Annotated in this window: 98 protein-coding genes, 2 tRNA genes and 1 pseudogene (2 of these 101 running past the window's edge); 52 read left to right on the top strand and 49 right to left on the bottom strand. The window is 58.4% G+C overall.

Annotation, left to right across the window (positions count from 1 at the left end; genetic code table 11):
- Positions 1 to 379, bottom strand: partial view of a U32 family peptidase gene (locus G7W63_RS12120; RefSeq protein WP_166258073.1) — the start only. It extends 527 nt beyond the left edge of the window; only the first 379 of its 906 coding nucleotides appear in the window; the start codon lies at positions 377 to 379; its stop codon lies off the left edge, out of view.
- 2 nt (positions 380 to 381) lie between these two features.
- Positions 382 to 1,377, bottom strand: a complete 996-nt coding sequence (ubiU, locus tag G7W63_RS12115) for a ubiquinone anaerobic biosynthesis protein UbiU (RefSeq protein WP_166258070.1) — start codon at positions 1,375 to 1,377, stop codon at positions 382 to 384.
- Positions 1,378 to 1,565: 188 nt separating this feature from the next.
- On the opposite strand from ubiU, the gene G7W63_RS12110 reads away from it, so the two are divergent.
- Positions 1,566 to 2,252 carry a Crp/Fnr family transcriptional regulator gene (locus tag G7W63_RS12110; RefSeq protein ID WP_166258067.1) on the top strand — a complete coding sequence of 229 codons (687 nt, stop codon included), beginning with the start codon at positions 1,566 to 1,568 and terminating at the stop codon, positions 2,250 to 2,252.
- Between the two features lie 48 nt (positions 2,253 to 2,300).
- Here G7W63_RS12110 and G7W63_RS12105 read toward each other — a convergent pair whose 3' ends face one another.
- A complete protein-coding gene (locus G7W63_RS12105; RefSeq protein WP_166258064.1) occupies positions 2,301 to 2,681 on the bottom strand; it encodes a SirB2 family protein in 381 nt (126 codons plus the stop codon).
- 227 nt (positions 2,682 to 2,908) lie between these two features.
- Between G7W63_RS12105 and G7W63_RS12100 the strand changes: the two genes are divergently transcribed.
- Complete coding sequence (locus tag G7W63_RS12100) at positions 2,909 to 4,093, top strand: NnrS family protein (RefSeq protein ID WP_166258393.1); 1,185 nt, start codon at positions 2,909 to 2,911, stop codon at positions 4,091 to 4,093.
- A gap of 52 nt (positions 4,094 to 4,145) precedes the next feature.
- Here the strand turns inward: G7W63_RS12100 and G7W63_RS12095 are convergent, their stop codons facing one another.
- Positions 4,146 to 4,652 (bottom strand): SRPBCC domain-containing protein, encoded by a 507-nt coding sequence (locus G7W63_RS12095; protein WP_166258061.1) that lies wholly within the window; start codon positions 4,650 to 4,652, stop codon positions 4,146 to 4,148.
- Positions 4,653 to 4,889: 237 nt separating this feature from the next.
- Here G7W63_RS12095 and fabA point away from each other — a divergent pair, with 237 nt between their 5' ends.
- Positions 4,890 to 5,399, top strand: coding sequence for a bifunctional 3-hydroxydecanoyl-ACP dehydratase/trans-2-decenoyl-ACP isomerase (gene fabA / locus G7W63_RS12090; protein ID WP_166258058.1), 510 nt, complete (start codon positions 4,890 to 4,892; stop codon positions 5,397 to 5,399).
- An 11-nt stretch (positions 5,400 to 5,410) separates the two neighbouring features.
- Entirely contained in the window at positions 5,411 to 6,622 is a 1,212-nt protein-coding gene (gene fabB / locus G7W63_RS12085; RefSeq protein ID WP_166258055.1) for a beta-ketoacyl-ACP synthase I, read from the top strand.
- Here fabB and G7W63_RS12080 read toward each other — a convergent pair whose 3' ends face one another.
- Positions 6,623 to 6,994, bottom strand: a complete 372-nt coding sequence (locus G7W63_RS12080) for a helix-turn-helix transcriptional regulator (protein ID WP_242634408.1) — start codon at positions 6,992 to 6,994, stop codon at positions 6,623 to 6,625.
- 344 nt (positions 6,995 to 7,338) lie between these two features.
- Between G7W63_RS12080 and trhP the strand changes: the two genes are divergently transcribed.
- Positions 7,339 to 8,649 (top strand): prephenate-dependent tRNA uridine(34) hydroxylase TrhP, encoded by a 1,311-nt coding sequence (gene trhP / locus G7W63_RS12075; RefSeq protein ID WP_166258052.1) that lies wholly within the window; start codon positions 7,339 to 7,341, stop codon positions 8,647 to 8,649.
- A gap of 6 nt (positions 8,650 to 8,655) precedes the next feature.
- Here the strand turns inward: trhP and G7W63_RS12070 are convergent, their stop codons facing one another.
- Positions 8,656 to 9,765 carry a tRNA-queuosine alpha-mannosyltransferase domain-containing protein gene (locus tag G7W63_RS12070; protein ID WP_166258050.1) on the bottom strand — a complete coding sequence of 370 codons (1,110 nt, stop codon included), beginning with the start codon at positions 9,763 to 9,765 and terminating at the stop codon, positions 8,656 to 8,658.
- Between the two features lie 211 nt (positions 9,766 to 9,976).
- Here G7W63_RS12070 and G7W63_RS12065 point away from each other — a divergent pair, with 211 nt between their 5' ends.
- The 8 genes from G7W63_RS12065 (at position 9,977) to G7W63_RS12030 (ending at position 17,052) form a co-directional block, all read left to right on the top strand.
- Positions 9,977 to 10,402: a hypothetical protein gene (locus tag G7W63_RS12065; RefSeq protein ID WP_166258047.1), complete on the top strand. Its 426-nt coding sequence runs from the start codon at positions 9,977 to 9,979 to the stop codon at positions 10,400 to 10,402.
- A gap of 389 nt (positions 10,403 to 10,791) precedes the next feature.
- Positions 10,792 to 12,240, top strand: coding sequence for a Fe-S cluster assembly protein SufB (gene sufB, locus G7W63_RS12060; RefSeq protein ID WP_166258044.1), 1,449 nt, complete (start codon positions 10,792 to 10,794; stop codon positions 12,238 to 12,240).
- Between the two features lie 54 nt (positions 12,241 to 12,294).
- Positions 12,295 to 13,053: a Fe-S cluster assembly ATPase SufC gene (gene sufC / locus G7W63_RS12055; RefSeq protein WP_166258041.1), complete on the top strand. Its 759-nt coding sequence runs from the start codon at positions 12,295 to 12,297 to the stop codon at positions 13,051 to 13,053.
- Between the two features lie 12 nt (positions 13,054 to 13,065).
- On the top strand, positions 13,066 to 14,352 hold the full coding sequence (gene sufD / locus G7W63_RS12050) for a Fe-S cluster assembly protein SufD (protein ID WP_166258038.1): 1,287 nt from the start codon (positions 13,066 to 13,068) through the stop codon (positions 14,350 to 14,352).
- Positions 14,353 to 14,373: 21 nt separating this feature from the next.
- Positions 14,374 to 15,627, top strand: a complete 1,254-nt coding sequence (locus tag G7W63_RS12045; RefSeq protein ID WP_423202291.1) for an aminotransferase class V-fold PLP-dependent enzyme — start codon at positions 14,374 to 14,376, stop codon at positions 15,625 to 15,627.
- Between the two features lie 13 nt (positions 15,628 to 15,640).
- Positions 15,641 to 15,994, top strand: coding sequence for a HesB/IscA family protein (locus G7W63_RS12040; protein ID WP_166258032.1), 354 nt, complete (start codon positions 15,641 to 15,643; stop codon positions 15,992 to 15,994).
- Between the two features lie 36 nt (positions 15,995 to 16,030).
- Positions 16,031 to 16,573 (top strand): putative Fe-S cluster assembly protein SufT, encoded by a 543-nt coding sequence (gene sufT, locus G7W63_RS12035; RefSeq protein ID WP_166258029.1) that lies wholly within the window; start codon positions 16,031 to 16,033, stop codon positions 16,571 to 16,573.
- The gene (locus G7W63_RS12030; RefSeq protein ID WP_166258026.1) at positions 16,573 to 17,052 is read left to right on the top strand and encodes a SufE family protein; all 480 of its coding nucleotides are present in this window, start codon (positions 16,573 to 16,575) and stop codon (positions 17,050 to 17,052) included. The genes sufT and G7W63_RS12030 overlap by 1 nt, the downstream gene beginning before the upstream one ends.
- A gap of 40 nt (positions 17,053 to 17,092) precedes the next feature.
- On the opposite strand, the gene G7W63_RS12025 is transcribed toward G7W63_RS12030, so the two are convergent.
- Together G7W63_RS12025 and G7W63_RS12020 are read right to left on the bottom strand one after the other, a co-directional pair.
- Entirely contained in the window at positions 17,093 to 18,310 is a 1,218-nt protein-coding gene (locus G7W63_RS12025) for a flagellar assembly protein T N-terminal domain-containing protein (RefSeq protein ID WP_341273683.1), read from the bottom strand.
- Positions 18,311 to 18,349: 39 nt separating this feature from the next.
- The gene (locus G7W63_RS12020) at positions 18,350 to 18,889 is read right to left on the bottom strand and encodes an LPP20 family lipoprotein (RefSeq protein WP_166258023.1); all 540 of its coding nucleotides are present in this window, start codon (positions 18,887 to 18,889) and stop codon (positions 18,350 to 18,352) included.
- A 291-nt stretch (positions 18,890 to 19,180) separates the two neighbouring features.
- Between G7W63_RS12020 and traF the strand changes: the two genes are divergently transcribed.
- From traF to trmL, 5 genes are all read left to right on the top strand, one after another.
- A complete protein-coding gene (gene traF, locus G7W63_RS12015; protein ID WP_423202290.1) occupies positions 19,181 to 20,434 on the top strand; it encodes a conjugal transfer protein TraF in 1,254 nt (417 codons plus the stop codon).
- A 65-nt stretch (positions 20,435 to 20,499) separates the two neighbouring features.
- A complete protein-coding gene (locus tag G7W63_RS12010; protein ID WP_166258018.1) occupies positions 20,500 to 23,139 on the top strand; it encodes an EAL domain-containing protein in 2,640 nt (879 codons plus the stop codon).
- 107 nt (positions 23,140 to 23,246) lie between these two features.
- The gene (locus tag G7W63_RS12005; protein ID WP_166258015.1) at positions 23,247 to 24,374 is read left to right on the top strand and encodes a tRNA nucleotidyltransferase/poly(A) polymerase-related protein; all 1,128 of its coding nucleotides are present in this window, start codon (positions 23,247 to 23,249) and stop codon (positions 24,372 to 24,374) included.
- A gap of 151 nt (positions 24,375 to 24,525) precedes the next feature.
- Positions 24,526 to 25,704, top strand: a complete 1,179-nt coding sequence (locus G7W63_RS12000; RefSeq protein ID WP_166258012.1) for an acetyl-CoA C-acetyltransferase — start codon at positions 24,526 to 24,528, stop codon at positions 25,702 to 25,704.
- Positions 25,705 to 26,175 carry a tRNA (uridine(34)/cytosine(34)/5-carboxymethylaminomethyluridine(34)-2'-O)-methyltransferase TrmL gene (trmL, locus tag G7W63_RS11995; protein WP_166258009.1) on the top strand — a complete coding sequence of 157 codons (471 nt, stop codon included), beginning with the start codon at positions 25,705 to 25,707 and terminating at the stop codon, positions 26,173 to 26,175. It abuts the gene before it with no gap.
- A gap of 133 nt (positions 26,176 to 26,308) precedes the next feature.
- Here the strand turns inward: trmL and secB are convergent, their stop codons facing one another.
- Entirely contained in the window at positions 26,309 to 26,809 is a 501-nt protein-coding gene (gene secB, locus G7W63_RS11990; RefSeq protein ID WP_166258006.1) for a protein-export chaperone SecB, read from the bottom strand.
- Between the two features lie 204 nt (positions 26,810 to 27,013).
- Positions 27,014 to 27,430: a rhodanese-like domain-containing protein gene (locus G7W63_RS11985; protein WP_166258003.1), complete on the bottom strand. Its 417-nt coding sequence runs from the start codon at positions 27,428 to 27,430 to the stop codon at positions 27,014 to 27,016.
- Between the two features lie 135 nt (positions 27,431 to 27,565).
- Between G7W63_RS11985 and gpmI the strand changes: the two genes are divergently transcribed.
- From gpmI to G7W63_RS11965, 4 genes are all read left to right on the top strand, one after another.
- The gene (gene gpmI / locus G7W63_RS11980) at positions 27,566 to 29,113 is read left to right on the top strand and encodes a 2,3-bisphosphoglycerate-independent phosphoglycerate mutase (RefSeq protein ID WP_166258000.1); all 1,548 of its coding nucleotides are present in this window, start codon (positions 27,566 to 27,568) and stop codon (positions 29,111 to 29,113) included.
- A gap of 87 nt (positions 29,114 to 29,200) precedes the next feature.
- Entirely contained in the window at positions 29,201 to 30,343 is a 1,143-nt protein-coding gene (locus G7W63_RS11975) for a murein hydrolase activator EnvC family protein (RefSeq protein ID WP_242634398.1), read from the top strand.
- Between the two features lie 156 nt (positions 30,344 to 30,499).
- Positions 30,500 to 31,915, top strand: a complete 1,416-nt coding sequence (locus G7W63_RS11970) for a S41 family peptidase (RefSeq protein ID WP_166257995.1) — start codon at positions 30,500 to 30,502, stop codon at positions 31,913 to 31,915.
- Positions 31,916 to 31,919: 4 nt separating this feature from the next.
- Positions 31,920 to 32,795 carry a divergent polysaccharide deacetylase family protein gene (locus tag G7W63_RS11965; RefSeq protein WP_166257992.1) on the top strand — a complete coding sequence of 292 codons (876 nt, stop codon included), beginning with the start codon at positions 31,920 to 31,922 and terminating at the stop codon, positions 32,793 to 32,795.
- Between the two features lie 39 nt (positions 32,796 to 32,834).
- Here G7W63_RS11965 and hisF read toward each other — a convergent pair whose 3' ends face one another.
- From hisF to G7W63_RS11940, 5 genes are all read right to left on the bottom strand, one after another.
- On the bottom strand, positions 32,835 to 33,608 hold the full coding sequence (gene hisF / locus G7W63_RS11960; RefSeq protein ID WP_166257989.1) for an imidazole glycerol phosphate synthase subunit HisF: 774 nt from the start codon (positions 33,606 to 33,608) through the stop codon (positions 32,835 to 32,837).
- A gap of 2 nt (positions 33,609 to 33,610) precedes the next feature.
- Positions 33,611 to 34,357: a 1-(5-phosphoribosyl)-5-[(5-phosphoribosylamino)methylideneamino]imidazole-4-carboxamide isomerase gene (hisA, locus tag G7W63_RS11955; protein ID WP_166257986.1), complete on the bottom strand. Its 747-nt coding sequence runs from the start codon at positions 34,355 to 34,357 to the stop codon at positions 33,611 to 33,613.
- Positions 34,358 to 34,391: 34 nt separating this feature from the next.
- The gene (gene hisH / locus G7W63_RS11950) at positions 34,392 to 35,030 is read right to left on the bottom strand and encodes an imidazole glycerol phosphate synthase subunit HisH (RefSeq protein ID WP_166257983.1); all 639 of its coding nucleotides are present in this window, start codon (positions 35,028 to 35,030) and stop codon (positions 34,392 to 34,394) included.
- Positions 35,031 to 35,146: 116 nt separating this feature from the next.
- Positions 35,147 to 35,740: an imidazoleglycerol-phosphate dehydratase HisB gene (gene hisB, locus G7W63_RS11945; RefSeq protein WP_166257980.1), complete on the bottom strand. Its 594-nt coding sequence runs from the start codon at positions 35,738 to 35,740 to the stop codon at positions 35,147 to 35,149.
- Between the two features lie 152 nt (positions 35,741 to 35,892).
- Positions 35,893 to 36,354, bottom strand: a complete 462-nt coding sequence (locus tag G7W63_RS11940) for an SRPBCC family protein (RefSeq protein ID WP_166257977.1) — start codon at positions 36,352 to 36,354, stop codon at positions 35,893 to 35,895.
- A 159-nt stretch (positions 36,355 to 36,513) separates the two neighbouring features.
- Between G7W63_RS11940 and G7W63_RS11935 the strand changes: the two genes are divergently transcribed.
- The 8 genes from G7W63_RS11935 (at position 36,514) to G7W63_RS11900 (ending at position 46,513) form a co-directional block, all read left to right on the top strand.
- Positions 36,514 to 38,676 carry an AsmA family protein gene (locus tag G7W63_RS11935; protein ID WP_166257974.1) on the top strand — a complete coding sequence of 721 codons (2,163 nt, stop codon included), beginning with the start codon at positions 36,514 to 36,516 and terminating at the stop codon, positions 38,674 to 38,676.
- A complete protein-coding gene (mutY, locus tag G7W63_RS11930) occupies positions 38,676 to 39,740 on the top strand; it encodes an A/G-specific adenine glycosylase (protein WP_166257971.1) in 1,065 nt (354 codons plus the stop codon). The genes G7W63_RS11935 and mutY overlap by 1 nt, the downstream gene beginning before the upstream one ends.
- Before the next feature lie 50 nt (positions 39,741 to 39,790).
- Positions 39,791 to 40,063, top strand: a complete 273-nt coding sequence (locus tag G7W63_RS11925; protein ID WP_166257968.1) for an oxidative damage protection protein — start codon at positions 39,791 to 39,793, stop codon at positions 40,061 to 40,063.
- 105 nt (positions 40,064 to 40,168) lie between these two features.
- Positions 40,169 to 40,244 (top strand) — tRNA-Phe (locus tag G7W63_RS11920).
- A gap of 206 nt (positions 40,245 to 40,450) precedes the next feature.
- Positions 40,451 to 41,767 carry a DUF2254 domain-containing protein gene (locus tag G7W63_RS11915; RefSeq protein WP_166257965.1) on the top strand — a complete coding sequence of 439 codons (1,317 nt, stop codon included), beginning with the start codon at positions 40,451 to 40,453 and terminating at the stop codon, positions 41,765 to 41,767.
- A gap of 219 nt (positions 41,768 to 41,986) precedes the next feature.
- Positions 41,987 to 44,704, top strand: coding sequence for a cation-translocating P-type ATPase (locus tag G7W63_RS11910; protein WP_166257962.1), 2,718 nt, complete (start codon positions 41,987 to 41,989; stop codon positions 44,702 to 44,704).
- 143 nt (positions 44,705 to 44,847) lie between these two features.
- Positions 44,848 to 45,537, top strand: coding sequence for a FadR/GntR family transcriptional regulator (locus G7W63_RS11905; protein ID WP_166257959.1), 690 nt, complete (start codon positions 44,848 to 44,850; stop codon positions 45,535 to 45,537).
- On the top strand, positions 45,521 to 46,513 hold the full coding sequence (locus G7W63_RS11900; protein WP_166257956.1) for a bile acid:sodium symporter family protein: 993 nt from the start codon (positions 45,521 to 45,523) through the stop codon (positions 46,511 to 46,513). The genes G7W63_RS11905 and G7W63_RS11900 overlap by 17 nt, the downstream gene beginning before the upstream one ends.
- 39 nt (positions 46,514 to 46,552) lie before the next feature.
- On the opposite strand, the gene glcF is transcribed toward G7W63_RS11900, so the two are convergent.
- The 7 genes from glcF to dctP all read right to left on the bottom strand — a co-directional run bounded on the left by glcF (position 46,553) and on the right by dctP (position 54,339).
- Positions 46,553 to 47,764 carry a glycolate oxidase subunit GlcF gene (glcF, locus tag G7W63_RS11895; protein WP_166257896.1) on the bottom strand — a complete coding sequence of 404 codons (1,212 nt, stop codon included), beginning with the start codon at positions 47,762 to 47,764 and terminating at the stop codon, positions 46,553 to 46,555.
- Positions 47,765 to 47,777: 13 nt separating this feature from the next.
- On the bottom strand, positions 47,778 to 48,836 hold the full coding sequence (gene glcE, locus G7W63_RS11890) for a glycolate oxidase subunit GlcE (protein WP_166257893.1): 1,059 nt from the start codon (positions 48,834 to 48,836) through the stop codon (positions 47,778 to 47,780).
- A 1-nt stretch (position 48,837) separates the two neighbouring features.
- Positions 48,838 to 50,310: an FAD-linked oxidase C-terminal domain-containing protein gene (locus G7W63_RS11885; protein ID WP_166257890.1), complete on the bottom strand. Its 1,473-nt coding sequence runs from the start codon at positions 50,308 to 50,310 to the stop codon at positions 48,838 to 48,840.
- A 40-nt stretch (positions 50,311 to 50,350) separates the two neighbouring features.
- A complete protein-coding gene (locus tag G7W63_RS11880) occupies positions 50,351 to 50,776 on the bottom strand; it encodes a GlcG/HbpS family heme-binding protein (protein ID WP_166257888.1) in 426 nt (141 codons plus the stop codon).
- A 105-nt stretch (positions 50,777 to 50,881) separates the two neighbouring features.
- Complete coding sequence (locus G7W63_RS11875) at positions 50,882 to 52,444, bottom strand: TRAP transporter large permease (protein ID WP_166257886.1); 1,563 nt, start codon at positions 52,442 to 52,444, stop codon at positions 50,882 to 50,884.
- Positions 52,441 to 53,163, bottom strand: coding sequence for a TRAP transporter small permease subunit (locus G7W63_RS11870; protein WP_166257884.1), 723 nt, complete (start codon positions 53,161 to 53,163; stop codon positions 52,441 to 52,443). The genes G7W63_RS11875 and G7W63_RS11870 overlap by 4 nt, the downstream gene beginning before the upstream one ends.
- A gap of 60 nt (positions 53,164 to 53,223) precedes the next feature.
- Complete coding sequence (dctP, locus tag G7W63_RS11865) at positions 53,224 to 54,339, bottom strand: TRAP transporter substrate-binding protein DctP (RefSeq protein ID WP_166257882.1); 1,116 nt, start codon at positions 54,337 to 54,339, stop codon at positions 53,224 to 53,226.
- A 270-nt stretch (positions 54,340 to 54,609) separates the two neighbouring features.
- Here dctP and G7W63_RS11860 point away from each other — a divergent pair, with 270 nt between their 5' ends.
- Entirely contained in the window at positions 54,610 to 55,338 is a 729-nt protein-coding gene (locus G7W63_RS11860) for an FCD domain-containing protein (protein ID WP_166257880.1), read from the top strand.
- Positions 55,339 to 55,392: 54 nt separating this feature from the next.
- On the opposite strand, the gene G7W63_RS11855 is transcribed toward G7W63_RS11860, so the two are convergent.
- Positions 55,393 to 55,602: a hypothetical protein gene (locus tag G7W63_RS11855; protein WP_166257878.1), complete on the bottom strand. Its 210-nt coding sequence runs from the start codon at positions 55,600 to 55,602 to the stop codon at positions 55,393 to 55,395.
- 307 nt (positions 55,603 to 55,909) lie between these two features.
- Between G7W63_RS11855 and G7W63_RS11850 the strand changes: the two genes are divergently transcribed.
- The 5 genes from G7W63_RS11850 to astE all read left to right on the top strand — a co-directional run bounded on the left by G7W63_RS11850 (position 55,910) and on the right by astE (position 60,158).
- Entirely contained in the window at positions 55,910 to 56,680 is a 771-nt protein-coding gene (locus G7W63_RS11850) for an ABC transporter ATP-binding protein (RefSeq protein WP_166257876.1), read from the top strand.
- Between the two features lie 156 nt (positions 56,681 to 56,836).
- Entirely contained in the window at positions 56,837 to 57,592 is a 756-nt protein-coding gene (locus G7W63_RS11845; protein WP_166257874.1) for a transporter substrate-binding domain-containing protein, read from the top strand.
- Between the two features lie 70 nt (positions 57,593 to 57,662).
- On the top strand, positions 57,663 to 58,367 hold the full coding sequence (locus G7W63_RS11840) for an ABC transporter permease (protein WP_166257872.1): 705 nt from the start codon (positions 57,663 to 57,665) through the stop codon (positions 58,365 to 58,367).
- Positions 58,368 to 58,370: 3 nt separating this feature from the next.
- Complete coding sequence (locus G7W63_RS11835) at positions 58,371 to 59,093, top strand: ABC transporter permease (protein WP_166257869.1); 723 nt, start codon at positions 58,371 to 58,373, stop codon at positions 59,091 to 59,093.
- A gap of 42 nt (positions 59,094 to 59,135) precedes the next feature.
- A complete protein-coding gene (astE, locus tag G7W63_RS11830; protein ID WP_166257866.1) occupies positions 59,136 to 60,158 on the top strand; it encodes a succinylglutamate desuccinylase in 1,023 nt (340 codons plus the stop codon).
- Here the strand turns inward: astE and G7W63_RS11825 are convergent.
- Both G7W63_RS11825 and G7W63_RS11820 read right to left on the bottom strand, forming a co-directional pair.
- Complete coding sequence (locus G7W63_RS11825; protein WP_166257863.1) at positions 60,155 to 63,190, bottom strand: efflux RND transporter permease subunit; 3,036 nt, start codon at positions 63,188 to 63,190, stop codon at positions 60,155 to 60,157. The genes astE and G7W63_RS11825 overlap by 4 nt on opposite strands.
- Entirely contained in the window at positions 63,187 to 64,290 is a 1,104-nt protein-coding gene (locus G7W63_RS11820) for an efflux RND transporter periplasmic adaptor subunit (RefSeq protein ID WP_166257860.1), read from the bottom strand. The genes G7W63_RS11825 and G7W63_RS11820 overlap by 4 nt, the downstream gene beginning before the upstream one ends.
- A 164-nt stretch (positions 64,291 to 64,454) precedes the next feature.
- Between G7W63_RS11820 and G7W63_RS11815 the strand changes: the two genes are divergently transcribed.
- Complete coding sequence (locus tag G7W63_RS11815; protein WP_166257857.1) at positions 64,455 to 65,096, top strand: TetR/AcrR family transcriptional regulator; 642 nt, start codon at positions 64,455 to 64,457, stop codon at positions 65,094 to 65,096.
- Positions 65,097 to 65,147: 51 nt separating this feature from the next.
- Here the strand turns inward: G7W63_RS11815 and astB are convergent, their stop codons facing one another.
- The 6 genes from astB to G7W63_RS11785 all read right to left on the bottom strand — a co-directional run bounded on the left by astB (position 65,148) and on the right by G7W63_RS11785 (position 73,180).
- Positions 65,148 to 66,494, bottom strand: a complete 1,347-nt coding sequence (astB, locus tag G7W63_RS11810; RefSeq protein ID WP_166257854.1) for an N-succinylarginine dihydrolase — start codon at positions 66,492 to 66,494, stop codon at positions 65,148 to 65,150.
- Between the two features lie 25 nt (positions 66,495 to 66,519).
- The gene (gene astD, locus G7W63_RS11805) at positions 66,520 to 67,998 is read right to left on the bottom strand and encodes a succinylglutamate-semialdehyde dehydrogenase (protein ID WP_166257851.1); all 1,479 of its coding nucleotides are present in this window, start codon (positions 67,996 to 67,998) and stop codon (positions 66,520 to 66,522) included.
- A 30-nt stretch (positions 67,999 to 68,028) separates the two neighbouring features.
- Positions 68,029 to 69,123, bottom strand: a complete 1,095-nt coding sequence (astA, locus tag G7W63_RS11800; protein ID WP_166257848.1) for an arginine N-succinyltransferase — start codon at positions 69,121 to 69,123, stop codon at positions 68,029 to 68,031.
- A 70-nt stretch (positions 69,124 to 69,193) separates the two neighbouring features.
- The gene (locus G7W63_RS11795) at positions 69,194 to 70,213 is read right to left on the bottom strand and encodes an arginine N-succinyltransferase (protein ID WP_166257845.1); all 1,020 of its coding nucleotides are present in this window, start codon (positions 70,211 to 70,213) and stop codon (positions 69,194 to 69,196) included.
- Between the two features lie 63 nt (positions 70,214 to 70,276).
- Entirely contained in the window at positions 70,277 to 71,488 is a 1,212-nt protein-coding gene (locus tag G7W63_RS11790; RefSeq protein ID WP_166257842.1) for an aspartate aminotransferase family protein, read from the bottom strand.
- A 240-nt stretch (positions 71,489 to 71,728) separates the two neighbouring features.
- Entirely contained in the window at positions 71,729 to 73,180 is a 1,452-nt protein-coding gene (locus tag G7W63_RS11785; RefSeq protein ID WP_166257840.1) for an exonuclease domain-containing protein, read from the bottom strand.
- Between the two features lie 218 nt (positions 73,181 to 73,398).
- Between G7W63_RS11785 and G7W63_RS11780 the strand changes: the two genes are divergently transcribed.
- From G7W63_RS11780 to egtD, 3 genes are all read left to right on the top strand, one after another.
- Complete coding sequence (locus tag G7W63_RS11780) at positions 73,399 to 74,562, top strand: DcaP family trimeric outer membrane transporter (RefSeq protein ID WP_166257837.1); 1,164 nt, start codon at positions 73,399 to 73,401, stop codon at positions 74,560 to 74,562.
- A 657-nt stretch (positions 74,563 to 75,219) separates the two neighbouring features.
- Positions 75,220 to 76,497, top strand: a complete 1,278-nt coding sequence (egtB, locus tag G7W63_RS11775) for an ergothioneine biosynthesis protein EgtB (protein ID WP_166257834.1) — start codon at positions 75,220 to 75,222, stop codon at positions 76,495 to 76,497.
- 34 nt (positions 76,498 to 76,531) lie between these two features.
- Complete coding sequence (gene egtD, locus G7W63_RS11770) at positions 76,532 to 77,530, top strand: L-histidine N(alpha)-methyltransferase (protein ID WP_166257831.1); 999 nt, start codon at positions 76,532 to 76,534, stop codon at positions 77,528 to 77,530.
- Between the two features lie 137 nt (positions 77,531 to 77,667).
- On the opposite strand, the gene aceF is transcribed toward egtD, so the two are convergent.
- Positions 77,668 to 79,362: a dihydrolipoyllysine-residue acetyltransferase gene (gene aceF / locus G7W63_RS11765; RefSeq protein WP_166257828.1), complete on the bottom strand. Its 1,695-nt coding sequence runs from the start codon at positions 79,360 to 79,362 to the stop codon at positions 77,668 to 77,670.
- Positions 79,363 to 79,372: 10 nt separating this feature from the next.
- Positions 79,373 to 82,036: a pyruvate dehydrogenase (acetyl-transferring), homodimeric type gene (gene aceE / locus G7W63_RS11760; RefSeq protein WP_166257825.1), complete on the bottom strand. Its 2,664-nt coding sequence runs from the start codon at positions 82,034 to 82,036 to the stop codon at positions 79,373 to 79,375.
- Between the two features lie 775 nt (positions 82,037 to 82,811).
- Here aceE and G7W63_RS11755 point away from each other — a divergent pair.
- Positions 82,812 to 84,176, top strand: coding sequence for a KamA family radical SAM protein (locus tag G7W63_RS11755; protein WP_166257822.1), 1,365 nt, complete (start codon positions 82,812 to 82,814; stop codon positions 84,174 to 84,176).
- Positions 84,177 to 84,475: 299 nt separating this feature from the next.
- On the top strand, positions 84,476 to 85,828 hold the full coding sequence (locus tag G7W63_RS11750; RefSeq protein WP_166257819.1) for a hypothetical protein: 1,353 nt from the start codon (positions 84,476 to 84,478) through the stop codon (positions 85,826 to 85,828).
- A gap of 244 nt (positions 85,829 to 86,072) precedes the next feature.
- Here the strand turns inward: G7W63_RS11750 and G7W63_RS19995 are convergent.
- Positions 86,073 to 86,354 (bottom strand): annotated as a pseudogene (locus G7W63_RS19995) (hypothetical protein).
- 70 nt (positions 86,355 to 86,424) lie between these two features.
- Entirely contained in the window at positions 86,425 to 87,288 is an 864-nt protein-coding gene (gene trxA / locus G7W63_RS11740; protein ID WP_166257816.1) for a thioredoxin, read from the bottom strand.
- A gap of 193 nt (positions 87,289 to 87,481) precedes the next feature.
- Here trxA and lon point away from each other — a divergent pair, with 193 nt between their 5' ends.
- Positions 87,482 to 89,947 carry an endopeptidase La gene (lon, locus tag G7W63_RS11735; protein WP_166257813.1) on the top strand — a complete coding sequence of 822 codons (2,466 nt, stop codon included), beginning with the start codon at positions 87,482 to 87,484 and terminating at the stop codon, positions 89,945 to 89,947.
- Between the two features lie 90 nt (positions 89,948 to 90,037).
- Here lon and G7W63_RS11730 read toward each other — a convergent pair whose 3' ends face one another.
- Positions 90,038 to 90,538, bottom strand: coding sequence for a MarR family winged helix-turn-helix transcriptional regulator (locus G7W63_RS11730; protein WP_166257810.1), 501 nt, complete (start codon positions 90,536 to 90,538; stop codon positions 90,038 to 90,040).
- A 239-nt stretch (positions 90,539 to 90,777) separates the two neighbouring features.
- Between G7W63_RS11730 and G7W63_RS11725 the strand changes: the two genes are divergently transcribed.
- From G7W63_RS11725 to G7W63_RS11690, 8 genes are all read left to right on the top strand, one after another.
- A complete protein-coding gene (locus G7W63_RS11725; protein WP_166257807.1) occupies positions 90,778 to 91,890 on the top strand; it encodes a branched-chain amino acid ABC transporter substrate-binding protein in 1,113 nt (370 codons plus the stop codon).
- Positions 91,891 to 92,047: 157 nt separating this feature from the next.
- Complete coding sequence (gene livH / locus G7W63_RS11720) at positions 92,048 to 92,968, top strand: high-affinity branched-chain amino acid ABC transporter permease LivH (protein ID WP_166257804.1); 921 nt, start codon at positions 92,048 to 92,050, stop codon at positions 92,966 to 92,968.
- Positions 92,968 to 94,236 (top strand): high-affinity branched-chain amino acid ABC transporter permease LivM, encoded by a 1,269-nt coding sequence (locus G7W63_RS11715; RefSeq protein WP_166257801.1) that lies wholly within the window; start codon positions 92,968 to 92,970, stop codon positions 94,234 to 94,236. The genes livH and G7W63_RS11715 overlap by 1 nt, the downstream gene beginning before the upstream one ends.
- 6 nt (positions 94,237 to 94,242) lie before the next feature.
- The gene (livG, locus tag G7W63_RS11710) at positions 94,243 to 94,998 is read left to right on the top strand and encodes a high-affinity branched-chain amino acid ABC transporter ATP-binding protein LivG (RefSeq protein WP_166257798.1); all 756 of its coding nucleotides are present in this window, start codon (positions 94,243 to 94,245) and stop codon (positions 94,996 to 94,998) included.
- A 9-nt stretch (positions 94,999 to 95,007) separates the two neighbouring features.
- On the top strand, positions 95,008 to 95,709 hold the full coding sequence (locus G7W63_RS11705; RefSeq protein ID WP_166257795.1) for an ABC transporter ATP-binding protein: 702 nt from the start codon (positions 95,008 to 95,010) through the stop codon (positions 95,707 to 95,709).
- Positions 95,710 to 96,294: 585 nt separating this feature from the next.
- On the top strand, positions 96,295 to 96,756 hold the full coding sequence (locus G7W63_RS11700; RefSeq protein WP_166257792.1) for a DUF3015 family protein: 462 nt from the start codon (positions 96,295 to 96,297) through the stop codon (positions 96,754 to 96,756).
- 240 nt (positions 96,757 to 96,996) lie between these two features.
- Positions 96,997 to 98,859, top strand: a complete 1,863-nt coding sequence (locus G7W63_RS11695; protein WP_166257789.1) for an Lnb N-terminal periplasmic domain-containing protein — start codon at positions 96,997 to 96,999, stop codon at positions 98,857 to 98,859.
- Positions 98,829 to 99,686: an alpha/beta hydrolase gene (locus tag G7W63_RS11690; RefSeq protein WP_166257786.1), complete on the top strand. Its 858-nt coding sequence runs from the start codon at positions 98,829 to 98,831 to the stop codon at positions 99,684 to 99,686. The genes G7W63_RS11695 and G7W63_RS11690 overlap by 31 nt, the downstream gene beginning before the upstream one ends.
- 57 nt (positions 99,687 to 99,743) lie before the next feature.
- Here the strand turns inward: G7W63_RS11690 and pnp are convergent, their stop codons facing one another.
- The 13 genes from pnp to ftsH form a co-directional block, all read right to left on the bottom strand.
- A complete protein-coding gene (pnp, locus tag G7W63_RS11685; RefSeq protein WP_166257783.1) occupies positions 99,744 to 101,861 on the bottom strand; it encodes a polyribonucleotide nucleotidyltransferase in 2,118 nt (705 codons plus the stop codon).
- Between the two features lie 479 nt (positions 101,862 to 102,340).
- Positions 102,341 to 102,610 carry a 30S ribosomal protein S15 gene (gene rpsO / locus G7W63_RS11680; protein WP_166257780.1) on the bottom strand — a complete coding sequence of 90 codons (270 nt, stop codon included), beginning with the start codon at positions 102,608 to 102,610 and terminating at the stop codon, positions 102,341 to 102,343.
- Positions 102,611 to 102,698: 88 nt separating this feature from the next.
- Positions 102,699 to 103,622, bottom strand: coding sequence for a tRNA pseudouridine(55) synthase TruB (truB, locus tag G7W63_RS11675; RefSeq protein ID WP_166257777.1), 924 nt, complete (start codon positions 103,620 to 103,622; stop codon positions 102,699 to 102,701).
- Positions 103,619 to 104,029, bottom strand: coding sequence for a 30S ribosome-binding factor RbfA (gene rbfA / locus G7W63_RS11670; protein WP_166257774.1), 411 nt, complete (start codon positions 104,027 to 104,029; stop codon positions 103,619 to 103,621). The genes truB and rbfA overlap by 4 nt, the downstream gene beginning before the upstream one ends.
- A gap of 93 nt (positions 104,030 to 104,122) precedes the next feature.
- Positions 104,123 to 106,687: a translation initiation factor IF-2 gene (infB, locus tag G7W63_RS11665; protein ID WP_166257771.1), complete on the bottom strand. Its 2,565-nt coding sequence runs from the start codon at positions 106,685 to 106,687 to the stop codon at positions 104,123 to 104,125.
- A 17-nt stretch (positions 106,688 to 106,704) separates the two neighbouring features.
- On the bottom strand, positions 106,705 to 108,198 hold the full coding sequence (nusA, locus tag G7W63_RS11660; RefSeq protein WP_166257768.1) for a transcription termination factor NusA: 1,494 nt from the start codon (positions 108,196 to 108,198) through the stop codon (positions 106,705 to 106,707).
- 42 nt (positions 108,199 to 108,240) lie between these two features.
- Positions 108,241 to 108,702: a ribosome maturation factor RimP gene (rimP, locus tag G7W63_RS11655; protein ID WP_166257765.1), complete on the bottom strand. Its 462-nt coding sequence runs from the start codon at positions 108,700 to 108,702 to the stop codon at positions 108,241 to 108,243.
- 356 nt (positions 108,703 to 109,058) lie between these two features.
- A tRNA-Leu gene (locus tag G7W63_RS11650) sits at positions 109,059 to 109,143 on the bottom strand.
- Between the two features lie 6 nt (positions 109,144 to 109,149).
- Positions 109,150 to 109,524, bottom strand: a complete 375-nt coding sequence (secG, locus tag G7W63_RS11645) for a preprotein translocase subunit SecG (protein WP_166257762.1) — start codon at positions 109,522 to 109,524, stop codon at positions 109,150 to 109,152.
- Positions 109,525 to 109,580: 56 nt separating this feature from the next.
- On the bottom strand, positions 109,581 to 110,327 hold the full coding sequence (tpiA, locus tag G7W63_RS11640; protein WP_166257759.1) for a triose-phosphate isomerase: 747 nt from the start codon (positions 110,325 to 110,327) through the stop codon (positions 109,581 to 109,583).
- A 63-nt stretch (positions 110,328 to 110,390) separates the two neighbouring features.
- Entirely contained in the window at positions 110,391 to 111,734 is a 1,344-nt protein-coding gene (gene glmM / locus G7W63_RS11635; RefSeq protein ID WP_166257756.1) for a phosphoglucosamine mutase, read from the bottom strand.
- Complete coding sequence (folP, locus tag G7W63_RS11630) at positions 111,731 to 112,564, bottom strand: dihydropteroate synthase (RefSeq protein WP_166257753.1); 834 nt, start codon at positions 112,562 to 112,564, stop codon at positions 111,731 to 111,733. The genes glmM and folP overlap by 4 nt, the downstream gene beginning before the upstream one ends.
- Before the next feature lie 88 nt (positions 112,565 to 112,652).
- Entirely contained in the window at positions 112,653 to 114,599 is a 1,947-nt protein-coding gene (ftsH, locus tag G7W63_RS11625) for an ATP-dependent zinc metalloprotease FtsH (protein ID WP_242634397.1), read from the bottom strand.
- A 653-nt stretch (positions 114,600 to 115,252) separates the two neighbouring features.
- Between ftsH and yhbY the strand changes: the two genes are divergently transcribed.
- Positions 115,253 to 115,343, top strand: the 5' portion of a protein-coding gene (gene yhbY, locus G7W63_RS11620) for a ribosome assembly RNA-binding protein YhbY (RefSeq protein WP_166257750.1). The gene runs 224 nt beyond the window's last position; only the first 91 of its 315 coding nucleotides appear in the window; the start codon lies at positions 115,253 to 115,255; its stop codon lies beyond the right edge, outside the window.

Below are 115,343 nucleotides of genomic sequence, written 5' to 3'. Positions count from 1 at the left end.
CTTTCAGGGTGGCGGCGTTATAGGTATTCATCGCCGGGCCTGTAACGAAAGGGATTTCCCTGGCCGTTACCAGTTGCAGCGCGCTCTGGTCGTTTACCTCAACCAGGAAGTCATCCTGCTCGCAGATCCGGCGCAGGCCCCGCAGGTCAGCCTCCGACTCAATCAGGGTAAGCGACGACAAGACCACCTTCTTACCACAGGACTTCAGATCCCTCGCCAGGGCAAACCAGTCGTCCGGTTTGAGTTCCCTCCGTCGGGAGCAGACGGTTTCGCCCAGGTAGACCGTATCAATCGGCCACTCGGCCGCCCTGGCATAGAAGTCGAACACAGTGCATTTGTCCCAGAACCAGAGGATCGGGCCAAGGGAAAGTTTCATCATGGTTATTTCCATTTCCGGTGGTAGGCGCCGAGCGTGGTAAGCCCGCCTTCGGAAAGGCCGGATAGAGTCTCCTGCCAGTTCTGCTGAACCTCAAACTGGTCCGGTTGCCGCGCCAGGCCATCAAGGGCCTGGCGCCAGGTCCGGGCCACGTCCGCGATATAGGAGGGGCTGCGCTGGCGGCCTTCGATTTTGACGGCACTGATACCCAGCTTCTGCAGCTCAGGCAGCAGGTCCATGGTATTCAGGCTCACCGGCTCTTCTATGGCATGGTAGGTTTGGCTCTCAACCTCGAAACGGCCTTTACAGAGCGTGGGATAACCGGCGGATTCGCCCGGTCCATAGCGGTCGATCAGAACCTCATTCAGCCTGGATTCGAGCCCAGAAGGAGTTTCCTGCCAGCGTACCGCCTTGGCAGGGGAGCAGGCGCCCCGGGTGTTTGGCGACTCGTCGGTGAGATAGGACGACAGATAACAACGGCCCTCCGCCATGATGCAGAGACTGCCGAAGGCAAACACTTCCAGCTCCACAGGGCTTTGCCGCGCCACCCCGCGCACCTGGTCCAGGGAAAGCACCCGGGGCAGCACTGCCCGGCGGATATCGAAGTTGTCCTTGTAGAAACGCAGGGCTTCGTAGCTGGTAGCAGAGCCCTGGACCGATAGATGGCGGGGGATGTCCGGGTGCTTGTTCGCGGCATACTCGAGCAGGCCCATATCAGCGAGGATGATGGCATCAACCCCAAGGGCGGCGGCTCGGTCCACAGCCCGGGTCCACTGTTGCCAGCCCTCGGGCTGGGGGTAGGTATTGATGGCGCAGAACACGCGTTTGCCCGCCTTGTGCGCGTACTCAATGCCCTCAGCCGCCCGCTTGTCGTTGAAGTTGAGGCCGGCGAACTGGCGGGCATTAGTGTTATCCCGAAAACCGAAATAGACCGCATCGGCACCGTTATCCACCGCAGTCTTGAGCGCCGGCAGGCTGCCGGCGGGGCACACGAGCTCCATAGTGCTGATCCCTCTGTCAGGCCAGACAAGAACCATACCGGCGACCAGTGAACCGTGCCTTGATGATTATCAGAGCGCCTTTACAGGCGTATATCAAAATGTTGAGTATGGAATGGTTTTATTATCTATTTTACATACATCAATGCAGATGAAAGACTGAAGGCTTATCTGGTTGCCCGGGATACACCATGTCTGATTACCGCTACGCTTCGGCGCCCTGCCTCCTTGCGGACGGCGCTCCGGATATCATCCAACCGGTGCCGCCGACGGACTCGCTCGCGCTTTCAAACAGCCTCAGCCGTGTGTTCGGTATACGTCGGGATGACCGGGAGAGCACTCCGGATAGCCGGTTTATAACCGAGCTTGCGGGGCTTTTCCGGAAGGCTGTGGTGGAGCCTGAAATCGTGCTTGAGCGCCACCAGCGACCCTGGGCCAACGTCTATCTGATTCAGTACGGAGTGGTGAGGCTGTTCCGGGAAGCCGTGTCAGGCAAGGTCGCCATCCACCACTTCTTCTCTGAGGGCGATATGGTCTGGCCGGTGTTTGGCCGCACCCGTACTACGAGAAACACCCTCTGCCTGACTTCCGTTACCCATTGCAAGGTCTGGGTTGCTGGTTTTAGCGCTTTTCGCGCCGCCATTATTAGCCACGGCGAAGAGCGTTGGCCCCGGTTTGCCCTTTCACTGACAGAAGAGCTGGCTGAACTTACCAGCATGCGGGAATTCCGCAAGCAGACGCTGCAGGCTAAGGACCGGTACCGGCTCATGCTCCAGGAATACCCGGAGCTGGTGCAACGGGTGCCGGACAACCAGTTGGCGGCCTGGCTTGGGGTGGCTCCGGCTACCTTTTCCCGACTCAAACATTCAGACGGGTAATCTGTCCTCTACCCTGACTCTCTCGCGGCCGTCACAGGTCATGCAAACCTAGCCGAACAGCAGCGGCTTGGTGAGCGCCAGATGAAAGATCGCCATAATCTGGACCAGTGCCAGCGTGGCGGCAATCAATCGTGGCTGGAGGCCCAGCGACGGCATCAGGGCATAGCGTCCGGCCACAATATAGCCAATGAGCAGTAGTACTTTTGCCGTCAACCAGTGATGGACGAAAGGCATCCAGCCGGTCACGAACAATAACGCGATAGCCGCAACCAGTAGCACGGTATCGTTAATGTGAGGAAACCACCGCAGCGGCGTCTTGCGCCAGCCGGGCCTGCCAAGGGCATCCAGTACCAGGCGCAGAACAAACAGCACGACGGTTATGTAGGCTGCCATCATGTGAATGGCTTTCAGTACCAGGTAACTGCTCATACAGGGGCCTCCACCCTTTCAAGGCTCATCTTGGTTATGACCTGAAAATCGACAGTTGAGATAATCGGTCAGTCGTAGACCATGGGCTTGGAAGAATACCTTAAAAAACAGGCGCAAGCGTCTACTGCAAAATGGGTATATCTCTTGCCATTACATTTATTTATAATACATCTTATGGATTCACCTAACTTCTCCCCAGCGTGTCCATCGGACACCGGAGCTTAATGATGCAAGCCATCCCTACCGGCAATCCTGAGCAACCCGCTTCCATAAGCCTGCTTTTTTCCTATCCGTTTCGCATATTTTTCCTTTCGATGGCCATCCTCGGCCTGTTGTCGATTCCTTTATGGGTGCTTCAGGTCAGCGGGGCCATCAACCTGCCGCTGGCCATGCCCGGCCTGTTCTGGCATCAGCATGAAATGCTGTTCGGGTTTCTGTCTGCGGCCATTGCCGGGTTCCTGCTGACCGCAGTCTGCGTCTGGACCCAGACCCAGAGAACCCACGGCTTCCTGTTACTCATGCTCTGGCTGGTCTGGCTGGCCGGACGCCTGTTGTTGATGTTCGGCGCCGAGGCGCCTGAACGGCTGGTAATGGCAGTGAATCTGGCATTTCTACCCTTGGTCATGCTCGATGCCGGCTGGCGCATCTGGGCGGCCAGACAAAAGCGCCAGTTGATGATCCTGCTGATTCTCGGGCTATTCTGGGCCATGCAGATCGGATTCGTGACCCAGCTGGACTTCCGCTTCAGCTACGGTGCACTGATCATGGCGCTGGCATTAATCAGCATCATTGGCGGGCGCATCACACCGGCATTCTCCACAGGCTGGCTCAGGCAGCAGGGGCTCGATGCCACCGTTGTAAAAACCATGCCCCGGCTTGATTTCGCCCTGCTGGCCAACCTGATCGCCCTCATGCTGTCACTGGTGCTGGGGTGGTCGACGCTCACTGCCGTGCTCGCTCTCACAGCAGCGGTCCTAATGCTGGTCAGACTGGTGGGCTGGAAGGGCTGGCTGACCCGCACCGAACCCCTGCTCTGGATGCTGCATCTGTCCATTCTCTGGGTTCCGGTCAGTCTGGCGCTGCTGGCCGGCAGCCTGCTGGCGGGCTGGCCCACCAGCGCCTGGGCCCACGCCGCAGGCACTGGTGCGGTGGGCTGCCTGATACTTGGGGTTATCGCCCGGGTCGCCCTGGGTCACACCGGCCGGCCCCTTATTCTGCCCCGGGGCATGGTGATGGCGTTCTTTGCCATTCACCTGGCTGCCGTGGTCCGGGTAGTTACTGCGTTCGATGGAATCTCCTGGGCAGCTGGTGTCGGCATCAGCACCTTGCTCTGGATGTTGGCTTACGGGGTCTTTCTCTGGCGGTATACCCGGGTACTGGCAAGTCCGCGACCGGACGGAAAGGAGGGCTAAGGGGTTTGCAGTAGCCCTGGCCGCACCGTATGACGCCGCCAGGGCTCGAAAACTAGCCCGCCAGTTGCGAAAACCCTTCCCGGGCCTGGCGGAAACGGTCCGCCGGGAAGTGGATATTGATGCCTTCGAGTGCCGCGGCCAGCATTTCCAGATGCGCGTCCCAGCCGGCACAGGAAACGGCCATCCGCTCATCCTCCGGCAGGGTCAGGGTGAGCTTCAGCAGCGTGCCCTGCTCCACAGGCTTCAGCTCCCATCTTACCGGCCGCTCCGGGTCAGAGCCGGCGCTCCAGGAATATTCCAGCAACCTTTGATGGCGCAGGGCAGTCACCCGTGAGTCTATGGGGGTGCCGCTCAGACCGAAGTCCACTTTCACCGCTCCTCCCAAACGCAGATCAAGGGTCCCCGGCGCCAGCCAGTTACCAAGGCAGGCGCTGTCGGTCAGCATGGCCCAGACACGCCCAGGATCATGTTCGAATTCTCTTTTAAGACATACGGATACCTGGTTACCCTGAGCTCCGGTTTTACGGGTCAAAAGGCCCCAGACTTCGGCTTTGTCCATGGCGGCTCTCCGGCTTTTTCACTGATAGCGGCCCCGGGACCAGGCCCACCCGGTCACTTTGGGGGCTGCTTACACGCTACCGCGACGGGACGAGCAGAGCATTGATCACCGTCAAGGGCGACTCACGGGGAGGCACCGGTAAACAGCCGGTCAAAAATTCCCAACGCACAGTCAACCACGGAATCCGAGAGTCCGGCTATACTGTCAGAATCCATTTGTTCTCAGGACCTGTGACGTATGCTTCCAGACCACTTCGACAAAGCTGCCCTGATAGAATGCGGCCATGGCCGCCTCTTCCCCGGCGGTGTGCGCCTGCCCATCGACGAAATGCTGATGCTGGACCGGATCACTCACATTAACGACAGTGACGGTAATTACGGTAAAGGCAGCCTTATCGCAGAGCTGGACATCCATCCGGACCTCTGGTTCTTCAAGGTGCATTTCGTGGATGATCCGGTCATGCCGGGTTGTCTGGGTCTGGACGCCATGTGGCAACTGGTGGGCTTTTTTCTGGGCTGGTCCGGTGCCGAAGGCAAAGGCCGCGCCCTGGGCTCAGGTGAGGTAAAGTTCACAGGCCAGGTACTGCCCACCAACAAGCTGGTGCGCTACCGTCTCGATATCAAGCGGGTTATCCGGCGTAAACTCACCATGGCCATAGCGGATGCAACCATGGAAGTGGATGGCCGTGAGATTTACACTGCCAAAGACCTTCGGGTCGGCCTGTTCACCTCGACAGAAAATTTCTAGGAGCGCGAATCATGCGGCGTGTTGTCATCACCGGCATGGGCATTGTTTCCAGCCTTGGCACCAACAAATCGGAAGTGACCCAGTCCTTGCGGGACGTCAAACCCGGCATCGGCTTCAGCGAGGAGGCCCGCGACGCTGGCCTTCGCAGTCACGTCTCCGGCCTGATCGACATCAATCTTGCCGAGCTGATCGACCGCAAGCTGATGCGGTTCATGTGCCCGGCATCGGGCTACAGCTACCTGGCAATGCAGGAAGCCATAGATCAGGCGGGCCTTACGGACGAACAGATCAAGGCAAATTCCACCGGAATCATCATGGGCACTGGCGGTGCGTCAACGGTTCAGCTTATTGACGCCATTGACACCCACCGGGAGAAAGGCATCCGCAAGGTCGGTCCTTACCGGGTACCCCGCACCATGGGCAGCGCCATAAATGCCTGCCTGTCGACGGCCTATGGCATTACCGGCATCAACTACGGCATAACCTCCGCCTGCGCTACCAGTGCACATGCCATAGGACACGCGGCTGATCTGATTGCCTGGGGTCGCCAGGACGTCATGTTCGCCGGTGGCGGTGAAGACATCCACTGGACGCTCAGCCTGATGTTCGATGCCATGGGGGCGCTTTCCACCAAATATAATGACAGGCCGGAGAACGCTTCCCGGACCTACGACGTCGACCGCGATGGTTTTGTCATCTCCGGTGGCGGCGGGGTAGTCACACTGGAGGCACTGGAGCACGCGGAAGCGAGGGGCGCCAACATCCTCGCGGAACTGGTAGGCTTTGGCGCAACGTCAGACGGCGCCGATATGGTAGCGCCCAGCGGCGAAGGTGCCGTTCGCTGCATGCAACAGGCCATGGCCAATCTCGACGGCGAGATCGCGTACGTCAATACCCACGGCACCAGCACCCCTGCTGGCGATATCACCGAGCTGAAGGCCCTGCGGGAAGTATTTGGTGACAACATGCCCCCTATCAGCTCAACCAAGCCCTTGAGTGGACATGCTCTGGGCGCCGCCGGCGTGCACGAAGCCATCTACAGCCTGCTGATGCAGCAGCACGGATTCATCTGCCCATCAGCCAACATCGAAAACCTGGACCCGGACGCTGCAATGTTCCCGATAGTCCGTGAGCGTCAGGACAAGGTGTCGCTGCCGCTGGTCATGAGCAACAGTTTCGGGTTCGGCGGCACCAACGCCAGCCTGGTGTTCAGAAAAGCCTGATCAGGCCGCTGCGAGTTCTGGTTCGGGCTGAGAAGCCCGTGCCTGTTCCGTGGCGGACCGGTACTCAGCAGGCGAGGCACCCATCCAGCGTTTGAACGCACGACTAAACGCACTCAGCTCCGAAAACCCGAGTAGCTCGGCAATTTCGGCCAGGGGTTTGCTTCGATCCTGAAGATAGGCCAGTGCCCGCTCGCGACGAACGTCTTCCAGTAAGACCGCAAATGTCAGGTTTTCCTGCTTCAGTTTCTTGTAGAGTGTGTGCCGACTCATATTGAGCTGCTTCGCCACGGCCTCGACCCGAACCCGGCCCCGCGCCAGCTGGTCTGCAATAAGCGGCCGCACCTGAACACTGAACGATAAAGACGGCAGCAATCGGGCCTGGATCAACTGCCATAGTCGTTGCAGTTGTGACGGAGAAAGCCGGGTTTCAGGCTCCGCCAGCGCCTCAACAGAAACGTTGGCATAGGTTGCCAGCTCCCGCTTTGATACACCTGAGGACTGCAGATATTTGACCATGGCAGCGACCAGGGGACCTACCGGATCTGCTCTCATTCCAACACTCTCCTGCTCTGACTGGCTTGGATAAAGCCCAAAAGATTTCAGCGTACATACGTTAGCTGAAAATAACCACTAAATCCCTTGAGCTCGATCAAGGGAAAACCGGATCCGCTCAGGCATGCTTGCCGCCCTTGATGAACGGCCCAAGCGGAGCCCCGATGCGAACCCCGGAACTACTCGCCCCTGCGGGCACCCAGGAACATCTCGAGACAGCCTTTGCCTACGGCGCTGACGCGGTTTACGCGGGCCAGCCCCGATATTCCCTAAGAGTAAGGAATAACAGCTTCAAAGACATTGCGGCTTTAGGGGAAGGCGTAGGACGCGCCCATGGGCTGGGGAAAAAGTTCTACCTGGTGTCCAACATTGCCGCACACAACAACAAGGTCAGGTCCTACCTGAGGGATCTGGAGCCTGCCATCGAGCTGAAGCCCGATGCCCTGATCATGTCGGACCCGGGCCTGATCATGCTGGTGAGGGAGCGCTGGCCGGACCAGCCGGTCCATCTCTCAGTGCAGGCCAATGCCGTGAACTGGGCAACGGTTGAGTTCTGGCGGCGCCAGGGGGTCAGCCGGGTGATTCTGTCCCGGGAGCTGGCGTTGAACGAAATCCGGGAAATACGTGAAGCCGTTCCCCAGATGGAGCTTGAGGTGTTTGTCCACGGAGCGCTCTGCATGGCTTACTCCGGACGCTGCCTGCTATCAGGCTACATGAATCACCGGGACGCCAACCAGGGCGCCTGCACCAATGCCTGCCGGTGGAATTACCAGGAAGTGAGGCACAGCCATGATCAGACCGGTGACCTTATCGCCACCAGTGGCGTTGAAGAGTTCCAGCCCCGGGAAATGTTGCTGACCGAACCCAACCGGCCCGGCGGATTTATCCCCGCGTATGAGGACGAACACGGCACCTACATCATGAACTCCAAGGACCTGCGGGCGGTCCAGCATGTGGCGGAGCTTGCCAGTATGGGTGTGCATTCCCTGAAGATTGAAGGCCGGACCAAGAGCACCTACTACGTCGCCCGCACCACCCAGGTCTACCGGCGGGCCATAGATGAAGCGGCCGTCGGCAAGGACTTCGACATGGGCTTGATGGATGAACTCGAAGCCCTGTCAAACCGCGGCTATACCGAAGGTTTCCTGCGCCGCCATCTCCCCAAGGAATACCAGAGCTACGAACAAGGCTCCTCTAATTCTGGCAGCCAACAGGTGGTCGGCTCCATTCTGGAAGCGGATGACCGTTGGCTGACCGTATCAGTCAAGAACCGCTTTGAAGTGGGTGATGCCCTGGAGCTGATCAGCCCATCTGGCAACCTTGCCTTTACTGCCGAGGCCATGGAAGGGTTAAACGGTGGCCCGATGACATGCGCCCCGGGCAGTGGTTATACGGTCAGAATACCGCGACCGGCAGGGACCCCTGACGGGCTCAGCTACAGCTACCTGACACGGATACTGCAATCGGTGGGCTGAGCAGGCTCAGCGTTCGCGGCCCTTGAGGATCAGAGAATCCAGCAGGCTCCGGTAATCCCTGGCGAGGCTCGATGCCCGCCAGGCCTCCGGTTTGTAAAACGGCTGCTTCCTCGCTACCAGTTCCTGAAGGCGCCAGGCGGCTCCCCGCGCTTCCGATTCCGCATCAGCCTCGTGACTTTCGTAGCGATTAAGGTGCGGTACATACTCCCGGTAGGCCAGCCGGTCTGGAACCAGGGCCTGACAGCCGGCGGCCATAGCCTCGAGTATGGCCAACCCCTGGAAGTCGTGCAGAGCAGTTGAAATCACAAAGTCTGCCTGATGCAGCAGAGCGTCATACTCTTCCCTGCATTCAAGGAAGCCCCAGTGTTCGATACTGCCTGAAAACCGTGCATGGATCTGATCGAATACCGGCGGTCGGCTGCGGAACTGCTCACCCACCACGCTCAACCTGAAGGCGAACTTTTCCTGCGCAAGAACCTCAAGCAGCTTCAGTAAACGTTCGGGACCCTTGTCATATTCCCAGCGGTGATTCCACAGTAGATGTGGTATCCCCCGACTCGCCGGGCGAGAGCTGTCCACGAATAACCGGTCCTCGATGGGAACCGGCAAAACCGCGGCCTTCGTCCGGAGTCGTTCCACAATCCCGCCTGGAACACAGTCCGGCATCCTGTCGAGCAGAACCCCAACCCCGGACAGGAAACTGTCCCGGTTCCAGGCACTGTTGAACGCCACCCGATCCGCTGACAGCGCGCTGTAGAGATTGATCATCTGAGGTTCGAGGCTGGATAACTGCTTGCCAGAGTCCGGAAACGCAAACTGGTTTTCGTGCATGTACAACAGACACGGGACCCGAGCCAGGGACGGATTGAAGCTTCGCAGACCGGCCAAGTCGACCATGGAGGTCGCCAGCACCAAATCCCAGTCCTGCTGAAGGAGAGGCTCATCCAGCCAGCTGAGCGCGTTACCGCGAATCCGCCAGCTGAAGTACCTTGGAGGCAGCACCAGGGTATGCCATTCATAATCCTCCAGCAGAGCGGTTATCTGCTCGCGCCAACGCCGATGGCTGGCCGCGTCGTAACCCGACAGCAATAAAACCCGTGGTCTGGACTTCACCATTTTGCTCCTCAATATCTGCCGGAATCGGTACTCTGCGACCTGTACTGTGGAAAACGGGAACGGGTGCCCGTTAAGCTATACCCGGGACTGGGGACTTCCCACACTGTCCCGACCTGAATAACACTTCGCAACCAAAGGCCTGAACCCCGTGCTGAAAGACCGGCTCCCCCTTAACAACATCCGCCCTGGCAGAAAGTCTCCGGCCTCAAGAGTGGCTGTCATCCTGGCGATGGGTTTTTCCGCTTCCCTCCAGGCACAGGACAGCCTCGATACCCGCGATCACATCCGGATGGCCAATCAGGGCTTCATGACAAAGGCGGTCAAAAATGACGTGCGGGGCGCTTATCAGGAGCTCAGGCCTTTGCTTGGTGTGGCTGCCGACCCTTACGACAAGTCGGCCACTGAAGCAGTCAGTTACTTTGAGCGGGTCAATGATACCGTCGGAAACGCTGTTGGCCACTCCCATGTAAAGACTGAAGTGATCGGTGACGACTTCACCCGCGAGACCTGGCTGCACAAGTTCGATGCCGCTGCCATCGCCTGGCAGTTTACCTACTACCAGGCAGAAGACGACGGCTGGAAACTGGTAGGCGTCAGTTACTCCACCGAAGTGGAAGACCTCTACCAGGAACCCTGACTGCGGGCCCGGCCACGCAGTCAGCCGGCAAATATCGGGCTTTGCTTCGACCCCTGACCTCGTTCCGCCCCATAGCGGACGGTTTTGGCCTTTCCTTGCCAGTACTTTGGTGCCCCACTCCCTGATTGCGCTATAATTACGCCGCTCAGGATTTAATACCTGACTAATTTACTCCAGTATTGTATACTTGTTCACCAGAAGATCGAGACCAGCCGGTGCCAACCGGTGGCGTCCGTCATCCAACAGGCCGGATCGCAGCGTAGTAACAGTACAGAAGCTGTGACATCCGCAAGAGAGAATCAACCGGACAAATGCTGGCAAAAAGCAAAGCCGGTGCAGACACCTAAAGGGCTGAAACCGCCCACGATGAGAGATACGGAGCGACGATCATGGCGAACACCGACAAGCAGGTGAACGAGCTGATCAAACGTGAATACGAGCACGGTTTCGTCACTGAAATCGAAGCCGATACGTTTGAGCCCGGTTTAAATGAAGAGGTCATTCGACGCCTGTCCGCCATCAAGAATGAGCCCGAGTTCATGCTGGAATGGCGTCTCAAGGCCTTCCGCAAGTGGCTAGAAATGGATGAGCCGGAGTGGGCTCACGTCCACTACCCGAAGATAGATTACCAGAGCATCTCCTATTACTCGGCACCCAAGCGCCCCGAGGACATGCCCCAGAGCCTGGATGAAGTGGATCCGGAGCTGCTGCGCACCTACGAGAAGCTGGGCATTCCCCTGCACGAGCGGGCTGCCCTGGCCGGGGTTGCGGTGGATGCGGTGTTCGACTCGGTATCCGTGGCGACCACCTTCAAGGAACCTCTGGCCAAAGCCGGGGTTATCTTCTGTTCCATTTCAGAAGCGGTCCAGGAACACCCGGAGCTGATCAAGAAGTACCTGGGCTCAGTGGTGCCGGCGGGCGATAACTTCTATGCCGGACTTAACGCAGCAACCTTTTCTGACGGCACCTTTGTGTACGTGCCCAAGGGTGTGCGCTGCCCCATGGAACTGTCTACCTACTTCCGTATTAATGCGGCCAACACCGGTCAGTTCGAGCGTACCCTGATTATCGCCGAGGCCGGCAGTTATGTGAGCTACCTGGAAGGCTGCACCGCGCCCATGCGGGACGAGAACCAGCTGCACGCTGCCGTGGTTGAACTGGTGGCCATGGACGATGCCCAGATCAAGTATTCCACCGTGCAAAACTGGTACCCCGGCGACGAGAACGGCAAGGGTGGCATATACAACTTCGTCACCAAGCGTGGCGCAGCCATCGGCAAGAACTCCAAGATCTCCTGGACCCAGGTTGAAACCGGCTCTGCCATTACCTGGAAATACCCCAGCTGTATCCTGCGCGGTGAAAACAGCGTTGGTGAGTTCTATTCCGTCGCGCTGACCAACAACTACCAGCAGGCGGATACCGGCACCAAAATGATCCACCTGGGCAAGAACACCTCCAGCACGATCATTTCGAAGGGCATTTCCGCCGGTCACAGCAGCAACGCCTATCGCGGTCTGGTCAAGTTCGGCCCGGGCGCAGAAGGCGCCCGTAACTTCACCCAGTGCGACTCACTGCTGATTGGCGACCGTTCCGCCGCCCATACGTTCCCGTACATCGAGAGCAAGAACAAGGGCGCGATTCTTGAGCACGAGGCGACTACATCCAAGGTCAGTGACGAACAGATGTTCCTGTGCCGCCAGCGTGGCATCGACCCGGAGCAGGCGGTCTCGATGATCGTGAACGGGTTCTGCAAGGAGGTCTTCAAAGAGCTCCCGATGGAGTTTGCGGTGGAAGCCGGCAAGCTGCTGGAAGTGAGTCTCGAAGGCTCTGTGGGCTGAAACAGCGAACCACCTGAACCGAACTTGATAGAACGACGAGAGAGATACCGATCCATGCTGAGCATCAAGAATCTGCACGCGTCCGTTGAGGGCAAGGAAATCCTCAAGGGTATTAACCTGGAGATCAAGGCCGGGGAAATTCACGCGATCATGGGGCCCAACGGCTCCGGCAAGAGCACGCTGTCCCAGGTCCTCGCCGGCAATGAAGCCTTTGAGGTCACCGACGGCGAAGTGCTGATGGACGGCAACAATCTGCTGGACCTGGCCACCGAAGAGCGTGCCCGGGAAGGGGTTTTCCTGGCGTTCCAGTATCCGGTCGAGATTCCCGGCGTGAGCAACATGCAGTTCCTGCGCACCGCTGTGAACGCACTCCGGCACCACCGGGGCGAAGACGAAATGAACGCCGCCGAGTTCATGAAACTGGCCCGGGAAACCTCCAAACAGGTGGACCTGGATCCAAGCTTTCTTAAGCGCGGCGTCAACGAGGGCTTCTCCGGTGGTGAGAAGAAACGCAACGAGATATTGCAGGCGCTTTTGCTCAAGCCTCGCCTTGCCATTCTCGATGAAACCGACTCCGGGCTGGACATTGATGCCCTCAAGGTCGTGGCCGACGGTGTTAACGCACTCAAGTCCGAAGATCGCGCCGTTCTGATGGTCACCCACTACCAGCGCCTGCTGAACCACATAGTGCCGGATTACGTTCACGTGCTGGCCGACGGCCGTATTGTGAAATCCGGTGGCCCGGAACTGGCCTTCGAGCTTGAAGAGCGCGGTTACGGCTGGCTTGGCATCAATGAAGCTGTGGCCAGCTAAGGAGAGGCACTGATGAAACCAGCACCAACGCTCTCCCCCGCGTTCCTGGAGCCGGCAGGCCAGCAATTACCAGCGCCTCTGCTCGCATTACGCAAGCAGCGGGGCACCGCCCTGGCCGATATGCCACTGCCGACCCGGAAAACGGAGAACTGGAAGTACTCCAGCCGTTACCTGCAGATGAACGAAGCCCTTGCCACGGGTCTGCGCCCAGAAGGCAAGGCCGGCCCGGCACTGGCGGTTGACGGCTACCATGTGGTGTTCCGCAATGGCGTCATCGTGCCTGAAGCGAGTGTTTATCCGGACACGGCCGGCATCGAAATCAAGAGCTTTTCGGAACTCAGCGATACCGAGGCCACCGATCTGGCAGAGCGCCTCGATAACACCCTGGACAGCAACGCCGTTCAGCTGGCGCGTCTGAACTCTGCCCGCTTTGAAGATGGCCTGCTGGTCCGCCTCAAGCCCGATGCGGTTCTTGATCAGCCTCTATTCATCGTCTGCGAGACCGACGCCAGCCACAGTGGCTCAGCTTACCCGCGCATCTACGTGGACGCCGGCAGGCACAGCAAGATTACTCTGGTTGAAGAATACATCAGTACCGGTGGCGAACCTGCCATGGTCAATGCGGTCACCGAGTTCACCCTGGCTGAAGGCGCTCAGGTTACCAGTGTGCGTCTATCCCTGGATGGCGAGAACGTGCAGCACATTGGTGCCACCGGGGCCCGGCTAAAGGCCAGTAGCCGTTTCGAGAGCCACACAGTTGGCTTCGGAGGCCCCCTTCGCAGGCATGACCTGCAGGTCCGTCTGGAAGAGCCCGGAGCAGAGTGCAAACTCAACGGCGTGGTTGTCACCCAGGGCAAGCAGCACTACGACAATCATACGACCATTGAGCACGTAGCACCCCACTGCAACAGTGAGGAAACCTACAGGAACATCGCGGCGGATCAGTCACACATTATCTTCAATGGTCGTATCCATATTCATCAGGATGCCCAGAAGTCCAACGCCAATATGAGCAACAAGAACCTGCTGCTTTCGAATGGTGCCGAGATCGATACCAAGCCGGAGCTGGAAATCTACGCTGATGACGTCAAGTGCGCCCATGGCGCCACCGTCGGCCAGCTCAATGAAGACTCGATCTTCTACCTGGTGTCCCGGGGCATAGGGCGTCGCGAGGCAACCACCCTGCTCAGCATGGCGTTTATCAATGAGCTCATCGAGCAGATCCCGGTGGCCCTGGTGCGAGAGACTTCGCAGGCGCGACTGAACGAATTCATAGACCGGACTTTTGTGGAGGTCTGAACGAGGATGACGGAGCTTTCAGTGACCAACCTGGCAACAGCAAAGACCATCAGTAATCCGGTGTTTGACGTGGATGCGATACGGCGGGAGTTCCCGATCCTGAGCCAGACCATCAACGGCAAGCCCCTGGTCTACCTGGACAATGGCGCGTCGTCCCAGAAGCCACTGGCCGTGCTGGACGCCATGGACCGTTACTACCGCGAAAGCCATTCCAACGTCCACCGGGGCGCCCATACCCTGGGCGACCGGGCCACCTCGGCCTTTGAAGGTGCCAGGGAAACCGTACGGGCCTTTCTGAACGCCAAAAGCACCCGGCAGGTCATCTGGACCCGCGGCACCACCGAAGCCATCAACGTGATTGCCAATGGCCTGGCCGGCAAACTCAAGGCCGGTGACGAAATTCTGGTGAGCCACATGGAGCACCACGCCAACATCGTGCCCTGGCAGATGGTAGCCGAGCGCACCGGCGCCAAGGTAATCCCGATACACGTCACCACCGCCGGCGAAATCGACATGGAGTCCTTCGACAGCCTGCTGGGCGAGCGCACCCGTATTCTTGCCATCACCCACGTGTCCAACGTACTGGGTACCGTGAATCCGGTTGAGGAACTGATACGCAAGGCCCGTTCTCACAACGTGATCACGGTGATCGATGGTGCGCAGGCGGTGCCCCACTTCAAGCCGGATGTACAGGCTCTGGATTGCGATTTCTATACCTTTTCCTCTCACAAGCTGTTCGGCCCCACCGGCATCGGCGTGCTTTACGGCCGTGAAGAGCTGCTGGAAGCCATGCCCCCTTACCAGGGCGGTGGTGAGATGATCGAACGAGTGACTTTCGAACGCACCACCTGGAACATCCTGCCCTACAAGTTTGAAGCCGGTACCCCGGCCATTGCCGAGGCCGTTGGTCTTGGGGCGGCCATCGACTATCTGGACAGCCTCGACCGTACCGGATTTGAAGCCGCGGAAAAGGCACTGCTTGAGCGCGCCAACCGCCTGGTTGAAACCGTGCCCGGCATGGAAGTGATCGGTACGGCCAGTAACAAAGTTCCGGTGCTGTCCTTTAAAATCGCCGGCTTACACCCCAGTGATATAGGCACGCTGCTGGATCAGCAAGGCATCGAAATCCGCACAGGCAACCATTGCGCCATGCCGTTGATGGATCTGTACGGGGTGCCGGGCACTGCACGGGCGTCCTTTGCGTTTTACAACACGCTGGAGGAAGTGGACCAGCTCTTTGCTGCGCTCCAGAAAATCCAGCGACTATTCGTTTGATGGAGGCGAATCGATGACGGCAGAAACCTTTACGCCGACCGTCGGGGTCACCATGACACCCAGCGCGGTCAGCCATGTGCGCAAGCAACTGGCAAAGAAACCGGACGCCAAGGGCATCCGCCTTGCAGTCAAAAAAAGCGGCTGTTCAGGGTTTAAATACGAAACCCATTGGGTGGAGGACACCGGCGCCGATGATCAGGTGTTTACCGTGGACGACGTCAACATCTACGTCGAGCGCAAGCACCTGCCCATCGTCAATGGCACGGAGATTGACTTCATTACCGAAGGCGTTAACTCCATGTTCTATTTCCGCAACCCCAACGCGACTGCTGAGTGCGGCTGTGGCGAGAGCTTTTCCGTGGTTTGATACCGCGCCAGCGACCAGACGAGGCCAGAAAGTTACATGCAAGAACGGGAAGTCGTCCTGACCAAGCGCGAGGTGGAAGCCCGGCTCGTGCCCGCCGGTACGGAGATCATGATTCCGTCCGATACCTTTGTGACTATCACACAGGCCCTGGGGGGCAGTTTCACCGTGGCCGTCAACGGCAATCTGGCGCGCATTGAAGGCCATGATGCCGACGCCCTTGGCAAGCAGCCCCTGGAAAGCAGCTTTGAAACCCCATCTGATGGCACGGTCAATGAGAACCAGGTCTGGGAAGCCATCCGCAACTGCTATGACCCCGAGATTCCGGTCAACGTGGTGGACCTCGGCCTGATCTACCAATGCGAGATCCGCAACGACACCGAGAACGGCAACGAGGTCTACATCCTTATGACCCTGACCGCCGCCGGCTGCGGCATGGGGCCGGTCATTACCGACGACGTCAAGCGTAAGGTCGAGCATGTGCCGAATGTGGACAAGGTTACCGTTGAACTGACCTTTGACCCACCCTGGAGCAGCGACATGCTCACTGATGAAGCCAAACTAGAACTGGGGATGTTTTGATGGGCGCCACGGCAGAGCAATTCGTCACCAACCCCCTGGGTACCACAACCACCATTGATGATGTAATCAGTGACCTGGAGTTCCTGGACGACTGGGAAGACCGCTACGCCTACATCATTGACCTTGGTAAACAGCTGCCGTCGTTTCCTGATGATGAACGCACGGATGAAAACTTTGTCCATGGCTGTCAGAGCCAGGTATGGCTGACCCACTACCTGGACCCGGCTTCAGGCAGGATGTACCTGTTGATTGATTCCGATGCCATGATTGTGCGCGGGCTGGCCGCCATCATTCTGGTCGCCCTGAACAACCAGACCCCGCGGGAGCTGCTGAGCACCGACATCGACGAGCTGTTTGAGCGCCTGGACCTGTTCCGGCACATTTCCCCTACCCGTGGCAACGGCCTGCGGGCGATGGTCGGCAAGATCCGTGACCTGGCAGCCCGGGAAACTACCTCCGGGGAGCCAAAAAAAATCTGAGACCGGATTCCGGCTCAGATTTCCTGTACCTGCAGGCAGCTCACCAGATAATGGCCATGTCATCCCTCTGGATGTTCGCCTGGCCGCCTGACACTGGAATGAGCCCGTTACTGAAATCCGGGTGTACGCTGTCAAGGCGCACCACCACGCCGCTGTCCCGCAGTTCCGGCGTTGCCCCCGGCGCATCAAAGAAGCTGTAGCTGCGATACAGATGCAGCTCATCCCCCGGCCTGAGGCCGGCGGTTGCGCCAGAGGCCAGAGTCACCTTCTGGCCCTCGACCCGGGTCAGGCGAGTAATGAACGGCTGGCACGCCAGGGCTTCATCCACTGCTTGTGCCATATTTCCGATCAGTCCCATGACCGCCTGGCCATAGTCTGTGTTTTCAAATCCATTTGAACCGAAGCCAACGGACTCCCCAGGTGCGGCGTCCCATTTTGCCGTGGAGGCAAAGCGCTCCTGGTAAACCGGTGAGCCACTGAAACCGTCATAGACCATCAGGTCCGCCACGAACCGCCGGTTCTGGTCGGCAAGGCCCACCCCCCGCTTGAGACGGGCCGTTACAGACGAGCCCCAGGCAGAGGGGTCAGAGATGGCGATGTCCCGGATCACGCCGGTGACCACAAACTGCACCCCCAGCTCTCTGGCCACCGCGATCACGTTGGTGAGGGTATTGTCGAAATTCTGGCGGGTAGGCGCATTGCCAAGGTCATTGAACAGCTGCATGTTGGTCGCACCGTGGACCTGGAGCTGGCCGGCCTGATGAAGGGCGGCCTTGAGAACCTGCGGCAATACTTCGCCGGCATCTTCAAGCTGACCTATAGCGGCCTCGCTTGGGCGCACAATGGGGAAGCCGGTAACAGCAACCTGTTTGCGCAGCCGCCGGGCATCGCCAGGGCCGCAGGAAGTACCCGCCGACATGTCCGCGCTCACGGTAACCCGCAGCAGGTTGCCATTCTGGAATTCGTTGATGATACGGACATCCCGGGCATGGGCTCGGGACGCCACGGTCAGGCGCGAGTCGGTCAGAACGCCATTGGTCATGGTCTCTTCACTGGCAATCTCGGCCTCATACTGCAGGGCAACTTCCCGCAAGGCAGCCCGACGTGCCTCACTGCGGGCGGCATCGAGATCATTGTTCCGGATCACAGCCTGGCCAGTGCCTTCCAGCACCACCGACTGCGCCGGTACACTCAGGCTGGCAGTAAAGCCGAACAGCGCCAGCAAAGCGTAGCGCCGCAAAACAGCAACCTTGGTCAATAGATTGTCCTCATTCAGGATGCCTCTACAGGGCGCCCTTCATTTCAGATAGTACAGTGAGTCAACACTGCGGCTTTGCACGTCGCCGACACTGTCGTCCCGCCGGGGCATGGGAATCGGGCAGCGCTCCCGCACCTGATAGTCCTGGTTCTCGGCAACACAGGCCCTGAAACGGGGCTCCAGACGCAACTCCATCACCGACTCGACAACACCATCGCTGTGCTCGTTCACAGCCACCAGCTTGGCGCCCCGTATGTAGCTGTCCACATAGGCACGGAATACGTCATTTCGCAGCACAAAGTCATTCACCGTGGAGCTGCCGTAGATCACTGTGCCGTAGACCCGCTCGGCAAGATTCCGATAGGCATCGAGCTGCGAGGCTCGCCGCGCCATCAGACGTTTGCGGGTATCCAGACGATCTTTCGCCGCATTTTCATAAGTACCAAAGCCGCTGACCCGCACCGTAATCGGCTCAAGGCGCGGGTCCTGGTCAGCGGAATAGGAGTTTTGGTGCGTGCCGACCGGCGCACAACCGGCCAGGGCGACAATCAGTAAGCAACTGATCCAGCGAAATGTCATGGTCTGTCTCCGGAAAATCGTCGGTTTTGCCGTGTCCATGAAAAATTCGCGCCAAGATTTCTAACCTCCTGTTCTCAAGTCGTAAATGTCGGATCCTCGACAATCACTGGTCCAGAAGCGGCAAGATTCCACCGCCGTTACACACCACGAACATACCGTAACCGTGTCACTCATGCCCATTCCTGGCGCTTGAAGTAGTCTAAGGACCTATTAATCCAAAAAAATCGCCTTGTAGCCGGGTCTGCCGGCTCAGGGTATAAGCAAAAAGAACAGTGGAGTTCTTCTCGTATGATGCCGTCCCCGGTTTCGCGTCTTGCCCTGGCTGTTAGCCTTTCCGTCATGACCACATCAGCATTCGCTGGCGCCCAGCCTTTCAATACCGCCCGTTCCATCGCCATGGGCGGGACCGGTGTAGCTGTTGCCCATCCAGCCACTGCCAACACCAGCAATCCGGCCATGCTAGCTGCCGGCCAGCATGAGTGGTCCGACGACTTTGGCCTGATCCTCCCCTCCATCCATGCCCGCTTTGCGGATGAAGAGGAAACCATCGATCAGATTGAGGATATACAGGACACCATCGACCGCTTCGGCGACATCGACAAGAACTCCCAACCCGAAGAGGCCCGTCAGACCGCTGGCGAATTGCGTGAGCAGCTGAACGCGTTTGATCGTGACACGGTTCGTATTGATGCCGGCCTGGGCCTGAGTCTGGCTGTTCCTAACAATAGTGTTTCCGTGGGTGTGTTTACCAATGCCACCTTGAGGGCCACCGTGCGTGGCGAGTTTGATGAAGCCGATGACCAGTTCCTGGCCAACCTGGAGAACGCGGACAAGGACGAACTGCTGTTTGCAGATCTTGAGCGTGACCTCCAGTCCCGGGGCCGTATTCTGGCATCGGCCGTGGCAGAAGTAGGCGTTGCGTTCGCACGCTCCTTTGATATCCAGGAACGCAGCGTCCAGATCGGTATCTCGCCGAAGTATGTTCAGATTCAGACCTTCCAGTACACCCAGACCGTTTCCAGCTTTGACGATGACGAGTTCGATGCGGACGACAGCCAGACTGACAAATCAGGATTCAACTTTGACCTGGGCGCTGCCTACGCCTTCGGTGAGGAACAGCAGTGGAATGCGGGTCTGGCGATTAAAAACGTCATCCCGATGGAACTGGATTCTGCAGCGTCGCGTGTTGACGAAGAGGTGCATACGTTCGAATTGGGCCCTCTGGCCACAGCCGGTATTGCCCACAGCGGTGAGTTTCATGTGCTGACCGCCGAGCTCGATCTGAACAAGCAAAAAGCCTTCGGCTACGGCGACGATACCCAGTGGCTTGCCGTCGGTGCGGAACTGGATGCCTTCCGCTATGCCCAGTTACGTTTCGGTGCCCGTCAGAACCTAGCCAGCAACGACGATAACTCTGGTATTGAAGAAAAGACGCAGCTGACCTTTGGGGTAGGCCTTGCACCATTCGGTGCCCGGCTGGACATCGCCGGCCTGGTCAGTGATGCAGACCTGGGCGCAGCCATTGAGCTGGGAGCGGCTTTCTGAAGCAGTAGATTCGGTTCAGGAAGCAGCCGGGTTTACCCGCTGATAATAATAACAGGCTGATGCTTATGGTCTTCAGACGAGGCAGCTTTCATAGGCTACCGACACGCCTGACTCGCTGGTTGCCAGCGTTTTCAGCTGCGGTGGTCGTGGCGCTGCTTGTTCTGGGACTGCCGGCGCATGGGCAAGCTCAGACCCTGGCGATTGCAGATGCTTCTGGCACACGCCAGGAACTGAGCGACTTTGTCCAGTTTACAGGGACTGACTTGCCGGCCAGTGAAATTGCAGAGCTTTCCGCCTCAGACTGGCGACAGGCCTCCGGCGATGTCAATCTCGGATATACCACCCAACCCCACTGGTTTCGTCTGACGGTCAGCAACAGCAGTGATCAGACTATCGTACGGGTCATCGAACTGGCCTACCCTCTGCTGGACAAAGTCGCTGTCTATACCGCAACCGCCGGGCAGCTCGACCTTCTGGCGGCGACGGGAGATACCCTGCATTTTAACAGCCGACCGGTGGCGCACCGGAACTTCCTGTTCCCGATTACCCTGGCAGCGAAGGAATCTGCGACAGTCTATCTGCACATCCAGACATCCGGCGCACTTCAGGTTCCTCTGACACTCTGGGACCCGGCAGCGTTTGCCGAACACAGCGATCTCGAACTTACCCTGGAAAGCATGTTCTACGGGGTGATGCTGGTTATGGCTCTGTTCAATCTGTTTCTCTATCTGTCGCTGCGGGAGCGCGCCTACCTGTACTACGTTGGCGTGGTAAGCGCCACCCTGGTCCTGATCGCGAGTCTGGACGGCGTCACTTTCCAGTACCTGTACCCGGGCCTGCCCCTGGTACACCAATACGTCATAATGTTGATAGTGCCCCTCATCCAACTTTGGGTCTGCCTGTTTACCAGGGAATACCTGGAGCTGCGCGGTTACCATCCGGTCTGGAACCGGGCGTTTCTCGGCCTGATCGGACTGACCGGTTTCGGCGCTCTGAGCGCAGTTTTCATGCCCTACGAGCTATCCACTCGTTTTTGTGTGCTGATGGCAGTGGTCGTGGCTCTGGCCAACATCAGTGTTGGCATTGTCCTCTGGCAAAAGGGCAACAAGAATGCCCGCCTGTTCACCATTGCCTGGCTCGCCCTGTTGGGGGGAAGTCTGCTGACACTGCTCAACAAACTCGGGTTCCTGCCCACGTCCCAACTCACTGATCACGGCATACCTATCGGTGCCTCGGCGCTGGCGTTGCTGTTCGCCTTTGCGCTGGCGGACCGCTTCAACCGCGAACGCCGGGCATCCGTGCGGGAACGGCAGGCGACCCTGGAAGCACTGAAGCAGCAACGGGGAGCCGAAGCCGCGCTGCTGCGGGCCTCCAGCCACCATGAACTCACCGGGCTGCCGGACCGCAGCATCTTCGAACGGGTTGTGGACCAGGCCATTTCCGGCAATGAGGCGGCTCCCTCCGCTGTTTTCATGCTTCACCTGCGGCGATTCGATGACATTAACAAGACCCTTGGCCACCGTTATGCCGATGAGCTGCTGACCCTCTTCGCCGATCGCATGAACCGGCTGGTGGCCGGTACGGTGCAGGCGGTCTATCTGGAGGGCAATGGGCCGGACACCAAGTGCGTTGCCCACGTTGAGGGCGTCAGCTTTGCCTTTGCCCTGCAGGACGACGATCGCCAGCGGCTGCTGACCCAAGCTGCTGAGTTGGCCGAGCGCTTCGCCGAGCCCATCGAGTTCAAGGGCCTGCTGCTCGAGATGGGGTTTGTCATCGGCGCCAGTTTTGTCGAAACCCTGGAAGACGACGCCCAGACCCTGCTGCGCCACGCCTTCATTGCCCTCGACCAGGCCGGTGTCGGCGGTGGCAATATGGCGGTGTACAAGGCTGAGATGAATCCTTACAGCCCCCGGCGCCTGACCCTGATGACTGAACTCAGGGAAGCGCTTCGCTCAGACCGACTGGAGCTCCACTTTCAGCCCCAGATCCACCTGGCCAGCGCCCGGGTGGCCGGGTTCGAAGCCTTGCTACGGTGGTCACATCCGCAGCATGGGTTTATCCCGCCGGATGAGTTCATCCCCATGGCAGAGCAGACCGGGCTCATCAAGCCCCTGACCCAATGGGTCCTGCAGAAGGCGCTGAGCTTCTGCAACACCCTGGACAAGGCAGGCTGCGACGCAACCGTATCGGTCAATATTTCCGCCATCAACCTGCGGGAACCCGACTTCTGTGATGAGGTCTGCGATCTCCTGGCCAAGAATTACGTGGTCGCCAGGCGCCTGGTTCTGGAAGTCACCGAGACAGCCGCCATGCTTGACCCCAAGCGGAGCCTGCGCGTCCTCCAGGCGCTGAAATCTGCCAAGGTGAGGTTGTCCATTGATGACTTCGGCACCGGGCACTCTTCGCTGTCCTATATCCGCCAGCTGCCGGTTAATGAAATCAAGATCGACCGCTCCTTTGTCATGGGCATGGACCGTAACCACGGGGATGCCACCATTGTCCGGACGACCATTAACATGTGCCACGACCTGGGTTATGAGGTTGTGGCAGAAGGCGTTGAGAACGAAACCACCCAGGCCCTTCTGCGCAAACTCGGCTGCGATTATGTGCAGGGTTATCACCTGGCTCGGCCGATGCGGGCCAATGATGCCCTGGTCTGGCTGGCTGAATCGGCCTGGTCCAAGCATTCCAGCCTGACGGCCTGACTCCTTCCCCAACTGCACCGGTTGTTTGCGCTCGCCCTCCCCTGGCAGGATAATCCCTCATTATTTTAGCCCGCCTGGCCGGGCGTCGAAACCGGGATACAGCAAAGATGGAAATTTACCTTGTAGGCGGCGCCGTACGGGACGCCCTGCTCGACCTGGAGGTCAAGGACCGTGACTGGGTCGTGGTCGGTGCCACACCCCAGCAAATGCAGGAGAAGGGCTACCGGCAGGTCGGTGCCGACTTTCCGGTTTTTCTTCACCCGGTCACCGGCGAGGAATATGCACTGGCCCGCACCGAGCGCAAGGCCGGCCAGGGTTACCATGGTTTTACCGTGTACAGCGCCCCCGACGTCACCCTCGAAGACGACCTGCTGCGCCGGGACCTCACCATCAACGCCATGGCACAGAGTACAGACGGCACTCTTGTCGACCCGTTCAATGGCCGTGCGGATCTGGACAGGCGCATTCTCCGGCACGTCTCGGACGCCTTCGCCGAAGACCCCCTACGCATACTGAGGACGGCACGGTTCGCCGCACGCTTCGGCAACCTCGGCTTCCGGGTCGCGGATGAGACCATGGCGCTGATGACCCGTATGGTTGAGGCGGATGAGGTAGAGCACCTGGTCCCCGAGCGGGTCTGGCAGGAAATAGAGCGGGCCCTGGGTGAGCCTGCGCCGGGCGTATTTTTCCAGGTCCTGGACCAGTGTGGCGCCCTTGCCAGACTCATACCAGAACTGGCCACAAGGCAGGTGCTAGCGACCGCACTGGAGGCCCTGGCCTGCATCAGCGATCAAAAAACGACCACAGAACCCCGCTACGCCGCCCTGATGTCGCCGGTGCCTCCCGAGTTGGTCAGGCAGCGCTCAGCCGCCCTGAAATGTCCCAACGCGCACCGTGAACTGGCCATGCTTGTCGCCGCCAAAAAACAGGATCTGCTGCAAGCCAGCACACCGGAAGCCCGGCTTGATGTTCTTGAACAATGCGATGCCTGGCGCCGGCCGGAGCGCTTCGAAGAGTTGCTGGTGGTGTGCCAATGCCTCAACCCGCCACTTCCACCCGGCTCTGCTGATCGTTTGCGCCAGGCCGAAGCCGCAGCCCGGGCAGTAGACCCCACGGATCTGCTGGCTCAGGGTTTCAGCGGCAAAGCCATGGGCGAAGCGATCCGTAACCGGCGCCTGGAAAACATCCGGGGCTTGGACCCGGACAGCAACGACCACTCGGAAGCCGATGGCTGACGCGTCTGTCGCGACTTCAAGCTGTAGTCATGCGCCAGCACGGGTTCCTTCCCGTGTTGCTCACCCCCTATTCAGCCATCTTCCTGTTGGGCCACCCGGGGCGCTGGGGTACACTGATAGCCTACTCACACCACACGGACTGGAGAACACCATGCGTGACGTCGTCATTGTTGCAGCCAAACGTACAGCGATCGGGGTTTTCGGTGGTGGGCTCTCCACCCTGTCTGCCGACAAACTGGGCACCGCGGTTATCCGGGCTATTCTGCAGGACACCGGTGTCGACTCGAATCAGGTCAATGAAGTGGTCCTGGGCCAGGTGCTCACTGCAGGGGTCGGCCAGAACCCGGCGCGTCAGGCGGCACTGAATGCAGGTCTGCCGGCTAGCGTCCCTGCCATGACCATCAACAAGGTCTGCGGCTCAGGCCTCAAGGCCGTCCATATGGCGGTGCAGGCTATTCGCTGCGGCGACGCCGAACTGATGATCGCCGGCGGTCAGGAAAGCATGAGTCAGGCCCCACACGTCCTGCCCAACAGCCGTAACGGCCAGCGCATGGGTGACTGGGCACTGGTTGACACCATGATCAAGGATGGCCTCTGGGATGCCTTCAACGGCTATCACATGGGCGTCACGGCAGAAAACATTGTCGAGAAGTGGGGTATCAGCCGGGAAGAGCAGGATGCCTTTGCCGCTGCCTCGCAACAGAACGCGGTCGCAGCCCAGAAAGCAGGTTATTTCGATGATCAGATCGTGCCGGTGGATGTACCCCAGCGCAAAGGCGATCCGGTCACCATGGCCCGCGATGAAGGCCCCCGTGACGGCGTTGACGCCGCCGGATTGGCCAAATTGAAACCCGCGTTCAAGAAGGAAGGTAGTGTTACTGCTGGCAACGCGTCTTCCCTGAACGACGGTGCTGCGGCTGTCATGGTCTGCAGTGCGGAAAAAGCCGCCGAACTCGGGCTCACACCGCTGGCTACGATCCGCGGCTATGCCAGTGCCGGTGTTGACCCCGCCATCATGGGGACAGGCCCTATCGGCGCCAGCCGTCGTTGCCTGGAGAAAGCCGGCTGGTCACTTGAGGATCTCGACCTGGTGGAAGCCAATGAGGCTTTTGCTGCCCAGGCCATCGCTGTCAATCGTGAGATGGGTTGGGATACCAGCCGGGTGAACGTCAATGGCGGCGCCATCGCCATGGGTCATCCCATTGGCGCTTCCGGCTGCCGGGTGCTGGTGTCGCTGCTTCACGAGATGATACGGCGTGATGCCAAAAAAGGCCTGGCCACCCTGTGTATTGGTGGTGGTATGGGTGTGGCGCTGGCAATCGAACGCTGAGTGACTCTTTTGAATGTGGTGCTCTACGAGCCGGAGATCCCCCCGAATACGGGCAACATCATCCGGCTCTGCGCCAATACCGGCTGTCGGCTACACCTGATTGAGCCCCTGGGCTTCAACCTTGAGGACAAGCAGTTGCGCCGGGCCGGCCTGGACTACGCTGAGTACGCGACAGTGACCGTCCATGCCAGTTACCCGGCCTTTCTTGCCACCGAAAAGCCAGTGCGTCTGTTCGGGCTTACCACCAAGGGCACCCGGCCGTACCACCGGGTTCAGTATGCGCCGGGCGATTACCTCATGTTCGGCCCGGAAACCCGCGGCTTGCCGGTGGACGTAAGATCCGGGTTGCCCGAGGACAGGCGACTGCGAATACCCATGCGCCCGGACAGCCGAAGCCTGAACCTCTCCAATACCGCTGCCCTGGTGGTCTACGAAGCCTGGCGCCAACTGGGATTTGAAGGCGGCGCCTAGGATCCGCAAGTGAGCTGCCAGATAAGTATTCATGACGAGCCAGACCCATAAAAAAAGAGAGCGGGTTGCCGCTCTCTTTTTTGTCCTCTAGCTCCCGTCAATCAGTGAACTGCAGTTTCAGCAATTCTCCCGATCAATGGGTCTGTTCTTCTTTCTGCTCGCCTGACTGCTCTTCCTGCTGACGCTTGAGCGCCTGCTGGTAGATGGCGTCGAAGTTCACCGGCGCCAGCATCAGGGCCGGAAAGCTGCCTTTGTTTACCAGGCTGTCGATGGCTTCGCGGGCATAGGGGAACAGAATATTGGGGCAGTATGCACCCAGCATCTGGCCGAGCTGCGGGCCCTCGATACCCTTGACCAGAAAAACCCCTGCCTGCTGGATCTCGACGATGAACGCAACCTTGTCTTCCATTTTGGAAGTCACCGTCAGGGACAGAACCACTTCGTACTGGTTGTCGCTGATCTTGGTGTTGCTGGTGTTGAGGTCCAGGTTCACCTGGGGCTTCCACTTCTCCTGGAATACCGCGGGTGAATTGGGAGACTCAAAGGACAGGTCCTTTACATAGATTCTCTGCAGCGCAAACTGTGGTTGGTTCTGGTTTTCACTGCCTGCGGCGGCCTGATCGTTTTCAGCCATGCTCAATCCTTACCTTGTGGTCTGGGCGGATAACCCCTGCCCTGTTCTTGTTGAACGCTCCGGCCCGTCCGGAACTCAGCCCGGGGAGTTTACCCCCCCGGGCGGCGATGTGTTGTGAAACAGTGCTGTACTTTCTTGTGCAGTTCAAGCTTGTGCGACTCAAATTTGCTTGCGCAGTTCAAGTTTGCGCAACGTTCAGGCTCGTTATTTTTTCACCAGGGGCAGGTTGCTGCCTTTCCAGTCTGCGATGCCGCCGCTCAGCCGGCTCACATTGGCAAACCCCTCCGCCTTCAGCTGCTTCACGGCGGTGGCGGAATGCTGACCCATCTTGTCGACCACGATAATCTGCTTGTCCTGGTGCTTCTTCAGCTCAGACAGGTTGTCTTTGATGCTGCTCATGGGAATGTGGATCGAGCCTGCGATCTTGCCTTCTTTAAGATCCTTGCGGTCCCTGATATCCACGAGAACAGCTTCATCGCGATTCATCAGGCTGACCGCGGTCTGCGGACTGACCTTGGCACCACCCCGGCGACCTTCAAGAAGAAACAGCGCTGCCAGCAGCGCCACGAACGCTGACACCAGAATATAATGATTGGCAACAAACTCAAACAACCTGTCCATTGAATTACCTTGCTGGATTTATTTGGCGCGATTATACACATCAGCCGGCAGTGACAGAAGGCGTGGCGAATAGCCTGGGCCCTTCAAACCGGTTAGAATCGGGACTCAAAATTTCTAACCTGACCGGATTGAGTAATGACCGCAACGCGTACGCCGACTGCACTGATTATTCTGGACGGCTGGGGGCATCGCGACCCGAGCGACGACAATGCCATCAGCAACGCCGCGACACCCACCTGGGACAGGCTCTGGGCAGAGCAGCCCAAGACCCTGATCAATACCTCAGGCAAATTCGTTGGGTTACCTGAGGGCCAGATGGGCAATTCCGAAGTAGGCCATATGAACCTCGGGGCCGGCCGGGTGGTCTACCAGAGCCTGACCCGTATCGACAAGGATATGGAAGACGGCACTTTTTCCGAGAACCCGGTACTCTGCGCGGCCATCGACAAAGCCGTGCGGCAGGAACGGGCGGTTCATATTCTGGGGCTGCTATCCCCCGGCGGCGTACACAGCCACGAAGATCACATGCTTGCGGCAGTGGAACTGGCAGCTGCCAGGGGCGCCAGGACCGTTTACCTCCACGCCTTCCTCGACGGCCGGGATACCCCCCCTCGCAGTGCCAAGGCCTCCCTCAAAAAGGCCGCGGCCAGGTTCGAGCAGCTGGGCGTTGGCCGGGTCGCCTCCATTGTCGGGCGCTACTTTGCCATGGACCGGGATAACCGCTGGGACAGGGTCGAGTCAGCCTACAACCTGCTTACCCTGGGCGATGCAGAATACAGCGCCGAAGATCCTGTTTCCGGCCTGGAGCAAGCCTATGAGCGGGGCGAGAATGATGAATTTGTCCAACCTACCCGTATTCAGGCCAGCAATCAGCCAGATGCCTTCGTGGACGATGGCGATGCCGTCATTTTCATGAATTTCCGCGCTGACCGGGCCCGGGAAATGACCCGTGCCTTTGTCGAGCGCGACTTTTCCAGCTTCAGCCGCAAGCGCCACCCGGCCATTGCCGATTTCGTGATGCTGACCGAATACGCAGCAGATATCGATACCGCCTGCGCCTACCCTCCAGAGCAGCTCTCCAACGGCCTGGGGGAATACATGGCCCAGCATGGCAAGACCCAGCTGCGCATCGCTGAAACCGAGAAGTACGCCCATGTAACCTTCTTCTTCAATGGCGGCATGGAAACGGCCTTCGAAGGCGAGGATCGCATTCTGATTCCGTCTCCCGACGTGGCGACCTATGATCTGCAACCCGAAATGAGCGCGCCGGAAGTTACAGACAAACTGGTGGAGGCCATCAAGAGCGGCAAGTATGACCTGGTGGTCTGCAACTACGCGAACGGCGACATGGTCGGACACACCGGCAAAATGGATGCGGCCATCAAGGCGGCTGAATGTATCGACGCCTGCCTGACACGCATCACTGAAGCTCTCAACGAGGTGGGCGGCCAGGCCCTCATTACCGCTGACCATGGTAACTGCGAGCAGATGGAAGACCCCGAATCAGGCCAGGTCCATACCGCCCATACCCTCGGGCCGGTGCCGCTGGTCTATGTTGGGCCACGCCAGCTGGCCCTGTCTGGCGACGGCAGCCTGAGCGATGTGGCACCGACCCTGCTGGACCTTATGGGACTGACCCAGCCTTCTGATATGACGGGCCACAGTCTGGCAAAGGATGCGTGAAGCGGCCGGCCTCCGGGCCGGGCAGCTCCAGTGTCTCTGATTATGCCCATCCTATTTTCCCGGCGAGCTCTCTTCTGGATTCGACAGGTGGGTCTTACCACTGCACTGCTCATTGCGGTCGGGGTCGGCACCACTACCCTGGCCTACAGCCAGGACCAGGAAGTCACGCCCGCCCAACTGAAAGAGCTGAAGTCGAAAATAGGTCGCATTGATCAGTGGCTGCGCAAGGCCGAACAGGACCGCAGCACCCTGGAGCAATCTCTGGCCAATGCCGACCAGGCCATCAACCGGCTGACCAGAGAACGCCGGGACCTCCAGGCCAGAGCCCAGGAGCAGACTCAACGGCTGGCTGAACTGAAGAAACGGGAAGCCGAGCTTACCCGGACCCTGGATCGCCAGCGGGAAAGTCTCAGACAGCAGATCCGGGAAGCCTGGATGGCCGGCGACGCCCCGGCCATCAAGATTCTGCTCAACGAGATGGACCCGCAAAAGATCTCGCGCACCATGACCTACTACGAATACCTCAGCCAGGACACCCTCAAGCGTCTGCAGGCCTTCCACGCCAACCTGAATGAACTGCAGCAGACCCAGGCCGCGACCATTGAATCCCAGACCAAGCTCACCGAACTGGAAAGCGGACTTGCCGAGCGACAGCAGGAGCTGCGTAACCAGAAGCGCAAGCGCACGGAAACCCTGACGGCCCTGAAGGCACGCATCCAGGATCGCCAGTCAGAGCGTGAATCCCTGAATGCGGACCGGGAAAGGCTGGAGCAGCTGCTTCGGGAAGTCGAGGAGGCTATTGCGGCCATTCCCTCACCCAACGAATCCAAACCGTTCAAGGCCTTGCAAGCTAAACTTCCCTGGCCCGCCCGTGGTAAGGTGGCCCGAAGCTATGGCGAGAGCGTGGCCCAGGGCAAGCTCCGACACAATGGCATGCTGATCACCACAGATCGCGAAACCGATGTCGCGGCCGTGCACTACGGTCGGGTTGTGTTCGCCAACTGGCTGCGCGGGTTCGGCTTGATGACTATCATAGACCACGGGGATGGCTACCTGACTCTGTATGGTCACAACAGCAGCCTGATGAAGAGCCCGGGGGACTGGGTCTCGGCAGGCGAAACCATCGCAGTGAGCGGGCAGTCTGGCGGAACCAATGAGCCTTCTGTGTATTTCGAGCTTCGCTATAAAGGCAAGCCCCAGAATCCGAAAACCTGGCTGCGTAGCCAGTAAAGACGTGCTTAGAGCTGACAAACGACAGATGGGTCGCCATACTGTCGGGGGCAGTCGCCTGACCTACGGGCTGGTATCGGTGATACCGGGTGTTAGGGGTGGTATGGGGTGATATGGGGCGACGCAGCATCAGATGACCAACAACAGGACACGTGAATGAGACGGGCCAGAAGTAATCGCCACTCCGTACTAACCGTTGCGCTCGCGGGCGCCTTCTGCCTGAGCACTCTGCCGGGCCTTACTCATGCCCAGGAAGATGGCGGCGCCTCGCCGGATGAGACCGGGGAGGTCCTGGAGGCTATTTCCGAAGGTCGCAAGGTGGAGATTCGCCTGCCTGACCCGGAAAAGCAGCTGCCCCTGGATGAGCTGCGCAAGTTCACGGAAGTATTCAGCCGTATAAAGGCTGCGTATGTGGAGGAGGTGGACGACCAGACCCTGCTGGAGAATGCCATCAAGGGCATGCTGGGCGGTCTTGATCCCCACTCTGCCTATCTCGAACCCAAAGCCTACGAAGAGCTTGAAGAAAGCACCAGCGGTGAGTTCGGTGGCCTGGGCATCGAAGTCGGCATGGAAGATGGATTCATCAAGGTCATAGCGCCTATCCACGACACCCCGGCCGAACAAGCCGGCGTCCAGGCCGGCGATCTGATCATCAAACTTGGCGACCAGCCAGTCAAAGGCATGAGCCTGGAAGAGGCCATCGGCCTGATGCGCGGCAAGCCTGGCACCACCCTTACCCTGACCATCCTGCGTGAAGACAGTAATGCCCCTATCGAAATCGAGGTTGAGCGGGCGGTCATCAAGGTCACCAGTATCAAGTCCCGGTTGATTGAGAACGGTTATGGCTATGTCCGCCTGACCCAGTTCCAGTCCGAAACCGGCAGCCAGTTCATCAATGCCATTGAGAAGCTCAAGAGTGATAATGAAGGCCAGCTCGACGGTCTGGTTATCGATTTGCGGAATAACCCGGGAGGCATCCTCCAGGCGGCCGTCGAAGCTGCAGATGCCCTGCTGGACGAGGGACTGATTGTATACACCGAGGGGCGCATCCAGAGTTCGCGGTTGCGTTTCAGTGCCCAGCCAGGGGACATTGCCAGTGGTACGCCGATTGTTGTCCTGATTAATGGCGGCTCTGCCTCAGCCTCGGAAATTCTTGCCGGAGCACTGCAGGACCATGGCCGTGCGGTGCTCATGGGAACCGAGACGTTCGGCAAAGGCTCAGTCCAGACGGTTATCCCGCTTGATGCCACCCATGCCATCAAGATGACCACCGCCAGGTATTATACACCGGAGGGACGCTCCATTCAGGCCAAGGGCATCAAACCGGACATCGAGGTGAAACCGGCCCGACTGACTGAACTTGAAAGCGGCCCCATGTTTTCTGAGGCTGACCTGAGCGGACACCTGCTCAACGGTGATCAGCCCGAGACGAGGCCCAAACCAGGCAGTGAGGCGGAAAAAGAAGCGGCCGCACAGAATGACCAGGCAGCCCGCGATTACCAGCTACGTTCCGCACTCAATCTGTTGAAGGGCATGCAGATACTTGGCCATAAAAAGCCCAGAGACGAATGACCGCATGCGCTGTCTGCTAGCGATTATTCCCGCTTTGCTGGCGCTCTGCCTGGCACCCATGGTGCCAGCAGAGCCTCAGTCGACGCCAGTGACCAGCCCCGGCCAAACCGTACCCGAGCCCGATCTGCCACCAACCATTGCAATCATTATTGATGATGTGGGCCATGACCTGGTCCAGGGCAGCCGACTGGTAGCGCTTGAGCAACCCATTACCCTGGCCTTCCTGCCCTACCGTCGATATACCGTGGTGCTGGCTGAGGAAGCCCATCAAAGCCGCAAGGAAGTCATGCTCCACGCGCCCATGGCCAATACCCGGAATTTCGGACTGGGGGCCGGCGGACTGGAAAGTAACATGGACCAGATGACCACGGTTAATACCCTGAGGCGGGCACTGAGTTCGGTGCCCCATGTGCGAGGGGTCAATAATCACATGGGCAGCCAGCTGACCCAGATGCAAGCCAACATGGACTGGATAATGGCTGAGCTGGGGCGTTACCCCGTGTACTTTGTCGACAGCCGAACCATAGCGTCGACCGTCGCCGGCAGGACCGCAGCCGAACACAGGGTGCCTACCCTTGACCGTGATGTGTTCCTGGACCACGAGCAAACCGAAGAGTACGTGGATGCCCAGTTCAAACTACTGATTGAGAGAGCCCGCCAGAATGGCACGGCCATCGGCATTGGTCATCCCCACAGGGTAACGGTGGACTACCTGGAGAAGCATCTACCGACGCTGGACGAGCAGGGTATCGCCATCGCGACAGTGAGCGGGTTGTGGGCAATGCGGAATGACAACCGACAGATGTTTGCCGAGGGCGAGAAGGCACCCATTTCGCCAGCCCTGGCGACGATCCGGGAACTGACCGAAGCCCGGGAATAAGCTATCGCCAGCGCCGCTGGCGAACCGGTAATTGCCTGGCTAATCCCTGACTTCGATACCCTGCGCCTTCATAAACGCTTTGGCTTCAGGAATCGTGTGCTGGCCGAAATGGAAAATGGACGCGGCCAGAACCGCATCCGCTCCGCCCTGGGTGACGCCATCCGCCAGGTGCTGGAGCTCACCAACGCCACCGGACGCGATCACCGGCACAGACACAGCATCACTGACGGCCCGGGTCAGGCCCAGATCAAACCCAACCTTGGTGCCGTCCCTATCCATGCTGGTCAGAAGCAGCTCCCCTGCGCCCATTTCGGTCATTTTCCTGGCCCAGTCTACGGCATCCAGACCGGTGGGCTTGCGGCCACCATGAGTGAAGATTTCCCAGCGCGGTTCTTCGCCTTCTCCACTTACCCGCTTGGCATCAATGGCCACGACGATGCACTGACTGCCAAAACGTTCGGCCGCTTCCCGGACAAACTCCGGATTGAACACGGCCGCGGTATTGATACTGACCTTGTCGGCACCGGCATTGAGCAGTTTGCGGATATCATCCACCGTGCGCACGCCTCCGCCCACAGTCAGCGGAATGAATACCTCGCTGGCCATGCGCTCGACAGTCTCGTAGGTGGTGTCGCGGCTTTCGTGGCTGGCGGTAATATCCAGGAACGTGATCTCGTCGGCGCCCTGCTCATTGTATTTGCGGGCAACTTCCACCGGGTCGCCGGCATCGCGAATGTCCACGAAATTGACACCCTTGACGACCCTGCCCTTGTCCACATCAAGACAGGGAATGATTCGCTTGGCCAAGGCCATACTCAGTGCCCCTTCTGGATAAAGCTGTCACACCAGGCCTGGGCTTCTGCCACGTCCAGGGTGCCTTCATAGATGGCACGCCCGGTAATCGCGCCCAAGATGCCCTGGCTCGACACTTCAGCAAGCTTCATAAGGTCATCCATGTTGGTCACACCGCCCGAGGCGATGACCGGAATGCCACTGGCCTTTGCCAGGGCTGCCGTGGCCTCCACGTTAACACCCTGCATCATGCCGTCGCGGCTGATATCGGTGTAGACAATGGCTTCCACACCGTCATCGGCAAACCGGCGGGCAAGATCTGTTGCCATGACCTCAGACACTTCGGCCCAGCCGTCTGTGGCTACGCGGCCGTCTTTGGCATCCAGCCCGACAATGATGTGGCCCGGGAACAGGCGGCACATTTCTGTTACGAACTCAGGCTCTTTGACCGCCTTGGTGCCGATAATGACCCACTGGACCCCCGCACGCAGGTAGGCCTCGATGGTTTCGGCGGAACGAATGCCGCCACCGATCTGGATGGGCAGGTCGGGAAAGCGCCGGGCAATGGCGTTGACGATCTCACCATTGACCGGTTCGCCGGCAAAGGCCCCGTTCAGATCCACAAGATGCAGACGGCGGGCGCCCGCGTCGACCCAGCGGGCCGCTACTTCCACAGGGTCATCGGAGAATACCGTTGAGTCTTCCATGCGCCCCTGGCGCAGACGGACACACTTGCCGTCTTTCAGATCAATAGCAGGGATAATCAACATGAGCGTTACGCCCCCTTATCGGTAAATCCGGCGCTCAGACACCTGACCACTGGGTGAAGTTTTTCAGCAGTTGCAGACCCGCCCGGTGGCTTTTCTCCGGGTGAAACTGAACCGCAAAGATATTGTCCCGGGCAACAGCCGCGGCCACGTCAACGCCGTAGCGGGTGCGGCCTGCCATGTCCGGGTTGTTCTCGGCTTCGGCGTAATAGCTGTGCACGAAATAGAACCGCTCACCGTCGGGAATCTCGTGCCAGAGCGGGTGCTCCACGGTCTGATGCACTTCATTCCAGCCCATGTGGGGTACCTTCAGGCGGGTCTCGCCCTCATGCAGGTCGGTGCCAAAGAAACGGACCTCCGACGGAAACAGATTGATGCAGTCCACCCAGCCGTTTTCCTGGCTTCGGGACATCAGTGCCTGCATGCCCACACAAATTCCCAACAGGGGACGGTCCCGGGACACCTCCCGCACCAGGTCATCCACCTTCAGGCGACGTATTTCCGCCATGCAGTCCCGGATGGCGCCCACGCCGGGCAGGACCACCCTGTCGGCGCTGCGGATTTCCTCAGGGTCCGAGGTGACCAGCGCGCGGGCGTTCGGGGCTACATGCTCAATAGCTTTGCTGACGGAATGCAGGTTACCCATGCCGTAATCAATGATGGCAATGGTTTTCATATCAGGAAAGACTCCGGAATGAGTTCAACGGATGCTTGGTGTCCCAGTTCTGACGACCCCGTTAGTCCGCAAAACCCTGCCTGAAAGGCCGGCTAACGGGGGCGATCGTTCAGACCCTAAAGGGAACCCTTGGTCGAGGCGATGATCCCTTCCATGCGGTCATCCGGCTCGATGGCCATGCGCAACGCCCGACCGAACGCCTTGAACACGGTCTCGATCTGGTGGTGGGTATTCTTGCCCTTCAGGTTATCGATGTGCAGTGTCACCATGGAGTGATTCACAAAGCCGTGGAAAAACTCACCGAACAGATCCACGTCAAAGCCACCCACGGAGCCCCGGGTGTAGGGCACGTCCATAGCGAGGCCGGGCCGGCCGGACAGGTCGATGACGACCCGCGACAGGGCTTCATCCAGGGGGACATAGGCATGGCCATAACGCCGAATGCCTTTTTTATCGCCTACCGCCTGCTTGAACGCCTGGCCCAGGGTGATGCCGATATCTTCCACGGTGTGGTGATCATCAATGTGCAGGTCGCCCTTGGCAACGATGTCCAGATCTACCAGGCCGTGACGGGCTATCTGATCCATCATGTGGTCAAGGAAGGGGACGCCGGTTTCAAAGCGGGACTGTCCGGTTCCGTCAAGGTTGATCTCGACGGTAATCTGCGTTTCCAGGGTATTACGTTCTACCCGAGCCTTGCGTTCGGCCATGGGGTCTCCAGAGTCATTGAATGCGGCATTAGCCGGAAGACGGATGTGGCAGGATTATACCTGTTCTGCTGCCTTTCGTCCTGTTCTGTTGCCGCTCTCTTGCGGGGCGCCGGCCAGGTGCCGGCCGGTGTCCCGCAAACCCATTCCCTGATTTAGAACGCTTTTTTCAGGTTTGCCATATAGGTGTCAACCAGACTGTTGAACTCGTGCTTGATCACCGGGCTGATGGCAAGCTTGAGCAGACTTGGCAGCGGCAGGGTCAGCTCGGCCTTGGTCTGGAACTTGGCGTGGGTGGTCTTGTCACCTTTGGCTGTCAGCTTCCAGGAACCCTGAACCACACCATTGCCTTCGCCTTTTACCGGATCCCAGGTGATCTTGCCGGCTTCACGGTCCGCCCTATACTTGCTTGCGTAAACAGACTGGATGGAGTGCTTGTCTACCCCGATCTTTTCCATCTCCCAGCGATAGACATTGTCGCCGAGATCCACCAGCTTGTGGACTTTGGGGAAGTGGGAAGCTGAGCGGGGAATATCCGCCAGCAGATCAAACACCTCATCATAGGAACCGGGGATATCGATTTCCCGGTTAAGTTCGATGGACACAGTGATAGCCACGCGGTACTCCTCTTGTTTTTAATCTCGGCCAATGGCCGTATTCTGGCTGAACACTAACGCAATGTCATATAGGATCAACTTTAATTTCGCAGTGTCTGCGGTATCCTGATTGAAACCCGGGCTCAAGCTGAGGCCTCCTCTGGAAAGGATTTTCACAACATGAAAGCTGTCCGATACATCGTACTGGCTCTGATCGGCCTTATAGTTCTGGCCGTGGTGGCAGTGGGCGTTGCGTTCCTTGTGATTGACCCCAACACCTACAAGCCCCAGATCGAAAAGGTGGTGGAGGACAAGACCAACCTTGACCTCGTGCTGGGCGGCGATATCGGCTGGTCGCTGATTCCCCTGGGCCTTGAACTGAACGACGTGGAGGCGACCCTCGAAGGTGAACCCCTGGTCAGCCTCGACCAGCTTGTGGCCGAAGTGGATTTCTGGTCGCTGATCGCCATGTCACCCCGGGTCAACTCTTTCGTTCTTGACGGTCTCGATGCGCGCCTTACTGTGGCAGAAGACGGCACCGGCAACTGGACCCGCATCATGCCCGAGGGTGAAACCGCCCCGGAAGCTGAAGCAGACCCAGCCCAGACTACGGAAGAGGAAGAAGGCCAGGCGCCGCTGGATTTCAATATCGAAGAAGTCCGGGTCAGCAACGCCCAGGTGCACTATGACGATCGCAGCACCGGCCAGTCCGTAACCCTGGAAGACTTCTCCCTCACAGCCAGCCAGATCGCCTTGGGCCAGAATTTCCCACTGGATCTCGGCTTCCGGGTAGCCCTCGGCGAACCTGAGCTCGATGTGATCGGTAACATCAGTGCCCGGTTGTCAGCCAATGAAGCTCTGGACAACTTTACCGTTTCGGACCTGGACAGCAGCTTTGACCTCAGTGGCGAAACGTTTGGCGACAAGACGGTCAACGCCGGAATCACCGGCAGCATGTCCGCCAATCTGGCTGACGAAACCGCAACCATCAGTGACCTAAGGGCCTCCCTTGCCGACCTGGAACTCACCACCGAACTTGAGGTGAACGGGTTCGGCGATCAGGCGCAACTTGACGGCACGGTCAACGTGGCGGAGTTCTCCCTAAGAAAGCTGCTATCGGACCTGGGTCAGCCAGCTATCGAAACCGAAGATGAAGACGTGCTCAAAGCGCTGGCCTTCAGCACCACTATTGGCGGGCCGGCTGGCAAAGTCGAGCTCAGCGACCTGTCGATGAAAATAGATGACACTGACTTCACCGGCAGCGCCAGCTACAGCGTGGCGAACAGTGCCATTGGGCTGGACCTTCAGGGCACCCAATTCAATGCTGACCGCTACTTGCCCCCTGAGAGTGACGAGCCGGCTGCCGAGAGCGAGGCGGAAGAAGCCCCTGCCAACACAGCTGAAACCGACCTGCTGCCCCTTGAAACCCTGCGCACCCTGGTGCTCGACATCAACCTTGGGCTGGAACAGCTGATCGTCAGCGATCTCACGATCAACGAAATCGCTTCGGTCATCACCGCAAAGGACGGGCTGCTGAAGCTGAACGAATTCAGCGGCAAGCTCTATTACGGTGATTTCAACGCCAACGCCACTGTGGATGCCCGCTCCGATAATCCGGAATGGACCATTGGCAGCAAGGTAAACAGTGTCCAGATCCTACCCCTGCTCGACGACCTTGCGGATCTCAACCTGATTTCCGGCGGCGCCAACCTCAACATTGACGTGGACACCCGGGGCAACCGCGTTTCCGTATTGCGTGAAAACGCCAAGGGTGAGATCAACTTCAATCTGGCAGAGGGTGAATTCACCCGAATGAACATGACCCGCATGGCATGCCAGGGCATCGCCCTCGTTAATGGTGAGACCCTGACCAACTCAGGCTGGGGCGAGACGACCCCTTTCAACGATATGAAAGGGACCCTGCAGATCGACGGCAACATGCTCAACAACACCAACCTGGTCGCGGCCCTCGCCGGCATGGAGTTGAGCGGTGATGGTACCGTCAACCTGGCGACCGACATGATGGACTACGAGATCGGCCTGCGGGTGGTGGGCGAGATACACAGGGACGAAGCCTGTCGGGTAACCGAATATGTTGAAGGCGCCGTGATTCCCCTGGAATGCCGTGGCAACTTCGCAGAAGACCCCGCCGGCCTGTGCTCTTTCGACGGCTCCCGCTTCCGCGACACGCTCAAAGACATGGCCGCCAAGGCGGCAAAAGGCAAAGCCCGTGAGGAAGTGGACAAGGCAGTGGACGAAAAGCTTGGCAAAGAGCTGGACAAGCGCCTCGAAGGCAAGGATGCAGAAAAAGTGAAAGACGCCATCAAGGGCCTCTTCAACTAGTGTCCGACCGGTTCGCTGAACGGCTGCTGTGCTGGTACGACCGCCACGGCAGGAAGTCCCTGCCCTGGCACGAGGACCGTACGCCTTACAGAGTATGGGTCTCTGAAATCATGCTTCAGCAGACCCAGGTGGCCACAGTCATCCCTTACTACCATGCGTTCATGGCTCGCTTCCCAAGCGTAGAAGCCCTGGCTGAAGCACCAGTAGACGACGTACTGAGTCACTGGTCCGGCCTCGGCTACTATGCCCGCGCCCGGAACCTGCAAAAAGCCGCGCAACAGGTGGTTGAGAACCACAAGGGTAAATTTCCCCAGGTCCAGGAACAGCTTGAGGCCCTGCCCGGCATCGGCCGGTCCACCGCTGCTGCGATTCTTGCCCAGGCCTTCCAGATCCACGCCACTATCCTTGATGGCAACGTCAAGCGTGTGCTGGCCCGATATCACGCCGTGCCCGGCTGGCCCGGCCAGACCCGGGTTCTGAATCAGCTCTGGGCCTGCGCCGAGCAGCATACACCCCATGAGAGGATTCGGGACTACACCCAGGCCATTATGGATCTGGGGGCAATGGTCTGCACACGCAGCCGGCCAGACTGCGCCGGCTGCCCGCTCAACCAGGGATGCCAGGCCTATGCCCGCGGTGAAATGAGCCAGTACCCGGCTTCAAAACCCAAAAAAGCCAAGCCCGAGAAGACCACCTGGATGGTAATACTGGAAGACAGCAATGGCCGCATCCTGCTCCAGAAACGCCCACCCAGCGGTATCTGGGGCGGCCTCTGGAGTCTTCCGGAACTGGACCCGGCCTATGGCCCCGATGAGCTGGCCGAAGCCTGCCAACAACACCTGGGCCTGGACTGCCACGAGGCAACGCCGATCAGTGGATTTCGCCATACTTTCAGCCACTACCACCTGCACATACAGCCTGCGTCCCTGTCGGTTCGTGGCGCCACCTCAATAGCCGACGACGACAGTCACCGCTGGGTCTACCGGGACGAGGCCATGACTCTGGGCCTGCCCGCGCCCATACGGACCCTGCTCGGCAACCCGGAACAGCCCGCCCTGCTCTGATCTGTTATCATGCCGGCAGCCAGCACACTTCTACCAAGCCAGGAGACCCCATGAGCCGAACCGTTCTCTGCCGCAAATACAACGAAGAGCTTGAAGGCCTCGAGTTTCCTCCCATGCCCGGCAAGAAGGGCCAGGAAATCTATGAATCCATCTCCAGGAAGGCCTGGGACGCATGGCAGAAAGAGCAGACCATGCTCATCAATGAAAAGCATCTGAACATGATGGACCCCTTCGCCCGGAAGTACCTGCAGGCCCAGATGGACCACTTCCTGAACAACGAACCGTTCGACAGTGCCGAGGGCTACGTACCGCCGGAGAAATGAAGCTGTAGACGCAAGGCTTCCGCGAGTATTTTTCTGCAATATCAACCTTGACTCGTGAAACCGAAACCGGTTTAATAGCGCCCCGTTGCAGTACGACCGCAACGCGCCCGGATAGCTCAGTTGGTAGAGCAGAGGATTGAAAATCCTCGTGTCGGTGGTTCGATTCCGCCTCCGGGCACCATTATTTAACGATGAAGCCCGCCCTGTGCGGGCTTTGTTGTTTTCAGTCCTGGCATATCACCTAAGCCACCGTCCGGCTTACCTTTCCCTGCGCAATCCTTTCATCCCCATTGGGCCGCTGAGCCACGACATGGCCGATGACCTTGTGGCTGGCAGAGGCTAAAGCTAAGCTTTTTAGTCAACGAACTCACTCAGGAAGAACCAGGTATGCAGGAAGCACACTTCAAGGCCATTCGGGACAGTTTCTGGTTCCTTCCGGCTGTCTATAACATTTTCGCTATTATGCTTGCGGTTGCAACGGTTGTAGTGGACTACCAGATGACCCCGGAGAGCTCGCTCTTCGGCATCGCTCCGCTTTCATTGGGCCGCACTACCGACCTGGTGAGCTCGCTGGCTGCGGGGATACTCACCATGACTACAATCACCTTCTCCGCTATCCTCATTGTGCTGACGACCTACTCATCCCAGTTCTCCCCCCGGGTACTGCAGGATTTCATCTCGAATCGGCCTACCCAGCATGTTCTGGCGCTTTTCAGCGGCGGATTCGCCTACTGTACGTCCGCCATGCTGATTGTCAGCGAAGAGAGTACCTATCGACTTCTCGCAACCCCCATTCTGGCCGTCCTGTGGGCCTTGGCAGCTATTGCTGCCTTTGTTTTTCTACTCCATCACACCACAAACTGGCTCAGGGTTAACAACCTGATCGGTTTCATTACTGAAGAGACGAAAGAAACGATTGAGCGCATGCTGCAACGGGGCATCAACAAAATGCGCCAGCGCGTGGGTAGCGATGACCCCCACTGGAGGAAGCAGGGAACTGTCATCAGGTCACCAATGTCGGGGTACGTGGTCACCATTTCCCTCGACAAGCTCATCCAGAAAGCAAAATCGGACGATCTGGTGGTACGTCTAGAAGTCGGTGTAGGCAATTTCATTCTCGAAGATCTGCCCCTTATGACACTGCTCGGGGGCAACGCGGAGTCATCAGAACTGGAGAGCTATGCCAAGCTGGTTCGTGTCGATAACGAACCCAAAAGCTGGCAGGACATAGGATTTGGCATGCGCAAGGTTGCCGAGATTGGCGTGAGAGCGATTTCTCCGGGTATCAACGACCCCTATACCGCTGCCACGTCGATCCACCACATGGCTCTGCTGCTGGTTAAACTCTCTGATTTCAGTGCTGATCGGAACGGGTTTTTTGATCAGCAGGAGTTGCGATTACTTTCTCGGGAGCCAGGGTTCAAGCACTACCTGTTGGGCGCATTCCAGGAACTGAGACGTTACGGGACAGAAGACAACACCACTCAGGTCGCGATTCTTGATGCCCTGGGCTGGATTGCCCGCCTGGTGGATGAGCAATGGCGCGATTTGCTTTGGGACTTTGGCGCCAATACCTATCGCCTGGCCATCAGCAGTCTCGATTTACAGGAAGCTGAGTACGAACGTCTTCAGTTGCCGCTGGAAGAATTGGCCTCGGCCACAGATAAACGCAAGGAGTACAATGAGCTCCTGAATGCCGTCTAGAGCAACGGCCTGGGGCCTTGATCACAACCCTTTCTCAACCTGGACCGGCTTGCCATACGTTCTGTTTTTATCCAGTCTATAGCTGTACTTTAAATACTCTACTGCCCGATAACCTGACTCAACACGGCTGTTAGTCAGCCCCCAGGCAGCACTGAAAGAAGTTTCAGCCAGCAGACGTGGGCTGCCAGGACGTCTGCTTTACAGGGAGGTTTAAGCTTCATGTCGGAAGACAAATCGGATCAGCAGCGTACCCCATGGCATTCACTTTCGGCTGACGATGCCCTTGAGAAGCTCAATAGCTCGGACCAAGGCCTGAGCGACAAACAGGCGGCGGACCTGTTGAAGGAGCATGGCCCCAACGAATTGCAGGCCGAGGAAGGCAGACCCTGGTGGCTGCGCCTGCTGGACCAGTTCAATAACGTTCTCATCATCATCCTCCTGATCGCCGGTGTAACTGCGGGGGCCATGGGTCGCTGGGTGGACGCCGGCGCGATCTTTGCGGTGGTTATCATCAATGCTGCCATCGGGTTCTTCCAGGAGGCCAAGGCGGAGAAGGCCCTGCAGAGCATCAAGGGCATGCTGTCGCCGGAAGCCACCGTCAAGCGCGACGGCAAGAAGCAGACGGTGCCGGCTGAAGACCTGGTACCGGGTGACATTGTTCTGCTGGAAAGCGGCGACCGGGTTCCCGCCGACATTCGGCTGTTGTCTGCCAAGCAGTTTCGTACTGAAGAAGCACCTTTAACGGGCGAGTCGGAACCAGTCGACAAGAGTACGGATCCGGTGGAGGAAGATGCCGATCTGGGGGATCGGACGAGCATGGCCTTTGCCAGCACGCTGTGTGTTCATGGTTCCTGCGAAGGCCTGGTGGTTGCAACGGCGATGGACACCGAGATCGGCCATATTTCCGAGATGATCGAGAACGTCGAGCAGATGCAGGCACCGCTGCAGAAGCAACTGGACCATTTCGGCAAGGTACTGGCAGCCGGCATCCTTGCTGTTGCTGCCGCCATGGGTGCTTTTGGTGTGCTGGTTCACGGCCGCGGCCTGGAAGACATGTTCATGGCTGGGGTCGGGCTTGCGGTGGCGGCCATTCCCCAGGGCTTGCCAGCCATTGTTACGGTAACCCTGGCCCTGGGTGTTCAGGCCATGGCCAAGCGCAACGCCATTGTCCGCCAGCTTGCGGCCGTGGAGACTCTCGGCTCGGTATCCACCATCTTCACCGATAAAACAGGCACACTCACCCGCAATGAAATGACCGTCAGCGCCATCGCCATGGCAGGCCTGAATGTGGAAGTGAGTGGCACGGGATTTGATCCTGAGGGCGAGCTGACACGGGATGACAAGGACGACGACAGCTCAGACCCTACCGATTCTGAAGCTCTGCAACGATTCCTTGTTGCCGGGGTCCTCTGCAATGATTCCCAGCTGAAGGAAGAGGACGGCGCCTGGACCGTAGAGGGTGACCCGACCGAGGGTGCCCTTCTAGTGTTGGCTGACAAAGCCGGAGAGGGTTCAGACGATATCCGCGAAAGCTACCGGCGGGTTGACGTCATACCTTTTGAATCCGAGCGCAAATACATGGCCACCCTGGATGAGCCCAAAAACGATGGCGACCGGGTTGTGCACCTGAAAGGCGCCCCCGATGTCTTGCTCGACATGTGTGACAAGGCCGACAGCGACGATGGCGAGCAGGACATCGACAAAGACTACTGGAACAGCCGCATCGAAGAGCTGTCTTCCCGCGGCTTGCGAGTGCTGGCGCTTGCCCGCCGCGCCGCCGGGCAAGGTGACACCCTGGACGAGAACGAGGTGGAACAGGGCTTGGTGCTGTTGGGGCTGGTGGGCATGCTGGACCCTGCCCGGGAAAGTGCCGTGGACTCTGTCAAAGAATGTCTCGATGCCGGTATACAGGTGAAGATGGTTACCGGTGACCACGCCCTCACCGCCAAGGCTATTGGTGACCAGATGGGGTTGGGTGAAGGCGGCGAAGCCATGACCGGCCAGGATATTGAGGACACCTCGGACGAGGACCTTCGGGACCGTGTCATGGAGGTCAACGTCTTCGCCAGGGCCGCCCCCGAGCACAAGCTCAGGCTGGTGGAAGCGATCCAGTCCAGGGACCAGGTCTGTGCCATGACGGGGGATGGTGTCAACGATGCGCCGGCCCTCAAGCGCGCCGACATCGGCGTCGCCATGGGCATCCAGGGCAGCGAGGCATCCAAGGAAGCCGCCGAGATGGTGCTGGCGGATGACAACTTTGCCTCCATCGTGAACGCAGTGGAAGAAGGCCGGCGGATTTACGACAATATCCGTAAAACCATCACCTTTCTGCTGCCAACCAATGGTGCTGAGAGCCTCGCGATTCTCATTGCGGTTCTGGGCGGCACCCTGCTGCCCATAACGCCGGTTCAGATTCTCTGGGTAAACATGGTAACGGCAGTCACCCTGGGCCTGTCTCTGGCATTCGAACCCGCAGAGGATGACATCATGCGGCGTCCACCACGAGATCCCCACGAACCCATTCTCAACCTGTTCCTGCTATGGCGGGTGGTCTTTGTGGCCGTGCTGCTGGTGGCTCCGGTCTATGGCCTGTTCATGTGGCTGCAGGCCCAGGGTGCGTCCGAGGAGCTTTCGCGCTCCGCTGCGGTCAACATGTTGGTGGTGGGGGAAATTGTCTACTTGCTGAATACCCGTCGCTCCCTGACCAACGCACTTTCCTTCAAGGGCCTGTTTGGTAGCCGGCTGGTATTGATGGCGATCGGCCTGGTGGTTGTCCTGCAACTGGCCTGGACCTATCTCGGCCCCATGCAGTATCTGTTCGAGAGCGCTTCGCTCACCCTCACCCACTGGGGACTCATCTGGGCCGCAGGCATAACCATTTTCCTGCTGATCGAGCTGGAAAAGTTATTCTGGCGACGCAAGCAAAGCCATGACTGAAACGCCCTGACTGAATCGGCCCGCGCCCGTGAAACGGCATGGGCCAGTCGGGACCCTCGTTCAGGGCGTGGTGCACCACAAGGTGGCCATCAAAAGAGATCGCGGGTATATTCATCCTATGATTGGTTGATTGGATATCTGCTATGGCATTGGACAAGCTAACCCGGGGCTCACTGGTGGAGACGGCTATCACCAAACTACAGGGAGAAATCGAGGCCGGCCGCTGGGCGGTGGGCGACCGTCTGCCGGTGGAGGCAGCGCTGGCGGAGAGTCTTGGCGTCAGCCGTAATACCGTAAGGGAAGCGGTGCGGGTACTCGCCCATGGCGGCATGCTGGAAACCCGTCAGGGCGACGGCACTTACGTGAGGGCTAACCGTGACGCCGGCGAGATGTTCCGGCGCCTGCGCCGCACCGCCATCCAGGACCAGCTCGAGGTCCGGCTGATGCTGGAATCTGAAGCCGCCCGGTTCGCGGCCCAACGACGGGACGCCCGCCAGCTTGAAACCATGAGGCAGGCCCTGGCGGCCCGTGGCACCGCAGCCGACCTGGACACCAAAGTTCACTGGGACCAGCGTTTTCATCACGCGGTGATCGAGGCCTCCGGCAACCAGGCCCTGCTCGAGCTCTACAATTATTTTGCCGACAGCGTCCGGGAGACCATCAGGCGAACCGAGCAGGACCAGAACCTGCCGGAACCCAGCCAGGCTGATCACGAAGCGCTGCTGGCGGCCATAGAGCATCAGGACGCCAATGCGGCGCAACACCTCAGCCGGCAGCTGTTATTGCCCAGCCTGAAAGCCCTTGAGGAGGCCGCCGATGCGCCTGCCCGTTAATCTGTTCACTGTGCTGATGATTGCAGCCATCGTCATCGCCACCCTGGCGCCGGTGACTGGTCAGGCGGCCGAAGGCCTCAGTACGGTCAGCACGCTGGCGGTGGCACTGCTGTTTTTCTTCCATGGTGCGGTACTTTCCCGCAAGCAGATCGTCGACGGCGCCAGCCACTGGCGCCTGCACATCATTATTACGGCCATGACCTTTGTGGTCTTTCCGATACTGGTACTACCTGTCACCCTTGCCCCTACCCAGTGGATGCCGGCGGACCTGGCGCTGGGTTTTCTCTATCTGGGGGTGCTGCCCTCGGCGGTGACCTCGTCCATCGCCTTCACTGCCATGGCCCGGGGTAATGTGCCGGCGGCCATCTGCAGTGCCGCCGCGTCAAACGTCTTCGGTATGATGCTGACGCCCTTTCTGCTTCTGCTGCTGGCAAGCACCGCCGGTGGCGGTTTCAACGTCGCCGAAGCCCTGAGGGATATAGTGCTCCAGTTACTGGCACCGTTCTTTATCGGTCATGCCCTGCGGCCGCTATTGATCAGGCAAATCGACCGCTACCGGCCGCTACTGTCAAAGTACGACCAGGGCGTTATTGTGCTGATTGTCTACTCGGCATTCTCCCAGTCGGTGGCCAGTGGCCTATGGCAAAAGCTGCCTTTGGCCTCGGTGCTGCTGACCATTGCCCTGTGCTTTTTGCTGCTGTTTGTGGTGATCCTGCTGAGCCAGGTGGTGGCGCGGCGGATCGGCCTGCCGCTTGCCGATGAAGCGGCGGTGGTGTTCTGTGGTTCCAAGAAGAGTCTGGCGTCGGGACTGCCCATGGCCAAGGTGCTGTTCGCCGGTCACCCCGGCTTCGGCATGATTGTGTTGCCAATCATGTGCTACAACCAGATCCAGATTTTCGTCGGCGCTTTTCTGGCCAGATACTATGACCGTCGGATTCCGGCCGACGCCCCGGGCGAAAGCCAGCAAGGCCACTGATCCCCAGCTAAGGAGGCGAATCAGTGGCCTGGGCGCAGTTTACTCGTCGAGAAGCTCAATCCAGTGCTGGACGGGCACCTGGGCTTTGGTGCCCAGGTGAAGCTGGCAACCGATGTTGGCGGTGGCTATCCGGTCCGGCTGATCGATGGTTAATGCGGCCAGTTTGTTGCTCAGCAACTTCTGGCTCAACTCGGGCTGGGTAACCGAATAGGTGCCGGCCGAGCCGCAACACAGGTGCTTGTCCCTGGTCTGGGCCAGTTCGACCCCGGCTTTGCGCAATACCTGCTCCACCACGCCGCTCTGTTTCATCGCATGCTGAAGCGTGCAGGGGCAGTGAAAGGCGACCTTGCCGTTGTTATTGGAAGCCGGTTTGAGTTTGGCCACATCCTCCTTCAAAAGAAACTGGCCCAGGTCCTGGGTCAGATCACTGACCCGCTTGGCCTTGGCAGCGTAAACGGGGTCGTGACGCAGCAGATGGCCATAGTCCTGCACCATGGCACCGCAGCCTGAGGCGGTCATCACGATCGCTTCGGCACCCGCCTCGATAGACGGCCACCAGGCGTCGATGTTCCTGCGCATGTAGTCCAGGCCTTCGTCGTGGGCCGACAAGTGGTAGCTCACCGCACCACAGCAGCCAGCTTCTGGCGCTTCCACCAGACTGATACCAAGGCGGTCCAGAACCCGTGCCGTGGCGGCGTTGGTGTCCGGCGTTGCCGAGGGTTGCACGCAGCCCGCCAGTGCCAGCACCACACGGGGGTGGTAGCTCCTGGGCCAGGGCCCGGCCTTGCGCCTTGGCGGTACCTTGGTGCGCAGGGCGCCCGGAAGCACCGGCTGGAACGTCTGGCCAAGACGCAGCAGGAAGCCAAACAGACTCGGCCGCGGCAGCACCTTGCGCAGGCCCCAGCGTAACCATCGATCCTTGGCTGGCCGCTCCAGAACCTCTTCCATGAAACCCCTGGAAATATCCACCAGGCGGCCGTATTCGACGCCCGAGGGACAGGTGGTCTCACAGGCACGGCAGGTCAGGCAGCGGTCCAGGTGAGTCTGGGTTTTTTCCGTGATCTCGTTACCTTCCAGGAACTCCTTCATCAGGTAGATACGGCCCCTCGGGCCGTCGCGCTCGTCGTTGAGCTCCTGGTAGGTGGGACAAGTGGCGGTACAGAAGCCGCAATGTACGCAGCTGCGCAGGATGGCCTCGGCCTCCTGGCCCTCCGGGGTATTCTTGAATTGCTGAACTAGGTTGGTCTGCATGCTGTTCCTGCTGTTACATCCAGGTGTATAGACGGCCAGGGTTGAAGATGGCCTCCGGATCAAATGAACGCTTAAGGCGCTGCTGAATGGCTTTCAGGGCAGCGGGCTGGCTTTGCATGACTTCACCACTGCGGTCGCCACCTCGGAACAGGCTCACCTGTCCCCCTGCCCGGGCCGCCAGCTCCTCCATGTGGGCCAGCTCGCCATCGCCCTGGTACCAGCGCTGAGCACCGCCCCAGTCCACCAGCCAGTCACCGTCCAGGCCCGGGTTGGGTGCGGTGGAATTCACTGAAAAACGCCACAGCGGTTTGTCGTCATTGAAGAAGTCGAGCTTCTGGTCGCGCAAGCCGGCCCAGAACGCCTCGGCGTCTTCGTACTGTTCGCCCTGCCACTGGGCAGCGGTGGCGTCGACCGCCGAACGGGCCCCCGACAGCCGCAAGTAAAGTCGGTCGTCAAGCCAGCAGGCCGCGGTCAGAGGTTTGGGCTCAGCCGCGCGGGCGTTCATGTACGGGATGACTTCATCCAGGGCCATGTCCTGGACCAGGGTGACGGTGGCCGCCGGTTTCGGCATCACTTTCAGACTCACTTCAGTGATCAACCCGAGGGTGCCCAGGGCGCCAGCCTGGAGCCGGGACACGTCATAGCCCGCCACATTTTTCATGACCTGGCCGCCAAAGCGAAGATGTTCCCCACGGCCGTTGATCAGCCGCACACCCAGTACGTGATCACGCACCGAGCCCGTCCAGGGTCGGCCGGGGCCGGACTGGTTGCAGGCCAGGGTGCCACCGATGGTGGCCTGGTCACTGAAATAGGGCGGCTCGAAGGCCAGCATCTGGTTGTTCTCTGCCAAAGCGGCTTCCAGCTCCTTCAGGGGGGTGCCGGCCCTCGCTGTCATTACCAGCTCAACGGGCTGGTACTGAACAATACCGGTATGCTCGCCCACGTTCAGTTCGGTGCCCTCTACCGGGCGCCCCATAAACTGTTTACTACCGCCACCGACGATCTTCAGCGGGCGGCTTTCGTTAAGCGCCGCCAGGACTTCATCCTGAAGGCGTTGGGAAATATCGGCCATATCAGGCTTCCGCTGTCTTGGGTTCAGAAATACTGTTCGGGTTGCGTACAAGGGCCCGGTACTCCTGGCATTGTCGCAGGGTCGGTACGCCCTTGCCGGGGTTCAGGGTGCCGTTGGGGTCAAACGCTGCTTTCAGGGCATTAAACTGCTCAAGTTCCCGGTCGTCGAACTGCACAGCCATCTGGCGGATTTTCTCGACCCCTACCCCATGCTCACCGGTGATACAGCCGCCCACCTCCACACAAAGCTCGAGGATGGCACTGCCGAACGCTTCGGTGCGCTCAAACTCACCGGGTATATTGGCATCGAACAGGATCAGCGGGTGCAGATTGCCGTCGCCAGCATGGAAGACGTTGGCCACGCGCAGGTCAAAGCGCCTCGACATTTCCTGCATTTCGGTCAGCACCCGGGCCAGTTGCCCCCGGGGAATGGTGCCGTCCATGCAGTAGTAGTCCGGAGATATGCGGCCAACCGCCGGGAATGCCGACTTGCGACCTTTCCACAGCAAGGCCCGCTCTTCCTCGCTCTGGGAGGTGCGCACCGACGTGGCACCGAACTGGCGAAACAGGCTTTCGGTCTGCTCGATGTGTTCCTGGACTTCCTCGTTGGTGCCGTCCACCTCGCACAATAACAGGGCCTGGGCCTCCCGGGGATAACCGGCCTGGGCAAAGTCCTCTGCGGCACTGATGGCAAAGCCGTCCATCATCTCAAGGCCGCCTGGAATGATGCCATGGGCAATGATGCCGCCCACCGCATCACCGGCGTTCTGGACACTGTCGAAACCGGCCATGACCACCTGAGCTTTCTCCGGCTTGGGCAACAGTTTGACCTGGACCTCGGTAATGATGCCAAGCAGGCCTTCGGAGCCCGTGATCAGGGCAAGGAGGTCCATACCGCAGGCATCGAGGCCGTCGCTTCCGAGGGTGATTTTCTCCCCTTCCACGGTCACCATTTCAACGCTCAGGATGTTGTGAACCGTGAGGCCGTACTTCAGGCAGTGCACACCACCGGAATTTTCCGCCACATTGCCGCCGATGGTGCAGGCGATCTGGGAGGACGGGTCCGGGCCATAGTAAAGCCCGTACTGGGCGGCTTCCTCGCTGATGGCCAAGTTGCGCACGCCGGGCTGCAAACGGGCCGAGCGGGCCTGGGAGTCGATGCTCAGGATCCGGTTGAACTTGGCCAGAGACAGCACCACACCTTCAGCATGGGGCATGGCACCGGCACTCAGACCGGTGCCCGCACCACGGGCCACGACCGGCACCTGGTATTGATGGCACACGCGCATGATCTGCTGGACCTGGGCCACGGTTTCCGGCAGTACCACGATCATCGGCATCTCGCAGTACATGGACAGGCCGTCGCATTCGTAAGGCTTCAGGGTCTCATCATCGGCAATAACATAGTCCGAATGAACAAACTCCCGAAGTTGACGAGCCAGGTCTGCCCGACTGATTCTGGGTGCTTCGATCATGACAGTGCTCCAAATAAAGGCTGTGTAATTCTGACAGTAGCTAGCTACGCTGGTTCATAAAGTAATCAATGCCAGCCTGGGCGCAGTCCATGTCCTGTTGCGGCGTACCGGAACTGATCCCGATACCGCCAACCACCTCTCCCTCAACAATCACCGGCAGGCCGCCGCCTACTGAGCTGATACGACAGCCCACTTCGGTATGGATGCCGAATGCCAGGCTGCCGGGCACATTGGCGGCGTTGTAGTCGTGGGTGGCTTTCTTGGCCGCCGAGGCGGTGAATGATTTGTCCTGGGCGATGGTGACGCTGGTGATCTTGCCGCCGTCCATGCGCTCAAAGGCGATGAGGTTACCGGACTCGTCTGTGATGGCAATACACATAGGTATACCGATCTCATCTGCCTTGCGGGCGGCGCCTTCGATCAGCAGCCGTGCATCGGCCAGGCCCAGTCTTTTAATCGTCAACATACTCGTCAGCTCCTGCAGGTAGTAGTGTCAGGACACGAAGATTCATGTCCTGACAATGAAGTTTAACGGCTGGTACGGGGGCTCACAGCAGCAGAAGCCCCCGGCTCAGCCATACACAAGATTCGGCAGCCATGTGATGATGGCCGGGAACAGCACGCATAGCGCCAGGCCGATACACTGCATCGCCAGGAACGCCAGGGATGACTTGAAGATGGTCATCATGGAGATCTCGGGCGGGCACACGCCGCGGATATAGAACAGCGCGTAACCGAACGGTGGACTCAAAAACGACATCTGCATGTTGACCAGGTAGAGCACGCCGAACCAGAGCACCACATCTTCCCCCGGTACCGCAGGCAGGCCAAACAGCCCATCGAAAGTCAGAGCTTCCACAATGGGTATGAAAATCGGCACGGCAAGCAACAGTATACCCACCCAGTCCAGGAACATGCCCAGCACCACCAGCAGGAACATCAGCAGGAAGAGCACCGCATAGGGTGACAGCCCAATCCCGAGGATGGTCTCGGTAATAAAGTCCTGACCGCCCTGCAGAATATAGAAGCCTACAAAAACCGATGCCCCGAACATGATCCACAGAACCATCGCCGATGCCTTGGCGGTAGTCACAGAGGCTTCCCGCAAGCTGCGAATGGAAAACGCGCCGTGCTTCATGGCCACCAGTATGGCGCCAAAAGAGCCGATCCCGGCCGCCTCTACCGGAGTCGCGATACCACCGAACAGCAGGCCAAGCACCAGCGCCACCAGGATCAGCGGGGCAATCAGGTCCTTCAACAACAGCAGCTTGGCCTTGAACGAGATCCGGTCTTCCACCGCCACGGGCGGCCCCAGCTTGGGATTGATCCAGGTGCGCACCAGCACATAGACAATGTACATGCCGGACAGCATCAGCCCGGGAAGCAGCGAGCCTAGGTAAAGCTCGCCCACCGACTGCTGGGCGACCACGGCATAGAGGATAGCCAGAATCGACGGCGGGATCAGAATACCGAGGGTGCCGCCGGCCATGATCGAGCCAATGGCGATCTGGTGGTCATAGCCCCGCTTGAGCATGGCTGGCAAGGCGATGATGCCCATGGTAACCACTGCGGCCCCTATGACGCCGACCATCGCCGCCAGGATGGTGGAGGCAAGAATGGTGGCGGTGGCCAGACCACCACTCAGCCCGCCCATCCACTTGTAGACCACGGTGAACATTTCCTCGATCAGCCCCGCCCGTTCCAGCATGGACGCCATAAAGATGAACAGCGGGATGGCGGCCAGGTCCGAGTTGGTCATCATCGGGAAGATGCGGCTCGGCACCAGGTTGAGCATCATGCTGTCGCCCACCAGGTAGATGAAGATCACCCCCAGGCCACCAGTCACAAACGCCAGCGGCAGGCCCATCATCAGAGCCACCAGCAGCGAGCCGAACATCAGGTAGGTCAGCGGGCCGATTGCCACCCCGCTCAGGCTGCCGGACAGCCGGAACAGGAAGTTTTCATCCTCCCAGGGGCTATAGAACAGGATGTTCATCATTTCGACAAAAATCACAAACCCGACCGCCAGGGTCGAGATGATCATCAGCCAGGTGCCAAGCTTGCCTATAAACGTTTTGCCCGCCAGGGAAGAGCGCCCGGCTTGTGGGGACGACGTCACTGATTCGGTGCTCATCGCACGTCCTCCTGTCCAAGGCGAACAAACAGGGCAATATCCCGGATCAACTTGGATACGCCCGCCATGAGTATCATTGCCGAGCCCAGCACCATCATGGCCTTGACTGGCCAGTACTGGATGCCCCAGGTTTCAACGGTGGTTTCTCCCATCGAGTAGGAGTTCTGGAAAAAGGTCCAGGACGTGACCAGCAGCACCAGCGCAAAGGAGAAAAAGATGGTCGACGTGAAAATATCCATGCCCACCCGGCCGCGCGCTGGTAACAGGTTATACATGACGTCCACCCGCACATGGGCCCCATGCAGGAGTGCAAAGGCGCCCGCCAGCAGGTACTGCATGCCCAGCAGTAGAAAGCTGCCTTCGTGCACCCAGATGGTCGGCATGTTGAATATGTAGCGCATGACCACTTCGAAAAAGTAGAAACAGACGGCATTCACCGTCCAGAACGATACGAAAAGGCCGGATTTTTCACTGATCCAGTCAATGGACCGGGTAAACCAGTTACTGCCGGCGTCCGGGTAACGCTTGAGTGGATCGTCTTCCTCAGCCTGGAGCTCTCCCGGTGTTTCCGTACTCATGACAACCGGCGGCTCTTCGTCATCGCTTCTTCGGCTGGCTCTCCAGCGGTCCAGTGCCATCATGATAAGCGGCATGACCGCCAGCCAGCCCCAATAGAACCAGTGCGGCATAACAAAGCCGAAGCCTTCCAGATCAGACATGCTCAACTACCTCTGTACAAAACAGGGAGAGCCGAAGCTCTCCCCTGTTGTTGATTAAGCTTATTGCATGCCCTTGATGTCTTCCTCGTCGATGTAGCCAACGGTGTCGTTCATCATGTATTCAAGCTGCATGTCGAAGATGGCGCGAGCGTCTTCGTCTTTATTGGCCCACTTGAACCAGATCGGGATTGCGGCCTCACGGAAACGTTCCAGGTCATCCTGGCTGAGCCGGGTGACGGTGTCCCCATCAGCCTTGAACTTTTCCATGGCCTCGATGTTGCGTTTCTGAATGGTCAGGTAGTGCTTCTGGGAATAGATGCGCACTTCGTCTTCCACCAGTTGCTTAAGCTCCGGCGACAGCTGGTTCCACGCGCGCAGGTTAACGGTCAGGTCCATCAAATCCACCGGCTGGTAGATGGACATGACTCCCGGAGGCCCGAACAGGATGTAGTCGGTGACCTGGGAGAAGCCAAGCTCGTAGTTCACCGCCGGGCCCACGTAATCAGCAGCATCAATCGTGCCTTTTTCAAGGGCGGGGAAAATGTCCGACCCTGGCAGGCTTACGGTGGAGACGCCGAACTGCTGGAACACCTCAGCCACCATGCCGCCCGGGACTCGCATCTTCAGGCCCTTGAGGTCGTCAAGGCTCTTTACCGGCACCTTGGAGTGAATGATATTGGCATCGTGCTGGATGGGGCCTACATAGAACAGGCCGAATTTCTCGTAGATTTCCCGGGTCTTTTCCAGCATACCCAGGGAATAGAACATAGTGTCCCACTGATGTGGCTGGTCGGGTCCGGCCGGGTAGGAGGACAGGAACACCGAGGCTGGAATCTTGCCGGACCAGTAAAGGGTAAAGGGGTTCATACCCTGCAGTACGCCATTGCGTACCGAGTCGAACAGAGCGTTGTTATCGGCAGCGACCGCCTTGGCCGGGAAACACTTGAAAACCAGCTCCCCGGCGCTCTTTTTCTCCATGCCATCACACCATTCACTGAACAGATCATAGCCGACCGTTCCGGCGTCCCATACTGACTGGATTTTCCAGGTCTGGGCGGCCATGGCCTGGGCGCTGCCCAGCACAAGGGCGCCAGCAATAGCTGAGGAAACCGCCAGGGTTTTCAATAGCCCGCGTCTCGGACGCGCTTTATCGATGTTGCCGTGATTGTTGTTCATCGAAGCATCTCCAGATCTTTTGTTGTTCTTGGATGGTTTCGCAGCGCCCGGTTTCAGCTTTTGAGGCGTTGGAACTCGACTTGATAATCGTAGTGGTTCCGGGTTAAGTCCAGTGATTTGCCAACTGGTAGGACCAGTTTTTTGTGTCATTTCCATGGACGTGTCAGCCACTCTCTTCCATAGTTAGCGGGGCTGCCGCCTTGCGGGCCTGTTATGTCAGAAATCTGATGAGGGCTGGTCCAACCAGTACATGAGATGGCGAGCAAACCTTTGCCTATAGCAAAAGCCATTGCCTACCGGATCGAACGTTTAATTCTGGATGGAGGCATGGCGCCGGAAGAAAAAATACCGTCGGAGCGACAGCTCGCTTCGCGCCTCAACGTGTCTCGCTCCATCATCCGCGAAGCACTCCACGAGTTACATGGCCGGGGGGTTATCGATACCCATCATGGCCGGGGCTCCTTCGTCTCTCATATCGTGCCCGAGCCAGACAAGGAGAGCCCGCTGATCCGGCTGTTCTCCGGCCACCCGAGAACCCTGTATGACCTGCTGGAAGTCCGTGAACAGCTTGAGGGACAGGCGGCGTATCTGGCAGCCCAGCGTGCCAACGCCCGGGACCTGCACCGCATTACCACCGCCTTTACCGTGATGGAGGCAGCCGACCCCCTGACCAACGCCAAGCTGGACCACGCCTTTCACCTGGCGATTATTGAAGCCTCCCACAACCCGGTACTGGTCCATGTACTGGACAGCCTGAAGAGCCTGATGCTGTTGACGGTGCAGGCCTCGGTGGCGAACCTGAGCCCGCGGGAGGACTTCAAGCGCCAGATCGACCAGCACCACCGCAGGATCTATCAATCGGTAACCCGGGGTCAGGCCAACGCGGCCCAGAAAGCCGCGCGGGCCCATGTGCGCCATGTGAGCGAGTCCATGAAGCAGATCGAACAGCAGGAGCACAGCATTATCCGGCGAACGTTCGAACCGGGAGCGCACCTTTGAGTCGGGAGCTCTTTTTTTGATGACCCTCTGTGAAGCGATTGAAAGCTGGCCGGACTACTGACTCTGCTCGCTCAGGGGGGAGATCATGTCCAGGAACTGGACGGCTTCATCCAGGGAAGAGAAGGTATGGAGTACCTCCTGGCCATCAATTACCACGTCGTAGACCCGCTCACCCACCCGGAAATCGTTCTGATCCTGATGCAACTTTCTGGAGACGACCTGCAGCAGGCCTCTGGTAACCAGGACGTCTTGAGCCATAGGCATGAATACGACCCCGAGGTAACTAACTGAAAAGCTGGGAATGAGGGGTGCAGTGTACGAACCCGGCTCCTGCTCGCCAGCGCTTTCTAGCCAGATCGTGAACCGGTTCAAATTAAGGCCTGTTTGATATCAAACTACATTTAGCCTGGCGAAATCCCGTCAAATCACCAAAACTATTGATTTGTGCAATCACTGTCCGTAAAAATGAGCCCCCCGCAGGTGCAGGGCTGTAACGGCAGCCAGGGTTAATGTCAGGGCCACTACGGCTTCATCAACGGCGGCAAGCCGTCAAAAAGTCCGGGAGTAATACATGGCGGAAGAAGCGCCACTGATCTGCAAGGACATCTATAAGCAATTTGGTGAGCTAGAGGTACTCAAAGGCATTTCACTGGAGACCTGCAAGGGCGATGTGGTGTCCCTTATCGGCAGTTCCGGATCAGGCAAGAGTACCTTTCTGCGTTGCATCAACCTGCTGGAAACGCCGACCTCGGGCGAGGTTATCGTGCACGGCGACCCAATAAAGTTCACCACCAACCGAAAAGGCGTGCGCATCCCCGCTGACAACAAGCAGGTTGAGCTGATCCGCGCCAAGCTCTCCATGGTCTTCCAGAGTTTCAACCTGTGGTCCCATATGACCGTGCTTGAAAACATCATCGAGGCACCTATTCATGTCCTTAAGGTTCCCCGCAAGGAAGCGGTAGAACGTGCCGAAGCCTACCTCGAACGGGTCGGCATCTATGAACGCAAGGACTATTACCCGGCCCAGATGTCCGGCGGTCAGCAGCAGCGTGCCGCCATTGCCCGTGCCCTTGCCATGGAACCCGAGGTCATGCTGTTCGACGAGCCCACTTCGGCCCTCGACCCTGAGCTGGTGGGCGAAGTGCTCCGGGTCATGCAGAGCCTGGCTGAGGAAGGCCGGACCATGATTGTTGTCACCCACGAAATGGCATTCGCCAGGGATGTGTCCAACAAGGTCCTGTTCTTGCATCAGGGAATGATCGAGGAGCAGGGCCCACCCGACAAGGTCTTCGACAATCCCGAGTCCGAGCGCATGAAGCAGTTTCTTGCGCCCAATTTCTGAACCACGCGACGACTCGGGCAGGCAGTGCTATCTTGATTCACAGACCGAGCAGGAAGACCGGGCCCCTCTGACGAAGGCCCTTATTTCGGTCAGCCACAGAGGCTGCCAAGGCAGCCCATAATAAAGCCTCAAGGCAAACTACTGGAGAAGTGACACATGAAGAAACTGATCATTGCCGCAAGCTGCGCCCTGGCCATGGCCGCCGGTACGGTGCAGGCCAAGGACTGGAAAGAGATCCGCATCGCCTTCGACGTCCCCTACGAGCCCTTTGAATACAAGACCGCCGATGGCGAACTGACCGGCTTCGAAGTGGAGCTGGCCGAAGCCATGTGTGATGAACTTAAGGCCGACTGCGAATTCGTCGTCCAGGCCTGGGACGGAATGATTCCGGGTCTGCTTTCACGCAAGTTCGACGCCATCATGTCGTCCATGTCCATTACCCCAGAGCGGGCCGAGCGCGTACTCTTCTCCGAGCCCTACTACAACACCCCGGGTGCCTGGTTTGCGCGGGAAGATTTTGACGGCGACGTGACTGAGAAAGACGCCATGAAGGGCATGACCGTGGGCGTCCAGCGTGGCACCACCATGGATACCTACGTAACTGAAGAACTCAGCGACACCGTGGAAGTAAAGCGCTACACCACTGCAGACGACATGGTTCTTGACCTGGAAGGCGAACGTCTTGACGCTGTATTCGTGGACTATCCGGTAGGCGAGCAGACCATTCTTTCCCGGGATGGCTTCAAGCAGGTAGGCGAGCCGGTCAAGCTGGGCGAAGGCGTTGGTGTTGCCATGCGTCAGCGCGACAAGGACCTGGCAGAGAAGGTCAACAAGGCGCTTGAGAAGCTGAAAAACGACGGCACCTACGACGAGATCATGAAAAAGTACTTCGACTACGACATCAAGATGTAAAGCACGCTTCTGATGTAAACCTCTCGGGAGGGGTCGCGCAAGCGCCCCTCCCGGCACTTTGGTAAGCCTCATGCTGGATCTGAAAGGTTATGGCCCTGCCCTGATGGAGGGCGCGGTTGTCACCATCGAATTGGCTTTTCTGTCCCTTGCCCTTGCATTGGCCCTGGGGCTGCTTGGCGCGACTTCAAAGCTGTCCCATAACCGCTTCCTGCGCATGACGGCGACCACCTACACCACCCTGATCCGGGGTGTGCCGGATCTGGTCATGATGTTGCTGTTCTATTATGGCGGCCAGCTGGCAGTGAACAATCTTTCCGACCTTATTTACGAACGCTTCGGCGTCGACTGGTTCTTCCAGTTCAATCCATTCATTGCCGGCGTTCTGACCATCGGTCTCATTTTCGGCGCCTACATGACCGAAACCTTCCGCGGCGCCTTCCTTGCGGTTGACTCAGGGCAGATCGAGGCGGCGCGGGCTTACGGCTTCACCCGCTGGCATACCTTCCGCCGGGTGATGATCCCCCAGATGATGCGCCATGCACTGCCCGGCATAGGCAACAACTGGCAGGTCCTGCTGAAAACAACCGCACTGGTGTCCATTATCGGTCTCACCGATATGGTGCGGGTGGCGGAACAGGCAGCCAAGGCGGAGCGCTCGCCGTTTCTGTTTTTCATTCCCGTGGCGTTGGTCTACCTGGCGCTGACCGCAGGCTCGGAGCTGTTCATCAAGTGGCTCGACAAACGTGCCAATGCCGGCGTGGTTAAGGGAGACTGATGCATGCCTGACTTCATCGTCCAATGGCTGAACCAGAACGATATTTTTACCGCCACCACCATGCTCCATTATTGGGACGGCATGGTCACCACGGTACAGCTGGTGTTTCTTTCGCTGCTGCTCGGTCTGATCGTGGCGGTGCCACTGGCCGTTCTGCGCACGTCCCGCAATCCCTTCATTTCCGGTCCTGTCTGGATCTACACCTATCTCTTCCGGGGCACTCCGCTGCTTATCCAGCTTTATGTGATCTACTACGGCGTGGCCCAGATCGAGGGCATCCAGGAAACCTTCTGGTGGGAAATCTTTAAGGAACCCTTCTACCCTGCCCTGCTGGCTTTCACCCTTAACACCGCCGCCTACACCACCGAAATCATCCGCGGTGCGCTGGCGGCAACCCCGGCCGGTGAAATCGAGGCTGCCAAGGCCTACGGCATGTCCTGGTTCATGCGACTGCGCAGAATCGTGTTGCCAAGCGCTGCCCGCCGGGCAGTGCAGGCCTACTCCAATGAAGTGATCTTCATGCTTCATTCCAGTGCCATCGCCAGTGTCGTCACGATTGTGGACCTCACCGGCGCAGCGCGGGATATCTACTCCCGCTTCTATGCGCCTTTCGAAGCCTTTATAGCGGTGGCGCTGATCTACATGGCGCTGACGTTCACTCTAGTGTTCGTATTCCGTAAACTGGAACAGCGCCTGTTGCGGCATCTCAAGCCGGCCAACGGATAGTGCCTTCCCAAGCCATTTCCCTGAATATTACTGGAGGCGCGTATGACCGCCGGCCAACTTCTGTTCGAACATTACCCTGACTGGCTCAGTTTTACCCTGGCTCAACCGGAACACGGCCCCATGGGCCGGCACACCATCCTCCCCGACGGTGCCCGGGTGCAGCTACTGGGGCCCGGCATCCTCTGGCTGACGCCGGCAGAACAGAATCAGGAAAAAGGCCTTATCGTGTCAGCCGGGGTCCACGGCAACGAAACGGCGCCCATCGAAGTGCTTAACCGGCTGGTAACGGAATTGCTTGAAGAGCGCTGGCACCTGGCCACCGAAACCCTGCTGATACTGGGTAACGGGCCCGCCATGGTGGCAGGCAAGCGCTTTGTGGAACACAACCTGAATCGCCTTTTCAACGGAGCACACAAGAAGGCTCCTTACGCTGGTAGTGCAGAGGCCGAGCGAGCTGCAGTACTGGAACAGATCTGCGAACTGTTTGCCCAGGAACAGCATGGCCTGGTTCACTACGACCTGCATACCGCCATAAGGCCGTCTAAACGGGAGAAATTTGCCCTCTACCCCTTCATTCCAAACCGCAAGCTGCCCCAGGACCAGCTGCGATTCCTGTCAGCGGCGAAGGTCCACACCCTGCTGCTGCAGCATACCAGCGGCACCACCTTCTCAGCCTTTTCGGCACAGACGCTGGGCGCCGAAAGCATGACCATCGAACTGGGCCAGGTGAAGCCCTTCGGGGAGAACGACCTGAGTCGGTTCCGCGGCATAGAGGAAGCTTTGCGCAAGGTGATGTCGGGCCAGCCCCTTGGGCTTCAGGCTAACGCCGACGATGTGGTCCTCTTTGAGGTGGTGGAAGAGATTCTCAATACCGGACCGGGCTTCCGGTTCCATGTGCCCGATGACGTGGCGAACTTCACCAAGTACGAGCCGGGCGAGGTGATATGGGAAGATCAGGACCACTGCTACAAGGTCGGCCCGGAGCCCGAAGCCATTATCTTCCCCAACCGCGACGTGCCGGAAGGCCATCGGGTCGGGTTGCTGGTCCGCCGCAAATCCCCTTAGGTCTGCGCTGTTTCCGGCTGAAGGGCTGCCGGCTCCGGTGCCCGGATCACCAGCCGGCACAGGGAAGGCACCACCAGCAGCGTCAAAACCGTGGAGGCCAGTAGGCCAGAGATAATAGCCCAGGCCATCGGTGGCCACAGGGTTGAACTGGAAAACGCCAGGGGTAACAGCCCTGCCACGGTAGTGGCTGTGGTCAGGAGTATCGGCCGGGTCCGTTGCTCCACGGCAATACGTACAGCATCGATAACCGCTTCACCCCGGGCCAGCTGCCGGTCCATCACATCCAGCAGCACGATTGCGTTGTTTACCACAATCCCCACCAGGGCGATAACCCCGAGCAGGGACTGGAATCCGAAGGGAGAGCCCGAAAGCACCAGTCCCGGAAAGATACCGACGGTCGCCAGAGGCACGGTCAGCAGGATAATGCCTACCCGCCGGAACGAGTTGAATTGAAGCAGCAAGAAGAACAGCAACAACAGAATGCCTATGGGGGCCGTCGTGAGAATGGCGTTGTTGGCATCACTGGACCCTTCCGCATCGCCGCCGTATTCAAGTCGGCTGCCCTTGGGAAGGGGGTTTTCTGCCAGACCGGCTTCCAAGTCCCCTAGCACATCAGAGAAGCTGAAGCCGGCAGCCAGATTGGCACTGACCGTGTTGACCCGGCCGCCGTTGCGCAGGTAGCGGGCGGCCGATTGCCACGAGGTCTCCGTGGTGACCAGGGCAGACAGAGGCACCGCCTCGCCCCGGGCATTGTAGATATTGATCGACATCAGTCGCGCCAGGGGCAGGCCGGTACCCTCCCTCGACCGCAATACCAGGGGAATGGGGTCTGCTTCCTGGCGATACTGCTCGGCCACCACGCCAAAGCTCTGGCCATACAGACTGCGGGCCACATCAACCCGGTCGACACCGTAGCGGGCGGCAACGCCGTCGTCCACGTTCACGGCCACGCTTGGCACACCCAGATCCACGTCATGCCGTACATCAACCGCACCCGGGCTCTGGCGCATCAGGCGGTAAACATGTTCAGCGGCTTCGGCCCGAGTGGCATCATCAACGTGGGCGAGCCGCACCTCGACCGGGGCGGCCCGCGGTGGCCCCTGCCCCAGCACGGCGACAGATACTTCCAGCTCCGGTAATTCACTGGCCACGTAGGCCCGTACCCACTCGATCAATGGCCCGGTGTCTTCCAGGGTGGGCGTAGCCACTACCAGCCGGCCCCGGTTCGGCGCCTGTGGGTAGCGCAACAGGTTGTAGTAAAAGCTGGGCCCGGTGAAGCCCACAAAGCGGTGGACTGTTTCCGTCTGAGGCTGGGTACGCAAGGCGCGTTCGAGGGCGCTGGCCACTTCCGCGGTACGGCTCTGGTCAGTGCCTTCGGGCATGTAGATTTCGACGATCACCTGGGGCCGGTCAGCATTGGGGAAAAACTGGAGCTGCAGGAAGGGCGTCAGTGCCAGACTGCCGGCCACCATTAGCAGGCTTACCAACACCAGGGTCTTCGGTGCCCGTGAGACCAGTCGGCCCAGGGCCCGGGCCAGTCCTGCCATCCGGTCCGACCCGGGGTTCTGGCGGGGCTTCAGGAAACGGGCCGCCAGCAGGGGCACCACCGAGATGGCCAGAAGGTAGCTTATGGACAGGGTGAGCATGATCATCACCGGAATGCCCCGGGTGAAATCAGCGGTGCCGCCTTTTGACAGGAGCAACGGCGCAAAGGCTGCCAGGGTGGTGCCGGTGGAGGCTCCGAGCGGTCCGGCAAGTTCCCTTACCGCGGACCTCAGGGCTTCATAACGGGCAACGCCGCCATCAAGCTGGGTCTGGATATTTTCCACCACCACGATGGCATTATCGATCAGGATACCGAGGGAAATGACCATGCCGATGATGGCGATCTGATGCAGCACGCCACCGCCAAGGTCGTATAGACCAATGCTGATCATGGTCACCATGGGCAGAATGGACGCCACCAGCAGCCCCATGCGCAACCCCATGCCCAGAAACACGACCGCGATAATGATGACCACACTGGCGAGTAGACTCCAGGCCAGGTTTTCGAGGCGGTCCGAGACCTGGTCCGGCTGGAAGAACATTTCCTTGATGGTGTAGGGTTCAAGCTCCTGCTGCAGGCTCGCCACCCGTTCCCGGATGCGTTCGCCAAAGCGGATGGCGTCGGTCTGGTTCTCTGCCATCACAATGGACACCAGCACGACCCGTTCGCTGTCATACCAGGTTTCCGGCTCGAGGGGCTCGGCCGGCCCGCGCCAGACCTCCGCTGCTGCCGCCAGCGGTACCTGGCTGCCATCGGGCAAGGCAATGGGCGTGGCGCGAATGGCATCCAGACTGGCGAATTCACTGTTGGGCAAAATCGACAACCGCCGGCCGTCAGATACCACAAAGCCACCGGCACTGGTCTGGTTCCGGCTGGAGAGCGTGTTGAGAACGGTTGTGGGCGAAATACCAAGCCGGAAGAGCGCGGCATCATCCAGGGCCAGGGTGATCTGCTCGGTGACGTCCCCTTCCAGTTCCACCCGGGAAACCCCGGGCAGGTCCGACAGTTCCGACTTAACCCGCTCAGCCGCAGCCGTCAGCTCGACCATCGAGGCCGAGCCTGCCACCGCCAGCACGATGGCAGGAATGTCGATCAGCCGGTCGTCCAGTACCATCTGACCCACATCGGACGGGTACTCCAGCCGTGCCCTGTCCATGGCCTGGCGCACCCTCTCCCAGGCGGCATCGGTATCGTAGATATCGTCGTTGAGATTGATGCGCATCAGAGCCACACCAGTGCGTGCTGTGCCTGAGGCTGTTTCCACTTCCTCCACTTGCAGCAACTCATCCGCCAGGGGTCTGAGCACCAGGCGTTCAACCGCATCGGCACTGGCACCGGGATAATTGACCGAGACCAGACCTGCGCGCTGGGGGAAGGAAGGATCTTCCTGGCGGGGCATGGTGTTATAGGCGGCCAGACCCAGCAGGCAGAGCATCACCACCACCATGCCCAGCAGACGCCGGCAGCCCAGCAGGTGGTGCATCATTGCAGTATCTCCACCCGGTCGCCGTCGGTCAGCCGGGTCAGGCCGGCATAGACCACCTGGTCGCCCGCGCCCAGGGAGCGGGACGACACGACCACCCGTTCACCGGTTATGCTATGGATGGACACCGGCACCCGTTTAACCCTGTCGTCCTCGATACGGAACACACTGTTCCCCGCCGCTGACCGCATGACCGCCAGCACCGGAATGCTGAGTTCGCCCTGCAGACGGGGCGTGACGCCCACTTCAACGGGCTCGCCGACCTTCAGGTTCAGGGCCTCTTCTGGCAGCGCCACCAGCACAGGATGCAGCTGGCCCCGCTCGCCACCCGCCTGGGCAACCTCGGTAACCTGCCCCGGCACCAGCTCCTGCAGTCTGTCCTGCACCGACCAGACGGGAACCGTCTGACCCACCGCAACCCGGTCGAGCAAATAAGCCGGCACCCGGACTTCCACCTCCCGACCTTCGGGAGCGGACAGCTTTATGACCGGCTGGCCCGCTGCCACGAACTCGTCCTGTTCCACCAACAAAGCCGCGACCCGGCCGTCAAACGGGGCCTTGAGTACACTTTCCGCCAGCATGGAAGATGCTTCTGCTACTGCAGCCTCTGCTGTTGCCAGACTGGCGACCAAGCCGTCCCGTCGCGCCGTGATCTGTTCCAGAGCCTGCTCCGAAACTACGCCCCGCTCTCGGAGCTGGCTTGCCCGGGCCCACTCCCGCTCGGCCTGGTCGTACTGTGTCGAGAGTTCCTGCAGCCGTGCCCTGGCGGAGGCGCGGGCCGGCTCCAAGGCCGGATTATAAAGACGCGCCAGGACATCGCCCCGCTTGACCCGCTCCCCCAGCTCCACGGAGCGCTCCCTGAGGTTGCCGCTGACCTGAAATGTCAGTGTCGCCCTTTGCCGCGCCTGAACAATACCCGCAAACCTCAGCGGCTGGGCCAGTGATTCGCCCTGTGCTACCTGGGCCGCCCGCACCGTTACCGCCGCTTTGTCGGCCCCGGCTTCGGGTACCGGATCGCCTGCCCGGCACCCTGACAGTACCAGAATAACGGCTAGGGCCGGCACCAGGGCCGTTCTACCGATGGGATTTAGGCGGATGCTCATGACGCGCTCCTGGGACGGGTACCGGTAAATGTTATTTAAGTCGATTTTTCATAACGGTTAAGACATAATGTCATTCTTTGACAGTTTGTCAACGATAACTTCCTATGGTTTCCTTATCCGTAAGAGTGGGCAGAAATCTCCAATTCACCGGGCATAAGAGCGGCATGAGCAACGATCTGAAATCCAGGCGGGAGCAGGAAAAGCTGGCCCGCCATGAGGCCATTCTGGATGCGGCGGAAGAGGTATTTTCCAGCAAGGGCTACGAGCGCACGTCCATGGACGATCTCGCCCGCCAGGCGAACCTCAGCCGCGCTCTGCTGTATGTCTATTTCAAGGATAAAGCGGCGATCCAGAGAGGGATCATGCTAAGGGCGGGGGAAAGCCTGCGGCGGCGGTTCAGCGAAGCGCGTGATAGCGCCGATACCGGCCTGGCCCAGATCGCGGCCATTGGAAAGGCCTACTACCGCTTCTACCTGGACGAGCCCGATTATTTTACCGCCCTTACCCAGGCCGCGACCGCCATGCAGGACGCCGACGAAGCCCAGGCCGAGCAGATGTCCTGTTGTGAGTCCGCCACCATGGCGTTGATGGTGAGCGCAATAGAGACCGGGCTGCAGGACGGCTCCCTGAACCGTCACCGAATCGTTGAGCCACTGAACACTGCGCTTTACCTGCGAGGCGCATTGCACGGCGTCATTATGTTGTGCCAGCAGGAAATGAACGAGGAAGGTCCCCTGGCAAACTACCCCCGGGAGCAGCTGATCGAACACACCATCATGATGCTGGGGTCCTCTGTCTCTGCCTGAGGCCCGAACCTGCTGTGCCCCGAGGCGCAGGCCCAGACCGACTGCGAGATCCTACTCCATCTGAAAATCGTAGATCGACCCCAGCCCAAGGATACCGCTGAGCTCGTCAAGGGCATGACGGCTCTCGTCAAGCAGCATGGGGTCGGCCAGGTCAGCCTGACTTAACTCGCTGCGGTAATGTCCTTCCACCCAGGTGGTCAGGCGCTCATAGAGCTCATCGGTAAGAATCACGCCCCGATGCATGGCGTTCAGTTCGGCCTCGGTCAGGACTACCCTGAGCCTGAGGCAGGCGGGCCCGCCACCGTTGCGCATGGACTGCTTCACATCGAACACCTCTACCGCCTGGATAGGCCCACCGCTGGCAACCAGACGGTCAAGGTAAGCGCTTACCGTACCGATTTCGCGGCATTCGCCGGGCACCGCCAGCATCATGCCGCCGCCCGGCAGGTTCAGTAACTGGCTATTGAACAGATAGGATGCAATGGCATCCTGCAAGGGCACTTCTGCCTCATCCACCCTAATGGCTGCAAGCTCAGTCCGTTCCAGCCGCGCCCTGATATCGGCCAGGGTCCGTTCCTCTTCGAGAAACGCCAGCTCGTGGTAGAACAGGGCATGGCCGTTGCCCACGGCAATGACATCATTGTGGAAGACTCCGGCATCAATAGCGGCCGGGTTCTGCTGGGCAAAGACTGCACGCCGGTCGGTCAGACCATGCAACCGGGCAATGGCCCGGGACGCCTCCAGCGTCTGGCGGGCCGGAAAGCGCTGGGGTGCCGGGGCACTTTCGTCGAACGCGGCCTGACCATAAACAAAAAGTTCAACACCCGGCTCGCCATAGCTGGCGCACAGGCGGGTGTGATTGGCAGCCCCCTCGTCGCCGAACTGGGACAGCGACGGCAGGGCCGGGTGGTGAGCGAAGTAGGCGTCGTCGGCAAATATCGACTTCAGGGAGCGCCCGGTCACCCGGTGCTCAATGGAGCGGTGGAACTTGGCGCTCAGGTTGGCCGGGGTAAAGTGCACCCGATGATCATGGGTGTCTGCGCTGGGGGAAACCGTGGCCGCGTTGGCGGTCCACATGGACGAAGCGGACGACACCGCCGCCAGCATCACCGGGTTGTCCCTGGCGGCGGTGGCCAGAACCTCGGCATCGGTTCCCCTGAAACCGAGAGCCTTCAGGGTCTGAACATGGGGCCGTTCATGGGGTGGCAATATACCCTGCACGTAGCCCCGGTCCGCCAGCCGCTTCATTTTCGCCAGTCCCTGTAGCGCCGCCTCCCGTGGGTTAGACACCGCACGGATATTGGTTTTGGAGGCCACATTACCCCAGGACAGCCCGGCGTAATTGTGGGTGGGGCCGACCAGACCGTCAAAGTTGGCTTCAATCGCAGTTGCAGGCATGGCGCATCCTTTGGTTCAGATTCAATCAGTCGAACGACAGGCCCGGCGACAGGGTTTCAGGCATTTCACTGCGATCCGCTTCCAGGGACGCCATGGGCCAGGCACAGTAATCTGCAGCGTAATAGGCACTGGGCCGATGGTTGCCGCTATCCCCTACACCGCCGAAGGGCTGGGCACTGCTGGCGCCGGTCAGGGGCCGGTTCCAGTTGACGATGCCGGCCCGCACTTCCTGGGTCAGGCGCTCGTACAGAGCCCGGTCGTCGGTCAGGATACCGGCCGACAGCCCGTAGCGGGTATCGTTGGCCAACTCCAGCGCCTCATCAAAATTCTTGTAGCGGTAGACGCTGAGCAGCGGCCCGAAGAATTCCTCATCAAGCACTTCAACGCCGGTAACGTCCACAATACCTGGCGAGAGCAGCGGCGTGTCCTTCTCGGTTCGCTTCATTTCGAGCAGAGACTGGGCCCCGGAATCAATAAGGCTCTGCTGAGCCGTCAGCAATTTTTCAGCCGCTGCCTGGGACACCACGCTGCCCATGAACGGCTGCGGCTCCGCATCAAACCGGCCCACCTTGATCTTGCCGGCCACTTCCACCAGCCGGTCCAGGAACTCGTCACCGGCTTTACCTTTGGGCACCAGCAGGCGCCGGGCACAGGTACAGCGCTGGCCGGCAGACAGGAAGGCGGACTGTATGGTGTGGTGCACCGCCGCATCCCTGTCCTTGATGCCCTGCACGATCAACGGGTTGTTGCCGCCCATTTCCAATGCCAGGATTTTTTCCGGATAGCCGCCAAACTCCTTATGAAGGAGATGTCCCACGTTCGAGCTTCCGGTAAAGAACAGACCGTCGATGACCGGATGCTCTGCCAGCGAAACCCCGGTATTGCGGGCGCCCTGGACAAGGTTAAGAACCCCATCCGGCAGACCGGCACGCTCCCATAGCCGAGCGGTCATCTCACCGACCCCCGGAGTCAGCTCGCTGGGCTTGAACACAACCGTATTGCCGGCTAGCAGCGCAGGCACAATATGACCATTGGGCAGGTGGCCGGGGAAATTATAAGGGCCGAATACTGCCACAACGCCGTGTGGACGATGGCGCAGCACAGCCTTGCCGGCTGCGGAGTCGCTTTCCTTGTACCCGGTGCGCTCGTTGTAGGCGGTGACTGAGATGCCAATCTTCGCGATCATGGCGCCGACCTCGGTGCGGGACTCCCACAGCGGTTTGCCGGTTTCTTCACCGATCAGCCGGGCCAGGGTTTCCTTCTCTTTCTCAAGTTGTTCGGCGAAGGCTTCCAGCACGGTTTGCCGTTCGGCCAGGGTTTTCCGGCTCCATTCCGGGAAGCGTGCCCTGGCTGATCTGACTGCGGCATCCACATCCTCAATGCCCGCAGCGCTGCCCTGCCAGACCGTATCGCCGGTGACAGGCTGTTCCGACTCGAATTCGTCGCCCTGGCCTTCAAGCCAGAGCCCATCAATCCAGAGATCGCCGGTAAGTGTCAGTTCCATGGTATACACCTCCTGAGTGTCCGCGAGCCGCTATCGGGTTGCGGTTCGCTGGTAGTTTGTATGGGTTGGGGTCTGGATGGGCGAACGGCCGCTGTCCTTGAGGGGTGCCAGCCTCACCAGGTCACCGGATTCAACCTGCAGCGCGTCTGCCATGGCTTGGGGCATGCTCACCGTGTCAGGCTTGATACAGTCTATGGGCAAGGTAGTAACCCGGAAATTCCGGAACGACCGGTTCGACACCATTACCCTCTCTTCCGCGGGCCTGTCCAGGTCTACGGGTTTCTGGCTGATCATGACGTGGCGGTTCAGGCTTTCCCGAACGGTGCGTATGTTGTGTACAAAGGCTTCCACCAACGGCCCGCCGTCAAAAATGTCCACCAGACCATTAAAGTTGAAACCTTCCGCCTGGAGCATGCGCAGTGCCGGCTCGGTGTTCTCATGCACCCTGCCAACCACTGCGCGGGCGCTGTCCGGCAGCAGCGGCAGATAAATAGGAAACTTCGGCATCAGTTCGGCGATAAAGGATTTGTTGCCCACGCCAGAGAGATAGTCCGCCTTGCTGAATTCCATGTCGAAGAAGCGCCGGCCCAGGGCTTCCCAGAGCGGGCTGTGCCCGTCCTTGTCAGAAACCCCTCGCATCTCGGCAAACACCTTGTCGGAAAAATGCTTCCGGAAGTCGTCCAGGTACATAAAACGGCAGCGGGACAGCAAAAGGCCGTTTCCGCCCTTGCGGTGGCTCTCGGCCAGCAGCAGCGAACAGATCTCGGTGGTGTCCGTCATATCGTTGGTCAGGTGCAGTGTCGGTGTCCTGACGTGCACCCCCAGCTCCCGGGACGCGTTCACGGTTGTGCTGAGACGGTAGTTCCAGAATACCTCCTCTAGTCCCACCCTCGCTTCAATGCCGCTGATACCGACACAGCGGCCAAGCTCGGTATCTTCCAGCGCAAACATGTACAGGCCGGCCTCCGGCGCGGAGCGCTGAAGAAAGGTATCGCGGGCGCGCTCGATCTTGCGGGCCAGCAGCTCACGGTTGGCCGGCAAGGAGGTCAGCCCTTTGCCTGCTGCCGCCGCCATGGCATGGAGATCGTCCAGGTCGTTTTCCTGCAGTGGCCTGATTACCAGCATTGCGCGCCTCCGTTTGCTGCGGTGCCAGCTGGGGTTCGCAACCGGCGACAAACCCAAACCCTGACGTTATTCATAAAGGCGCCACCTGTACTTCCTCCCCTGGCTGGGTGCCAAGCAAGGTCTCGAAGGCAACAGGGATAATGGCCGAGCCGTCCAGTGATTCGGTCAGGGGTGTCAGAACACACCGGAAACGGTCGTGGTCATTCACACTCAACAGGCACAGCGCGCCTGCTTCGGCCTCTTCCTCGCCAGGACGCAGAACCATGGGCAAACTGGTCACCACGGTTTTAAGGGTATCAGTCCGGGCCTGGAGCGCGGGGCCACCGTCGAAAATATCGATGTAATCCCCCGTGCGGAAGCCTTCCCGCTCCAGCAGCGCCTGGGTCTTCTGAGCCAGCGGGTGGGCGACACCAATGGCCTCCTGGGCAGGCTCGGTCAGTAGAGTCACATAAATGGGATTGGGTGGCATAAGCTCGGCAATGAACGTCTTGCTGAGCCTGCTTGAGTATTCGTCGGCAGCGTCAAAGTCCATATTGAAAAAGTGACGCCCCAGACTGTCCCAGAAAGGCACGGCACCGGATTCTGTCTGCACGCCCTGGATCTCCACCGCCATGTCATCCGAGAACAGCGCCCGATGCCGGGCAATGAACAACAGGCGTGCCCGTGACAGCAACTCGAAGGCGTCCGTGTCCCGCAGCGCGGATTCGATCATGAACGAGCACAGGAGGGTACAGCCGGTCAGGGCATGGGAGGGGTAGAGCACTTCCACCGGACGGGAAATACCCAGCTCATGGGAGGCATGGATGAGGGCGTCCTGGCGGTAATTGTAGAAGGGCTGGCCGTTGCCGGCATGGGCATCGATCCCGGCGGTGCCGCAGATCCGTCCGCTACTGGTGTCTTCCAGCACGAACAGAAACCGCTCCCTTCCCTGCTGTTCGCTGTCACCGGCGAAGGAGCGGCAGGACCAGGCGATCTTCTCGCTGAGCTTCTCGTCAGCCCTGGGTAGGGTGGAAACCCGGGCACCCTGGGCCGCGGCCAACTTCTGAATGGCGGCAGCATCGTCCGGTTGTGCTGGGCGTACAACCCACATTGCGGCACTCCTTTGGCCAGGGGCCCCGGCAGTGACGACCGCGCGAGGGCACAGGTTGAAAGTCTAGCTACACAGCTTTTTCACAGCCCTCTCAAACCGGGTCAGGGCCTCGTCAATGTCGGACTCGGGGATGATCAGCGAAGGCGCCAGACGAATCACGTTGGGGCCGGCCATCAGCACCATGACACCCTCCTCCAGAGCGGCGTTGAGGAACTCCCTGGCCTTGCCCTGCCAGGCTTCCGTCAGCACGCCGCCGAGCAGCAGGCCTTCGCCACGAACTTCACTGAAGACGCCGTAACGCTGGCCAATGTCGTTCATACCTGCCCGAAGCCGGTCGGAACGCCCGCGGATACCTTTCAGGATGTCGGGCTGGCTTACCGTATCAATCACCTTCTGGGCAACCGCACAGGCCAGGGGATTACCGCCATAGGTACTGCCGTGCGTGCCTACGGCCAGACTCGCGGCTATTTTCGCCGTGGTCAGCATGGCGCCAATGGGGAAACCACCGCCCAGGGATTTGGCCGTGGAGAGAATGTCGGGGGTAATACCGTACATTTCGTAGGCGTAAAGGTGCCCGGTCCGGCCTACCCCGCACTGGACCTCGTCAAAGACCAGCAGGGCATTGTGTTTGTCGCACAGGTCCCGCAGACCCTGGAGGAACTCCTGGGTCGCAGGCATGATGCCACCTTCGCCCTGAATCGGTTCGACCACAATGGCGCAGGTCTTGTCCGAGATAAGCGCCTCCACTGAGGCCAGGTCATTGAAGTCGGCGTGGTGGATGCCGCCGGGAGCCGGTTCGAAGCCTTCCAGGTACTTGGGCTGGCCACCTACACTGACAGTAAACAGGGTACGGCCGTGAAAACTGTTGCGGAACGAGATGATCTCATTCTTTTCCGGCCCAAAGTGTTCCCAGGCGTAACGACGCGCCAGCTTGAATGCAGCCTCATTGGCCTCACCACCGGAGTTGGCGAAAAAGACCCGCTCGGCGAAGGTCAGGTCACACAAGGTCTTGGCCAGTTTCAGGGCGGGCTCGTTGGTCATGACGTTGGACAGATGCCAGAGCTTGCCGGCCTGGTCCACCAGGGCGCCTACCAGCCCCGGGTGGGCATGGCCAAGGGCTGTCACTGCGATACCGCCAGCCAGGTCCACGTATTCCCGCCCGTCCTGGTCCCAGATTCGGGAACCTTCGCCACGCACGGGAATAATCTTGCCCGGTGCATAATTGGGCACCATGACATCATCGAAAAGTGAACGGCTGACGGGTTCTCTGTTCATTGGTTTCTCTCTTGATGGTTTCAGGTGCCGTGCCCTGTATCGAGCCGGCGCCAGGCGGCCCGGCATTTCCGGACCATACACCTGTAAAAATAAGGAAATAGCTCTGGCCAGTCTAGCCGTCGTGGGACCAATTGGGTATGGGGAATATACTGACCGGCCTTAAACCTGACATGAAAAGGCCGGCTTGCTGGACGATAGGGGAAAGACCAGGCGGCAGAGGTTCCGCCACGCTCCCGGGCATCAGGGCATCAGGACTTCTGGCTCTTGAAGCGCAGGTAATTCCACGATCTCGGGGCCGCGCTTGTCCCGCCCCAGCAAAGTCTTGACCACCAGCCGGTAGGAGTCAAAATCAAAGGTGACCTGCAGCCCTCCCAGGGCGAGATCCTGTAGCTGCGCCTCATCGGAGACCGTGGTGATGTGCATCCAGTTGTAGATCACTAGAATGTCGGTCCTGCCGGTGACCGGGTCACGCTCCACCACCCCCACCGGCCCGCGCCAGGGCCAGGTCTGCAGACGCAGTCCATGAAAGCCGATCTGGGCCCGGAGGTTGTAGCGAACCACGTCCTCATCCCCCACGCAGGCACCCTTGCATCGGCCCAGGCCACGTTGGAAGCAGGCGCCGCCGTGGGCAGGCTCCAGCCCCAGTAACTGGTTACAGAGCTCGTTCTTCTGGGCAATGCCCATCAAGGCATTCTCGGCATCCCTAATGCTGCGAAACAGCCCAAAATAGTCCCCCAGCCGGTGGGGCTCAATGGCCCGCACCAGCTGAGCTCTCAGATAGTCGTCATCGTTTGCCACCAGCTCAATGCTTACCAGCGTTTTGGCAGCGCGCGAGCGCCGGTTGAACAGGGGCTTCAGGGCCTTGATCTGCTTCAGTTCCAGTAACAGGGCGCCCAGTTCGCCTGCGGTTTCCGTCCACTCCACCCGCCTCATGCTCTCCGACATCCGGATGCCCCGGCTGCTGTTGTGATCGCCGGAGAAGTGGGAGGCCACCCGTTGCTGGATATTAGTACTCTTGCCCACGTAAAGCAGGACGTCGTTTTCACCGTAGAAGCAATAGACACCCGGGGACCGCGGCAGGTCATTCAGCACGTCAGCCGGCAGGTGAGAGGGCACGCTGGGTCGCTTGAGCAGTTCCCCGAGCGCTGTACAGAATCGGTCCTGGCCTTTGTCGGCCAGAGCATGAAGGAAAAACTCGGCCATGGCCGCCACATCCCCCATGGCCCGGTGACGCTGTACCTGGGCAAGACCATGGCGGTCGATCAGGGCATCCATATTGTGCCGTTTGAATTCGGGGTAAAGGTGCCGGGACAGTTTCACCGTACACAGTACCGGCGCCGCGAACGGCTGTCCGAGGCGCCGGTACTCCGATTTTATAAACCCATAGTCAAACCGGGCGTTATGGGCCACAAACACCACGTCAGCCAGCTTTTCCCGAAGCTCATCGGCAACCTCGGCAAAGACAGGCTTGCCGGCGACCATCTCGTTGGTTATGCCGGTGAGGTTCTGGATAAACGGCGAAATCCGCATCTGCGGATCCAGCAGTTGCTGCCACTCGCCCAATTGCTGGCCATTACGCCAGAACCGGATGCCAATCTCGGTGATCCTGTCCCGCTCGGCGCTGCCACCGGTGGTCTCCAGGTCTAGAAAAGCGAAGGTGGTGGTTTCAAGAAGATCGTGTCTGATGCTCATCAGGCCCATTATACGGCCCAGTTTCGGCATCAGATGCTAACAAAAGTGAAGGAATGATGCTTTAAATGAACAAAGTGGCGTAATGGCATGAATCGCGGCCTTTTCAGAGTGGTTAGACATTCGTCTAATTATTCAACAAAAAAGTTTGCGCAGTCACAGATTTGTAACTAGTTTGAAGTGGACCCAACAAAACAATAATGTTTGTGGAGACAAAAAAGATGCAAAGCAACAAGCTTAGAGTGGCAATTCGGGCAACCACCTCCGCGCTGATTCTCGGTGTAGCCGCACAAGCTAGCGCTGTTGAGTTCAGTGCTGGTGAGTATGAAATGAATCTTTATGGCTATGGGCGTCTGAACGCCAGCTATGACATTGACAACAACAATGCGTTGAGCACTCGTTCCGCTTCTTACGGTAGCCTCGCAACTGACTCAGGTTCCGACGGTCACTTTGGCGCCGATGCGTTCCAGAGCCGGATCGGTCTCACAACCATGACTCCGGAAGGCGTCAAAGTTAACATCGAGGGCGATTTCCGCGGTGGCGGCGGTGGCACTCTTCGCTTGCGCCATGCATACGGCTCGTACAAAAACGTTCTGATGGGCCAGACCTGGTCTAACTACACCAGCTTCGTTGGCAATACCTCAACCCTGGACTTCGACTCCCTGCCAGGCAACGCCGGTCTGCAAAGCCGCGCGCCCCAGGCTCGCTATACCGCCGGACCTCTATCGTTTTCACTCGAAGACCCTAATTCAGGGATTGTCGGAGTTGATCAAGACGACAGCACCGTTTTGGGAACCGTGGCCGGCAAAGACAGTCTGCCAGCCTTTACAGCCCGGCTTGAAGACAAGTCCGGCGGGTTGTCCTACTCGGCGGCGGTGCTGGCGCACCAGGTAGGCTATGATGACGGCACCAATGACGATAGCTCACTCGGTTTCGCCACCTTTGTATCCGCGAGAGTCGCACTTAGCGACATGATTACCATTCAGGGCACACTGAACTACTCAGACGGCGCCAACAGCTATCTGTATCGTTCCGGTGAAAACTTCGGTGCCGACAGCGCGTACGTTGATGCTAATGGCGACATTGAAACTGTCTCCGGTTACGGCGGTACGGTCGGCATGGGCGTCAATCTCGGCGGGGGCACCAGTGTCAATATCGGCTACGGTGTCGTAACCGTTGACTGGGATGACGCTGAAGATGACCTGGGCGCAGCCGCAGTTGCTGGCCAAAGCGAAACCAACCAGGCAATCATGGCCAACTACCAGTGGACACCGGTAGCCAACACCATGATGGGCGTTGAATACCAGTACATTGAGCGTGAAAACGTTGGTGGCGACGACGGCGATGGCAGCCGCATCATGTTCGCAGCCCAGTACAACTTCTAAGTCCTCTAGAAGTAGCTGAATGAAAAACCCCGGCATTGCCGGGGTTTTTTTTGGGTCACAGCACGGGCCTGCTGACCATTTAGTGTGCGTCGACCCCTCGGGTACTACGGATGCCTCTTCCCGCCTTTACTTTGAAGCCGACCTACATCTTTGATACAAAAGAGCTTAAATCTTCTGGCACAACCCGTGCAGACATTCAGACAGCAGTATCATTTCCTGAGTGACCGCGAAGAGGTGACATTATGAAGAAAGCACAGAATTCCGATATCCTGTTTGAACTGACCGACGACCGGGAACTTAAAGTGATGAACGACCTGCAGCAGTACTTTGCCACCATGTACTTCGCCAACTGACCTCAAGCTTTCACCCGTTTTCCTTCAACAGATTCCGGCGGGCTCCAGTCATAGATGATGGCCATTGATCCACCTAAGCAATGGAGCCTGCCGGGGTTCAGGTCCGATTTAGTGCCCGGAACAGTCCTTTGAAATTGCAAAAAATCCATGGATGTGTTTCGGTATAGGTCAGTATGACGCAGTCGTCAGAGCCCATTCTGTTGGCCCTGACAGGTCTTCACCACCCAGACCAATAGCTGGCGCGCGCACACGCTCTGAACCATGTGCGGGACAAGGATGCGCCAAGGGAAAGGAGACCATTAACATGTTGGATCAGGCATCGCTGGACAACAGCTTCAGGTTCCGCAAGACAAGGGAACACTCCCAGCAACTCTGCGCCCACCTCAGCGCTGAAGACTGCAACCTGCAGGCCGTTGCCGAGACAAGCCCGCTCAAATGGCACCTGGCCCATACCACTTGGTTTTATGAAACGTTCATCCTCAAGCCCTTCAATCCCGACTACCGGGGGTATAGCAAAAGCTTTGAGGTGCTGTTCAACTCCTATTACAACGGCATCGGCCAGCAGCATCCCAGGCCCCAACGTCATCTCCTGTCCCGCCCCAGCCTTGATGAAGTGCTCGATTACCGCCAGGCAGTGGACAGGGCCATGATTTCGCTTCTTGAGCAACCTGCAGCCCTCAAACAGCCGGAGATACTTACCCGCCTTGAGCTTGGGCTGAATCACGAGCAGCAGCATCAGGAGTTGATGCTCACCGACCTGAAATACAACTTCAGCTGCAACCCCCTGGCACCCGCTTACAGGGAAGGCGCCCTACCTGAGCCCCGCCCCGGCAAAGGGGGATTCGAATTCTACAAAGGTGGCCTGGTGGAGATAGGCCAGGGGGTTAACGAAGGCTTCGGTTTCGACAATGAACGCCCTCGCCATAAAGCATGGCTGGAACCCTATGCCCTCAGCCGCAACCTGGTCACTAATGGGGAGTTCCGGGAATTTATTGACGATGGCGGCTACCAGCGTCCCGAATTCTGGCTTTCCGATGGCTGGGCCCAGGTACAGCAGGAAGGCTGGACTCACCCTTTATACTGGCGCCTTGACGGCGATCAGCCCCGGACTTTTACCCTTCATGGCGACCAGCCTCTCCAGAATGAAGATCCGGTATGTCATCTCAGCTATTTTGAGGCCGACGCCTTTGCCCGCTGGTCGGGCGCGCGTTTGCCCACGGAGACCGAATGGGAGCATGCCTGTTCGCAGAGCGAACGAAACCAGGGCCGGGCCACTGCCACTCAACCCCTGCACCCGACCGGCGCCAGCACCGAACGGGAGCCCACCCAGGGCCTGAAAAACATGTTCGGGCAGGTCTGGCAATGGACCTCCTCCGCCTACCAGGGCTACCCGGGTTACCGTGTAGCGCCAGGCGCGATCGGCGAATACAACGGCAAGTTCATGTGTAGTCAATTCGTGCTGCGGGGCAGCTCCTGCGCAACCCCCACCGGACACAGCAGGCCGAGCTACCGGAATTTCTTCTACCCACCGGATCGCTGGCAGTTCACCGGTCTTCGCCTGGCCAGAGATGCCATGCCGTAACCACAAGACGAAAAACAAACCAAGAGGCAACACCATGGAAGGTCTTACTCAGCAACGCCCGAGGCAATTGGAAACCCCTGCGAACCTGCGTGTTCACCACCTGCACGATGCCATTGACGATGATCTGACGCTGGTGCGCAGCGGTATCTTCGCCAGTCAGCCCTGGCTGCACCCCAAGTTTTTCTATGATGCCCGTGGCTCAGCCCTGTTTGATGCCATAACCGAAACTCCCGAGTACTACCCGACCCGTACCGAGGCGGCCATCTTTACCCGTCACGTGGACGACATGCTCGCCCGGGCGGAGTCGCGGAAAGTGTTGGTCGAGCCCGGCAGTGGCAGCTGTGAGAAAGCCCTGACTCTGCTGCAGGACCACAGGCTGACCCACTACGCCCCCATCGAGATCTCCCGCGAGTACCTGGTTGACTGCTGCGTGAAACTCGCCCGGCACCGGCCAGACCTTGCGGTTGATGCTATCTGCGGAGATTTTGTACGGTGCAACGTGTTGCCGGACACCGTCCCCGAAGAGGGTCGGCTGATTTTCTTTCCGGGGTCGACCATTGGTAACTTCGATCCTGAACACGCCCGCTCGTTGCTGGAAAATTTCCACAGCCTGGCAGGCACATCCGGTGGCTACCTGCTGATCGGAACCGACCTTCCCAAGGGCCGGAAGATACTGGAGGCGGCCTACAACGACAGCCAGGGGTTTACCGCGAGATTCAACCGGAACATTCTCGATCACCTGAACACCAGGCTTGATTGCGAATTCGTGCCGGAAGACTATCAGCACAAGGCCTTTTATAACGACGCGCTAGGGCGCATAGAAATGCACCTGCTCTGCCAAAAGGACACCCAGGTGCGGATCGGCCAGGAATACACGTGCCTGTCAGCGGGTCAGAGCATTCACACGGAAAACTCCTACAAGTACCGGCCGGAAGCATTCAGAGAACTGGCGGTAACTGCCGGCTTTACTCCGGTAGACTGCTGGACGGACGACAACAGCTGGTTTGCCGTGCACCTGCTGAAAGCAGCCTGAATGGGCGGGATTGCGTAGCTACTAGTAGCTACTAGTAGTTACTAGAAGGAGCGAGGTGGACGCAGCCGAGCCCTTGTGAACCTTACGCCGTCCTGTGCTTCAGGACAGCGTAAGGCCCGCTCAGAGCCAGCGACCCCCTACAGCAGAAGCTGCCGGATATCCCCCAGCAGACTGCCCAGCAACGCCGTGAAGCGCGCTGCATCGGCCCCGTTGACGGCACGGTGGTCGTAGGACAGGGACAGCGGCAGGAGCAGTCGAGGCTGGAACGCAGAACCATCCCAGACCGGTTTCATCGCCGCTTTCGAGACCCCCAGAATGGCCACTTCCGGCGCATTCACAATCGGTGTGAAAGCAGTACCGCCGATGCCGCCGAGACTGGTAATGGAAAAGCAGCCGCCCTGCATTTCCGACGCCTTGAGCTTCTTGTCCCTTGCTTTGCCCGCCAGTTCCTGGGCTTCCTCGGCCAGTTCCCACAAGCCCTTCTGATCCACGTCCCGGATTACGGGCACCATCAGTCCCCCCGGGGTGTCCACAGCTATGCCGATGTGAATGTATTTCTTGTGGATCAGCTCTTTCTTGTCCATATCCAGCGCCACGTTGAACTGCGGCAGCTCCGCCAGGGCGCGGGCACAGGCCTTGAGCAGGAAGGGCAAGGGCGTCATTTTCACGCCTCGCTTCTCTCCCGCTGCTTTCTGGCTCTGGCGGAAGGCTTCCATTTCAGTAATGTCGGCATCTTCAAACTGGGTGACATGGGGCACGTTCAGCCAGCTACGGGCCATATTATTAGCCGTTGCCACCTGCATGCGAGACATGGTCTCACGCTCAATGTCACCAAACTTGCTGAAGTCGGGCAGCTTGATACCGGGGATTCCTGTGCCACCACTGACTCCGCCACCTTCCTGGACCTGGCTGAGGCGCTGCTTCACATAACCCTGGACATCTTCCTTGAGAATCCGGGTCTTCGGCCCTGAACCTTTGATCTGGGTAAGATCCGCACCGAACTCCCGGGCCAGTTTACGCACCGCCGGTCCCGCATGAACCTTGGTGCCCGGGCTGGGCACATCCGGCTCTGACCGGGGCTCCGGTTTTCGCTCAGGGCTTTCGGTTTTGTCAGCGGCAGCGGGCTCTTTCTTCCCAGAGTCTTCGACTGGCGACTCAGGGGCCTCCCCCGCTTCCTCAGCCTCCACCTCTGAATCACCGGAGACCGTCATTTCCAACAGGTCGTCTCCGGTTGAAACCTTGTCGCCATCGCTCACCAGGATCTTGCCGATCTTGCCGGCAAATGGAGACGGTATCTCAAAGGTGGCCTTATCCGACTCCACGGTAACCAAAGGATCGTCCTCGGCAACCTCATCCCCTTCTTTGACGTTGATCTCGATAACCGGCACGTTTTCAGAGCCGCTGAGATCGGGCACCTTGACCTTCTCCTTGCGGCCCCCGCCGCCCGAAGCCGCTTTTTTCGGCTGTTCCTGGGCCGGGCTATCCTTGGACTTGCCGGCGGCTTCCTTTTCAGGCTCCTTGTCGGTTTCTGGCGCCTGCTCTTGCTCTTTTTCTTCCGGTTCGGCCTGATCTTCCGAATCCGACGCGCCTTCTTCGGCTACGTCGATCATGCCGACCACGTCCCCTTCGCTGACCTTGTCACCGACCTTGACAGTGATCTTGGTGATCTTGCCCCTGGCGGGTGATGGCAACTCAACGGACGCCTTGTCGGACTCAACCGTGAGGATCGGATCCTCTTCCTCAACCGAATCTCCCTTGCTGACGGTGATCTCGATTATCTCGACTTCATCCGCGCCGCCGAGATCGGGAACCTTGATTTCCTGTTCACTCATGGCGGACTCCTTAGCTCTGCACCGGGTTCGGTTTGTTGCGATCAATGCCGTACTTGCGCATTGCCTCGAGGACCTGGTCCTGCTTCACATCACCATCCCGTGCCAGGGCTGTCAGAGCCGCAACCACCACATGGAACCGGTCGACTTCGAAGAAGCTGCGAAGTTTCTCGCGGGTGTCGCTACGACCGAAACCGTCCGTGCCGAGGGTGACGAAGGTGCCGGGAATGTAGGCCCGAACCTGCTCGGAGTGCAGCTTGATGTAGTCCGTCGACGACACCACCGGCCCCTGGTGCCCTTCCAGGCACTGGGTGATGTAAGCCGTTTTCTGCTTGTCGTCCGGGTGGAAGCGGTTCCAGCGATCTACATGCTGGCCGTCTCGGGCCAGCTCATTGAAGCTGGTGACACTCCACACATCACTCGCCACCCCGAAGTCGTCCTTCAGCAACTGGGCGCCGGCCCGCACCTCATTGAGAATGGCGCCGGAGCCGAGCAGCTGGACCCTCGGGGACTTCTTGCGGCCTTTCACCTCCACCGACTCGAACTTGTACATGCCCTTTATGATGCCTTCCTCGACGCCCTTGGGCATGGCGGGCTGTTCGTAGTTCTCGTTCATGATGGTGACGTAGTAGAAGACGTTCTCGTTGCGCTCATACATGCGCTTCATGCCTTCATGGACCACCACGGCGATCTCGTAGGCGTAAGCCGGATCATAGGCTATGCAGTTGGGAATGGTCTGGGCCAGCACATGGCTGTGCCCGTCCTGATGCTGCAGGCCCTCACCATTGAGCGTGGTCCGTCCAGACGTGCCACCCACCAGGAAGCCCCGGGCCTGGATATCCCCTGAGGCCCAGGCAAGATCGCCGACCCGCTGGAAGCCAAACATGGAGTAGAAGGTGTAGAACGGAATCAATGGGAAATCGTTGATGCTGTATGACGTTGCCGCGGCCATCCAGGCAGCCATGGAGCCGTGCTCGTTAATCCCCTCTTCGAGAATCTGGCCCTTCTTGTCTTCCTTGTAGTACATGATCTGGTTGCGGTCCTGGGGCACGTACTTCTGGCCTTCAGACGTGTAGATACCCAGCTGGCGGAACATGCCTTCCATACCAAAGGTACGGGCTTCGTCTGGCACGATGGGAACTATCCGCTTGCCGACACGCTTATCCTTGGTCAGGGCCGTCAGCAAACGCACAAAGGCCATGGTGGTGGAAATGGCGCGGCCGTCGGAGCCTTCCAGCAGGTTCTTGAAGATGTCCAGATCCGGAATCTGCAGCGGCTGGCTGTCCTTGCGGCGCTTCGGATAAAAGCCACCCAGGTCCTGCCGGCGCTTTCTCATGTAGACCATTTCCGGGCTGTCGGGTGCCGGACGATAGTAAGGTACATCTTTCAGTTCATCGTCTTTCAGGGGCACCGCAAAACGGTCGCGGAAGCTTTTCAGGGCATCCAGGTCCAATTTCTTAAGGGAGTGGGCGGTATTCTGGGCCTCCCCGGCCTCGCCGAAACCGTAACCCTTGATGGTATGGGCGAGAATGACCGTGGGGCGGCCCTGGTTCTTGTGTATGGCATGGTGATAAGCCGCATAGACCTTGTACGGGTCGTGGCCGCCACGGTTAAGGCTCTTGATGTCGTCGTCCGAAAGATGCTCCACCATTTTCGCCAGTTCAGGAAACTTGCCGAAGAAGTTCTTGCGGGTATACACCGGCCCGTTGCTTTTGAAGTTCTGCAGGTCACCGTCACAGGCTTCGTCCATGACCCTCTGCATCAGACCGTCGGTGTCCTTCTCGAACAGCGGGTCCCACATGCGCCCCCATACCACCTTGAGCACGTTCCAGCCGGCGCCGCGGAAGATCCCTTCCAGCTCCTGGATGATCTTGCCGTTACCCCGGACCGGGCCATCGAGACGTTGCAGATTGCAGTTGACCACGAAAATCAGGTTGTCGAGCTTCTCCCGGCCGGCCATGGAAATGGAGCCCAGGGTCTCGGGCTCGTCACACTCACCGTCACCCACGAAGCACCACACCTTGCGCTCGCCTTTATCGATCAGCTCCCGGCTGTCCAGGTACTTCATCACATGGGCCTGGTAAATCGCCTGCATGGGTCCAAGCCCCATGGATACTGTCGGGAACTGCCAGTACTCAGGCATCAGCCAGGGGTGCGGGTAGGAAGACAGGCCATCACCGTCCACCTCTTCCCGGTACTTGTCCAACTGCTTCTCTTCCAGGCGACCTTCCAGATAGGAACGGGCATAAATGCCGGGAGAGGAGTGACCCTGGAAATACACCAGGTCCGCTTCCCGCTTCTCGTCGCCACCATGGAAGAAATAGTTGAAACCCACGTCATAGAGGGTCGCAGCGGAGGAAAACGACGAAATATGACCACCGAGCTCACCCGGCCGCTGGTTCGCCCGCAGCACCATGGCCATGGCATTCCAGCGTATGAGGGAGCGAATGCGCCGCTCCATGAACAGGTCACCGGGCATCCGTGATTCATTGGTAACGGGAATGGTATTCCGGAAAGGTGTGGTGATGGAGTAAGGCAATTCCGTGCCGTCCCGGCTCGCCCGCTCTGACAGGCGCTCCATAATGAACTTTGCACGCTCGACACCTTCCTGCTCAATCAATGACTCAAGTGCGTCCAGCCATTCACTGGTTTCTACGGGATCTTCATCTTGATACATCAAACCCTCCCCTAAGCCTTAATAGCCCATAGCCTGCCCGAATAGGAAAACCGGCCGGCCCTGTGTGATACCAGATAAAATGCAAGTGCAGGCCGTGCTGATAATGTATCAATACAGCATAGAACAGGATGAGCAACTTGCTCACCCCGAAACACATGACCCTGCCTGTGCGTTACTGGATGTGGCAACCAACTCTGGTAGCCGTTCCCCAAGCCGGTTTCTCAGACCCCACAATTAAGTAGTATTTTTACTACAAAAGCATCGCGGATTTCAATTAGCCTTCTGTTCCAGCCTGACTTTGATTGAACTTGAATAAGTGCTAAAGAGCCGGAATGGAGGCTTTCACATCGGTCAGCCATAGGGTCAGCCACTCCCGTGAGCCGGCACGGATGGCCCCTGCTTCCAAAGGATTACGGATTAAAACGAAAAACGGCTCACTGCGCTAAGACGCTTCAGATCGCCTCTTCTGAGAATGGCGCGATTGGCCGTAACACTCAACTGCCCTACGACCAATGTCGTAGATTTACTACGCGGTAGAAAACAGCTTCTTGCACTAATAATTTCCAAACTCCCATCCTGGCCAGTCACTGTCCAACGTAACCGCCGACCCAACAGAATTAGCGCCTCCCGCCTGCCGTAACCACCATGCAGAACAATTGCATTAATTAGACCTGAAAATATTCTTACAAATCTGTATAGTTTTCGCCCTGATTTTCGCCGGCGGGCCCGGGACCTCCTACCTGCCAGATGTCCTTTATTTGCCAGAGGTCGATCCATGAACTCTATCGTCACCTTTCCGAACCGGATTCCAGCAGTGGAGTTTGAAGAGCGGCGCTTCCAGGTGTATACCGACCGCCAGTTCGACAAGATCGAAGTCATTCAGAGCCTCCCGGAGGACACTCTGTTTGAAATGAAAGTGGTGGCCAGCGTGCTGCCATTCCGGGTCAACGAATACGTGATCAACGAGCTGATCAACTGGGACCAGGTCCCTAACGACCCCATCTACCAGTTGGTGTTTCCCCAGAAGGCCATGCTGAAGGAGGAACACTTCGAACGCATGGCCAGGCTCCACCGGGAAGGCGCCGACAAAAAGCTGATCCAGAAAGTGGCCAAGGAGATCCGCGACGAGCTCAACCCCCACCCGGCCGGCCAGATGGAGATGAACCTGCCCATGCTGGACGGCGAGGTCCTCGAGGGCGTGCAGCACAAGTACCGGGAAACCGTGCTGTTTTTCCCTTCCCAGGGCCAGACCTGTCACTCCTACTGTACGTTTTGTTTCCGCTGGGCCCAGTTCGTGGGTGACAAAGACCTCAAGATGGCGAGCACCGATGCGGACCGGCTTCACGGCTACCTGAAGGAGCATCCGGAAGTTTCCGACCTGCTGGTCACCGGCGGCGACCCCATGGTCATGAAGACAAAGCACTTGGTGCAGTATCTGGAGCCGCTGCTGGAACCGCAGTTCGACCACATCCAGACCATCCGCATCGGCACCAAGGCGCTGACCTTCTGGCCCTACCGTTTCGTCACCGACAAGGATGCCCACGAGCTGATGGACCTGTTTGCCCGCCTGGTGGACGCCGGCAAACACGTGGCCATCATGGCCCACTACAACCACTGGCAGGAGATCACCACCGAGATTGCCGAGGAGGCCATCCGTCGCATCCGCGCCACCGGTGCCGAAATTCGGGCCCAGGGGCCGCTGATCAAACACGTCAACGACAATGCCGATGACTGGGCCCGGCTATGGAAGAAAGAAGTCCAGCTCGGCATCATCCCCTACTACATGTTTGTGGAACGGGACACTGGGGCCAAAAACTACTTCGAAGTACCCCTTGCCCAGGCCTACGACATCTATCGGGAAGCCGTGAAACAGGTTTCAGGCCTGGCGAGAACGGCGCGCGGACCGTCAATGAGTGCCGGTCCGGGCAAGGTGGAGATTCAGGGCATAGCCGACATAAAAGGCGAGAAGGTATTTGTGTTGCGCTTCCTTCAGGGCCGCAACCCCGACTGGGTCCAGCGTCCCTTCTTTGCCAGGTTCAGCGAAACGGCCACCTGGCTGCACGAGCTTGAGCCTGCTTTCGGGGAGGAGAAGTTCTTCTTTGAGGAGGAGTACGAGGAGATGAAGCGGGGGAATGGCTAAACGCCGCCCTTTCCCGAGCGACCCCTTACTTGGGGTCGCCACTTCCTCCGAATCTCGACTTCAACCCGGCCAGGGAAACAAGACCAAACTACACATAAATTGAAAAATATCATTGTTTTACAATTCTTGACGTCCTTGTCATTGTAGCCCTAATCATCCTCACATAGATTCCAAGCTACTTGTTACCAAAAAGTCAGCGCCATCTAACCTCAGGCATGCGATCAGGGACGAAACACTGCAGTCAGCACCACCCTGTGAACGTACCGATGGATCCGTCACAAAAAAACTGGAATCGAAAAATGTTTAAAAAGAATGTCTTGCTAGCGCTTTGCAGTTCCGTTGCCCTTGCTGCCTGCGGTGGTGGAGGTAGTGATAGTAGTAGTGATAAAAGCGATGGCCCTTTATATGAAGATGAGACACCAACCACAACTGGTTACACGGATGGACAGCTAATCACGGCTAGTGAGGCGTTACGCGCCCGTGTTGACGAATGTATAGATACATCCAACGTTGGCTTTCGTTCAACGCACTTCGAAGTTTTTAGCATTGATGATGCCTCAACAAACGAGGACCTAAAGGCGGCTGCTACCGTTGCGGAGGCTGGCCTTAAAAGTATTCAGGAGATGCTGGTAGTTCATGATGATGAGATCGTCGGCACCCAAGGAAAAGAGCTTATCAGCGTATGTTTGAGGACGGAGGACCCAAATAACAGCTTCACTGGCCACAGCGGCACTGGCTTCAAAGACGGCTTAGTGATCAACGCTCCCAGGGCCGGTGATTTCAGTTTAGATCTAGAGAACAGCACGTCTCAATTACTGCGTCACGAACTCGTGCACGTAATCCAAATTCGGATCGTCTATGGTCTCGAAGCTGGCACCCATGGTGGTTTCGATACGGATAAATGGTATAGCGAAGGGTTGGCTCAGCTCATTGCCGGGCAAGAGGTATCCACTAATGCTACCGAGATCGACGCATATCTTGCAGCTATAACTGCCGGCACTGAGACGGCTGCGCCAGCTATCCGTACCCACCAGGATCACGTAGATAGCAATGGACGCTACAGGGACTATGCGCTCGCGGTACACTATTTGTTCACGCCCAGCAAGTACGGCGCCAACAACCCGCTCTCTGATGGAGCTGAGTTGTGGCGGAAATTGGGCGAAGAGATTGACTTTGGTGCTACCGATCCGTTTGCAAGTGCGTTCTCTAAAGTCTTCGTGAATGACCGTCAAAAGCTTACTCCGCTGACGCAGCAACAATACAGCACCAATTTCGTAAGCTGGATGACGGAATTCCGCACCGATGCCTGGGCAGATGGCAATGTAACCGGCACCAACGCCCAGAACGTTGACATGGTCTTCGTTATGGAGGAAGGCGTGGAGTTGCTGGCTGGCCGGATGAAGGCGGACGGCGATGTGTCCAGTCAGAATTTTGAGGTGCTCCTCACCAGACTCGACCCCAGTAAAGCCTATGATGTGTATTTCCTCGATGTCGTCTCCGAATCAGGGGGAACGATGGAAGTGGAATACTATGGTCCGTTAAAAGGTTATGCCAGCTATGAAGCTCATGCACTGCAGGCCAACGGACCTGGCGGCGGAACGACTTTTGACATTACTAATGCCAAAGTCACTAAGGCAACCGTAGAAGACTAAGCTTTAAAACAAGAAGGGGCAGCACTTTACCCCTTCTAATGACAAATCAACCCAGTTTGATAGTACGTTGATGCGCAGCTGAAAACAGGATCGGCCGAGACCGGCCACTTTGTAGACTGCGCAGTTTAATTAATTAAGAGCTTGCCGGTGCTTTGGCCGGCAAGTCCTTAACCTTTATCCCCTGCGACTGTAACCCGGTTACTTAGCGTCGTCGTAACTTCGGCACAAACCCCTCCAGCTTATCCTACAGCCACTCGACAAATGTCTGTAGTTCCTCCAACTCAAGCAGCTTCTCCCTGGTATTGAAGTACAGCCCCAGCTCGTATTCGGAGCGTGCCTTGTGAATCGCGTTAAGACAGGGCCGGCATACCCACAGCGTGCGGGTAATCGAATCTTCCTTGGTAAACAGCTTCTGAAAGCGTTTCTAGCGTTGCAGATGTTTGGGGATGAGATGATGGCGGGTGAGCCGGGCAACCGGGCGCTGGCATAGCTCTCAGCATGGAGGTTGAGGAGGAAGTTTCAACATCGGGGTTTACCAGTCGGGTTTCGCCATTGGCTCGACCCGACCTACGGTAACGAATACGCTTCCGGGTCAATCAGTGCATGAGGGTATACAATTTCCGCCGATAGCTGCGCACGTCCGGATTGGTATTGCCCAGCTTATCGAACAGCTCGACCAGCGTAATTTTGGCAATACCATCCTTGTAATCGGGTTCAGCCTGAATGAGCCTGATCAGCAGATCCATGGCTTCAGCGTTATTTTCCCGGATGACATGGTGCAGCGCCAACTGATGCAGAGCCGCCGGGTCCTTCGGGTTGCCCTCCAGGGTTTTTTCCAGCTCCGCCACCGGTGGCAGCTCCCCGGCCTGCTTCATGAACTTAAGCCTTGCCGCAAGCTGCCTGGCCTGGGGCTGGAGCTTTTCTTCAGGAGGCAGGCTTTCCAGAATACTCTCTGCGGTTTCCATATCCCCGGCTTCTGCTTTCAGTTGCGCCAGATCAATAAGCACTTTCAGGTTTTCCGGGTCCTTCTGGTTCATTTCCGTCAGGATGCCAAGGGCGCCTTCCACATCGCCCTCTTCCCATAACTGGTGGGCCGTTTCATAGGGGTCTTCCTGAGGCGGCTCCACATGCTTGTCCAGCACTGCCCGTATTTCACCCTCGGGCAAGGCGCCGTTAAAACCATCAACCGCCTGGCCATTCTTTACCAGAATAAGGGTAGGCAGACTCTTCACTCCGAGGCTGGCCACCAGCTCCTGCTGCTGGTCTGCATTGACCTTGGCGATCAGGAAGCGACCCTGATACTCGTTGGACAGTTTTTCCAGCACTGGCAACAACTGTTTGCAGGGTGCGCACCAGTCAGCCCACACGTCCACCAGGACCGGGGTCTGCATGGACGCCTGCATGACCTTGTCCTGAAAGTTCTCCATGGTGGCATCAAAGATAAAAGGTGAACTGCTCATATTGGGTTACCCGACAGATCTTGAATGTGAATCGTACCATCTAGGTAGAGGCAGACGCGGCAATTTCAAGGTCTCCGACGCAATGCCGCCATGCCTTTGGAATGATTAGAGGCCTGCGACTTGAAATGACAGCCGGCGCCGTCACATACACAAGCATCGCCCTATCGAAAACCACACGGGAAGCAAAAACGGTATGAACGACGAAAGCCGTAATGACGCCGACGACAACATTGTCGAAAACGAGCAGCTCGATGACGTGACTGAGTATATCGGTAAGGAAGACAACAGCCACAGCCTGGCTCTGTCGAAACAGTCGCTACCCCGACGAATGTACATTCTGCCTGTGTCCAACCGGCCCTTTTTCCCGGCCCAGGTCCAGCCCGTCGTGGTCAATCAGAAACCATGGCATGACACCCTCAAGCGGGTCAGCGAAACGGATCACCACATTCTGGGGCTCTGTTTCGTGGATAACCCTGAGAAGGAAGATCCGGTGCCGGAAAGCGGCGACCTAGAAGTCATGGGATGCGCTGCCCGGGTCCATCACGCCCAAAACAGTGATGGCAAGGTCCAATTTATTGCCCAGGGCATCCGCCGCTTCCGTATCGTCCAGTGGCTGCGCCGCAAGCCTCCTTTCCTGGTGGAGGTGGAATATCCCGAAGAGCCCGACGAGCAGCGGGAAGAACTGAAGGCCTACACCCTGGCTATCATCAGCGCCATCAAGGACCTGCTCCGGACCAACCCGTTGTACGGTGAGGAAGTGAAACAGTACCTGTCCCGCTTCGGGCCTGAGGATAGCTCGCCGCTGGCGGATTTCGGCGCCTCCATGACCAGTGCCAAGGGCCGCGAATTGCAGGAGGTACTGAATACCGTGCCCTTACTCCGGCGCATGGAACGCGTGCTCCTGCTGATGCGCAAAGAACAGGAAGTGGCGCGCCTGCAGGCAGAGATCAACGAGGAAGTGAACGACAAGGTGCAGAAGCACCAGCGGGAGTTCTTCCTGCGTGAACAACTGAAGGTCATTCAGCGCGAGCTGGGCATGGCAAAAGACGACAAGACCGCCGATGCCGAGCGCTTTCAGCAACGCATGGATATTCTTGAGCCACCGGAACACGTACAGATACGCTTCAAGGATGAGCTCCAGAAGCTGCAGGTGCTTGAGCAGGGCTCGCCGGAGTACGGGGTCACCCGTAATTACCTGGACTGGCTCACCCAGATACCCTGGGGCATCACCTCAGAGGATCATTTTGATCTGATCGAGGCAAGGCGCATTCTGGACCGGGACCACGACGGTCTGGAAGACGTCAAGGACCGCATTGTGGAGTTTTTGGCGGAGGGCTCGTTCAAGGGCGAGGTTTCCGGCTCCATTCTGCTGCTGGTGGGCCCTCCCGGCGTCGGCAAGACCTCCATCGGCCGTTCAGTGGCGGATGCCCTGGGGCGGGAGTTCTATCGCTTCAGTGTCGGCGGCATGCGGGACGAGGCCGAGATCAAGGGCCACCGTCGCACCTACATAGGTGCCATGCCCGGCAAGTTTGTCCAGGCTCTGAAAGACTCCCAGGTGGCCAACCCGGTCATCATGCTGGACGAAATCGACAAGCTTGGTGCTTCCTACCAGGGTGACCCGGCTTCTGCCCTGCTGGAAACCCTGGACCCCGAACAGAACCGGGAATTCCTGGACCACTACCTGGATGTGCGCCTGGACCTGTCAAAGGTTCTGTTTATCTGTACCGCCAATCAGCTGGACACCATTCCGAGGCCACTGCTGGACCGCATGGACACCATCCGGCTGTCAGGTTACATCACCGAAGAAAAAGTACAGATTGCCAAACACCACCTGCTACCCAGGCTACTCAGCCGGGCCGGCTTGAAGAAAAAGCAGCTCAACATTACCGACCCAGCAGTCAAGCAGGTTATCGAGGGCTACGCCCGGGAAGCGGGGGTCCGTAATCTGGAGAAACAGCTCCACAAGATCATCCGCAAGGGCATCGTCAAACTGCTGGAAACACCGGAGTCCCAGGTTCGGGTCAACGTGGGCGACCTCGCCGGGTATCTAGGACAACCCCCATTCCGCAGGGAAAAGTCCATGAAGGGCGTCGGCGTTGTTACGGGGCTCGCCTGGACCGCCATGGGCGGCGCAACCCTGAGTATCGAGGCGTCACGGATACATAGCACCCAGCGGGGTTTCAAGCTGACCGGTCAGCTAGGGGACGTGATGAAGGAGTCGGCGGAAATTGCCTACAGTTATATTTCGTCCAACCTGAAGCGCTTCAAGGGCGATACCACTTTCTTCGACAAATCGTTCGTTCACCTGCACGTGCCCGAAGGTGCGACGCCAAAGGACGGCCCCAGTGCCGGTGTGACCATGGCCACAGCACTGCTGTCGATCGCCCGCAAGGAAGCACCGAAGCAGTCGGTGGCAATGACCGGCGAGCTTACCCTGACCGGGCAGGTTCTGCCTGTGGGTGGCATTCGGGAGAAAGTCATTGCAGCGCGGCGCCAGAAGATCGGTACTCTGATCCTGCCGGACGCCAACCGCGGCGACTATGAGGAGCTGCCGGACTATCTCAAGGAAGGGCTGACCGTGCACTTTGCCCGTCAGTATTCCGATGTGTTCCAGGTATGCTTCAGTGACAAGAGCCGGAATCCGGAGAGCGTGCACTGAGCCGGGGCAGGTTATAGCTTCGTTGCACCGCGGCGGGCCTTCGGCCGGGTTGAGCCGGCTGGCTGACAAACCTGACGAAGGCCTGCCGGATCATTTACCCGGGCTGGCCTTCCAGCCGTCCTCACGCAGAACCGGCCCCACATCGAGCACAGGTGACGCGTCGATGCTGTCTGCGTCCATCATGCTGGCCACCCGCTGCAGCGAAGCGATGATCATTGATTGCTCCCACTCATGGAGACTCTGGAACTTCTGGATGAACTCCTCCTGCAGAGGCTGGGGTGCCCGTCCGAGAATATCGGAGCCCTGATCGGTAAGATGAGCATGTACTTTGCGTTTATCCAGGGTGTTGCGCACCCGGTAGACCAGGTTCCGGTGCTCAAGCCTGTCCAGGATCGTGGTCACCGTGGCTTGGCTCAGGCTCACCTTGTCCGCAATGGTACCGATCGTGACCTCTCCCAGATCCCTTATAGTGCGCATGATGAGCAGCTGTGGACCGGTGAGCCCGGCATGCTTGCTCAAACGCTTGGAATGCAAATCCGTTGCCCGGATAACTCGCCTGAGCGCTACCAGAACCTGCTCGTAATTATTCACATCATCACTCCATCACTGCGCTATCACTGCATCTGTACTGCCCGACCATGGTCATTGCTCCGGGTCGGCGTTCACGGCCCTGCGGGCAATTGTTTATAGCTCTAACTATTAGAGAACTTTGGCTCTTTAATTGCAAGACTCTGAAAACTCAACTATACCCAGCTTGACAAGTTGGTGAGCCTGGTGTTTTTTAACCTGGCCACAGAAGAATAAACCTGACCCAAAGTAGGACAGATCTCATGAATACATCAGTCAAGAACATCGTAACGGCGGTGAGTGCCTCAGCGGCATTGATGGCTTCCGGCAGCGCTCTGGCAGAAATCAAGATAGGTATTGCCGGCCCGATGACAGGCCCGGTCGCGCAATACGGTGATATGCAGTTCTCCGGTGCCCGCATGGCCATCGAGCAGATCAACGCCGATGGCGGCGTCATGGGTGAAAAGCTCGAAGCCGTTGAGGTTGACGACGTCTGCGATCCCAAGCAGGCGGTGACGGTTGCCAACCGGCTGGTCAATGAGGGTGTTCAGTTTGTGGTGGGCCATCTGTGTTCAAGCTCCACCCAGCCCGCCTCCGACATCTATGAAGACGAAGGCATCCTGATGATCACCCCGGCCTCGACCAGCCCGGAAATCACCTCCCGCGGCTACGAACTGGTGTTCCGTACTATCGGTCTGGACAGCATGCAGGGTCCTGTCGCCGGTGAGTATCTTGCCAGCCTCAATCCCGATCGCGTGGCAGTCATCCACGACAAGCAGCAATACGGCGAAGGCATTGCCACCGCCGTCAAGGAAACCCTTGAGGAAAAAGGTGTAGAGGTACCCATGTTCGACGGCATCACCGCTGGCGACAAGGACTTCTCATCCCTGGTGACCAAGCTCAAGCAGGCTGATGTGGATTATGTCTACTACGGCGGCTACCACCCAGAACTCGGCCTGATCCTGCGCCAGGCGCGCCAGGCGAACCTGGATGCCACCTTCATGGGCCCAGAGGGCGTGGGCAACAAGGACATCAACTCCATTGCCGGCGAGGCAGCCGAAGGCCTTCTGGTCACTTTGCCACCCGCCTTCGATGAGAAGGAAGCCAACCAGGAGCTTGTCAAAGCGTTTGAAGAAAAAGGCGAAGATCCGTCCGGTCCCTTCGTACTGACTTCGTACGCCGCGGTGCAGCTGATCGCTGAAGGTATCGAGAAAGCCGAGTCAACGGACCCCTTTGATGTTGCTGCGGCGCTTCGCGAAGGCAGCTTCGAGACGCCCATCGGCACCGTCGAGTACGACAGCAAGGGTGATATGGAGTCGTTTGAGTTTGTCGTTTACGAATGGCATTCAGATGGCAGCAAAACTCCGGTAAACTAGGCCGCGATCGTTAACTAACGGTAATGGAACACCTTCCCACCGCGATCCGGGGGAAGGTGTTTTTTTAGCTCCCGAACGCTTCTCGTCCGCCAGCGCCGGCACCCCGGCGCCGCAGATTGCAGTAGCTCAGCGGGGCAGGTCTTCGGAGCACCAAACCATGCTTGACGCCTATTTCCTTCAGCAGCTCATCAACGGGCTAACGATCGGAAGTGCCTACGCCCTGATCGCCATCGGCTATACGATGGTGTACGGGATTATCGGAATGATTAATTTTGCCCACGGCGAAATCTATATGATTGGCGCTTATACGGCCCTGATCGCCATTACCGGCCTAGCCGCTCTTGGTGTTGCCTTTCTTCCCATTGTGCTGCTGGTTGCGCTGATCTGCGCGGTCATCGTCTCGAGTTCCGCCGGATGGGCAGTGGAAAGGATTGCCTACCGCCCGGTTCGGGGCCGCCATCGTCTGATTCCCCTCATCTCTGCCATCGGCATGTCCATTTTTCTTCAGAACTATGTGCACCTGGCACAAGGCTCAAGAAACATGGGTTTTCCGCTGCTGATCGAAGGCGGCTTCCGCTTTGGCGCGGAAGGTGACTTCCAGACCTCAATTTCATACATACAGATCACCATTTTTATCACCACCCTGATCTGCATGGCGGGACTTTCATGGTTTATCGCAAAATCACGCACGGGCCGGGCCTGCCGGGCGGTCTCCCAGGATCTGGGCATGTCCAGCCTGCTGGGCATTGATACCAACCGCATCATTGCCGCGACCTTTGTCATAGGGGCCGCACTGGCTGCGGTCGCGGGTCTGCTGCTGGGCATGTATTACGGCTCCATTGATCCGCTGTTTGGTTTCATTGCCGGGCTGAAGGCGTTTACCGCGGCCGTACTCGGTGGCATAGGAAGCATTCCCGGCGCCATGCTGGGCGGACTGATTCTGGGGGTTTCCGAAAGCATGACTTCGGGCTACCTCAGCGGCGAATACAAAGATGTGGTGTCCTTTGGTTTACTGATCCTGATTCTGCTTTTCAAACCTACCGGCCTACTCGGCAAACCGGAGGTTGAAAAGATCTGATGGCTACTTCCAACCTGAAACACGCGCTTTTCTGCGCCATCATTACTCTGGTGGTGTCCTACCCAATTCTGGGGTTCAACCTGGTATCCCAAGGCACCTCGGTGGGCCTTGAGGGGGCCAACCCAACCACGGTCACCGCCGTGTTCCTGGCCGCACTGGCCGTGTTCCTGTTCCAGTTGTTTCGGGACCAGATCATGTCCGGGCTGGGTCGGGTGCCTAAGCCGGCATTACCCACCACCCGCAACATGAGCGACGCCACCCGGGTCCGGATGCAGAACCTGATCATATTGTTCGTGGTCATCGGCGCCGCCATCTGGCCATTTCTCGCTTCCCGCGGCTCAGTGGACCTGGCCACCCTGGTACTGATCTACGTCATGTTGGCCCTTGGCCTCAACGTCGTGGTGGGTCTGGCGGGCCTGCTGGACCTGGGTTATGTCGCCTTCTACGCGGTCGGCGCCTATACCTTTGCGCTGCTGTCCCAGTACTTCGGCATTTCTTTCTGGGTAGCTCTGCCCACCGGCGCACTGCTGGCTGCCCTGTTCGGCCTGGCGCTGGGGTTTCCTGTGCTGAGGTTGCGGGGAGACTACCTGGCCATTGTGACCCTGGGTTTTGGCGAGATCATTCGGATACTGCTCAATAACTGGACTTCTCTGACCGGTGGTCCCAATGGTATTGGCGGCATACCCGACCCAACGCTGTTTGGCATGGAGTTCGGCCGGCGGGTCAAGGAAGAAGGCAATATATCCTTCCATGACTTCTTTGGCATTGCCTACGACAGTACTCACAAGATCATCTTCCTCTACCTGATTGCACTGGTGCTGGCGGTAATGACCTTTTTCGCCATCCGCCGTCTCATGCAGATGCCGGTCGGTCGTTCCTGGGAGGCCCTGAGGGAAGATGAAATTGCGGCCCGCTCCCTTGGGCTGAGCCGCACCGGGGTCAAGCTCTCCGCCTTCACCATTGGCGCATTCTTCGCAGGTTTTGCCGGCACCGTGTTCGCCTCCAAGCAGGGTTTTATCAGTCCCGAGTCCTTTGTGTTCCTGGAATCGGCCATCATTCTGGCCATTGTGGTCCTGGGCGGTATGGGGTCTCAGTTCGGCGTTATCCTGGCGGCCATTGCGGTCACCATCCTGCCGGAGCTGGCGCGGGAGTTTTCGGAGTACCGGATGCTGATCTTTGGCGCTGCCATGGTGCTGATGATGGTTTGGCGCCCACAGGGGCTGCTACCCATGCGCCGTATCCATATTCACCTAGACAAGCCGGAGTGACAGCGCATGCTTGAAGTACGCGAATTATCCATGCGTTTTGGCGGACTGCTGGCGGTCGATCAGGTCTCCCTGGACGTTCAGGAACACGAGATTGTCTCCATCATAGGGCCGAACGGCGCTGGCAAGACCACCGTATTCAACTGTATGAGCGGTTTTTACAAGCCCACTGGCGGCAAGATCCTGTTCGGCGACAAGGAAATCCAGGGCACCCCTGACTACAAGATTTCCCGCCTTGGCCTGGTGCGGACCTTTCAGCACGTGCGCCTGTTCAATCGCATGACGGTGGTGGAAAACCTGCTGGTGGCACAACACCGGCACCTGAATACCAACCTGCTGGCGGGCCTGTTCAAGACACCGGGGTACCGCAAGAAAGAACAGAAGTCCCTGGATCGGGCCGCCTACTGGCTCAAGCGGGTCGGCCTGCTGGACCTGGCCAACCGGGACGCCGGCAATTTGGCCTATGGCCAGCAGCGGCGCCTGGAAATTGCCCGTTGCATGGTGACCGAGCCTAAACTGCTCATGCTGGACGAGCCCGCAGCCGGTCTGAACCCGGCTGAAACCCGGGAACTGAACCAGCTTATTATCAGCCTCAAGGAAGATTACAACGTGTCGGTGGTGCTTATCGAACACGACATGAGCCTGGTAATGGAAATCTCCGACCGCATCAACGTGATCAATCAGGGCCGGCCACTGGCCAAGGGCACACCTGACGAGATCCGTCACAATGATGATGTGATCAAAGCCTACCTGGGTGAGGCCTGAGGAAATCAAATGCTCGTAATTGAAGATGTACATACCCACTACGGCAAGATCGAAGCCCTGCATGGCGTTTCGGTGGAAGTTAAGAAGGGCGAGATCGTGTCCCTCATCGGCGCCAATGGCGCAGGCAAGACCACCCTGCTGATGACCGTATGTGGTGATCCCCAGGCGAGCTCAGGCCGGGTGATACTGGAAGGCCGGGACATTACCCGCAGGCCTACAGCCGAGATCATGCGCTCGGGTATCTCCATTGTGCCGGAAGGCCGCCGGGTGTTCCCGGGGCTTACAGTTGCCGAAAACCTTCACATGGGAGGTTTTTTCAATACCAAGAGCGAGATCCGCAAGAGCCAGCAGCATGTCTACGAGCTTTTCCCTCGACTGAAGGAGCGGGAAAACCAGCGCGCCGGCACCATGTCCGGGGGCGAGCAGCAGATGCTGGCCATTGGCCGGGCGCTGATGAGCAAACCCACGCTGATCATTCTGGACGAACCCTCTCTAGGACTTGCTCCGCTGATCATCAAACAGATTTTCGAAATTATCGCGAAGCTGCGGGACGACGGCATCACCGTGTTTCTGGTGGAACAGAACGCCCACCAGGCCCTGAAGCTGGCCGACCGTGGCTACGTGCTGGAAACCGGACGCATCCGACTTCAGGATACCGGCGCCAACCTGCTCGCCAACCCGGACATACAGAATGCCTATCTGGGGGGGTAATCGAATTTACATAATAAGAATAAGCGACTCTCAAATTTTTTAGAGTCCTTAAGCTCCGCACACAAGACAGACAGTTAACAAAATGAGCCGGAGCCGCATTTGGAACTTTACCAGGCAGTGGATCCTTTTATGCACGCGAATATAGTTTGGGCATTGTCAACTTGTTGCTATGACCAGCATCAATTCTCTGGGATCCGGTGAGTGGTCATGAAGGCTCGCAAAAGCATTAATTACTGCATCACAAAATCGCAGGGGGCTAAGCTGAAAAACCGAGAAATGACTAATCTAGAAAATCAATTAACGCTTGAAGCTATTGATACCGAAAGAAATATTTAGGGAAAACGTAAATTGAGAATAAGTACTCAGGCCTCTAAAATCGCGTTTCAACCGCCGAGTGAACAACCTCCAAGTGCTTAGCCTAGCAATTGTATTTTTGACGCGAGCAGTTGCTTGCAACTATGGAATCTGAACTATACTCAGACGGACGGATAAACTGAGTCTTAATTCAAGCTAATCGTTTAGCACCCAGAAGATAAGCTACGGGTGCGCGTGCGCAGACAGCTAAATCGCGACAAGGAGAGTATGATGAAAAAACTGATCGCAGGTGCACTTCTTTTAAGTGCTTCAAGCATGACCTTTGCTCAAGGGCCAGGTTGTGGAGTAGGCGCCATGATATGGAAAGGGCAATCCGGAATTGCCCCTCATGTTTTAGCCGCAACCACCAACGGCGCTGCGTCGCAGACAGTGAGTATGACTCTAGGCATTGCTGGGTGTGAAACAAATGCAAGCATACAGTCAATGGCTAGCCTGATAGACGCTCGTGGTGATGCTGTAGCTCACGATATCGCAGTCGGCCAAGGTGAAAATTTAGATGCGATCGCGTCCTCCCTCCGGATCCCGCAGGATCAGTGGCCCGAGTTCCGCTCTTTACTACAAACTAATTTCGAATCTATCTTCCCCTCGACAGACGTCCGGTCTTCTCATGTGGTGGCCGAAATAGTTCGGATTCTTGAGCAGGATGAGCGGTTCAAAGACCACGTTGCTTAACGCACAATTATGGCCGGCCTGAGTCGGAGGCATACAAAAACCTTCTCTAGGCTATAGCGACTAAGTTGTGAAAGGGCACGGACATACCCGTGCTCTTCCAGCTGACGCCTTCTCTTCCTGAGATTAACCCGCAGGCACCGATTATCATTCTTGAAAAAAATACCCATAAGTTAGTTGAGTTAGTAATACGCATTCACTCATTGGGCCTGCATTGCTAGCGAAAAAGCGAGCAATCGATTTATGAAAATGTACTTTGCCGCTTTCTGCTCCATCTTACTTCTATCGCCATACTCTTCGGGCTCTCCAAAGGGAAATATCGTACATCTTGCTCAAACGGAAGAATGGCTTAACCTTGTTCATTACAGAAAAAACCTGGCTAGCGCTGGCTATAAAAGTCAGGCTGATGATCCCGGTTTTTTCCTCAGTGAGCAGGGCCAGCACTCCCCTGAAGCCGAGCTTGAGGCCACGTTAAATGCCCTCCGCCAGCCCGGCGAAGGCGATGGGCACGCCCGGTGCCGATTCCCGGCACGGGACCGGTGGTTACGCTCGCAGCTGGATTTACCGGCCACTGACATCGAGTGCCCTGCCTATGAGCAGTGGCGCGAAGAGCTGAACACCGAAACCGTGACCCTGGTGTTTGCGGCTTCCTACCTGAACAGTCCGTCTTCCATGTTCGGTCACACATTCACCAGACTGGACCCACCCCAGGACGACAAAGACACCGACCTGCTGCTGGCCAACACCATTTCCTACGCTGCCGATGCCGAGGCCCACGACAGTGAACTTATGTTCGCCTACCGCGGCATATTTGGGGGCTACCCGGGCATTACGACGATCCAGCCCTACTACGAAAAGATCCGCCTCTATACCGACATTGAGAACCGCGACCTCTGGGAGTACCAGCTCAACCTGACCCCTGCCGAAGTGGACATGATGCTGGCCCACGCCTGGGAGATCCGGGAACGCAATTTTGATTATTATTTTTTCGATGAGAACTGTGCCTACCGCCTGCTGGCCCTGATCGACGTGGCGCGTCCGGGCACCGAGCTTCTGGCTGAAGTAAGCACCCACGCCATCCCGTCTGATACCGTTCGCTGGGTGGTGGACAAAGACCTGGTCGAGCAGGTTCACTACCGGCCCTCGGCGGCGACCAAGGTCAGTTTCGCCCTGAATCATCTGCCGGCGGGCGACCAGACCCTGGCTGCAGCTATAGCCAATGGCTATATCAAGGTGGACGGTCCGGAAGTGCAGGCGCTGTCGCCCGAACGAAGGGCACACCTTCTGGATGCCTCCTATGACTACGTGCGATACCAGTCAGAAGCTGAAGGCTGGCCAAGGTCCTTTGCCGCGCCCCTTTCCCATGATCTGCTGCGGGCCCGCAGCGGCATCAGTGGTACTGCGCCGCCGCCTGAGCCTGAAGTTCCGCAAGTTCGGGATGACCAGGGCCACGACACCCTGCGTATCGGTCATGCAGGCGGGCGCCAGCATGGCCGGAACTACGCTGAACTGTCGGTGCGTCCGGCCTACCATGACCTACTGGACCCTCCGGAAGGCTATCGTCCGGGTGCCCAGTTGCAGTTCCTGAGATTCGATGCCCGGCTTTACACGGACAATGACGAGCTTCAGGTGGAGCAGATCGTCGGGGTAGAGATCCGCTCCCTGTCGCCAAGGGATGGCTTTTTTTCACCGCTGTCCTGGCAGGTGGGCTTCGGCGGCCGCCGCTCCGACACCGAGTCGGGCAAGCGCATACTGACACCCTACCTTGAAGGAGGTGCCGGCGGCAGCTGGCGCCTGGGTAACAGGACCCAGGCCCTGGCCATGGTGACCGGCGATGCCGAAGTGGACAGCGACCTTCGCCGGGGTTACGACCTGGCCCCAGGGGCTGACCTTGGGGTGCTGCATCAGTCGCCCAGGGCCAGCTTCCTGGGTGGCATTCGCACCAAGGCCTGGCTGGTCAGCGACCTGCATCGCGAGGACACCCTCTATCTGAATGCAGGCTGGCATCTCGGGCGGGACATGAGCATTGCCACAGAATTCCAGCGTAAACACCACTTCGACAGGTACAGCAGTCAATGGCAACTGGGACTCAACGTCTATTTCTGACCGCCCTGCTCCTGGCCCTGGCGGTACTTCAGGGGGGCTGCACCAACCTGTTCTTCTATCCGGACAGCCATGTCTATATCACCCCGGACCGGCTCGATCTGGAATACCAGGATGTGTTCGTCGATACGCCGGAAGGCGAGACCCTGCACGGCTGGTGGTTACCCGCCCAGGGCAAGTCAAAAGGTCAGGTTTACTTCCTCCATGGCAACGCCCAGAACATCAGCAGCCATATCATGAACGTCGCCTGGTTGCCTGGAGCGGGCTATGATGTGTTCGCCATCGATTATCGTGGATACGGACGGTCCACAGGCGAACCCAGCCTTGAGGGGGTCCTCCATGACGCCGAGAGCGGTCTTCGGTGGCTGGTTGAGGCCCATGGCGAGGAAGACACACCGGTGTACCTCCTCGGCCAGAGCCTTGGCGGAGCCCTTGCTCTAATGCTTGCCAGCGAATGGAACCAGGGCGAGGAAACCCCGGAGCTCGCCGCTCTGATTCTGGATGGTACTTTTTCCGGGTTCCGGACCATTGCCCGGGAAAAGCTGAGCGCCTTCTGGCTGACCTGGCCCCTGCAGGCGCCTCTGAGCTGGACTATAAACGATGACTACGAGGGCACGGATCATATTGCCGATATCAGCCCCACTCCTCTCCTGATCATCCACAGCACCAGGGACAGCATCATCCCGCTTCACCATGGCACGCGGCTTTACGAAGCGGCAGAAGCACCGAAGCAGTTTCTCCAGACCGTTACCCCCCATGGTGCGACCTTTGTTGTTCCAGCTTACCGCAAGGCGGTGCTCGAGTTCATGGCAGACGCCCGCGGAAACTGACCATAAAAAAACCCGCCTTCCGAAATCGGAGGCGGGTTTTTTATCAGCCTGGGCTGATTACATGGCAGAGAGATCAGTCGGCTGCTCGCCTTCCTTCACTTCTTTCATGGACAGCTTCACACGGCCACGGGCGTCAACGTCCAGCACCTTGACCAGAACTTCCTCGCCTTCCTTGAGCACGTCAGACACGTTCTCAATGCGCTGGTCGGAAATCTGGGAGATGTGAACCAGACCGTCCTTGCCAGGCAGGATGTTAACGAAAGCGCCGAAGTCGACGATGCGCTCCACCTTGCCTTTATAGATGGCTCCCACTTCGATTTCAGCGGTGATTTCCATCACTCGCTTCATCGCCGCCTGGGCTGCAATCTGGGTGTCGGCATAGATCTTCACATTGCCGTCGTCGTCCAGGTCAATGGAGGCGCCGGTTTCGTCGCAGATGCCACGAATGGTCGCACCGCCTTTACCGATCACGTCCCGGATCTTCTCGGGATTGATCTTGATAGTGGTAATGCTCGGTGCGCGCTCGGACAGCTCGGCGCGGGGCACGGCAATGACCTTGGCCATCTCTGCCAGAATGTGCATTCGGGCACCGTTGGCCTGCTCCAGTGCCAGCTCCATAATCTCATCGGTGATGCCGTTGATCTTGATGTCCATCTGCAGGGCGGTGATGCCTTCCGATGTACCGGCTACCTTGAAGTCCATGTCGCCAAGGTGGTCTTCATCACCCAGGATGTCGGTGAGGATGGCAAACTGGTCGCCTTCCTTGACCAGACCCATGGCAATACCGGCAACCGGTGCCTTGATCGGCACACCGGCGTCCATCAGTGCCAGGCTGGAACCACAGACCGAAGCCATGGAGCTGGAACCGTTGGATTCAGTGATCTCGGAAACCGCACGAATGGTGTACGGGAATTCTTCGATGGTCGGCATAACGGCAGCAACGCCTCGCTTGGCAAGACGACCATGACCGACTTCACGACGGCCCGGCGTGCCAACACGACCAGCTTCACCCACCGAGTAGGGAGGGAAGTTGTAGTGGAACAGGAACGGGTCCTTGCGCTCGCCTTCCAGGGAATCGATGATCTGCATGTCCCGGGCTGTACCCAGAGTTGTGGTCACGATCGCCTGGGTTTCACCACGGGTGAACAGGGCTGAACCATGGGTGCTGGGCAGAACCCCGACTTCGATCTGGATCGGACGCACGGTCTTGTTGTCGCGACCGTCGATACGCGGCTTGCCATCGAGCACCTGCTTGCGCACAACGCTCTTCTCGACCTTGCCAAAATACTTTTTAACCTCATCCGCAGAAGGCTGGCCTTCCTGATCGCCTGCCAGTTTTGCAACGGCTTCGGACTTGATCACGCTCAGACGGGCGTAGCGCTCCATCTTGTCGCGTATGGTGTAGGCTTCTTCGATAGCGCTGGAGAAGTCGGAGCTCATGGCGTTCAGCAGGCTCGTGTTTTCAGCCTCTGGCTGCCAGTCCCAACGGGGCTTGCCCACTTCACTGGCGAATTCCTTGATGGCCTGAACAGCGGTCTGCATTTCCTGGTGGGCAAAGAGCACACCACCCAGCATCTGGTCTTCCGTCAGGCCCTTGGCCTCTGACTCAACCATCAGTACCGCATCTTCAGTTCCGGCCACAACCATGTCGAGCAGCGAATCGCTGAGCTCTTCGAAGGTGGGGTTGAGGAAATAGCCACGCTCGTTGGTGAAGGCGACACGCGCCGCACCGACCGGACCATCAAAGGGAATACCGGAAAGGGACAGGGCCGCAGAGGCTGCGAGCATGCCGGCGATATCTGGGTCCTGGGTCTTGCTGGAGGACATGACCGTCAGGATAACCTGAGTTTCGTTCATGAAGCCCTTGGGAAACAGGGGCCGAATGGGCCGGTCAATCAGGCGCGAGGTCAGGGTTTCTTTCTCGGACGGACGGCCTTCACGCTTGAAGAAGCCACCGGGAATACGGCCCACGGCATAGGTCTTCTCGAAGTAGTTCACGGTCAGCGGAAAAAACGGCTGGCCGGGCTTGGCTTCCTTGGCAGCGACGACCGTACCAAGTACAGAAATGTCGTCGATGGTGACCAGCACTGAGCCGGTGGCCTGACGGGCAATACGGCCCGTTTCCAGGGTGACGGTCTTGCCGCCGAGTTCAAATGTCTTTTTTACCGGATTCACGGTAACTCCTTGATTATCTCTTCAGTTCAGTCTGATGACCTGCCCCATGGCAAATCATCCCGATTCGACGCACACCAGATCAAACGGAGTCAACAAAGGCTGAACCTGCCTGAAAGCTAACAGGCTGTCGGAAAATCCCGGGCTTCGGCGCCGGGCCTTTCGACAACCTGCTATGTTTGGCTTTCGGTTACGACAGGGGCTTTTGCAAACCACCGGAAAACCGGAACGCACCGTAATGCTTGAATACTGCTTTACGCTCTACAGCCTGAGCTTCCACCCGAACACCAGTGCTGAGCACCATTGTCCGGCTCGCACCACTGTCTCGCAACACTAGGTGAAGCTTGGGTGCTGCAATTGAATGAAGGTGACGCAGGCAATACTGGCAGGCGAGAAGCACGTAAAGCGGAGACAAGCTCCGCCGTACGCAGGAAGGCGCCGCCGTAGCGACACCTTCTGACAGGTCGTCTGACCCCAAGGGCTCAGCGACGCAGACCCAAACGCTTGATCAGCTCAAGATAACGGTCAGCGTTTTTCTTCTTCAGGTAGTCAAGCAGCTTACGACGCTGGTTAACCATCCTGATCAGGCCACGGCGGGAGTGGTGATCCTGCTTGTTGGCCTTGAAGTGACCCTGCAGCTTGTCGATGTTGGCGCTCAGCAGTGCAACCTGTACTTCAGGAGAACCGGTGTCGCCTTCGGCTTGCTGGTAATCTTTAACGATCTCTGACTTCTCTGCGGCAGAAAGTGCCATAACTCACCTCATAGGATGCGATGCATATGAATTCGGCCAAACCGCGCATCTCTGCAGCTCGGCTAATCAGCGCTGGATCCCGTGGGATTCAGTCAGCTGTCTTGACCAGACGGCGAGGAGTAATTACTACCTGCTCGCCGTCCGGAATACCTTCACCCAGGCCGATAAAACGGTCTTCACCATAAAGGCGGACCGGGCCTGCGAATTCCTGGTCGGATATTCTAACGGGTTGTCCGTTCAATATCGACCGTAACCTGTCTGCGGACAGGATCAGCTCCGGAAACATGCTCAGCGCTGCATCCGGTGCCACCAACAGGGAGTCGAGGGATTCGCCCTGCTCGCGCATGGATTCGAGCCGGGCAACGGGTATGGCGTCTTCAAGGACAAAGCCCGCCGCCAGGGTCCGGCGCAAAGCCGTTACATGGGCACCACAGCCAAGGGCGTTACCAATGTCTTCCACTAGCGATCGGATATAAGTGCCCTTGGTACAGGTAACCGCAATATCAAACTCCGTGTCCCGGACCTCGAGCAGAGTCAGATCATAGATGGTCACCGGGCGCGCCGGGCGTTCAATATCGATGCCCTCACGGGCATATTCGTAAAGCGGCCGCCCTTTGTGTTTGAGGGCGGAATACATCGATGGCACCTGCTGGATCGGCCCCCGGAAATCGCCCAGGACTGCCTCCACAGCTGCCGAGTTGAGCCCTGGCGGTATCGGGGTCTCCCGCACCACCTTGCCCTCACTGTCCCCGGTCTCGGTGGTAACGCCCAGTTTTGCGGTGGCGATGTACGCCTTGTCACTGTCGAGCATGGACTGGGAAAACTTGGTGGCTTCGCCGAAGCACAGGGGAAGCACCCCGGTGGCCAGGGGATCCAGTGCGCCTGTATGGCCCGCCTTGGCTGCGCCGTACAGCGTCTTCACGTGCTGCAGGATACCGTTAGAGGTCAGGCCTGCGGGCTTGTCGATAACCAGGATGCCGTTTACGTCACGACCCTTGCGGCGTCGGCTCAAACTTCAGACTCCGGATCATCAGAACGGTCGACCGGGGCCTGACGACCCACGGCTTCGTCGATCAGTGAGTCCATGTGACGGCTTCGGCCCGGCAAGGTGTCAAAATGAAAACGCAGGTGAGGCACCATGCGGAGTTTCATGGCACGACCAATCTGGCCGCGCAAAAACCCGGCAGACTTGCGCAACACCATCAACGAATCCTGGACTTCGGCAGAGTCCTCGGTAAGGTCTTCAGTGCTTAGCAGGGACACGTAGATATCGGCATAGCCCATATCGCGGCTGACTTTAACCGCATTGATGGAAACCATCCCAAGCCGGGGGTCCTTGATGTCACGCTGGATCATTTGTGCCAGCTCACGCTGTATCTGATCGGCAATCCGATCGATACGGCTAAATTCCTTTGGCATAGTTCTGCCTATGTTGGCTCTTTAAACGCTCTTTCGACAAAATGGGGTGCCTGTTGGAGGCACCCCATTGCTTCATTTTTTCAGGCTTGATTATCAGCCCGCGGATTCAAGCTTGCGCTCAACCCGGACACGATCAAAGACTTCGATCTGGTCGCCGACCTTGACGTCATAGCCCTTGACGCCGATACCACACTCGACACCGTTGCGGACTTCCGGCACGTCGTCCTTGAAGCGGCGCAGGGATTCCAGCTCGCCTTCAAAGATCACCACGTTCTCCCGCAAGACCCGAATCGGCTTGTTACGGTAGACCGTGCCTTCAATCACCATACAGCCAGCAACCTGACCATACTTCGGAGACCGGAAAGTATCGCGCACATCGGCAATGCCAATGATGTCTTCGCGGAACTCGGGCTTCAGCATGCCGGTCAGGGCCGAGCGCACGTCATCAATCATGTTGTAGATGATGCTGTAGTAGCGCAGATCAACCCCTTCCTGCTCCACCAGACGCCGGGACGCAGTGTCCGCCCGTACGTTGAAGCCGAAGATCACCGAGTTGGTGGCGACGGCCAGACTGACATCGGTTTCGGCGATACCGCCAACCCCTGACGAGACAATCTTGACCTGAACCTCTTCGTTACCCAGGTCCTGGAGCGCCTTGGTAATAGCTTCCAGTGAGCCACGTACGTCGGTCTTGAGCACGACATTGAGAGTCTTGACCTCATCCTTGCCCATGTTCTCGAACAGGTTCTCAAGCTTGGAAGCCTGCTGACGCTGAAGCCGTTGCTCGCGCTCACGTACCTGGCGGAACTCGGCAAGCTCCTTGGCCTTGCGCTCATCCGCGACGGCGAAGAACTCATCACCGGCGTCCGGGGTACCATTAAGACCCAGGATCTCTACCGGAATGGAGGGCCCGGCCTCTTTTGATGGCTTGCCCGCTTCGTCGGTCATGGCACGAACCTTACCGAAGAAAGCGCCGGCTACCACCATGTCGCCCTGACGCAGGGTACCGTTCTGAACAAGAACGGTTGCCACCGAGCCACGACCACGTTCGAGACTGGATTCAATAACCACGCCTTTGGCCGGGGCCTTTGGCACTGCCTTGAGCTCAAGGATCTCGGACTGCAGCAATACTGCTTCCAGAAGGTCATCAATACCGTCACCGGTATGGGCCGATACCGGCACGAACTGGGTGTCTCCACCCCAGTCTTCCGGAATCACTTCCAGACCCGCAAGTTCGGTCTTGATGCGGTCAGGATCAGCGCCTTCCTTGTCCATCTTGTTGATGGCAACCACCAGCGGAACACCAGCGGAACGTGCATGCTGGACCGCTTCCTTGGTCTGAGGCATAACGCCGTCGTCCGCTGCCACCACCAGAATTACGATATCCGTGCATTGGGCGCCACGGGCACGCATGGCGGTAAACGCTGCGTGACCAGGGGTATCCAGGAACGACACCATGCCGTGTTCGGTTTCCACATGGTAGGCACCGATATGCTGGGTAATACCGCCGGACTCGCCAGAAGCCACCTTGGTGCGGCGGATGTAATCCAGCAGGGAGGTCTTGCCATGGTCAACGTGACCCATAACACTGACCACCGGGGCCCGCTTGGCGGTCTCACCTTCAAAGGAAATTTCACTCAGCACCGACTCTTCAAAGGCGTCGTCACTGACTGTTCTGGCGGTATGACCAAGATCTTCAGTGACCAGGACCGCTGTTTCCTGATCCAGGGGCTGGTTAATGGTCGCCATAACACCCATACCCATCAGGGTCTTGATAACGTCGGCCGCCTTGACCGCCATACGCTGGGCAAGCTCGCCCACTGTGATGGTCTCGGGAATTTCAACTTCTCTAACCATTGGTTTGGTTGGCCTTTCAAAGGCATGCCGCTTCTCTTTGGGCTTTTTCTTCGCCCTCAGCGGCCTGCGCAGTGTGGTGTCCTCATCGTCTTCCGTAATCACTACCGGCTCTTCAGCCGGACGATTACGGGGACCACGATGACCCGCGGATTTCTTCTTGGGTTTGCCTTCGTCAGGCTCTTCAACCCGCTCGCGCACCTTCTCTTTCTCTTTCTTTTTCTTGGGCTTGCGATCTTTGTCCTTGGCGTTCTCGGGATCTGGCGGCGGGATCGGCATATCGGCCGGGTCCAGCTCAGGTTCCGGAACCTCAGAGGCTGCCACCGGAGTCGGCTCAGCCGAATCACCCGTTACCACCTCGGCGCCCTTTTCAGCCCCAGCTTCCACCTGCATGGGCTCATCCAAAACCTGCGGTGCCGGCTCTTCCGGCGGCTGGGTTGGTTGCGGCTGCTCTGCCGCTGATGCCGGCTTCGGCTGTTCTGCTTCTGGCTCTGGCTGGGTTTCAGCCCGCTTGATGTAGGTACGCTTCTTACGCACTTCCACGTTTACTGTTTTGGCACGGCCAGCGCCGCTACCCGCTTTCAGGGTAGTGGTGGTCTTGCGCTTGAGCGTAATCTTCTGCGGTTCTGAATCAGAGTCGCCATGATTCTTACGCAGATAGGTCAGCAGCTGCTGTTTTTCATCGCTGGTCACAGAATCATTTTCCGAGCGGGCTTTCAGGCCAGCCTCTACCATCTGACGCAGCAAACGATCCACGGGAGCGCCTACATCATCGGCCAGTTGTTTTACCGTCACTTCAGCCATACTGGTCCTCCTCCCGATTAAGCCTGGTCCTGAAACCAGGGGGCACGTGCAGTCATGATAAGCTGACCCGCACGTTCGTCATTCATTCCATCAATTTCAAGCAGATCGTCCACCGACTGCTCAGCCAGATCTTCCATGGTACGGATGCCCATGCCAGCCAGCTTGAATGCCAGCGAGCGGTCCATTCCTTCCATTGTGAGAAGATCTTCTGCCGGCTCACGACCTTCAAGAGCCTCTTCACTTGCCAGCGCCTGGTTCAGCAGAGCGTCCTTGGCGCGCCGGCGGAGTTCAATCACGGTGTCTTCATCGAAGCCATCGATTGCAAGCATCTCTTCCATTGGCACATAGGCAACCTCTTCGATGGAGGTGAACCCTTCGTCAATGAGAATGCCTGCAAACTCCTCGTCCACATCGAGGTTGCCGGTAAAATGCTCCAGCAAGCGGCTTTGTTCCTGTTCCTGCTTCTCGCCGGCTTCTTCCTCGGTCATCACATTGAGGGTCCAGCCTGTCAGCTCACTGGCCAGACGGACATTCTGGCCATTACGGCCGATGGCCTGGGCGAGATTGTCTTCAGCAACCGCAACTTCCATGGTATGGCCATCCTCATCCATTACAATGGATGCGACTTCTGCCGGTGCCATGGCATTAATAACCAGCTGCGCCGGGTTATCATCCCAAAGCACAATGTCAACCCGCTCGCCGCCGAGCTCGTTGGAGACCGCCTGGACCCGGGATCCCCGCATGCCGACACAGGCACCGACCGGATCAATCCGGCGGTCGTTGGTCTTTACGGCAATTTTGGCACGGGAGCCCGGATCGCGGGCTGCGCCACGAATCTCGATCAGCTCCTCGGCAATTTCCGGAACTTCAATACGAAACAGCTCGATCAGCATGGCTGGGCTGGTCCGGCTGAGGATCAACTGAGGTCCGCGGTGGTCGGTACGAATCTCCAGCAACAGAGAGCGTATACGATCCCCCATGCGGAAAGTTTCCCGTGCGATCAACTGGTCCCGGGGTAGCAGCGCCTCAGCGTTGGCGCCCAGGTCTACGATCACATTGTCCCGGGTCACCTTCTTTACGGTACCTGAAACCAGTTCGCCAACCCGATCGCGGTAGCTGTCAACAATCTTGGAACGTTCAGCCTCGCGTACCTTCTGGAAAATGATCTGCTTCGCTGCCTGGGCGCCGATACGACCGAAAGCAACAGACTCCACCTTTTCTTCATGGGTGTCGCCGGGCTTGAGGTCTTTGTCGATTTCCTCGGCTTCCTGCATGGTCAGCTCGCTGCCAAGTGCAGGTACTGCGTCGTTGTCCACGATCAGCCAGCGCCGGAAGGTTTCATATTCCCCGGTGCGACGGTCGATAGATACCCGGATATCCGCTTCCTCGTCGTCATAGCGCTTTTTGGCGGCAGTGGCGAGAGCCAGTTCGATGGCCTCAAAAATAACATCCTTATCAACGCCTTTCTCGTTAGAGACGGCCTCGACTACCAGCAATATCTCTTTACTCATTGGATTGCCCTGCCCTTATATTTAGACTCGCAGTCAAACGATTTACTCGAATACCGGAACAATGTTCGCGCGCTCAATACTGTCAAAGGGCAACAGGTACTCGTGGTCATCTACAACCACAACCACATCCTCGCCCTCAACACCCTTGAGCAGCCCAATAAATTTACGGCGCCCTTCGAACGCCATGCGAAGACGGATCTGAACCCGGTGACCCGCAAATTCTTCATACTGTTCCAGCCGAAACAGCGGACGATCCATGCCAGGGGATGATACTTCGAGGGTGTACTCAGACTGGATGGGGTCTTCAACGTCCATAACCCCACTGACCTGGCGACTGACTTTTTCACAGTCCTCTACGCTGACACCGATCTCAGCATCATCAATAAACACTCTTAACAGGGAATGGTGTCCCTGAGAGCGAAACTCAAGTCCCCAGAATTCGTAACCCAGACCTTCAATTACCGGCCTGAGGATCGTTTCAAGTTGCTGCAACTTTGCTGACAAGTGACTTTCGTCTCCATTACGATTTTGTATGAGCCCCACAAACAAAAAAAAGGGCTGTCGATCAGCCCTTTTTATGCACCAGGGCCTGCTGCGCCAGGCCCCGTAATCAAAAAGCCCCGTAACCTCAGCCCATCGACACGCGCATAAGCGCTTCATCCGATAGCCTGCACTGGGGCTTTTTGTAGCAAGAACTAACAGGAGCCTAACCGACTACTCCTGCGACAGACACCTGGCCTGTCTTGGCGCTACCGGATACCCCGGAACCCGCACCAATAATCGCCGGAGTATAAGGACGCCGGCCGCACTGGTCAAGGACTGACCAAAAAAAACGGCTTGGAACCCCAAGCCGTTGTATATGGTGCCGAAGGCCGGACTCGAACCGGCACGGCTTTCGCCACTACCCCCTCAAGATAGCGTGTCTACCAGTTCCACCACTTCGGCAAAAACTCACTCGAGATCAGGGAGGCCGGAACCTTCCCCGCTCTCATCTTCGCTTCCGGCAGCATCGTCAGCAGACCGCTGATCGGCTGGCGAACGGGATTCCTGTACTTGCGGAATACCGGCCTCACCTGCGACTTCAGCGCGCTGCTTAGCAAATATTGCCAGCGAAAAACTCGTTACAAAAAACAGGATCGCCAGGAACGTTGTTGCGCGGGTCAAAAAGCTACCGCTACCCTGGCTACCGAATACTGTCTGCGAGGCACCACCACCGAAAGCGGCACCGGCATCTGCACCCTTACCTTGTTGGATCAGCACGAGACCCACCAGCGCCACTGCGATCACGACGTGTGCAACAACTACCAGTGTTTCGACCAAATCCATAGAAACTCTCTTAAAGCGTTAGCCTGTAAACCTCTCACCCTGCCCGAAACCTGACCTCAGGCTGACTGGCAGATGCGAACAAAATCGTCTGCCTTAAGCGATGCGCCGCCTATCAGGCCGCCATCGATGTCAGGCTGTGCAAATAACTCGGCGGCATTATCAGGCTTAACACTTCCGCCGTAAAGCAGAGGAACCGTGTCAGCCGGTGCGCCGAGCCTGGCAAGCAAGTCCCGGATTTCCCGGTGCATCCGCTGGGCATCTTCAGCGGTTGCCGTCTTGCCGGTCCCTATTGCCCAGACAGGCTCATAGGCAACCACAATATTTTTCCAGTCATCAGGCCCTATACCGGCAAGCGCCTTCTCAACCTGGCCACAGACCACATCGACCGCATGACCCGCGTCCCGCTCATCAAGTGTTTCCCCCACACACACCAGGGGGGATAGACCGTGAGCCAGAGCTTTGGCAACCTTCTCAGAGACCACTTCATCGGTCTCGCCGAAAAGCTGCCGGCGTTCCGAGTGGCCGATCAGAACGTAACTGGCGCCCACGTCTGCTGCCATCGCTGCAGATAGCTCACCAGTAACGGCGCCGTCCTCCCACTGGGAGACATTTTGGACACCCAACTCAAACCCGGAACCGATTTCGCGATGCACATCCCGCAGATAAAGCGCGGGTGGAATGATAACAACCTTTACGCCATTATCAAGCTTTGCAAGCTGTGCTTTTATCTCACCGGTCAACTCTTTAACCAGGTCCAGGGACCCGTTCATCTTCCAGTTTGCAGCAACTATTTTATGTGACATATCGGACCCCCAACTCAAGGGAGGCGAAACTATACAGCACTCGCCCGACGCAGACAACCAGATTCAGGGCTGAGATATCGTCACCTGCTCTGCCAGCTCTTCAGCCACCCGGCGAATGACGTTTTCGTCCTGGCCCTCTGCCATTACCCGTATCAGCGGCTCGGTGCCCGAAGCCCGCAGCAGAATGCGCCCGGTGGTGCCCAGATGTTTTTCGGCGCTGCGTACCGCATCAGTAATAGCCGGCCTTGAGAACGGATCAAAGCGCTGAGCAACCCTGACATTAATCATGGTCTGGGGCAGCTTGGTCATGCCACTGCGCAATTCTGATAGGCTCTGCCCGGAACGCCAGACGGCCAGCAATACCTGCAGGGCGGACACGATTCCGTCACCGGTGGATGTGCAGTCGCGCAAGACGAGATGTCCTGAGCCCTCGCCACCCAGCACCCAACCACGCTCTACAAGACGTTCCATTACGTAGCGGTCGCCCACCTTGGCACGCTCGAAGTCGATCCCCAGGTCCTGGAGCGCAAGCTCGACACCCAAGTTGGTCATCAGGGTACCTACAACTCCGCCCCGCAAGGTGCCGGACTTCCTTCGCTGGGACGCTATCACGAACAGCAACTCATCGCCGTCCACCTCGGAACCGTCCCTATCCACCATCAGGACCCGGTCACCGTCGCCATCAAAGGCAATTCCTAGATCGGCCCCTTTTTCGACAACCGCCTGGCGTAACGCGCCCATATGAGTGGAGCCCACGTTCAGGTTGATATTCAAGCCGTCGGGGTCTGCGCCGATTACTGAAACCCTCGCGCCCAACTCCCTGAACACCTTGGGCGCCACGTGATAAGTCGCACCATGGGCGCAGTCCAGAACAATCTTCATGCCCTCCAGGGTAAATTCATTGGGAACCGTACTCTTGCAGAATTCCACATAGCGCCCGGGCGCATCATCAACCCGGAAGGCCTTGCCAAGCTCTGCGGACTGGCAGACTTCAATAGGCCGGTCGAGCCAGCGCTCAATCTCGGATTCGAGATCGTCGCTGAGCTTGGTGCCGGCAGCGGAAAAAAACTTGATGCCATTGTCGTGATGCGGATTATGGGACGCACTGATGACAATGCCCGCGGACGCCCGGAAGGTGCGGGTCAGATAGGCTATGGCTGGGGTGGGCATTGGGCCCAGCAGTTTTACGTCCACGCCGGCGGCTGACAGGCCGGCTTCCAGGGCGGATTCAAACATATAGCCAGACAGCCGCGTATCCTTGCCGATCATCACACTGTTACGCTGGCCGTCGCGCTTGAATGCCTGGCCTGCAGCCCAACCCAGGTGCAACATGAAATCCGGCGTGATGGGTGACTCGCCTACCCTGCCGCGAATACCGTCTGTCCCGAAGTACTTCCGTTCGCTCATACGTCTGACTCCTCCATGGCCGACACCACTTTGATGACGTCGACAGTTTCCCTGACATCGTGGACACGAATAATTGACGCACCCTTTATCGCGGCTATTGTCGCGACTGCGAGGCTGGCAGGCAACCTTTCCGAAACCTCCCGCCCGGTAATCTCACCAAGCATGCTCTTCCTGGACATACCCACCAGCAGGGGGTAACCCAGCGCACGCATCTGGCCTAGGGCCTTTAGCAGCTCAAGATTGTGACCAAGGGTTTTACCAAAACCAAAGCCAGGGTCCAACAGGAGCCTGGTTGCGTCTATTCCTGCACGCTCAACCACGCGAACACGTTCCATAAGAAAACCGGTCACTTCCCGTACCACGCTCGAATACCGGGGGTACGATTGCATGGTATCGGGCTTCCCCTGCATGTGCATGAGGCAAACCGGAAGCCCTGAGGTTACAGCGGCCTCCAGGGCGCCCTCCCTCTGCAAAGCCCTAACGTCGTTGATCATACCCGCCCCCAGGCGCTTGCTCTCGCCCATGACCTCAGGAGTACTGGTATCAACGGATATGACCACGTTGATCTCGGCCCTGATGGCTTCCACAACGGGACAGACGCGGTCCAGCTCTTCCTGAACGGATACGGGCCGCGCACCGGGGCGAGTGGACTCGCCACCGACGTCGATAATCGCGGCGCCTTCTGCCACTAGCCTGTGGGCATGTGCCAGAGCGGAATCGAGCCGGCTGAAATGGCCGCCATCGGAGAATGAGTCAGGCGTCACATTGAGCACCCCCATGACGTGACAACGGGTCATATCGAGAGAATGCCCGGCGAAATCCATGTTCATGACAGAATCCTGAAATTATCGTAACAGAAACAAAAAAGCGCCGCCCAACAGGACGGCGCTTTCTATAAACGCTTGGGATCACACTAGATCAGTGCTCACCCGCTGGTCGCCCAACTCCGCCAGATTGGCGATCATCGGAATCCCGCGGTGCATGCTCCTTTTCGGAGTCATCACTGGATGGAATCCCCCCGCCCGGGCCGCTGTCATTCCAGCCTTTGGGCGGCCGCGGCGTCCGACCTTCCATGATGTCATCAATCTGATGACGGTCAATGGTCTCGTAACGCATCAGGGTGTCGGCCATAACATCCAGCTTATCGCGGTTGTCGATCAGCATCTGCCTGGCTCGCTCATAACAGGTATCGATTATGTTGCGAACCTCTTCATCGATGCGCTGAGCAGTCTCAGGCGAGTAAATCGTCTGGGACTGGCCTGCCGAGCGGCCCAGGAACGGCTCCTCGCTGTCAGTATCATACTGGAGCGGACCCAGTTTTTCCGACAGACCCCAACGGGTCACCATATTGCGCGCCAACTCAGTAGCACGCTTGATGTCATTGGAGGCACCCGTGGTCACGCCGTCCGCACCCAGCGTCAGCTCTTCGGCGATACGGCCGCCGAACAGACTGCAGATCTGACTGATCAGGAAGCGCTTGCTGTGGCTGTACTTGTCCTCTTCCGGCAGGAACATGGTGACACCCAGGGCCCGGCCGCGAGGAATGATACTTACCTTGTACACCGGATCATGCTCGGGACTCAGCCGCCCGATAATGGCGTGTCCAGATTCATGGTAAGCCGTGTTGAGCTTCTCTTTTTCGTTCATGACCATGGATTTGCGCTCCGCGCCCATCATGATCTTGTCTTTGGCCAGCTCCAGCTCCTCCATAGATACCAGGCGCTGATTCCGTCGGGCAGCAAACAGCGCTGCCTCATTGATCAGGTTTGCCAGGTCAGCACCGGAGAAGCCAGGGGTACCGCGGGCAATGACATGCGGTTCGATCCCGTCGGCCAGAGGCACTTTCTTCATATGAACCTTGAGGATCTGTTCGCGGCCGATAATGTCCGGCAGGCTAACCACCACCTGACGGTCAAAACGACCGGGTCGGAGCAGCGCCGGGTCAAGCACGTCCGGCCGGTTGGTAGCCGCGATGACAATTACGCCCTCGTTACCCTCGAACCCATCCATTTCCACCAGCAACTGGTTCAGGGTCTGCTCGCGCTCATCGTGACCGCCACCCATGCCAGCGCCACGATGACGACCCACGGCATCAATCTCGTCGATAAAGATAATGCAGGGACTTTGTTTCTTGGCCTGTTCAAACATATCGCGAACCCGCGAGGCGCCAACACCGACGAACATTTCCACGAAATCCGAGCCTGAGATGGAGAAAAACGGCACCTTGGCCTCACCAGCGATGGCCTTTGCGAGCAGGGTCTTACCTGTGCCCGGAGGACCTACCATCAGCACGCCTTTCGGAATACGACCGCCCAGGCGCTGAAACTTGCTGGGATCCTTAAGGAAATCAACAATCTCCTTAACATCCTCCTTGGCTTCATCGACACCCGCTACATCACCGAAGGTGGTCTTGATCTGGTCCTCGCTCATCAGGCGGGCCTTGCTCTTGCCAAAGGACATGGGGCCTTTGCCACCACCTCCGCCCTGCATCTGCCGCATGAAGAACACGAACAGTGCAATGATGATCAGAATCGGGAAAGCCGCAACCAATAGCTGAGTCCAGATACTCTGGCGCTCTGGCTCTTTACCGACGATTTCAACGTCGTTAGCCAGCAGATCGTCCATCAGCTTGTTGTCGGGCACTTGTGGGCGAATGGTCTCAAACTGGGAGTTATCCATTCGGGTGCCTTGGATTTCCAGCCCGTCGATGGTTACCTCGCGGACTTGACCCTGTTGCACCAACTCCACAAATTGGGAGTAATTAACTTGTTGACCGCTGGTTGTCGGTGAAAAGTTCTGAAACACCATCAGCAGTACGGCGGCTATTATCAGCCAGAGAACCAGATTTTTTGCCATATCGTTCAAGGATCGTCACCTGTGAATTGAAAGGTCGCGCGTCAGACAGACCTCTTTCGACACCTTACACTAGTTATACGTCTGTCCACCAGAAACAGCCCAGCCCAGGTCTAGGAAAGCGGGCTGCCTACAAGGTTCCGACTCATCCTTTGAATCCCTTGCTAACCTGGTAAATCTCTTTTGAGCGGAGAACGAACGAATCCGGCCTCCAGCTCAAGACACCGGCCTGATACCGAAACCAGAACACTGGCATTCGGAATATCCACCACCGCTATAACACTCATATTGGGCGCCAAATTCTAAATTACAACGCCAGTCTGCGAATCAGCCCTCAGAGTTGGCCATTCAGCGCGAACCGACCCACTACTGAGAATCACCCCGGAAAACTATTGTCGGGGCGGGTCCAAGGTCTGACCCAGGCCGGCAACGGTCGGCCAGCCCTGTTCTGACCAAGACTTTGCCGAAACGTTCCGCAGACCAGCTATCGCTTTTATTCAGCCCGGCTGCCACTACCCGACCCGACTGTCGGACGTGACCCGACCCGGTACGTGGTATCGACGATTATTCCCGGCCACTAGTCTGTTACAATCCCTGCATTATATAACGCAGGCCCTGGCGGTACTGCAGACATAGATCAATTACAGTCATTGAGAGATTGCATTATGAGCCTGTCGCCCGAACAGCGTCGTGAATACCGCGGCATAGCCCACCACCTTAAACCCGTGATCATTATCGGTGATAAAGGCTTGACCG

The organism is Marinobacter salicampi (assembly GCF_011074795.1).
Taxonomy (GTDB): Bacteria; Pseudomonadota; Gammaproteobacteria; order Pseudomonadales; family Oleiphilaceae; genus Marinobacter; species Marinobacter salicampi.
The sequence above is the reverse complement of the archived record's forward strand: the minus strand, read 5'-3'. Positions and strand labels throughout refer to the sequence as shown.

Bases quoted from the DNA above. Each gene is read 5' to 3' on its own strand.
- ubiU (WP_166258070.1), bottom strand. From the start codon at position 1,377: ATGGAGCTCGTGTGCCCCGCCGGCAGCCTGCCGGCGCTCAAGACTGCG.
- G7W63_RS12110 (WP_166258067.1), top strand. From the start codon at position 1,566: ATGTCTGATTACCGCTACGCTTCGGCGCCCTGCCTCCTTGCGGACGGC.
- G7W63_RS12105 (WP_166258064.1), bottom strand. From the start codon at position 2,681: ATGAGCAGTTACCTGGTACTGAAAGCCATTCACATGATGGCAGCCTAC.
- G7W63_RS12100 (WP_166258393.1), top strand. From the start codon at position 2,909: ATGCAAGCCATCCCTACCGGCAATCCTGAGCAACCCGCTTCCATAAGC.
- G7W63_RS12095 (WP_166258061.1), bottom strand. From the start codon at position 4,652: ATGGACAAAGCCGAAGTCTGGGGCCTTTTGACCCGTAAAACCGGAGCT.
- fabA (WP_166258058.1), top strand. From the start codon at position 4,890: ATGCTTCCAGACCACTTCGACAAAGCTGCCCTGATAGAATGCGGCCAT.
- fabB (WP_166258055.1), top strand. From the start codon at position 5,411: ATGCGGCGTGTTGTCATCACCGGCATGGGCATTGTTTCCAGCCTTGGC.
- trhP (WP_166258052.1), top strand. From the start codon at position 7,339: ATGCGAACCCCGGAACTACTCGCCCCTGCGGGCACCCAGGAACATCTC.
- G7W63_RS12070 (WP_166258050.1), bottom strand. From the start codon at position 9,765: ATGGTGAAGTCCAGACCACGGGTTTTATTGCTGTCGGGTTACGACGCG.
- sufB (WP_166258044.1), top strand. From the start codon at position 10,792: ATGGCGAACACCGACAAGCAGGTGAACGAGCTGATCAAACGTGAATAC.
- sufC (WP_166258041.1), top strand. From the start codon at position 12,295: ATGCTGAGCATCAAGAATCTGCACGCGTCCGTTGAGGGCAAGGAAATC.
- sufD (WP_166258038.1), top strand. From the start codon at position 13,066: ATGAAACCAGCACCAACGCTCTCCCCCGCGTTCCTGGAGCCGGCAGGC.
- G7W63_RS12040 (WP_166258032.1), top strand. From the start codon at position 15,641: ATGACGGCAGAAACCTTTACGCCGACCGTCGGGGTCACCATGACACCC.
- sufT (WP_166258029.1), top strand. From the start codon at position 16,031: ATGCAAGAACGGGAAGTCGTCCTGACCAAGCGCGAGGTGGAAGCCCGG.
- G7W63_RS12030 (WP_166258026.1), top strand. From the start codon at position 16,573: ATGGGCGCCACGGCAGAGCAATTCGTCACCAACCCCCTGGGTACCACA.
- G7W63_RS12020 (WP_166258023.1), bottom strand. From the start codon at position 18,889: ATGACATTTCGCTGGATCAGTTGCTTACTGATTGTCGCCCTGGCCGGT.
- traF (WP_423202290.1), top strand. From the start codon at position 19,181: ATGCCGTCCCCGGTTTCGCGTCTTGCCCTGGCTGTTAGCCTTTCCGTC.
- G7W63_RS12010 (WP_166258018.1), top strand. From the start codon at position 20,500: ATGGTCTTCAGACGAGGCAGCTTTCATAGGCTACCGACACGCCTGACT.
- G7W63_RS12005 (WP_166258015.1), top strand. From the start codon at position 23,247: ATGGAAATTTACCTTGTAGGCGGCGCCGTACGGGACGCCCTGCTCGAC.
- G7W63_RS12000 (WP_166258012.1), top strand. From the start codon at position 24,526: ATGCGTGACGTCGTCATTGTTGCAGCCAAACGTACAGCGATCGGGGTT.
- secB (WP_166258006.1), bottom strand. From the start codon at position 26,809: ATGGCTGAAAACGATCAGGCCGCCGCAGGCAGTGAAAACCAGAACCAA.
- G7W63_RS11985 (WP_166258003.1), bottom strand. From the start codon at position 27,430: ATGGACAGGTTGTTTGAGTTTGTTGCCAATCATTATATTCTGGTGTCA.
- gpmI (WP_166258000.1), top strand. From the start codon at position 27,566: ATGACCGCAACGCGTACGCCGACTGCACTGATTATTCTGGACGGCTGG.
- G7W63_RS11970 (WP_166257995.1), top strand. From the start codon at position 30,500: ATGAGACGGGCCAGAAGTAATCGCCACTCCGTACTAACCGTTGCGCTC.
- G7W63_RS11965 (WP_166257992.1), top strand. From the start codon at position 31,920: ATGCGCTGTCTGCTAGCGATTATTCCCGCTTTGCTGGCGCTCTGCCTG.
- hisF (WP_166257989.1), bottom strand. From the start codon at position 33,608: ATGGCCTTGGCCAAGCGAATCATTCCCTGTCTTGATGTGGACAAGGGC.
- hisA (WP_166257986.1), bottom strand. From the start codon at position 34,357: ATGTTGATTATCCCTGCTATTGATCTGAAAGACGGCAAGTGTGTCCGT.
- hisH (WP_166257983.1), bottom strand. From the start codon at position 35,030: ATGAAAACCATTGCCATCATTGATTACGGCATGGGTAACCTGCATTCC.
- hisB (WP_166257980.1), bottom strand. From the start codon at position 35,740: ATGGCCGAACGCAAGGCTCGGGTAGAACGTAATACCCTGGAAACGCAG.
- G7W63_RS11935 (WP_166257974.1), top strand. From the start codon at position 36,514: ATGAAAGCTGTCCGATACATCGTACTGGCTCTGATCGGCCTTATAGTT.
- G7W63_RS11925 (WP_166257968.1), top strand. From the start codon at position 39,791: ATGAGCCGAACCGTTCTCTGCCGCAAATACAACGAAGAGCTTGAAGGC.
- G7W63_RS11915 (WP_166257965.1), top strand. From the start codon at position 40,451: ATGCAGGAAGCACACTTCAAGGCCATTCGGGACAGTTTCTGGTTCCTT.
- G7W63_RS11910 (WP_166257962.1), top strand. From the start codon at position 41,987: ATGTCGGAAGACAAATCGGATCAGCAGCGTACCCCATGGCATTCACTT.
- G7W63_RS11905 (WP_166257959.1), top strand. From the start codon at position 44,848: ATGGCATTGGACAAGCTAACCCGGGGCTCACTGGTGGAGACGGCTATC.
- G7W63_RS11900 (WP_166257956.1), top strand. From the start codon at position 45,521: ATGCGCCTGCCCGTTAATCTGTTCACTGTGCTGATGATTGCAGCCATC.
- glcF (WP_166257896.1), bottom strand. From the start codon at position 47,764: ATGCAGACCAACCTAGTTCAGCAATTCAAGAATACCCCGGAGGGCCAG.
- glcE (WP_166257893.1), bottom strand. From the start codon at position 48,836: ATGGCCGATATTTCCCAACGCCTTCAGGATGAAGTCCTGGCGGCGCTT.
- G7W63_RS11885 (WP_166257890.1), bottom strand. From the start codon at position 50,310: ATGATCGAAGCACCCAGAATCAGTCGGGCAGACCTGGCTCGTCAACTT.
- G7W63_RS11880 (WP_166257888.1), bottom strand. From the start codon at position 50,776: ATGTTGACGATTAAAAGACTGGGCCTGGCCGATGCACGGCTGCTGATC.
- G7W63_RS11875 (WP_166257886.1), bottom strand. From the start codon at position 52,444: ATGAGCACCGAATCAGTGACGTCGTCCCCACAAGCCGGGCGCTCTTCC.
- G7W63_RS11870 (WP_166257884.1), bottom strand. From the start codon at position 53,163: ATGTCTGATCTGGAAGGCTTCGGCTTTGTTATGCCGCACTGGTTCTAT.
- dctP (WP_166257882.1), bottom strand. From the start codon at position 54,339: ATGAACAACAATCACGGCAACATCGATAAAGCGCGTCCGAGACGCGGG.
- G7W63_RS11855 (WP_166257878.1), bottom strand. From the start codon at position 55,602: ATGCCTATGGCTCAAGACGTCCTGGTTACCAGAGGCCTGCTGCAGGTC.
- G7W63_RS11850 (WP_166257876.1), top strand. From the start codon at position 55,910: ATGGCGGAAGAAGCGCCACTGATCTGCAAGGACATCTATAAGCAATTT.
- G7W63_RS11845 (WP_166257874.1), top strand. From the start codon at position 56,837: ATGAAGAAACTGATCATTGCCGCAAGCTGCGCCCTGGCCATGGCCGCC.
- G7W63_RS11840 (WP_166257872.1), top strand. From the start codon at position 57,663: ATGCTGGATCTGAAAGGTTATGGCCCTGCCCTGATGGAGGGCGCGGTT.
- G7W63_RS11835 (WP_166257869.1), top strand. From the start codon at position 58,371: ATGCCTGACTTCATCGTCCAATGGCTGAACCAGAACGATATTTTTACC.
- astE (WP_166257866.1), top strand. From the start codon at position 59,136: ATGACCGCCGGCCAACTTCTGTTCGAACATTACCCTGACTGGCTCAGT.
- G7W63_RS11825 (WP_166257863.1), bottom strand. From the start codon at position 63,190: ATGATGCACCACCTGCTGGGCTGCCGGCGTCTGCTGGGCATGGTGGTG.
- G7W63_RS11820 (WP_166257860.1), bottom strand. From the start codon at position 64,290: ATGAGCATCCGCCTAAATCCCATCGGTAGAACGGCCCTGGTGCCGGCC.
- G7W63_RS11815 (WP_166257857.1), top strand. From the start codon at position 64,455: ATGAGCAACGATCTGAAATCCAGGCGGGAGCAGGAAAAGCTGGCCCGC.
- astB (WP_166257854.1), bottom strand. From the start codon at position 66,494: ATGCCTGCAACTGCGATTGAAGCCAACTTTGACGGTCTGGTCGGCCCC.
- astD (WP_166257851.1), bottom strand. From the start codon at position 67,998: ATGGAACTGACACTTACCGGCGATCTCTGGATTGATGGGCTCTGGCTT.
- astA (WP_166257848.1), bottom strand. From the start codon at position 69,123: ATGCTGGTAATCAGGCCACTGCAGGAAAACGACCTGGACGATCTCCAT.
- G7W63_RS11795 (WP_166257845.1), bottom strand. From the start codon at position 70,213: ATGTGGGTTGTACGCCCAGCACAACCGGACGATGCTGCCGCCATTCAG.
- G7W63_RS11790 (WP_166257842.1), bottom strand. From the start codon at position 71,488: ATGAACAGAGAACCCGTCAGCCGTTCACTTTTCGATGATGTCATGGTG.
- G7W63_RS11785 (WP_166257840.1), bottom strand. From the start codon at position 73,180: ATGAGCATCAGACACGATCTTCTTGAAACCACCACCTTCGCTTTTCTA.
- G7W63_RS11780 (WP_166257837.1), top strand. From the start codon at position 73,399: ATGCAAAGCAACAAGCTTAGAGTGGCAATTCGGGCAACCACCTCCGCG.
- egtB (WP_166257834.1), top strand. From the start codon at position 75,220: ATGTTGGATCAGGCATCGCTGGACAACAGCTTCAGGTTCCGCAAGACA.
- egtD (WP_166257831.1), top strand. From the start codon at position 76,532: ATGGAAGGTCTTACTCAGCAACGCCCGAGGCAATTGGAAACCCCTGCG.
- aceF (WP_166257828.1), bottom strand. From the start codon at position 79,362: ATGAGTGAACAGGAAATCAAGGTTCCCGATCTCGGCGGCGCGGATGAA.
- aceE (WP_166257825.1), bottom strand. From the start codon at position 82,036: ATGTATCAAGATGAAGATCCCGTAGAAACCAGTGAATGGCTGGACGCA.
- G7W63_RS11755 (WP_166257822.1), top strand. From the start codon at position 82,812: ATGAACTCTATCGTCACCTTTCCGAACCGGATTCCAGCAGTGGAGTTT.
- G7W63_RS11750 (WP_166257819.1), top strand. From the start codon at position 84,476: ATGTTTAAAAAGAATGTCTTGCTAGCGCTTTGCAGTTCCGTTGCCCTT.
- trxA (WP_166257816.1), bottom strand. From the start codon at position 87,288: ATGAGCAGTTCACCTTTTATCTTTGATGCCACCATGGAGAACTTTCAG.
- lon (WP_166257813.1), top strand. From the start codon at position 87,482: ATGAACGACGAAAGCCGTAATGACGCCGACGACAACATTGTCGAAAAC.
- G7W63_RS11725 (WP_166257807.1), top strand. From the start codon at position 90,778: ATGAATACATCAGTCAAGAACATCGTAACGGCGGTGAGTGCCTCAGCG.
- livH (WP_166257804.1), top strand. From the start codon at position 92,048: ATGCTTGACGCCTATTTCCTTCAGCAGCTCATCAACGGGCTAACGATC.
- G7W63_RS11715 (WP_166257801.1), top strand. From the start codon at position 92,968: ATGGCTACTTCCAACCTGAAACACGCGCTTTTCTGCGCCATCATTACT.
- livG (WP_166257798.1), top strand. From the start codon at position 94,243: ATGCTTGAAGTACGCGAATTATCCATGCGTTTTGGCGGACTGCTGGCG.
- G7W63_RS11705 (WP_166257795.1), top strand. From the start codon at position 95,008: ATGCTCGTAATTGAAGATGTACATACCCACTACGGCAAGATCGAAGCC.
- G7W63_RS11700 (WP_166257792.1), top strand. From the start codon at position 96,295: ATGAAAAAACTGATCGCAGGTGCACTTCTTTTAAGTGCTTCAAGCATG.
- G7W63_RS11695 (WP_166257789.1), top strand. From the start codon at position 96,997: ATGAAAATGTACTTTGCCGCTTTCTGCTCCATCTTACTTCTATCGCCA.
- G7W63_RS11690 (WP_166257786.1), top strand. From the start codon at position 98,829: ATGGCAACTGGGACTCAACGTCTATTTCTGACCGCCCTGCTCCTGGCC.
- rpsO (WP_166257780.1), bottom strand. From the start codon at position 102,610: ATGGCACTTTCTGCCGCAGAGAAGTCAGAGATCGTTAAAGATTACCAG.
- rbfA (WP_166257774.1), bottom strand. From the start codon at position 104,029: ATGCCAAAGGAATTTAGCCGTATCGATCGGATTGCCGATCAGATACAG.
- infB (WP_166257771.1), bottom strand. From the start codon at position 106,687: ATGGCTGAAGTGACGGTAAAACAACTGGCCGATGATGTAGGCGCTCCC.
- nusA (WP_166257768.1), bottom strand. From the start codon at position 108,198: ATGAGTAAAGAGATATTGCTGGTAGTCGAGGCCGTCTCTAACGAGAAA.
- secG (WP_166257762.1), bottom strand. From the start codon at position 109,524: ATGGATTTGGTCGAAACACTGGTAGTTGTTGCACACGTCGTGATCGCA.
- tpiA (WP_166257759.1), bottom strand. From the start codon at position 110,327: ATGTCACATAAAATAGTTGCTGCAAACTGGAAGATGAACGGGTCCCTG.
- glmM (WP_166257756.1), bottom strand. From the start codon at position 111,734: ATGAGCGAACGGAAGTACTTCGGGACAGACGGTATTCGCGGCAGGGTA.
- folP (WP_166257753.1), bottom strand. From the start codon at position 112,564: ATGAACATGGATTTCGCCGGGCATTCTCTCGATATGACCCGTTGTCAC.